We start from the raw sequence: 114,700 nt of genomic DNA, 5'->3' as shown, positions 1-114,700 counted from the left end.
ACTGCGCGGCTCAACAACACCGCCCGCACCGCCTACCACCACGACCCCGACTACCAGGACAGCGTGCGCAAGAGCGTCACCTCCTGGCAGAACCGCATAGACCAACTGGTCAAGGACGTGACGGACGCCGACAAGGGCGTCGACATCGCCTTCACCGCGGTCGTCGTCGACACCGACGCCACCGACGGCACCCTCAACGGCTTCAACGGCCACGCCTACGGCGACATCGAGAAGTACGAGGCCGAGAACGCCCGGGACATCGCCACCCGGCTCGCCGACGGCAAGAAGGTCTCGGCCGCCGAACTCGCCGAGCTGGAACGCGCCTTCAGGGACAACTCCGACGACAAGGTGTTCAGCCGGACCCTGCTGCAGGGCCTCGGCCCGGACGGCACCATCAAGCTCGGCAACGAACTCAACGAACTCGCCCTCGACGGCAAGGACAAGGACCGCTACCAGGCGTTGCAGAGCGGGCTCGCCGACACCGTCGCCAGGGCCACCCGGGTGCCCGGCTCGGTCGCCGACGCGCCCCCAGGATCACAGAAGTTCAAGGACTGGGTCGCCGGCGAGGACGGCAGGTTCTACCGCGAGTGGACCGGCAGCCTCGACACCTACGGCACAAAGAACTACGGCTCCAACTCCGAGCCGATGTACGGTTACCAGTCCTTCGTCGCGCTGATGCAGCACGCCGACGCCGAGTTCGACGACCAGTTCCTCTACCAGCTCGCCGACGACCTCATAGCCGCCGAGAAGAAGCAGCCCAACATCTTCACCGAGTGGGGCGCCGGCCACGAGGGCGTCCGGGCGGACGCCCTCGACGGACTGCTCTCCGTGATGAGCAGGAACCCCGACGCGGCCACCGCCTTCTTCGACCCCGCGGGCAACGGCTCCGGCGCCGACCACGTCGACAACAACCACCTCGAGTACCTGCTCCACGAGCGGGAATGGCCTCCACGCTTGCTGGGCGGTTTTCCCAACATGTCGATTGATGATCCGTTCAGTCGGACAGGTCTGGCGGTGGCTCTGGAGGCTGGGGCAACCGGGAAAATGCCACTCGAGAATGGTGAGGATCCTTGGCCTGAGGTGCCGCACACAAGTGAGCAGGCACGTGTGATGCACGGGATTATCGAGGAGCTCAAACCGGACAACGGCACAGATGCTCCCGTGCATGAGAACCTTCGGCGGCCGCTTGCCAATGCGCTTGCGCAATACACCAACGACACGCATGAAATTCTTGGTGGTATGGATGCCGACTACGTCCGCGCGGCAACAGGAGCTGGTTACTTCCACGACGGCGGTACGGCGCACCTCGCAACGTCGCAGAAGGATCTCGTCCAAGTGATACGGGGACTGTCGGAGGATCCGGTGGCGTATGCAACCCTGCACAAGGCGGAATCCAGATACATCGATATGGAGTTGCGTGATATCCCAGAGGGATCGACTGAATTTGAGCGATCCGCGCCCCTGAGTAAGTCCGGTGCCACACTCGGAGCCTATTCGGCCATCCGTGAGGATGTGGTGAACGATGGACGCTTGGCTGATTACAATGAGGCAGACTGGAAATCAAAGATCGCTTACCATATTATTGGTGGAGCTGTGACTCCGCTGGCGATTCCTACTGGTGGTGGCTCGATAGTAGTCGGTGATGCTCTTCAGCGCGGAGTAGATACCTGGGCCTGGGAGTGGGCGAATTCCATGAAGGCTGAGGCGGATGCGCGGGCCAACGCTGCGATTGCGGATGAGTACCTCAACGTAAATAATCAGATGGTCATCATGGTCGATGCTTGGGCGAATGGCCGGACCGACATCGATACCGCAACGGATCAAGGAAAGGCGCAAGTAGCTGTCCTCGTCGATGGCATTCTCAATGGTCACGACCGGGGCCAAGGGTTGGCCCAGAAATACTTGACGGACACAGTGAACTGATGGCCTTCTCCCTCTATCGGCGCCCAACAAGGAAGATTATGTCTGAGGCTTCTTCGTCCACGCTCCGGCGGTCGTGGGTTGTCTGGGTTGTTTTCGTGGTGGTGTGTCTGGCTGGGGTCGGCGGAATCGGGGCTTGGTGGTTCGGGGGGTCTCGGGGGGATTCCAGGGATTGCCGGGAGTTGGTGCGGGACGGACGGGTGCGGGACGCGTTGGGTGACGACGCGTCCGGCATGAGCTGTGCCGAATTCGGGGCCGCGGTCAAGAGGGCGACCGTGGGGGCTGTGCCAGGGGAGCATTCACCGGAGCAGGCGCAGGCCATGAAAGACGTGCTCGTGGCTGTCGACCGACAGATCGAGCGCGGCGGGGGCCGGCTGGAGCCCGCGCTGAGGGTGCCGCTAGCCGAGGCGTTGGCCGACTACGCGGCGGACACCGAGGCCATCCTGGGTATCGGTACCGCGGACTACGTCAGGAACGCCCCGCCCACCAGGCCGGCCTGGGAGGACGCCGACGGGGTGCATATGGCTGTACCGCGTGACGCGTTGCTGCGAGCTGTGCGGGCACTCTCCGAGGACGCCTCCGGGTACGTCGCTCTGCGGATGGCGGCGACCCGGCATGCTGCGGAGGGGCTCGCCGTGGTCGGAACCGGCGCCACCGGTGCCGAGTTGACCGCGCCGACAGTACGTAACGCTCGTACCCTTGGCGCGCTCGACGCCGTGGCCGCCGACGTCCGGAAGAAGGAGGGAGGGCGGTGGGTACGTGACGTGTTCGAAGGGCTCACGGGGAAGGCGTCCCCGCCTCCCGCGTACGCCGAGGAACCGGTGGATCACCTGGTGGTCTCCTGGCGGCGGTCCCTGCTGTCCCGGGGTGTCGAGGAGAGCCCGGCCGCACTTGAGGAGCAGAGCGCCGACATGGCCGACGTGTGGGGGAAGGCCGTGGGCGTGGACGAGGAGGCGCGGGGGGTGTTGCGTGGGGACGCGCTCGAAAGCGCTTACCGTGCGCGCGGTGACGCCCTGCGGCGGCTGGGCTGACTCGGCGCGGGAACGGGCCGGCCCCTCCCGCCGGGGGAAGGGCCGGCCAGGGAGCCGGGGCCGTCAGGGGAAGGACACCACCGTCGACGGGACGGTGGACGTGCCCGAGGTGGGGGCGCCGGTGTCGTTGATGACGTGTTCGTACTGGCCGTGGCCGCTCAGGGAGACCACCAGGAGGCCGTGGAAGCGGACGCCGGGGCGTTCGGGGGCGGCGAAGCCGTGGTGCTGGACGATGGACGGGTCGACGTTGTAGTAGCAGTAACTTCCCATCCCCCAGCCCTCGTGCTCGGTCACGTGGTCGCCGACCTTGTACGCGGCGTATCCGTTGAGGGAGCCGTTCTGGATGGCGGCCTGGTCGGGGGCGTCGTACGCCTTCTCGTTCTGGTAGAAGATCGTGCGGCCCCGTTCGCCGTTCCACTGGACGTCGTACTTGTTGAAGTGCTCGACGAACAGACCGGTGCACAGCACGTCGTCGCCGTTGACGACGACGCCGTAGTCGGCCCGGTTGGTCTCCCAGCCGACGCCGTCGCCGTGGTCGGCACGCCAGATCCAGGTGTGGTCGACGATGGTGTGGCGGCTGTTGACGACCAGGCTGTGCGTCGCCTTGCCGGGGCCCGCGCCGCCGATGCGCACGAACACGTCCTGGACGGTGGTCGGGTTGGCCGAGTGGTCCCGCGAGGCGCCCTGCGGTCCGACCTCCACCAGGACCTCGGAGTTGACGGGGCCCGCGTCGACGAGGAAGCCGGCGAGCCGGACGCCGTCCACGTCGGCGACCCGTACCGCGGTGGCCCCGTTGTCGGGGATCAGCGTGGCGTACCCGAGGCCGAGGACGACGGTGTCCGCGCGGTCGACCTCGATCGTGCCGTCCAGCCGGTAGACGCCCGGCGTCAGCAGCAGGTGGAGCCCTTCGCCGAGCGCCTGGTTGAGGGCGGCGGCCGAGTCGCCGGGGCGGGCCACGTAGAACCGGGTCAGCGGGAGTGAGGTGCCGCGCGGGGTGCCGTTGCCCCAGGAGACGCCGCGGGCGTTGGTCCGCTTCTCCGGCAGGAAGACCCGGAACTCGTCCCCGTCCAGGTACAGGAAGGGCTTCTCGCGGGAGACCGGCGTGGTGTCGAGCGTCGTGTACGGCGGGTCGGGGAAGCTCTGGCCGGGGGCGCCCTCGACGCCGGAGAAGACCATGTTCCAGACGGCGTTGAGCCAGCCGCCGACCGAACTGTCCCGGGTGTACCACTGCTGCTGCGAGTACGGGCCGACCTGGCCGTCGACGCGGCTGTCGGCGATGTAGCCGCCGCTCGCCCAGCCGTAGCCGTCGGGCGCGAGGTTGAGGCCGCCGCGCACGTGCATCCGCCGGAAGGGCGCCGCCTGCGACACCGCCCAGCGGTTGGTGCCGTTCACCGGGACCAGGGCGAGGTTCTCCGCCGAACGCCAGAAGTTCTGCGTGGCGTTGCCGTCGAACCAGCCCGCGTCGACCGTGACGTCGCCGTTGATCGTCGTGTCGTCGGGGGAGAGGCCGAGTCCGGCGATGGAGGTGTAGAAGCCGAGCTGGGCGTTGAGGCCGTGGTAGGTGCCCGGCTTGAAGAACAGCGCGTAGCGGCCACTGCCGAACTGCGCCGACTCCTGCTCCCGGAAGATCCGGTCCAGGGTGCCCTGGATGTCGGGTGTGGACGGGTCGAAGACCAGGACGTTGGGCCCGAGGTCGCCGCCGCCGGCCAGGGTGCGCGGCCGTGCGCCGGAACCGGCCGCGGACGCCGGGGCGGCGCCGGCGAGTCCTGCCAGTACCGGGGCCGCCGCGGCGGCGCCGAGGAGCGTGCGCCGACGCAGGGAGGGGGTGCCGGCGGCGGCGGAGTCCCGCGAGGGGTCTGTGGGGGTGCCCATGGGGGAAGAGGACATGGGGGCGGCTCTCCTGTTCGGAAAATGAACGGTGTGGGGGTGGGGGAGCGCTCTCTTGGCAGGCATGCTTCAGCTCTGTGAACGTTGCGTCAAGAGCCGTGGACGTTTCCGTGGCTCTGCGTTCAACAAGTGCGAGCCATAAGCCCGTTGGCTCCCCGTTGATCCGTCTGCCGCACCCGGTCGACGTGGCGGACGGCGGGATCGTCGGTGTCGGGCGTGAAGCCGCCGTCAGGCAGGGGGCGTCCGTCGGGCGGAGGCTCATCCGGCCGAGGAACGACCGCGCCCAGGTCCAGTGCCCGGTGGTGCGGGGAAGCGGGCGGGCGCTGCGCTCCACGGTGTGCGCGCCGGGTACGCGCGTCTCGGCCAGGGGCCGGTCAGCGGTCGGACACCCAGCGGGCGTCGGCGGGCCACGTTCCCGTGCCGACGATGTGCTCCACGATCCGGAACGCCTCGTCGAGCGGGACGGTGTCCTCGTCCGGATACGCGTCGTCCTGCCCGTTGGCGAGGGCGTAGCCGTCGCTCCAGTCCTCGGCGCCCGGGTCCACCGCGTGCTCGCCGGGATCGCCCTGACGGGCGAGGAGCACCACCATCGCGCGCTCGGTGTTCGTCACAATGGCCAGCGACCGCCCGGACGAACCGGTCAGCCACGTCTCCAGCCGCCCCCTGGCGATCCTCGTCCGCAGGGCCTCCCGCACCGCTCCGCCCGCCACGGCGCCGGTGCCGTCCTCCTCGATCACCCAGGTCTCGCTCACGGAAGGACTCTCCCCCGGTCGGCGGTCGACACCGGACCCCGTTCAGCGGCCGGGGACGGCAGGTCGGGGCGGAGCGTGGCCCGGAGCCGTTCGAACGCGGTGGGCCGCGGGCGGTGGGGGAGGAAGGCGCCGATCCGCCGGGCGCATTCCGCGGCGTCGGCGGTGGTGGTGTCGCACTCGATGTCGTACAGGCCGTGGGCGTGCACCCGTCCGTACTGGCGGGCGGCGAGCCCGGCGGGGCGGTCGCCGCGCGCCCGTTCGCGCCGCTCCAGTTCCTCGAGGGAGCAGCGTACGCCGACCAGGACGACATCGCCCGGCGGGAAGAGGCCGAGGCAGTCGGGAAGACGCCAGTCCTCGCTGAGGACGTGGTCCACCACCACGTTGTTGCCGGCCGCGGCCATGCCGGCGACGGCCCGGTGGTAGCCGCGCCAGGTGCGCCGCAGGATGGCGGGCAGTTCGGCGGGGTCGGCCTCCCGGCGGGTGCGCATCGCGTGGAAGGCGTCCACGGGCAGGTGGAAGTACGGTTCCTCCAGCACCGCGAGCAACTCCCGGGCGATGCTGGACTTGCCCGAACTGGACGTCCCGTTCAGGAAGATGATCAGGCCGCCGGAGTCATCGTCCCCGGCCGCGGCGGGGCCCTCGGTCCTGGCGCGGGTCTCCTGCGCGACGGGGGGCGGTACGTCGGCACGTGCGGGCATACGGTGGGCTCCTCCGGTCGGCGGACGGACCGGCATCATCGCGCACCGCTGCAACCGCCCCACCCACCGGCCCCGCCGCTCCCGTACCGCCGCGCACCGGCCGCGGTGCTTCCCGTACCGCCGCTTTCCGTATCGCCGCGTGCCCACCCACCGCCTCCCGTACGGCCGGGCGCGCGCCTGTCGGTGTCCCCGTACGCACGGCCGGGTAAGCTCCAGGCCCCTCGGTGTCCCCTACCGCCCCCAGCCTCCACCCGCCGGGCACGCTTTCCCGGCGCCCCGTACTGCCGCGCACGCCCCCGGCGCCCCACCCAGCCGTCGGCCGCACCCCTCCCGTAGGGACGGGGCCGGGCCCCCGACCGCCTCCGAGGGCCGTCCGCCGGGCCGGGAGCGGTACGGGGAGCCGGCGTTGCCCGCCGCCGAGGGCGAGGAACGCCGCGGGTGGCAGGATCGCGGCGCCCGCCGTGACCGTGTCCGGGCCGGCCGCCCGCTGTGGCCCCGGCCTGGCCCGGTCCGCAGCAGGGTGCGCGGCGGGCCGCCGTCCGTGCCGAGGCTGCCGCCTCCTCCACGACCCCGTCGACCGTCAGTCGGACCACCACGTCGCCGACGGAACCCGAACTCGGCCCGGCCGCCTGGCCGAGGGCGAGCCGGCTCACCGGCCCGTCGCAACACAACCGTTGCAGACGGTGGTGCGGCTCTCCCGCCGCAGGTCACGGACCCTCGGCCCGCGGTGACCGGTCATCAGGGCCCACTCGTGCGGCCCGCGACGGCCCGCCGGCCGTGCGCGGGCCCTTGACGGACCCCTCTCCCGGAGATTAACTCACGTCCTAAATTAAGCCATGAGGGGATTCGGGAAGCGAACGGGGGGTCCGCCGCCTCCCGTCAGCCGTCCTCGGACTTCTCGACTCCCGGAAAGGGACCCAGGAGCCATGCGCAGCATCCGAGCCGCGGCCGTAGGCGCCGTCACCCTGTCTCTCGCTCTCGCCGCCTCGGCCTGCGGAGGGGGCTCCGCCACGGGCGGCGGGGCAGGCGACTCGCCGAAGACGCTGACCTACTGGGCCTCCAACCAGGGCGCCGGCGTCGAGGTGGACAAGAAGGTGCTCCAGCCCGAACTCGACAAGTTCGAGAAGGAGACCGGCATCAAGGTGAAGCTGGAGGTGGTCCCCTGGCCCGACCTGCTCAACCGCATCCTCACCGCCACCACCTCCGGCCAGGGCCCCGACGTCCTCAACATCGGCAACACCTGGAGCGCGTCCCTCCAGGCCACCGGCGCCCTGCTGCCCTGGGACGAGAAGAACTTCGACGCGATCGGCGGGCGGGACCGCTTCGTGGAGTCGGCGCTCGGCTCGACCGGGGTGGCGGGCGAGGACCCGGCGGCGGTGCCGCTCTACTCGATGGCGTACGCGCTCTACTACAACAAGAAGATGTTCGCCGACGCCGGCATCGGCGAACCGCCGGCCACCTGGGACGAACTCGTCGAGGCCGGCCGCAAGATCTCGAAGGACGGCGGCAAGTGGGGCCTGGGGGCGGAGGGTTCCAACCTCTCCAACAACATCCACCAGGTCTTCGTCCTCGGCAAGCAGCACGGCGCCGACTTCTTCACCGCCGACGGCAAGGCCGACTTCACCTCCGACGGGGCCGTCGCCGCCGTCAAGCAGTACGTCGACCTGATGGCCGAGGACGAGATCGTGGCCCCCGGCAACGCCGAGTACGCGCAGAACCAGTCCCTCAGCGACTTCGCCAACGGCAAGACGGCGATGGTGCTGTGGCAGACCGCCTCCGCCACCTTCAAGAGCCTCGGCATGACGGACGACGAGTGGGGCGTCGCCCCCGCCCCCGTGCCCTCCGGCACCCCCGGCACGGGCAAGGCCACCAACTCCATGGTCGCCGGCATCAACATGGCCGTCTTCAAGAACACCCGCAACCTCGACGGCGCCACCGCGTTCGTGAAGTTCATGACCAGCGACGCCGAGCAGAAGATCCTCAACCAGGCGTACGGCTCCATCCCGCCGGTCAAGGCGGCCCAGGCCGACCCCGCCTTCGGCTCGCCCTCCACCGCCGTCCTGCGCGAGACCCTCGCCACCAGCGCCGCCGCGCTGCCCCAGGTGCCCGACGAGTCGCAGTTCGAGACCGCGGTCGGCACCGCCGTGAAGGAACTGTTCGCCGACGCCGCCGCCGGCCGCGCGGTGACCACCGAGTCGGTCAGGGCACGGCTCGCCAAGGCCCAGCAGCAGATGCCGGCGAAGTGAGCGGCCCCGCGACCACGACCACGGACCCCGCCATGACCACCACGACCGTCCCGGCCCGGCCGGGCGCGCGGGAGACCGGCCCCGGCACCCCCGGGGCGGCGCGCGGCGGCCGCCTCCCCGGCCGCCTGCGCCGCATCGGCCTGCCCTACCTGCTGCTCCTGCCCGCCCTGCTCCTCGAACTCCTCGTGCATCTCGTGCCGATGGTCATCGGCATCGTGATGAGCTTCAAGGAACTGACCCAGTTCACCCTCCGGGACTGGGGCACGGCCCCCTGGACCGGCGGCGACAACTACCGGGTGTCGCTGGACTTCGACGCCCCCGTCGGCGAGGCGCTGCTCCACTCCTTCCTGGTCACCTGCGTCTTCACCGTCCTGTCGGTCGGCCTGTGCTGGCTGATCGGCACGGCCGCGGCCATCTGCATGCAGGACGCCTTCCGCGGCCGGGGACTGCTGCGCGCCCTCTTCCTCGTCCCGTACGCGCTGCCCGTCTACGCGGCCGTGATCACCTGGGCGTTCATGTTCCAGCACGACAACGGCCTGGTGAACCACGTCCTGTACGACCAGCTCGGCCTCACCGACAAGCCCTCCTTCTGGCTGATCGGCGACAACAGCTTCATCGCCCTTCTGGTCGTCTCCGTGTGGAAGGGCTGGCCGTTCGCCTTCCTCATCGTCATGGCGGGGCTCCAGAACATCCCCCGCGAGCTGTACGAGGCCGCCGCCCTGGACGGCGCCGGCACCTGGCAGCAGATCCGCCGCATCACCCTGCCGTCGCTGCGCCCGGTCAACCAGGTCCTCGTCCTCGTCCTGTTCCTGTGGACGTTCAACGACTTCAACACGCCCTACGTGCTGTTCGGCAAGGCCGCCCCGGAGGCCGCCGACCTGGTCTCGATCCACATCTACCAGTCGTCGTTCGTCACCTGGGACTTCGGCACCGGCTCCGCCATGTCGGTCCTGCTGCTGCTCTTCCTGCTGCTGGTGACCGGCGTCTACCTGTTCCTGACCTCGAGAGGGAGGAAGACGGCCGATGTCTAGCGCCCGGCCGGCCGAACGCCCGCCGCTCACCCGGGCGAAGGCCCCGGCCCGCTCCCCGATGGCGGCCCCGCGCTCCTTCCTGTGGACCCGCCGCGTCTTCCTGACCCTGCTGACCGGCTTCGTCCTGCTGCCGGTGTACGTGATGGTCTCCAGCTCGCTCAAACCGCTCCAGGACGTCTCCGGCGAGTTCCGCTGGCTGCCGAGCGGGCTGACGATCCGCCCGTACATCGACATCTGGTCGACGGTCCCGCTCGCCGACTACTTCGTGAACTCTCTGATCGTCGCGGGCGCGGCCACCGTCTGCTCGGTGGTGATCGCGGTCTTCGCGGCCTACGCCGTCAGCCGCTACGCCTTCCGCGGCAAGCGCGTCTTCTCGGTGACGGTCCTGTCGACCCAGATGTTCCCCGGCATCCTCTTCCTGCTGCCGTTGTTCCTCATCTACGTGAACATCGGCAACGCGACCGGCATCGCCCTGTTCGGCTCGCGCGGCGGGCTGATCCTCACGTACCTGACCTTCTCCCTGCCCTTCTCCATCTGGATGCTGATCGGCTACTTCGACTCGGTGCCGCGCGATCTGGACGAGGCGGCCATGGTGGACGGCTGCGGCCCGCTGCGCGCGCTGATCAGCGTCGTGGTCCCGGCGGCCGTCCCGGGCATCGTCGCGGTCGCCGTCTACGCCTTCATGACCGCGTGGGGCGAGGTGCTGTTCGCCTCGGTGATGACCAACGAGACGACCCGCACCCTCGCGGTCGGCCTCCAGGGCTACTCCACCCAGAACGACGTCTACTGGAACCAGATCATGGCCGCCTCCCTGGTGGTCAGCGTCCCCGTGGTGGCGGGCTTCCTGCTCCTCCAGCGCTACCTGGTCGCCGGACTGACCGCCGGAGCCGTCAAGTGACCGGCGGCCACCGCGCGGTCCGTCACCGCGCGGTCCGTCACCGCCGGGCCGCGACCGCCCGCCCCGGGGCCGGCCGCGCCGCGAACGGGCGTCCCCCAGCCGACCGGCGTACGGGCGGCTTCGGGCGGGGCAGGCCGGCGTACCGTCGCCCGCACCACCGGGCTCACCGGCCCCCGCACGCCCAGGCTCCGCACCGTGACCACGTGCCGCACGGCGTGCACCCGTCCCACCGCGACCGCCCGTCCGGCGTCCGGCCGCCGCCGGCCATCAGCCGCCGGGCGGCCGGTGATCCGGCCCGACCCGTCCGCGCGGCCACGAGCCGCCCGGCGACCCACCCCGTGACAACGAGAGGAACCCCGTGACCATCGACCTCGCCGCACTCCCGCACGACTTCCTGTGGGGCACGGCCACATCGGCGTACCAGATCGAGGGAGCCGTGGCGGAGGACGGCCGTTCGCCGTCGATCTGGGACACCTTCTCGCACACCCCCGGGAAGACCGACAACAACGATCACGGCGATGTCGCCTGCGACCACTACCACCGCTGGCCCGAGGACATCGAGCTGATGCGCGGGCTCGGCACCAACGCCTACCGCCTGTCGGTCGCCTGGCCCCGGGTCAGGCCCGGCGGCGACGGCCCCGTCAACGACAAGGGCCTCGACTTCTACGACCGGCTCGTCGACGGCCTGCTGGGGGCGGGCATCACCCCGTCCGTCACCCTCTACCACTGGGACCTGCCGCAGGTGCTCCAGGACCGAGGCGGCTGGCCCGAGCGGGAGACCGCCGAGCACTTCGCCGGGTACGCCGCGGCCGTGGCCGCCCGCCTCGGCGACCGGGTCGGCCACTGGGCCACGCTCAACGAGCCGCTGTGCTCGGCGTGGATCGGCCACCTCGACGGTGTGATGGCGCCCGGCTGGACCGACCTGACGGCGGCCGTGCGCGCCTCGTACCACCTGCTGCTCGGCCACGGGCTGGCGATGGCCGCGGTCAAGGCGGAGGCGCCCGGCGCCCAGGTGGGCATCGTCAACAACCTCTCCACCATCCATCCCGCCACCGACCGCGACGAGGACCGGGCCGCCGCCCGCCGCATGGACGGCCACACCAACCGCTGGTGGCTCGACCCGGTCCACGGCCGCGGCTTCCCCGCGGACATGCGCGAGGTGTACGGCGTCGAACTCCCCGAGAAGCCCGGCGACATGGACCTCATCGGCACCCCGCTGGACTGGCTCGGCCTCAACTACTACTTCCCGCAGACCGTCGCCGACGACCCCACGGGCCCGGCTCCGCGCGTCCGTACCGTCCGCCGCGTCGGCGTCCCGCGCACCGGCATGGACTGGGAGATCGACGCCGACGGTCTGGAGGCCCTGCTGCTGCGCCTCGCCGAGGAGTACGGCGCGCGGAACCTGTACGTCACGGAGAACGGCTCCTCGTTCCCGGACGAGACGGGCCCCGACGGGGCGGTCGAGGACCCGCGGCGCGCGGACTACCTCGTCTCCCACCTGGCCGCGTGCGCCTCGGCGGCCCGCAAGGGCGTCCCGCTGAAGGGCTACTTCGCCTGGTCGCTGCTGGACAACTTCGAGTGGGCGTACGGCTACGACACGCGCTTCGGCCTGGTCCACGTCGACTACGCGACCCAGGCCCGCACCGTCAAGTCCAGCGGCCGGCGGTACGCGGAGATCATCCGGGCGGCCCGGAAGGCGCGGCCCGAGGCCGCCTGAGCCGCGACCGGCGAGCCCCCGGGGCGGGGCGCGGACGCGGGAGTCCGTGTCCGCCCCGGGCACCACCCCTGAGCGGGGGGGGCACGGGCGGCGCCACCACGGCCTTCCCGCTCCGGCCCCGCCGAACGGCCCGGCGCCTGCCGCACCACCTTCTTCGACGACTTCACCCACGGCCGGGCCGGCGCGCGGACGCGGCTGCCGGTCGGGGACGGTCACTGCCCGCCTTCCGGCTGCCGGGCGGCGACGTCGACGACCCGGCCGTCTCCCGGCCGGCCGGAAGGCGAGACCGCCGGCATGGAGCCCCCGTTATGTTTTTCGCGGTCCTGCAAGAGGGCCGCTGGCCTCCGGGCCCGGCATGACTGTGTCCCCCTGTCGATCGGATGACCTGGGGGGTGGTGTCACCGGGCCCGGGAGGTGCCGTCGGAGACGCTGATCAGAGGTCCGGCCACCGTCCGGTCCGGCGCAATGCCGGGCAGCTCGCGGGCGGCAGGTCTGCATAACGTGGATGCGCGCGTACGACACCGAAGCCGAGGCCGGCACCGTCAACACCTTGGAAGGGTGCGATGTTCGACACCGAAGACGCGGGCGTGTTCCTCGGCCTGGACGTCGGCAAGAGTGCCCATCACGGCCACGGACTCACCCCGGCCGGCAAGAAGGTCTTCGACAAGCAGCTGCCCAACAGCGAACCGAAGCTGCGGGCCGTCTTCGACAAGCTGGCCGCGAAGTTCGGCACCGTGCTGGTGATCGTGGACCAGCCCGCCTCCATCGGCGCCCTGCCGCTCACCGTGGCCCGGGACGCGGGCTGCCAGGTCGCCTACCTGCCCGGACTGGCGATGCGCCGGATCGCCGACCTCTACCCGGGCGAGGCCAAGACCGACGCCAAGGACGCCGCCGTGATCGCGGACGCGGCCCGCACCATGCCGCACACTCTGCGCTCGCTCGAACTCACCGACGAGATCACCGCCGAGCTGACCGTGCTTGTCGGCTTCGACCAGGACCTCGCCGCTGAGGCCACCCGCACCAGCAACCGGATACGCGGCCTGCTCACCCAGTTCCACCCCAGCCTGGAACGCGTCCTGGGCCCCCGCCTCGACCACCAGGCCGTCACCTGGCTGCTCGAACGCCACGGCTCCCCGGCCGCCCTGCGCAAAGCCGGCCGCCGCAGACTCGTCGAGGCCATCCGGCCCAAGGCCCCGCGCATGGCCAAGCGGCTGATCGACGACGTCTTCGACGCCCTCGACGAGCAGACCGTCGTCGTCCCGGGCACCGGCACCCTCGATATCGTGATCCCCACCCTGGCCCGCTCGCTGGGAGCCGTCCACGAACAGCGCCGGGCCCTGGAAACCCAGATCAACGCCCTGCTGGAGGCGCACCCTCTTTCCCCGGTCCTGACGTCGATGCCCGGCGTCGGCGTCAGGACCGCCGCCGTCCTGCTGGTCACCGTCGGCGACGGCACCGGCTTCCCCACCGCCGCCCACCTCGCCTCCTACGCCGGCCTCGCCCCGGCCACGAGATCCTCGGGGACCTCGATCCACGGCGAGCACGCACCCCGAGGCGGAAACCGTCAGCTCAAGCGGGCCATGTTCCTCTCCGCCTTCGCCTGCATGAACGCCGATCCCGCCTCCCGCACCTACTACGACCGCCAGCGAGCCCGCGGCAAAACCCACACCCAGGCCCTTCTCCGGCTCGCCCGCCAACGCATCAGCGTCCTGTTCGCCATGCTCCGCGACGGCACCTTCTACGAACCCCGCGTCCCCAGGGACGTCGAACTCGCCGCATGACCCCGGCAAGCCAAACCATCCCAAACCAAACCTAGGCGCCTTGACGAAAGACATAGAGGCACCCCCGCACCAAGCCGGAGCCGACGCGCGGCGCCTGGGTCGTCGACCGGAACCAGTACGTGTACGTGCTCCTCGCCCCGGCCCTGGGAGTCGCCTACCCGGCCGGCTGGAACCCGCCACCAGCTCGTACGGGGGCTGCCGCAGGCCGGCGTGGACCGGATCGCGGGAAGGGGAGTGCAGGCCGAGGCCGACTGGGTCCGGGGGAAACAGAAGGGCCGCGGCCCTCCCGAAACTCCTGCCTCCTGCGGGATGTCGGGAGCGGGGGGTTCGGGGGCGAGGACGGCGGCCGGGCCGGGGTGGTTCCCCGGCCGGCCGGCCGCCCGGTCAGGCGTCCGCCAGCAGGGCGCCGACCGCCTCCGTCGTCCCGGGGTGCCGGGCGGTCAGCACCGCCCCCGCCGGGCCCGCGCCGGAGCCCGCCCAGCCGCCGTCGCAGCCCAGCAGTTCCGCGACGGCGTCGCAGGCGGCCGGATACCGGGCGGCCAGGGCGGCCCCCCGCGGCACCGCGCCCGCCGTGCCGGGGGCGGCCCAGCCGCCGTCGCAGCCCAGCAGTTCGGCCACCGCGTCGCATGCCGCCGGACGCGCCGCGAGCAGCGCCACCCCCCGGGGCCCGGACACGGCCCGGCCCGAGCCGGCGGGCACCGACGGCGCCCGCCACGGCGGCACCCAGGCGTCCAGCTCCTCCAGCCGGGCCGGGAAGATCCGCCCCGCCTCACGGATCAGCAGCGGCGCCAGCTCGGCCGCCCCCGACCGCAGCGTGGTGATCAGCAGCGGCAGCCACGGCAGCAGCACCGCGTCCGGCAGCCGGCCGAAGGCGTTCGACACCGCCTCCACCACCACGTCCGCCAGCCCCGGCACCGGCTCCAGGGCGTGCACGAACCCGCTGAGATAGCGAGGGTAGGCCGGGACGACCAGCGGATTGTCCAGCAGTTCCCCGCACCGCGCGCGCAGCTCCGCCCGGGACAACGTGCCGAGCTGCACCCGCGCCGCCCACAGCAGCGCCGTCTTCGCGGGCTCCTCCGGGTGCGACTGGGCCACCGACAGCTCCAGTTGGGCCCGGTCACAGCCCAGCGACAGCGCCAGCGACTCCATGCCGAACAGGAAGCCGAGCATCGCCGCGACCTGCCCCACCGTCGCGTCCTCGTCCCGGAACGCCGTCGGCAGCAGGGTGCAGTAGTGCGCGTACCCGGTCTTCACGAAGGACTCGATCCAGACCGGCAGCTCCGGCTCGTTGGTCCGGTAGTACGCGAGCAGGGCGCGCACCCGGCGCAGCACCTCCGGCGCCCCGTCGACACTGCGCTCGCCGGCCAGCACCTTCAGGGCGTGCGCGCCGAGTTCGTCGGCGAGACGGCCGCCGCGCAGGTACAGCACGGCGTCCTCCACGGCGGCCAGCACGGTCGCCGTCGTCGCCTGCGGCCCGTACGCGTCGCGCCGCAGCCGCTGCTCCAGGACCTGTTCGAGACTGACACCCTCGTAGCCCAGTTCGATCAGGGAACGCTGGTGGGTGCCGAGGGCCACGTCCCAGGACTCCTGGATCGACCGCTCGCCGAGCCGCCGCTCGCCCATGACGGGGCGGGCCGCGCCGTGCGGCAGGAGCCGGCGCAGCATCCACAGCACGTCGGAGCAGGACCGCAGCTCCGGCCGGGACACCATGTCGAGCAGGGCCCGCCGCACACCGCGCTGCTGGAGCCTGAGCCCCAGCGGCGCCAGCCGGTCGTGCACGTCCCGGGCGAGCGGCGGCAGGGCCTCGTAGCCCACCCGGCCGACGCGGTCGCCGCCCATCATGCTCTCGACCAGTCGCCGTACGTCCCGCCGCCCCGGCACCGCGTCCTTCTCGATGCAGGTGACCGCCGCGTCCTGGAAGTCGTACGGCGTCGGCTTCGCCCGGTCCCGCATCCCGGCGAGCAGGAGGGACGTCTCGAAGACCGCGATGGCGTCGGCGGTCGAGGCGAGGTAGCCGTTGCTCCGGGCCGCGCGGACGATGTCCACCGACCAGCCGAGCAGTTCGGCCTCGTCCAGCCCGTCCAGTACCGGCGGCCGGCGCAGGAACCCGGAGAGCCGGTCGGGGGCGGCCGGCGACCCGGCGCCGGCCGCGGGGGCGACCGGGGCGGCGGGGGCCGTCTTCTTCGCCGGTGCCCTCCTCTTCGTCCCGTCCTGGCCCGCCAGCCGGTACGGACGCACCCGGGTGCGCTTCAGGCTCTTCGTCCACTCCGCCGCGGCGATCGACACCGACCCGGCGGCCAGGCCGAACTGCGCCTCTATCGCCGCGTTGCTGGACGGGATCAGCCCGTACTGCCACGTCGTCCCCGTCCGCGGCGAGATCGAGAAGGCGCCGGCCGTGCCCGCCACGCCGAACTCCTCGACGCGGCTGGCCGCGTGGAACGCGCCGCACACGTACACACAGTCCGCCGGATCGGTCCCGGAGGCGGCCAGGTGCTCGCGCATCCGCGTCCACATGTACCGCTCGCGGTCCTCGTCGATCCGGACCCGGTCCCCGTCGCCGGGCGCGAGCCGCCGGAAGAGGCTGCCGATGAGGAACATGACCTGGCGGTACGTGTCGTGGTCGCTGCTGCCGAGCGGCACCTCCACGTACTGGTGCCACCACTCCGACCAGTGCCGCACCCTGCCGTGACGCAGCAGGTGCTCCTCCAGCTCGGCGAAGCGGGGCCTGAGGTCGCCGATCTCCACGCCGACCGCCTCGCCGTGCAGCGCCGCCTCCGCCTCGCCGGACTCGGCACGGCGCGGCTCCGGTTCGTGGCGCGGGTCCCACTGGAAGACGTGGTCGGCCGAGCGGTCGACGAGGACCAGCTCCACGCCGGGCGTGTCCAGGGCGTACGCGAGCGCCTGGTACTCGGCGGACGCCTCCGTGATCGGCGCGATCACCGACAGCGGCGCCCAGTCCGCGGGGAAGCCGTCGGTCTCCCCGGCGAACGCCTGCACCGCCACCGGCAGCCGGCAGTTGCGCAGCTCGGTCAGGAGCGGCGCCATGTCCTCGCACAGCTCCAGGTACACCACCTTCGGCTGCTTCTCGCGCAGCCGCCGGGCCATGGCGAGCGCGGAGGCGGGGGAGTGGTGGCAGACGGGGAAGATCTCCAGAGGCTCGCGCACCGCGCGGTCGACGTCGTCCACCATGCCGAGGAGGATGCCCTCCAGGGCGTCCGGCCCGCCGGCGAAGGCGGACGCCGCCTCCTGGAGCTGTCCGCGCAGCGCGTCGAACGCGCCGTCCCGGGAGCCGGTCACGACAGCGTGGCGATCGCGTCGCGGCCGCCCTCCAGGAACTCCGGCCAGGAGCCGCCCTCCTCCTTGCTGCGCGGCTCGACGACACCGTGCAGGTACTTGTTGAGGATGGCCAGGTCCTCCGGCTCGCGGCGGGTGAGCGAGCCGACCAGCGAGGCGGCCAGCGTACGGGCGCTCAGGGCGCGTTCGCCGAAGAAGTTGCCGTGCAGCACGGCGTCCTCCAGTACGCCGATCTGCTCGGCCGTCGACAGGGCCGACTCCAGCTTCTCGTCGTCGCTGCCGGCCGCGGCGGCCGAGGCACGCAGGTCGGCGAAGCTCTGGAGCAGCACGTCGAGCAGGGTCGGCGGCACGTCCAGCTCGATCGAGTGGCGGCGCAGCAGCTCCTCGGTGCGGAAGCGGACGATCTCCGCCTCGCTCTTCTTGTTCGTCACGACCGGGATGCGGACGAAGTTGAAGCGGCGCTTGAGCGCGGACGACAGGTCGTTGACGCCCCGGTCGCGGCTGTTGGCGGTGGCGATGACCGAGAACCCCGGCCTGGCGAAGACGATGTTGTCGTCACCCTCGCCGCCGCCCAGCTCGGGTACGGAGATGTACTTCTCGGACAGGATCGAGATGAGCGCGTCCTGCACGTCGCTGGTGGAGCGGGTCAGTTCCTCGAAGCGGCCGATGGCGCCCGCCTCCATCGCCGTCATGATCGGCGAGGGGATCATCGACTCCCGCGACTGCCCCTTGGCGATCACCATGGACACGTTCCAGGAGTACTTGACGTGATCCTCGGTCGTGCCGGCCGTGCCCTGCACCACGAGGGTCGAGTTGCGGCTGATCGCGGCGGCGAGCAGCTCGGCCAGCCAGCTCTTCCCGGTGCCGGGGTCGCCGATGAGCAGCAGACCGCGGTCGGAGGCGAGCGTGACGATCGACCGCTCGACGAAGCTCCGGTCGCCGAACCACTTCTGCGCGATCTCCCGGTCCAGCCCGTCGGCGCGCTCGGAGCCGAGGATGAACAGGCGCACCATCTTGGGGGACAGGCGCCAGGAGAAGGGCTTCGGGTTGTCGTCGATCGACTCCAGCCAGTCGAGCTCCTCCGCGTACTTGATCTCGGCGGGGGCACGCAGCAGGTCGGACATGAGAGGGCCTTTCCGTTCGCTGATCACCCGTCGGGGTGATCGGTGGGTGATCAGGTGAGAAACGACTTGAGTTCGTGCACGAGCTTCTTGATGTGGCCGGAGATCACCGGCGTGCCCTGGTCCTTGAACCGCTCCCGGAACCACGGGTTCACGCTGCCCCGCCCCGAGCTGGTCACCGAGCCGACCGGGATGAACTTCGCCCCCGAGCGGTGCACGGCGGCCATGGAGTCGAACAGCTCCTGGCCCCGCCACTCGTAGAAGTCGGAGATCCACACCACGACCGTGTTGCGCGGCTCGGCGATCTTCGGCTGGGCGAGGGCCATGGCGACCGTGCCGTCGGTGCCGCCGCCGAGCTTGGTGCGCAGCAGCGTCTCGAACGGGTCGTGCGCCCAGGGCGTGAGGTCCAGCGCCTGCGTGTCGTACGCGATCAGGTGCACGTCGACCTTGGGCAGGCCGGCGAAGATCGATGCCAGGATGGTGCAGTTGACCATGGAGTCGACCATCGAGCCCGACTGGTCCACGACCACGACGAGCCGCTGGGGCGTCGTCTTGCGGCTGGTGTGCCGGTAGTAGAGGCGGTCGACGTAGAGCCGTTCCTCCTCCGGGCTCCAGTTGGTGAGGTTCTTCCAGACGGTGCGGTCCAGGTCGAGGTTGCGGAAGACCCGCTTGGGCGGCACCGACCGGTCGATCTCGCCGACGGTGGCCTTCTCCACCTGGGTGCGCAGCACCGCGCCGACCTCGTCGACGTAGCGGCGGATGAGCGCCTTGGCGTTGGCGAGGGCGACGCCGGAGAGGTTGTCCTTGTCCCGCAGCAACTGCTCGATCAGGGACATGCTCGGCGTCAGCCGCGAGGCGAGCCGCGGATCGGCCAGCACCTCGCGCAGCCGCATGCGCCGGACCAGGTCGCCCTCGATGGCGCCCAGTTCCGGGCCGATCGCCGGGATCAGCCGGCCGAGGTCGGGCAGCGGACCGCCGACCCCAGTGCCGCTCGCGCCGGCGCCCCCGGCGGAGCCCGCCCGCCGTGCCCCGGTGCCCCGCAGCTCGCCGGGACGGCAGCCCAGCGCCCGCTCCAGCCGGCCCGCGTCCGCCTGCCAGCGGGCCAGTTGACCCGCGGTGACGGTGCCGGGCCGGGCGGCGAACACGTTGAGCAGGACCTTCGAGACCAGCGCCGCGCGCCGCACCTCGGCGGCCCGGTCGCGGTGACCGTCCGCATCCGGCTCGGGCGTCATCAGCCCGTCCAGCTCGTCGGCCAGCTCCGGGTGGCGCTGCACGACGGAGTCGACGGAGGCGTCCGGGTCGAGCAGCGCGGGCGGCAGGCCGATGTCCTCGACCACGGCGAGGCTCGCCGACTCCAGCGCGGCCTGCTCCTCGCCGTCGAAGAGCCGGGCCAGCAGCCGCCAGTAGAGCACCTGGCGCCGGTTGTCGTCGGGCTCGGGCACGGGGCCCGAGCCGCTGGGGGTCTGGGGGGCGGTGCCTGAGCTGGTGGGGGTCTCGGGCGCGGAGCCCGCCCCGTTCGGCGTCTCGGGCGGGTTACCCGCCCCGCTCGGCGTCTCGGTCATTTCCGCAGCAGCTTTCCGGCGCGCTCGCGCAGTACGGTGACGGCGTCGGTGGCGGCCTTCTCCGCCCGCGTCCCCGCCTTGTCGGCGGTGCCCCCGGCCCAGGCCCCGGCGTGGAGGGCCACGGGCTTCTTGCGCACCGTCCGCTCGACGGCCAGCGGCTGGAGGCGGAACTCCCCGGCGTCCCAGCGCAGCAGCCCGAGGCAGGCGGCGGACGCCGCGACCGCCTCCGGCGTGAGCGGACCCGCGGCCGGTACCCGGTCGGCGTCCACGGCCAGCCGCTCCCCGGCGACCAGGAACGCGAGCCCGTCCTCGTCCTCCCGGACCCCGTACCCCTCCAGCAGCACCGGTACGGCGATCCGCGCCGGATGCCGGTCCAACGGCGCCGTCACGTACCCGGCGGCGGCCGGCAACGCCACCCGGGCCGTGGCGAACGCGTCGGCACTCTCACCCGCCCGCGCCCGCGTGTCGTCCCACAGGAGGTCGCCCTCGGCGGTCACGGGCATGGCGTCCAGCTCCATGGCGCGGCCCTCGCCCAGGGCGCCCAGCAGCGACATGCGGGGACGCAGCACCTGCCACAGCCCGGCCCCGACGACCGAGTCTGGCTTCGGCGCGGACACCGAGGCCCGCACCAGCCGCGACGCGGTCCCGTCCGCCGGCTCGAACACCGCGTGCACCTGCGCCTGTACGGCGGTGGCGTGCTCCTGGACGTCGACGCCCAGGGGCAGCAGGCGGCCGCTCACCTCCGCGACGGGCGCGAGGCGGGCCGCCCCCGGCAGCGTCAGCAGCATTCCCCGCGTCCACAGGTCCGCCCAGCGGCGCACCGGGACACGCTCCAGGGTCGCCCCGGGGCAGGAGGCGGCCAGCTCGGCCGCGAACCCGTCGAGCAGCGTGGCCAGTCGGCGCAGCGCCGGGTCGGACAGCATCGCGGAGACGACGGGCGCGGCCCCGGCCACCGTCTCGTGGTCCATGCCCCGCCAGCCGACCCGTGCCAGATCGCAGAGCCAGCCCCGCGCGGCAAGGAGCAGGTTGCCCCCTGCGTCCCCTCGCCGCCGGTGACCGGACCGGCTGCCGGCCCCTCGGCGACCGGCCGGCCCACGGCCTCCGTCACGCGGGCGGACAGCGCGTCGTGGACGGACCCGAGCAGCGCCGTGCGGGCCCCGGCGAGGGCGACGAAGTGGTCCTCGCCCGCGGCCCCGGCGGCCGTCTTCTCGGCGGCCTCCGCGACCCGCGCGGCCAACGGCGACGCGGCGAGGGCGTCCGCGAGCCCGGTCAGCCCGGCGGCCTGCGCTGGCTGCGGACGCAGCAGCCCGCCCACGAGGGCGTCGTCGAAACCGTCCACCGCGGTGAGGGCCTCGTCCAGACCGTCGACGGTGTCGTGGAGCAGATCGGCACGCATCAGGCCACCGCCCCCGTCGTCGGGAACCAGTGCATCTCGGGCAACGGCGCGGTGACCGGCTCCAGTTCGAGGTAGGACAGGTGCCGCAGGAAGCGGCTGAACACCTGCGCCGCCGCCGACCGGTCGCCCGGCGCGGGCCGCGCCGCCGCCATCACCGACGTGAGCGACGCCGCGTCCGGCTCGCCGCCCTCCCCGCCGGCCGCCTCGGCCTTCAGGTACCGGGACACGCGCCCGCCCCCGTACTGCAGCACTGCCTCGCCGATCAGGGCCCGTATGTGGTTGCAGAACATGCCCCGGGCGCCGCCGCACGGACGGTTGTTGTTGGTGCTGCACGAGAAGGCGTACGTCCCGGCCTCGACGGAGGACACGTACACCCGCCCGATGTCCGACCCGCTGGACACCACCCCCTGCAAGCGCCCGTCGGCCAGCTCGACGAACGGAACCTTGGCCAGCTTCCGCGCCCGCGCGGGCGGCACCACCCGCACCCCGCTCGACCTCTCCCACCCCGACAAGACACACCACTCCCAAGCACACCGAAGGGGACGTTCCCGCCACTCCGGCGGAACGAGATCGAACTTATCGGCGACCACTGACATCGAGTTCCCGACGGCCCCCGGCCGGCCTGGATAGGCTGACGTGCGCCGGACCCGACACGCCGGGTCCGGCGGTTCCGCAGACGTGTTCCCGCGGCCGGCCGAGACCCGGTTGCCCGTGATTCCGCGCACGGAGGAGTGCTCGTGACCGCTGCCGGCGTACCCAGGCCCCCCATCGACACCCGCAGGCCCCACCCCGCACGCGTCTACGACTGGCTGCTCGGCGGGAAGGACAACTACCCCGTCGACCAGCAGGTCGGGGAGAGGCTCCCGGCGGAGGCGCGGGGCAACGCGGCCCGCAACCGGGCGTTCATGCACCGCGCCGCGGCCTGGCTGGCGAAGCACGGCGCCGACCAGTTCCTCGACATCGGCACCGGCATCCCCACCGAACCCAACCTGCACCAGGTCGTCCAGGCGATCTCGCCGGGCGCCCGCGTCGTCTACGTCGACAACGACCCGATCGTCCTGCGGCACGCGGAGGCGCTGCTGACCAGCAGCCCGCAGGGCGCCACCCACTTCCTCCACGCCGACGTGCGGGACCCCGAGGCGATCCTGGAACGCGCGGGCGCCTTCCTCGACCTGCGCAGGCCCGTCGCCCTGTCCCTGATCGCGCTCCTGCACTTCCTGCCCGACGAGGAGGACCCGCGGGCCATCGTGCGCACCCTGGTCGGGGCCCTGCCTTCCGGCAGCCACCTGCTCCTCTCCCACGGCACGGCCGACCAGCACCCCGAGCTGAGACACCAGACGGAGGCCGCCTACGAGAAGGGCGAGATCCCCCTGAGAATGCGCACCCGCGCCGAGGTCGAGCCCTTCTTCGAGGGCCTGGAACTCCTCCCCCCGGGCCTGGTGTTCGCCACCGAGTGGTACCAGGAGGCCCCGGCCCCCGCACGGGAACGCAGCGGCTTCTACGTGGGGGTGGCCCGGGTGCCCTGAGCCGGGGGACGTACGGGCCGTACGGGGGGCTGGGGCCTCGCGGAGAGGGGCGCGGATGGAGCGGTGCGCCCCGCGCACGCGGGCCGGTGCCGCCGCCGCGGGCCCGCCAGGCACACACGGCCGCCCCCGCTCCCGGAAGCGCCGTCGACCCCGTCACGAGGGGTCCCGACTCTCCTCCCGTGGCCTGTACGCGAAGCAAGCCCCGACGCCGAAGTCGTCGCCGTCCCCCGGGTCGCCGACCGGCTGGTCGACCCGTCGGTGCGGTTGACGGCCCCGGGCGGTCGCACGGTCGACGTCCGCCTCCTCACCCCGGGCGGCTGAACCCGGGCCCGGGAACCCACGGCTGGGTCTACGGGAGCGGGAACTGCACGCGTCCCCGCCCAGGCTGCCGCGGGCACTGGGCACGGAGGGCGACCGACCTCCCGCGGGGCCCGGGAGCGGCGTGCCAGGCGGCCGGCCGGTGGCTCAGAAGACCCACCGCGTGTGGCTGTAGACCCCGCCGTCCCGCCCGAACCCGTACGCGGTGGTCGGCGTCACGGCGAACAGCACGGCGTCGCCGTTCCGCATGGCGTCACCGATCCCGTGGAAGGTGCCGTCCGGGGACGTGATGTGCGCGCCGTACTTCGCCTCGTACGCCGCGATCGCTTCCTCCAGCACCACCGGGTCGCCGACCCGTTCCGCCTCGCCCTCGACGACCAGGTCGAACCCCTCGGTGAGTGAGTTCCCACCCGTGAGCAGCGAACAACGCGGATTGCCGGCCAGGTTCCGGGCCTTCTGCTCACCGGGTCCTGTGGAGAAGTACAGCACGCCGTCGTGCCACGCGGCGATCACCGGCGTGACGTGCGGCCGGCCGTCGCCACGCACGGTGACGACCCAGAAGATCTCGGCGCCCTCCAAGTGCCGAACGGCCTCCGGCCAGGGGGCGGCGGTGACGTCCGCGGCGCCCGGACGGGGACGGAACGCGGAACTGTAGCGGGCGTCGAGCTCACTCGTGGGCCGCTTCGCCGACGGTCGACGCATGGACATGGGGTACCTCCTCACTCTCGTCCCCCTAACGACCGCCGCCCGCCCCGGAAATCACCGGTACACCTGTTGGAGGCACCTGCCCCTCGCCCACGTCACCTCACGGAAGCGCTGCGGCGCGACCGCCCCCCGTGCCGAGGGCGTCCAGCGCGACGGACGGCTGGAGGGTGGGAAAGGCATCCTGAGAGGTAGTCTCGCCAGCACAGTCAACGCGGCCCGACGGGCTTCCGCTCCACCCCGGTGGAGTCTCGAAGGACATGCCCCCACCCGCACGAGTCACTTCGTGCTGCCTGGGGGAAGTTCTTGCTGTTCCGCGCGTCCGCGAAAACAGTCGCCGTCATGGCCCTCGACCGTTCGCTCTTCCTGCACCTCACCGACCAGTTCGTCCACATGCACGGCTACCGGCCCGGAACTTCGGAGGCGCGTTCGTGGGAGCGCAGTATCCCCGTCCTGGCCGCCGCGCTCAACGACGCGGGTCTGGGCGACGTGGAGGTCATGCTGGAGTACGCGCTGCCGCTGAACAGCAAGCGCGCCGACGTCGTGCTCGCAGGAGTGCACCCGTCCACCGGGGAGCCTTCCTACGTCGTGGTGGAACTGAAGCAGTGGAGCGATGCCCTGCCTCATGAGGACGATTCCACGCTGTGCCACGTCGAGCGCTACTCCCACCCGGTTCTCAACCCGATCGAGCAGGTGCGCCGCTACTGCGACTATCTGGTCAACTTCAACGGAGCGCTGGCCGGACACGGACATCGCGTCAACGGAGTGGCCTTCCTGCACAACGCCACCGAGTTGGGTGTCGCCGGGCTGCGGGAGATCGAACGCGACGACCGAGGACTGCTTTTCACGGGACAACGCCGTGGGGAATTCCTCGACCACCTCCGTGTGAAGCTGAGCGACAGGCATTCCGGCGCCCAGGCAGCGGACGAGCTGCTCTCCGGCGCCACGGTGCCCTCGAGGCAGTTGATGACCGTTGCCGCGCAGGAGGTGCGCGAACGACAGCAGTTCGTTCTCCTCGACGAGCAGCAAGTCGCCTATCGCATGGTGCTCAACGCGGTGGAGCGGGCCAAGCGGGCGGATCGAAAGGAGATCGTCGTCGTGACGGGCGGCCCGGGCACCGGCAAGAGCGTGATCGCTCTCCAACTGCTCGGCGAACTGTACCGGCGCGGAACGCCGGCCCTGCACGCCACAGGCTCCCAGTCGTTCACCAAGACGATGAGAAAGGTCGCCGGTTCGCGCAAGCGGGAGGTACAGGATCTCTTCAAGTACTTCAACAGCTTCATGACCGTCGAGAAGAACAGTCTGGACGTCCTGATCTGCGACGAGGCCCACCGTATCCGGGAGACGTCGGCCAACCGCTACACGCGTGCCGAACACCGCACCGGCAAGGCCCAGATCGACGAACTCATCGACGTCGCCCGCGTCCCCGTCTTCCTCCTCGACGAGCACCAGGTGGTGCGCCCCGGCGAGATGGGGACCGTAGCCGACATCAAGGAAGCCGCGGCCAAGCGTGACATCCCGTGTCACGTCGTTCCCCTGGACAGCCAGTTCCGCTGCGGAGGCAGTGACGCCTACCTGCGCTGGGTCGTCCGGCTCCTCGGCCTCGAACCCGGAGGGCCCGTCGTCTGGGAACCCGACGACCGCATGCAGTTGTTGGTCGCGGAAAGCCCTCAGGAGATGGAGGAGTTCCTCGAAGCACGCCGAGCCCAGGGGTACGGAGCCCGCATGTCCGCAGGCTACTGCTGGCGCTGGTCACCGGAGCCCAAGCCTGGCGACCCACTCCCTCCCGACGTGGTCATCGGCGACTGGGCCCGGCCCTGGAACCTGCGCGGCGACCGCTCCGTCTCCGGCGCACCGCCGGCCGCCCTGTGGGCGACCGACCCGGCAGGCTTCGGCCAGGTCGGCTGCGTCTACACCGCCCAGGGCTTCGAGTACGACTGGTCCGGCGTCATCCTCGGCCCCGACCTGCTGTGGCGCGGCGACCGCTGGGTCACGGACCGCACGGCGTCGAAGGACCCGGTCTTCAAGAAGGCGACGTCGGACGCAGACGTCGACCGGCTCATCCGCAACACCTACAAGGTGCTGCTGACCCGGGGCATGGTCGGCACGATGGTGTACTCCACCGACCCGGAGACACGGGAGAAACTGCGGGAACTGGCCGACGGACGGCTCGGTCGGCTGGCTGCCACTGTATGACAAGGGCGCGTCCTGGCCACGGGATACGTGATCCGGCATGATGGCGACGTCTCTCCCGGGGCACGGCTCCGTCTTCGTCCGCGGAACCGCCGGTCAGCCTAAGATCCCGAGTACCGATCGCGGCCCGACGGGCTTCCTCACGAGGACATGCCCCCACCCGCACGAGTCACTCGTGCTCTGGGGGATCACCTCGTGTCCATGCTCCTGCTGCGGCTGGCGGCGCAGGATCTGCTGACCTTGAATTCGAGGCGCCGCATGGTGCCGCACCTGGCCGCAAGATGGCGCCACTTCCGAGGTGCCGACGCCTCGTTGTCGGAACGGTCCGCGTGGGCCGAGAGCCTCGTACACCTGGCGGAGGACCTGGTCGCCGCGGGACGCGGAAACGTCGAGATGATCGTCGAGTGCGCGGCCACCCTCGACGAGGCCGACAGACCCGGCGACCCCAGGCTCATCGATGTCGTCCTCGTGGGCCATCATCCGGAGGAGAAGGGACTGTCCGTCCAACTGGTCGAGCTGAAGCGCTGGTCGACGGTGACCAGGGTGGAACGAGCAACCGCGGAACTGGTCCATGTACCGGGGATGGGCAGGAAGAAGCACCCCGCCCTGCAGTTGCGCGAGTACTACGAGGCGTTCACGGGTGGCCGGGGACCGCTGCGCGGGCTGGATTTCGCATGTGGTGGTTTCGCCTATCTGCACAACGCCACCGACGCCTCCGTCCGGCCCCTGGTCGGCCTGGACGCCCCGACCGGCGTCTACGCCGGTGTCTACACGAGCGACCGGCGGGAACAACTGATCTCCGACCTCCGCAGGCACTTCGCCGACGAAGGAGGCGCCTCCGCGGCGGAGATACTGCTGCAGAACATGGGCCTGAGGAATACGCCCCTGCTCGATGCCATGATCCGCTCCCGGGGAGAGGACACCGTGTTCACCCTGCGCGGCCGGCAGAAGGAGGTCGCCGACCAGATCCTGGACACGGCGGCCAAGGTGCTCCCGGATCCGCAGCGTCCCGCCCTCACGCCGGACGAGCGACGCGTGGTGTTCCTGGTCACTGGCGGTGCCGGTACGGGGAAGAGCGCCATCGGCCTTCAGGTCAAGGCGGAGCTCGAAGCAGGCGGCCACACGGTCCGGTACGCCAGCGGCAGCCGGGCCTTCAACGGCGCGATCCAGGAGCACGTCGGGTACGGGGACCGGGAGTTCAGGGAGAGTTTCACGTACTTCAGCAACTTCGTCACCCCGCCGGACCCGCCCCTGGACGTGCTGATCTGCGACGAGGCGCACCGCCTCCGCGAACGGTCGACCAACCGGTTCTGGAAACCCGAGGACCAGGGAACCAAGCCGCAGGTCGACGAGTTGCTGGACGCGTCCCGACTGACGGTGTTCTTCCTCGACGAGGGCCAGACCGTGCGTCCGCACGACGTCGGCACCGTCGAACTGATCGAGGACGCGGCGCGACGCCACGGCGCCACCCTTGTCCGGTACGGCCTCCGGGAGCAGTTCCGCTGCGGTGGCAGCGACGCCTACATCCGCTGGGTGCGTGCCGTACTCGGGGTGTCGGACGAGGAGGCGCCCGAGCCGTGGACGCCGGACGGTCTGATGCACGTCGAGGTGGCGGACAGCCCGGAGGAACTCGAACGGATCATCCGGACCGAAGCGCACGCCGGAGCGTCCGCCCGCCTGGTCGCCGGGTACTGCTGGCCGTGGACCAAACCCGTCGGCAAGGAGCGGCGGCTGGAGGCCGACGTGCGGATCGGCTCCTGGCACAGGCCCTGGAACGCGGACAGCGACGCCTTCTGCGAGGACGGTGCGCCGCCGAGCAGGATCTGGTCCGTGCACGAGAAAGGGCTTGATCAGATCGGCTGCGTGTACACGGCGCAGGGCCTCGAGTGGGACTGGTGCGGCGTGATCATGGGTGAGGACATGGTGCGCCGGGACGGCCGGTGGGTGTTCCGGCGGGGCAAGGAGCGGAAGGATCCGGACACAGGCGTCAAGCGGGTGGCCGTTCCGGGTTCGTTCGACCCCAAAGTCAGAGCCGGCAGCGTCGACGACCATGAGTTCGCCCGGTTGGTCCGTCATGCCTACCACGTGCTGATGACCCGAGCGAGCAGGGCGACGGTGCTCTACTCCACGGATGAGGAGACTCGAAGCTACTTGAAGGACATGGTGGGCGAGGTCCAGGCCCATGGGCTCCGCCCCACCTGGGAGAACCTGCCGGAAGTGGCACGGATAGTACATCTGCCCAGGCCACGCCGGGGCAGGCGCCGCAGGGGGCGCCAGAGCACGGGCCCGCAGTCGCCCGACGCCTACCTCTTCTGAGGCGTACCACCTGCATGTGGAGTGGCGGGCTCTCCGGGCCCGCCACAAGCCTGCGTCAGAAGAGCAGGCGCGCTGCCGCCGCCAGGGCCAGCACCACGAGCTGGGTGACGACACCCGCGGCGACGTCGACCAGGATCTCGCGAAGCCGGTGACGACGTGCAGGCTTGTACTCGACGGGGTTCATGGATGTCCACTCCTTGGCGTGACCTGGGAATGGCGGGACCGCCCTTCCGGGCATCCGCAGTCACGCCGCGTACGAAACGCAGCGGAAACCACTCGCCTGTCACGGCCGCGAACTGAGGTTCCCCCGTTGCTCGGGAGGGGCTGATCAGCTGGTCAGAGCGGGTTGGCGGGGTTTCAGGTTCGCTCGTTCGGACGCTGCCTGCTCGGCGTAGTGCTTCTCTTCGAACTCGACGGGGCTGAGGTAGCCGAGGCGTTTCTGGATGCGCCGACTGTTGTAGAACCCGTCGATGTACTCGAAGAGCGCGAGGTTCGCCTCGGCCCGGGTGGCGAAGGTGCGGCCGCGGAGGCCCTCGGTCTTGATGAGCATCCAGAGGTTCTCCGCGAGGGCGTTGTCGTACGAGTCCCCGACGGAGCCCATGGATGCCTCAATTCCTGCCCGCACCAAGCGTGTTGTGAGCTTCACGGACGTGTACTGACAGCCGTGGTCCGCATGGTGAATCAGCTGGCCGGGTTCGACCTCCCGGGACGCGAGGGCGTACTCGAGGGTGGCCAGCACGAGGTCGGCGTCCGCGTGGGCGGAGGCCTCCCAGGCCACCACCCGGCGGGAGAACGCGTCCCTGATCGCCGACAGCCACAAGGGCCCCTCAAGGGTCGAGATCATGGTGAGGTCGGTGACCCACAGCCGGTTCGGCCTGTCGGCGGTGAAGTCGCGCCTGACCAAATCCGGGGCGAGGTCGGCGTCCCGGTCGCGGCGGGTGAAGCCCTTGCCCGTCCGGCGGGGACTGATCCCGGCGAGGCCGGCTTCGCGCATGAGCCGTTCAACTCGTTTGCGGCCGACGTGGACGCCTTCGCGTTTCAGGACAGCGTGCACGCGGGGCGAGCCGTAGATTCCGCCGGAGTCGGTGTGGATCTGCTGGATCTGCCTGGTCAGCTCGGTGTCCCGGCGGTGCCGTTCGCACGGCTCCTTCTTCGCCCGGCGCCAGCGGTAGTAGGTGGAGGAGGGGATGTGCAGTTCCCGGAGGGTGGGCTCGATCTCCAGGTTCTCGTGCTCGTCGAGGAGCGCGGTCACCTGGGCCGGGTCGGGTCGAGCTGTGCCGCGAAAAAAGCCGAGGCCGTCCGCAGGATCTCGTTCGACCGCTTGAGCTGGGTGTTCTCCTTGCGCAGCGCGGTCAGCTCGGCGCGTTCGTCGCTGGTGAGCAGGTCGTCGCGTTCGCCGGCGTCGGCCTCGGCCTGGCGGATCCAGCCGCGCAGGGCCTCGTGATGGACACCGAGTTCCTCGGCCATGCGGCGGATCACGGGCTTCGGCTCCGCGGTGCGGTACATCCGCACCGCGCGCTCACGCAACTCCAGTGGGTATTTCCTCGGGGCAGGCATCAGCAGGGCTCCTCTCTGTGAGTCCTACCTGACCTGCTGTCACCATTCTCCGCATCTCGGGGGAACCTCAAACCGGCACCTGAACACTGCCGACGTACCCTCCGGGAAGGTGCGCAGCGGGAGCAACGGTAGTGGATCACCGATGCGCGCGTACGTTTTTCAGCCATCGCGGGGGATGCCGTTCGTGAGCGGCCCCTGGCCCGGCCGCGCCGGGCGGGAGCCCGACGGCCGAACAGGAGGGCGCGTGCGCGCCAGGTGCCGGCGTCGTGTCACGACTCGTCGTGTTCCCCGCGTCGTTGATGAGGGGAGCGAGAAGCGAGGCGACTTGTCTGCCGTGGCCCGCGTCATCTCAGGATCGCTCACACCGGCCGCTCCGTATCGCTATCCTCGCTGAGCGTGACGAAGTCGGGTGGCGTGTTTCCGGGCGGGTCCCGGACCGTGGGGGAGGAGACCGCGCATGGCGTGGGACGAGTGGGACGAGTTGAAGCGCGACGCCGTCCAGCGGCACACGAGCGGGATGCGACTCGATCAGTACCCCGCGGATGCCGGGTCCGGGCCGTCGGTCAACGGTGTCACCGGCGGTGTGAAGTCCACTCGCCTGGCCTGGAACACAGCGGGTGAGGGCGTCGGCGGACTCACGGAGGAGACCGGTAAGGCCCTGAAACGGTTGCGCGACGGACAGCAGGGACTCGGCGACGCCTCGGGGTGTCTGTCCGCCGGCGCGCAGAAGGACGTGTACGACTCCTGGGTACGGTACGTCGAGGCCGTCGGCGAGCGCTGCGCCAGTGTCCAAGAGGTCTTCGAACAGGTGGGGCACGACCTTCTGAAGACCGACGAATCCGTTGAGGCGGCCCTTGCCGCGATCACCCTCAGATACGCCGACACTCCCGCCGTCGGCGGTCAGGGCGCCGGACGGTGAGGGGAAAGCCGTGAATCTTGCGACTCTGAAGAGGCTGAAGCCGTCCGAGTTCGAGGAAGCCGCCCACGGATACCGTGCGACCAGTGACATGGCCAACGAGGCGAAGGATCACCTCGACCGTGTGGTCGCCGCAGGCATGCGCAAGTCCCTGAGGGGAGAGGCACTCGAGGCGGCGCTCGGCGAGTTGAAGAACCTCGCGGCCAACTTCCACTACGTACAGATCGAATGCGGTCTGGTGGGCACGGCGCTCGGCGGATTCGCCCACGATGTGGGTGCCGCCCGGAGGAAACTCCTCTCCGCGCTCGACGACGCGGACGCGATGAGATTCACCGTCGACGCGGACGGTGGCGTCACCTATCCCGACGTCCCGGCGGGTGGTGACGAGGAGAAGCCCGCCAGAGGCGGCACCGTCGGTGGTTCGTCCGACCGGACGGCCCGGGCCCTGGCTCGTCAGGCAGCGGGGTTCGACCCCAACCCGCACCACGCGAAGGCCCTGGCCATCGCGGACCGAATCGCCGACGCGCTCAGGCAGGCGGCAGAGGCCGATGCCAAGTGGGAGCCGAGGATCACGGCGTTGACCGCCGACGATGACCTCACTGTGTCGGACCGGGACCTCGAGGACGCCCAATCGGACATGACCGGGGTCCGGGAGGCGGCTCAGGGGTACCTGGACTCCATCGGTGGTCCGCCGGAAGGCGGCGACGCCCAGGGCAACTCCGCGTGGTGGGAGGGGCTGAGTCCGGAGGAACGAGCGGCCTACCTGTCCCTCCACCCCGACGTGGTGGGACGACTGGACGGTCTTCCGTCCGAGGTCCGCGACGAGGCCAACCGCGTCGTGCTGGACGAGAAGCAAGCCGAGTTCCGGCTGCGGCTCGACTCCCTCCCCTCCCCGCCTGCGAACGAGTGGACGTGGATCACCGCGGGCGGGTACCCCGCCAAGGTGCACACCGATGCCTGGATGGAATGGGACAGGACCTACGGTGACGAGTACCGGCACCTGAAATCGTCCCTCAAGGGCATGAAGGACATCCAGGAGCGTTTCGACCGGACCGGTGAGGACGGACTGCCCGAGGCATACCTTCTCGGTTTCGACCCCCAGGGGAACGGCCGGGCCGTCATCGCCAACGGCAACCCGGACACCGCCCGGCACCAGGCGGTTTACGTTCCCGGTACCGGGTCGAACCTCGGGACGGTCGGCGGCGACATCGAGCGGATGACCCAATTGTGGCGGCAGACCCAGAAGGCAACGCCGGACGCGTCCGTGTCGACCATCACCTGGCTCGGTTACGACGCCCCACAGGATGTCGTCAGGGATGCGCCCTTCGAGCACTACGCGTACGACGGGGCCCCGGCCTACCGGCGGTTCATGGAGGGACTGGAGGTCTCCCACAGCGGGCCCGGCGAGCCGCACCGCACCGCCATCGGCCATTCGTACGGGACCACCGTCATCGGGGCGGCCGCCCAGACCGGTCACCTCGACGCGGATGACGTGATCCTCGCGGGAAGCCCGGGGGTGAAGGTCGGTTCGGCCGAGGAGATGGACGTCCCCCGGGGTCACGTGTGGAACGCGGAGGCGGAGGGGGACGTGGTCCCGGACATCGGCCGTTGGGGCCATGGCGGGAGCCAGTGGAAGTTGGGCGGCGGGGTGTTCATCGTTCCCAGCGACGAGGTCTTCGGCGCACGGCAGGTGAACACCGGCGCCGAGGGCAGCGGTCCTACGGCCACCGCCGCGGCGGAGGGGCACAGCGAGTACTGGAACCGAGGTACGACGGCATTGAAGAACCAGGCCCTGGTCGTGGTCGGCGAGTACGGTGACGTCACCGCTCCCCGGTGATGGGGCCCCGCCGGCGCGCACAGCCGCCCTCCGGACCGATCCCAGCCTGCCGAACCACCGCTTAGGACCCCGCATGCTCAGCGACTCGTTCCTCGGCTTCCGGCGTCGCCCCGGTGGCGCCGTGCCCAGCCTCGTACTGACCGCCCTTCTCCTCAGTGGATGTGCGATGACGGATGACGACAGCACCAAGTTCCCGGTCGGCGGGGCCTCCGGGGTGCCCGAGGCCGGTACCGCCACGACCGACGACGCGGTCGACTCGGTACGGGACGTCTCGGGACGCATCGCCGAGTTCATCGGGGTGCCTGGCAAGATGTCCGAGCCCGGACCGGGGGTCAAGGAGTGTCCAGGGCGAGACCCCGACACGTATTTCCAGGTCTACCACCCGTGGAACTTCAAGCCGGACTCCGGCGGCGACATCGACGTGGCCATGGAGAACCTGAAGGAGAAGCTGAACACGGACGGCTGGGTGATCAAGCAGTCCTACCGCGACAACAGCGCGAACCGGAACCTCAACCTCGTCGCCGACGACGACTACCGGAAGATGAGCGTCTGGGTCGTCGCGTACGGCGAGCGGGCCACCCCGAGTCTCGGTGTCGAGGTCATCTCCGGCTGTTACCGCGCCCCGGAGGGGGAAACCGTCCGGCATTCGTGACGGTTCGCCCTTCGGGCTCGGTGGCAGCCGGACGTGGCGTTGCGGGCCAGACCCGGCGCCGCGTCCCCGGCGCACCGGTCGATGCAGACGCTGACCTTCCTCAGGGTGATGGCAGGGTGGGGGAGTGGGGTCGTTGACACTCGGGGTGTCCCAGGTTGCCGCGCGCGATGCTTCCTGGGGAATGTCCGGGTATCCCGGAAGCGGCTTCCCATCGGCCCGGTCTTCTTCCGCTGTGGGCGGCGGAGGCGGTGCTCGCCGTTCTCGGGTCCCGGGAGACGGTGCCGGCCCTCTGTCGGTGCGGGCCGGGTCGCGCCGCCCCGGCCGGGGGCGCCGTTGTCCTCCTCGGGGGCCGGGCCCCGCAGTGCGTGTCCGGGCCGCTCACCATCGTCGAGCCCGCGCACGGGGCCCGGCGGCGGGCGGACGTGTCCGTCGAGGGGGCGGTGCGTCGGCCTCCGGGGTTCCCTGGCCGGCGCCTTCGGCGCGCTCCTCGTGTGAGACGGGAACGTGGCGCCCGACGCCCTTGCCGGGGGCCCGCGTACGGCCGTGGTGGCCGAGGGTGACCATCATCCTGTCCGCCGGGCATCAGTGGGCCCGGAGGCCGCCTCGGCGTCCGGTCGGCGTTTCCGCCGGACACCCCCACCGCAGACCGTCCGCCGGACACCCCGGTGCCAAGGGGGTCGATCGACGTAAACGGCTTAATGCATATGATGTGCAAGTGCGCACTGCTGACTACACCCTCCGCGCCGCAGGCCCCGCCGATCTGGACGGGGCGCGTGCCGTCATGCTCGACACCGTCTACCGGGACTTCGGGACCGGGTACGTGCCCCGGTGGCACAGGGACGTCATCGATCTGCACGGCGCGTACGTGCGGCCGGAGCGGCACACGCTGATCGTCGCCGTCGACGGGGGCGGCGAGGTCGTCGCCACCGGGGCGCTGGACTCGCGCGGGCCCGCGCATCCGCCGAACCCGGCCCGCGTCGCCGAGCGCTACCCCTCCGGCGAGACCGCGCAGTTGCGCCGGGTGTACGTGCGGCCCGAGCACCGGCGGCGCGGGCTGGCGCGGCGACTCGTCGAGGAGTTGCTGGAGTTCGCCGCCGCCGACGGTGGGTACAGGTCCGTGTATCTGCACACCGATCCCGCCGTGACCGGCGCCGAGCCCTTCTGGAGGTCCCTCGCCAAGGTCGTGCACGACGAGCGCGAGGACCCGGGCGGCGGCCAGGGCGTCGTGCACTTCGAGGTGCCCTTCGGGTGAGCGGCGCGGAGTCCGTCCCGACAGCAGTAGTGGGAACGGTTTTCATGTAGAGTCCTGTTCGGCCGTTCGTGTCGCCCCACGCGACCGGGGCCGGTCCCGTCCCGCCGAGCACGCCCCGCACGCCGTCACCCGGTCCGCCACCCACCCGCTCCGCCCCTCCCGCACCTGCCTGCCACCGCCCCCGACCCGATCCGAGGATCATGCGTTCGCCTCTCCGCCCCCGGCTGCTCGCCCCGCTTCTCCTGCTGCCGCTCATAGCCGGCTGTTTCGCCTCCGGTGGTGGTGAGGCGTCGGGATCCGGCGACGGGGGCGACGGCGGGGCCCGGCTGCGGGTCGCGCTGGCCTTCCCGCCCGCCGAGAACCTGTCGCCCTACGGCGCCGACGCCACCCTCCTCAGCCGGCTCGGCGTCACCGAGGGCCTCACCGCGCTCGACGCCAACGGTGCCGCCGCCCCCGCGCTCGCCGAGTCCTGGCGGCGCGAGAACGACCGCACCTGGACCTTCACCCTGCGCGAGGCCACCTTCCAGGACGGCGGCGACGTGACCCCCGCCGCCGTCGCGGGCTCCCTCACCCGGGCCGGCACCGCCAAGCCCGCGCCCGCCGCCCTCGCCGGCGTCGCCCTCACCGCGCGGGCCGACGGCGACCGCGTGGTCCGCATCACCACCGACGAGCCCGACCCCGTCCTGCCGCTGCGGCTGTCCAGCCCCGGCCTCGCCGTGCTCTCCGAGAAGGCGTACGGCAAGGGCGGGCGGGTCGACCCGGTCGGCACCGCCACCGGGCCCTTCGAGCTGACCAAGGTGAACGGGGCCACCTCCGCCTCCCTCGACCGGTTCGACGACTACTGGGGCGGACGCGCCCAGGCCGCCGGCGTCGACGCCCGTTTCATCGCCGACGGCACCGCCCGCGCCAACGCCCTGCGCACCGGCGAACTCGACATCGCCGAGGCCGTCCCGGTCGCCCAGGCCGCGACCCTCGACAAGGACACCCGGCGCGACACCGCCACCACCCGCACCACCAGCCTCCTCCTCAACGCCTCCTCCGGCCCGCTCAAGGACGCCGGTCTGCGCGCCGCCGCCCGTGCCGCGCTGGACACCTCCGTCTTCGCCAAGGACGTGTACGAGGGGTACGCCGACCCGGGCGCCGGCATCTACGGACCCGCCGTGAGCTGGGCCGAGGGCAAGCGGAAGGCCCCCGTCGGACGGGCCGCGGCGAAGAAGCCCGGCGGCGCGTCGATCACGCTGGCCACCTACGACAACCGGCCCGAACTGCCCGAGGCCGCCCAGGTGGTCAAGGCCCAACTGGAGAAGGCCGGCTTCACGGTGAAGCTCACCGTCCGCGAGTACAGCCGGCTGGAGAGCGACGCCCTGGACGGGAAGTTCGACGCCTTCGTCCTCGCCCGCAACACCCTCCTCGACACCGGCGACCCGGTGGGCATCCTCGCCGCCGACTACACCTGCGATGGCGGCTACAACATCGCCCGGCTCTGCGACGAGGACGTCGACCGGGCCGTCGCCGAGGCCGAGAAGACCGCCGACACCGAGAAGCGGCAGGCCGCCGCCATGGCCGCCGAGGCCCGCATCCTCGGCTCCGACGCGGTCGTGCCCCTGGTGCACCAGCGGATCATCACCGGCGTCGCCCCCTCCGTCCAGGGCGTCCTGCTCGACCCGTACGAGCGCGCCCTCGTCGGCACCGGCACCCGGCGCTGACCCGTGCGCCGGCAGGTGACCGCCCTGGTGTGGCGGGCCGTGCTCGCCGCCGCCCTGGTGTGCGGCATCGGCCTGCTGCCCTGGCTCACGCGTACCGACCCGGCGCTGACCGTCCTCAAGGCCCGCTCCGCCGACCGCGATCCGACCCCCGAGGTCCTCGCCGGCATCCGCGAGCAGCTCGGCCTCGACGCCGGCCCGCCGCACCTGCTCGCCCGCTGGCTTCGCGGGCTCGTCCACGGGGACGCCGGGGACTCCTGGATCTCCGGCACCCCCGTCCTGCCCGACCTGGCGCGGGCGCTCGGCGTCTCCCTGCTCCTCATGGCGCTGGCGCTGGCCGTCGCCGCGCTCACCGCCGCCCTCGTCTGCGCCCGCACCCTGCGCCTCGGCGCGCGGCGGCGGCTCGGCGGACGGCGCCGGGGCGGCACCGGCTCCGCGATGACCGCCGCGCTGCCCGAGTTCCTGCTCGCCTCGGTCCTCGCCACCGTCGTCGGCGTCCAACTCGGCTGGCTGCCCGCCCTCGGCTGGTACGGGCCCGCGTGGACGGTGCTGCCCGCGCTCGCCCTGGGCCTGCCCGCCGGGGCCCTGCTCGGGCGGCTCCTCGACGACCTCCTGCCCGGTGCCTTCGGCGAACCGTGGGCGCTGGCCGCCGCCGCCCGCGGACTGCCCGGCCGGAGGATCGCCCGCCAGGCGCTGCGCCGCTGCGTGCCCGCGCTCCTGCCCAACCTGGGCCTCTTCGTCGTCGGACTGACCGGCGGCGCGGTCGCCGTCGAGCGGGTCTTCGACATCCCCGGCCTCGGCCGCGCCACCCTTCAGGCCGCCCTCGCCCAGGACCTGCCCGTGCTCCAGGCGGGCACCCTCGCCCTGGTGCTGCTGGCCGCCCTCGCCACCGGCGCCACCCGGCTCGCGGCCCGGCTGCTCACCGGGCCCGCCCTGCGCGACGGCGCCCTCTTCTCCCTGCACCGGCCCGCCCCGCCCGGCCGCGCCCTGCCACCGCTGCTGTGCGGTGCCGCGCTGCTGGCCGTGACCGTCGCCGGGCTCGCGCGCGACCCGCTCGCCGTCGCCACCGGGCAGCGGCTCGAAGCGCCGTCCGCCGCGCACCCCTTCGGCACCGACGCCCTCGGCCGCGACCTGCTGGCCCGGGTCGGCCACGGCGCCCTCGACACCCTGCTCCTCGCCGGCGCCATCACGGTCGTCGCCCTCGTCACCGGCGTGCTGCTCGGCCTCGTGCCGCGCCTGTCCGGACCGCTGGTCGACACGGTCAACGCCGTCCCGCCGGTCCTCGTCGCGCTCCTGGTCACCGCCGTCGCCGGGAGCGGTACGGCCACCCCGGCCCTCGCCGTGGCCGCCGTCGCCTGGGCGCCGCTCGCCGCACACACCGCGTCCCTCCTGGCCCAGGAACGCGCCACCCTGCACATCACCGCCACCCGTGGACTGGGCGCCGGACGCGGGTACCTGCTCCGCCGCGAACTGCTCCCCGCGGTGCTGCCGTCCGTGCTCCGCCACGCCCTGCTGCGGCTGCCCGGCGTCGCCCTGGCCCTCGCCTCCCTCGGCTTCCTCGGGCTGGGCGCCCAGCCGCCGTCCCCCGAGTGGGGCCTGCTCCTCGCCGAGAACCAGCCCTACGCCGAACGCGCCCCCTGGTCCGTGCTCGCCCCGGCCGCCGTGCTCGCCCTGCTCGGCGCGGTGGCCGTCACCGCCGCGGGCGCCCTGCGCCGACCGCGGCGGCGGCACCGTACCCCCGTACCCGAGGCACCGCCGGCCGGGCGTGCGGCCGGGGCCGGGCGGAAGACGCTCGTGGAGGCCGGATGACCACCCTGTCCGAGGGCCGGGCCGCGCGGGCGACCGGGCGGGGCCCGCGCCTGCCGCTGTCCCCGCTGCTGAGACTGCTCGTCCTCACCCAACTCGCCTTCAACCTCGGCTTCTTCGCCGTACTGCCCTTCCTCGCCGACCATCTGGGGCAGGGCATCGGCATGGCCGGCTGGCTGGTCGGTCTCGTCCTCGGCCTGCGCACCTTCAGCCAGCAGGGCCTCTTCGTGGTCGGCGGCGCGCTCGCCGACCGGTACGGCATCCGGCCGGTCGTGCTGGCCGGCTGCGTGCTGAGGATCGCCGGTTTCGGCTGGCTGGGGTACGCCGAGAGCACCGCGGCCGTCGTCTCGGCGGTGCTGCTCATCGGGTTCGCCGCCGCCCTGTTCTCCCCGGCGGTCGAGTCCGAGGCCGCCCGGCAGGCCGTCCGGTGGGAACGGGAGGGCGGCGGGGACCGGACCCGGGTGCTCGCGCTGTTCACCGTCGCCGGGCAAGTGGGCGCCTTCGCCGGTCCGTTGCTGGGCGCGCTGCTGCTCGCCGTCGACTTCCGCACCGCGTGCCTGGCCGGCGCGGGCGTCTTCGTCCTGGTCCTGGCCGGGCACGTGTGGCTGCTGCCGCAGCACCTGCCCGGCCGGGAGCGCACCCGGGTGCGGGGCGGGGCCCGGCTGCTGCTGCGCAACCGGCGCTTCCTCGCGCTGTGCGCCGCCTACGGCGCCTATCTGCTCGCCTACAACCAGCTCTACCTCGCCCTGCCCGCCGAGGTGACCCGGGCCGCCGGCTCCCAGGCGCCGCTGGCCTGGCTCTTCGCGCTCTCCTCGCTGCTGGTGGTGTCCGCGCAACTGCCGGTCACCCGGTGGGCGGGGCGGCGGCTGACGATGCGCCGGTCGATGGCGGCGGGGCTGGTGACGGTGGCGGCCGGGTTCGCCGTCGTGGCCTGTGCCCAGCCTGCCGGGCCGACGGGCACCGCCGGTCTGCTGCCCGCCGCCGCCTTCGTGGTCCTGCTGACCCTCGGGCAGATGCTCGTGGCGCCCGTCGCCCGAGCCTGGGTGCCCGACCTCGCCGAGGAGGGCCGCCTCGGCCTCTACACGGGGGCACTGTCCTCGGTCTCCGGCCTGATCGTCCTGGCCGGCAGTTCCGCGACCGGCCTGCTGCTGGACAGCGGGCTGCCGACGGCGGTGCCCTGGCTGGTCCTCGCCGCGGTGCCGCTGGGCGCGGCGGTCCTCCTGCCGCGCACGGAACGGAGCGGGGCCACGGGCCCGGGGTGAGGGGCGCGGGCGGACACCCCGGACGGGGACCGTCCCGACCCGTCACCGAGCGGATCGCGCCGCCACCGGGCGGGAGCGGGGCGGGGGCGACGGGGACGGGTGAGGGGCGCGGCCGGCCGCCGCCGACGGCGTACGTACGCGGCCAGTCACCGAGCCCCGGTGCCGCCGAGCCGCCGGACCGCCCGCGACGCCCGCCGCGATCCCACCGCGCCGCCGGCCAACGGAGCCCGGCTCCGCCTCGCGCCCCGGCCCTGTGCCCCGCTCTGCCCCGTGCCCCGCCCGGCTCCGCCTCGCTCCCCGGCCCGGTGCCGCCGGACCGCCCGCGACGCCCGCCGCGATCCCCACCGCGCCGCCGGCCGACGGAGCACGGCTCCGCCTTGCGCCCGGCCCTGTGCCTCGCTCGGCTCCGTGCCCGCGACGCCCGCCGCGATCCCCACCGCGCCGCCGGCCGACGGAGCCCGGCTCCGCCTCGCGCCCCGGCTCCGCCTCGCGCCTGTCCCGGTGCCCCGCTCGGCTCCGGCCCCGCTCGGCCCCGTGCCCCGCCCGGCTCCCGCCCGCCCCATCCTCGCGCCCGGACCCCGTGTCCGCTCGCAAGGGCCCCTCACCGCGTCACGAGTGCCCGCACCGTCGTGGGCTCCGGCGCCGCCGCCGGCCTCGCCGGCGTCGGGGGCCGGCGGCGCGAGGTGCGCCACAGCCACAGCACGTCCCGGCCGAAGGACCACGCCAGCAGGCCCAGCGCGAGCAGCGCCACCCCGGTGTTGACCGCGTCCGGCAGCAGCCGGGCCCCCGCCACCAGCAGCAGGACGCCCTGCAGTGCCGCGACCGTCTTGCGCGCGGTGCTCGGCGGCAGCGGCGCGGTCAGCCACGGCCACACCCGGGCCGCGGCGACGAACCCGTACCGCATGCCGCCGATCAGGAGTACCCACGGGCCCAGGTCGGCGGCGACGTGGACGCTGAGCACGAGGATGAGGAAGGCGTCCACCTCCATGTCGAAGCGGGCTCCCAGCGCGGTCGAGGTGCCCGTGCGGCGGGCGACCTGGCCGTCGACGCCGTCGAGGAGCAGCGCCACCGCCGTGAGGCCGACGAGCAGCGAGACCGGAGGCGCGCTGCGGAAGGAGTCCGCGACCAGCGCGGTCACCCCGCCGACCAGGGTGGCCCGGCCGAGCGTGACCCGGTTGGCCGGGCCGAAGGACGGCGGCCGGGTCCGGCCGAGCGCCCGGGTGAGGACGGCCCAGGTGGCGAACGCGAACGCCAGGCCGCTCAGCCAGCCCGCCGTGCCCATGCCGATCGCCGTGCCGAGCAGCGCCAGCAGCAGCACCTGCACGGCCGCTCCCACCGCGGTCTCCCGCTGCGGGGGCCTCGCGTCGTACGTGTTGTTCCGGGCCACCGAACACCCTCCGGCCGTGTGACAGAGTCGATCAACGCCGCTACCTTGTGCGCGGCCTGTGCCCCCTCGGTACGTGGCAGGCTTCCCGATCGTTCAGGAGGACGACGATGACCCCCACCATCCGGACGAGCACGACGCCCCGTACGGCGCACGCGTTCTGGCTCGACGCACCCGGCCGGGGCACCGTCCGCGAGGTGGAACTGCCCGCGCCGGGCCCCGACGAGGTGCTGGTGCGCGCCCTGTACTCCGGCGTGAGCCGGGGCACCGAGACGCTGGTCTTCCAGGGCCGCGTGCCCGAGAACCAGTACGCGGCGATGCGCGCCCCCTTCCAGGAGGGCGACTTCCCCGGCCCGGTGAAGTACGGCTACCTCAGCGTCGGCGTCGTCGAGGAGGGGCCGGCGGAGCTGACCGGCCGCACCGTCTTCTGCCTCCATCCGCACCAGACCCGCTACATCGTCCCGGCCGCCGCCGTCACCCCCGTACCGGCGTCGGTGCCCGCCGCGCGGGCCGTGCTGGCCGGCACGGTGGAGACCGCCGTCAACGCCCTGTGGGACGCGGCGCCCCTGATCGGGGACCGGATCAGCGTGGTCGGCGGCGGCATGGTCGGCTGCTCGGTCGCCGCGCTGCTCGCCCGGTTCCCCGGCGTCCGCGTCCAGCTGGTCGACGCCGACCCGGCCCGCGCGGCGGTCGCCGCGGCGCTGGGCGCCGACTTCGCCGCGCCCGCCGACGCCGAGGGGGAACGCGACCTCGTCGTGCACGCCTCCGCCACCGAGGCCGGGCTCGCCCGCTCCCTCGAACTCCTGCGCCCCGAGGGCACGGTCGTCGAGCTGAGCTGGTACGGGGACCGGCGCGTCGCCCTCCCGCTCGGCGAGGCGTTCCACTCCCGGCGCCTGACGCTGCGCGGCAGCCAGGTCGGCACCGTCTCCCCGGCCCGTGCCGCGACCCGCGGTTACGCCGACCGGATGGCCCTCGCCCTCGACCTGCTCGCCGATCCGGCGCTGGACGCCCTCGTCTCCGGAGAGTCGGACTTCACCGAACTCCCCGTCGTCCTCGCCGAGATCGCCTCCGGAGAGCTGCCCGCCCTGTGTCACCGCGTCCGCTACGGGGACCCCGACCCGTCCTGACGTCCCGCCACGCCCGGGACGGCCCCGTGCCTGACCTTGAGAAAAGAGGTGCGGCACGCTGAACACGGCACGGTACGCGGCCGTAATAGACGGCACCCCGCGCAGCGACCGGCGGGGGATCAGACGCGCCACACCTGGAGGGTCGTCCGTTGTTCAGCATCACCGTCCGCGATCACATCATGATCGCCCACAGTTTCCGCGGCGACGTCTTCGGGCCCGCGCAGGCCCTGCACGGCGCCACGTTCCTGGTGGACGCCACGTTCCGGCGCGAGCGGCTCGACGACGACAACATCGTGGTCGACATCGGCCTGGCCACCCAGGAACTGAGCGCGGTGGCCGGAGAGTTGAACTACCGCAACCTCGACGAGGAACCCGACTTCGCCGGCATCAACACCTCCACGGAGTTCCTGGCCAAGGTCATCGCCGACCGGCTCGCCGAGCGCGTCCACAAGGGCGCGCTGGGCGAGGGCGCCAAGGGCCTGTGCGGCCTCACCGTCACCCTGCACGAGTCGCACGTCGCCTGGGCGAGTTACGAGCGCGCGCTGTGAACCACACCACCACCGCGCCCGGTCCGGCCGCCACCGCCCCCGGCCGCTCCGGCCGGCTCGCCCACGTACCCGCACAGGCGTCCGCCCGGACCGCCCCGAGGAACGGCGGGATCATCCCCATGTCCCTGCGCTCCGTGCACTTCGTCATGCCGGGCGGGGTCGACGACCCCGCCGCGCCCAGCGGCGGCAACGCCTACGACCGGCGCATCGGCCTCGACCTGCCCGGCTTCGGCTGGCGGGTGCGTCCCCTGACCGTGACCGGCGACTGGCCCCGCCCGGACGAGGCCGCCCGTACCGAACTCGCCCGCGTCCTGCGCCGGTTGCCGGACGGTGCCGTGGTCCTGCTGGACGGGCTGGTGGCATGCGGCGTCCCGGAGGTCGTCGTCCCGGAGGCCGAGCGGCTGCGCATGGTGGTCCTCGTCCACCTCCCGCTCGGCGACGAGACCGGCCTCGCCCCCGCCGTCGCCGCCGACCTGGACGCCCGGGAGCGGGCCGTGCTGCGCGCGGTGTCCGGGGTCGTCGCCACCAGCGACTGGGCGGTGCGCCGCCTCGTCTCCCACCACGGCCTCGCCCCCGAGCGCGTCCACGCCGCCGCCCCCGGCGCCGACATCGCCCCGCTCGCCCCCGGCACCGACGGCGTCTCGCGGCTGCTGTGCGTCGCCGCCGTCACTCCGCGCAAGGGCCAGCACCGGCTGGTCGAGGCGCTGGCCGCGGTGGCGGACCTGCCGTGGAGCTGCGTGTGCGTCGGAGGGCTCGGCCACGACCCGGCGTACGTCGACCGGCTGCGCGCCATGATCCGCGACCACGGGCTGGAGGACCGGCTGGAGCTGGCCGGACCGGCCTGCGGCGCCGACCTCGACGCCCGTTACGCCACCGCCGACCTGATGGTCCTCACCTCGTACGCCGAGACGTACGGCATGGCGGTGACCGAGGCGCTGGCCCGCGGCATCCCCGTGCTGGCCACCGACGTCGGCGGCCTGCCGGAGGCCGTCGGCCGCGCCCCCGACGGCGGGGTGCCCGGCATCCTCGTCCCGCCGGAGGACCCCGCCGCGCTCGCCGCCGAACTGCGCGGCTGGTTCGGTGAGGCCGACGTACGGCGCCGGCTGAAGTCCGCCGCGCGCCACCGCCGCGCCGCGCTCGACGGCTGGGCCTTGACGGCCCAGAGCCTGGCCGGCGTACTGCGCCGGCTGCCGAGCGAGCCTTGGAGGGCCGCATGACGAGCCCCACGGCACCCGCCGACCCCGCGGGCGAGGCGCCCGGCGCGGCCGGGCCGGACGGGGTGATCCCCGGCGCCGGTCCCGCCGCGCGGCCCGGCGAACGCCCCGCCCCGCCCGCCCCCGGAGCCCCACGGGCACACGGGCGGCACGAGGGGCACGAGGGGCACGCGGCGCCCGAGGGGGAGGAGCCCCCGCGCTACGCGCCCGAGTGGCTGCGGCTGCGGGAGGGCGCCGACGCCGCCGCCCGCGCCCACGACCTGCTCGACCCGCTCCGCATCCGCCTCGCCAACCTGCCCGGCCGCGCGGGCGGCCGGATCGTGCACGACCTGGGCTGCGGCACCGGTTCCATGGGGCGCTGGCTCGCCCCCCGCCTGGACGGCGCCCAGCACTGGATCCTGCACGACCGCGACCCGTACCTGCTGCACTTCGCCGCCGTCGGCACCCCGCGCTCGGCCGCCGACGGCAGCCGCGTCACCGTCGAGACCCGGCGCGGGGACATCGGCCGGCTCACGCCGGACGCGCTGGCCGGCGCCGCGCTGGTCACGGCGTCCGCACTGCTCGACGTGCTCACCGCCGAGGAGGTCGGCGCCCTCGCCGCCGCCTGCGCCGGCGCGGGTTGCGCGGCGCTGCTGACCCTCTCCGTCGCCGGACGCGTGGATCTGACCCCCGCGCATCCCCTGGACGGCGAGATCGCCGCGGCGTTCAACGACCACCAGCGGCGCACCGGACTGCTCGGCCCGGACGCCGTCCCCGTCGCCGCCGACGCCTTCGCCGCGCACGGCGCGACCGTACGCCTGCACGCCAGCCCCTGGCACCTGGGCGACGGCGACGCCGGGCTGACCGGGCAGTGGCTGCGCGGCTGGGTCGGCGCGGCCGTCGAACAACGCCCGGAACTGCGGGAACCGGCCGCACGGTACCTGGCGGCGCGGCTCGCCGAGTGCGCCACCGGCGCCCTGCGGGTCACCGTCCACCACAGCGACCTGCTCGCCCTGTGCCGTCCGGCGGGCGGCACCCGGTGAGCAGCCCGGTGGCCGACGCGCCGGCCGTCCCGGGGCCGGGCACCGCCCGTGTGCCCCGGCCGCGCCGCGCCCTGCGGGCCGTGCGCCCCCACCTGGGGACCCTCGCCGGAGTCACCCTCCTCGCCGTGCTGCTGTGGCGCCTGGGCACCGGCGCCTTCCTGGACGGGCTGCGCCGGATCGACGGGCCGACGCTTCCGGCGGCGCTCGGCATCGGCCTGGTGACCACGGTCTGCTCGGCCTGGCGCTGGTCCCTGGTCGCCCGGGGGCTGGGCATCCGGCTGCCGCTGGGCCCGGCCGTGGCCGGCTACTACCGCGCCCTGTTCCTCAACGCGGCCCTGCCCGGCGGCGTCCTCGGCGACGTGCACCGCGCGGTACGCCACGGGCGCGACGCCGGGGACCTGCGGCGCGGGGTGCGGGCCGTCGTCCTCGAACGGGCCGCCGGGCAACTGGCGTTGATGGGCGTCGGTGGGGTGGTGCTGCTCACGATGGAGTCGCCCGTGGCGGCCCCCGCCCAAAACCTCGCCCCGGTCGCCGGACTGGCCGTCCTCGGGGCGCTCGCCGTCGTGCTCGCGGTACGGAGGAGCAGGCCGGGCTCGTACCGTCCGGGGCGCCGGGGCCGGGCCGTGCGGGCGGTGCTGGGCGAGGTGCGCCGGACGCTGCTGTCGCGGCGTACCGGGCCGGGGATCGCGCTGTCGTCCGCCGTCGTCCTGGCCGGACACCTCGGCATGTTCGTGCTCGCCGCCCGGGTCGCGGGAAGCGCCGCCCCGGTGACGGTGCTGGTGCCGCTGGCCGTCCTCGCGCTGCTCGCGATGGGGCTGCCGCTGAACGTCGGCGGCTGGGGCCCCCGGGAGGGCGTCACCGCCTGGGCGTTCGGCGCGGCCGGGCTGGGCGCCGGCAGCGGCCTGGCCGTCGCCGTGGTCTACGGGGTGCTCGGCTTCGCGGCGAGCCTGCCGGGCGCCGCCGTCCTGGTGGCGCGCCGCCGCGCCACGCGGGAGGCCGAAGTCACCGGTGCCGTGGGCGGGGCGGGCCCGGCCGCCGGCCCGGCGCACCCGGGTCCGCCACTGCGGGGCGCCGCGCGGCCGGCCCCGGGCGGACCCCGGGAACGAGCCGCCCGGGGGCGGCCCGGTCCGGCGGCCGGGGCGGTGGGCGGCGCCGAGCCGCGCCCCGCGCCCCGCGTCGCCTATGCGCGCTCGTCGCCCCGCGCGGGAACGTCCGCCGAGGTGAGCAGCGAGAAATACGCGCCGAAGGAATCCGCGAGACTCGCCAGGATTTTCTTCCCCTTTTCCGCGGAACCGAGTGAAGGCCGCCCGACGACACCGGAATCGGTATAGGCGGACATACCGAGGGAGAGCAGATGACGCCGGTCGTCGGAGAGGACATCGGCGGCCTCGTAACCGGGCCGGACGAATTCGGGATGGGCGTGGAGGAGGAGGGAGGTCTCGATTTCCCCCGCGTGCATGTCGGTGAGGAGCGAGGTGGCCACCCCCGCCCGCTCCCGCGCCGTCTCCCAGTCCTCCACGGACGGGAACAGCGCCATCCGCTCACCGCGCGCGGAGGACTCCTGAACGAGGTTGCCCAGCACGTAGTTGCCGCCGTGTCCGTTGACCACCACCAGGGCGTCGACGCCCGAGCGGCGCAGCGATTCCGCTATGTCCCGTACCACCGCGTGCAGGGTGACCGCGGAGATGCTGACGGTGCCGGGCCAGGCGGCGTGCTCGTGCGAGCAGCCGATCGTCACCGGCGGCAGCAGGTGCACCGGGTGGTCGGCGGCGATCCGGCGGGCGATCGCGCAGGCGACGAGGGTGTCGGTCGCCAGCGGCAGGTGCGGACCGTGCTGCTCGAAGCTCCCCACCGGCAGCACGGCGACCTGCCGTGCCACTCCGGCGGCCCGGCCGCGCACATCCTCCGTGGTGTCCGCCGGCACCAGTGAAACATCCATTCCCGCACGGCCTTTCGTCTCTGTTGAGGAACGTGAGAATCATGACAGACAGCATGGGCATGCTCGGCAAGAAAGCAGCGCAGCGCACCGGTGTGGAACGGGTCGTGGTGACGCCGCTTCCCACCGTGTACGGGGAATTCCGGGCAATCGGATATGTGGACCACGACCGCGGCGACGAGCACGTCGCCCTGGTCCACGGCGACCCGGGCGCCGCCGGCGTGCTCACCCGGCTGCACTCGGAGTGCCTGACGGGGGACGCCTTCGGTTCGCGGCACTGCGAGTGCGGCGACCAACTCGCCTCGGCCCTGCGCGCGGTGGTCGCGGCGGGCCGCGGCGTCGTCCTCTACCTGCGCGGTCACGAGGGGCGCGGCATCGGGCTGCTGGCCAAACTGCGGGCGATGGCCTTGCAGGCGGAGGGCCTGGACACGGTGGAGGCGAACCTCGCCCTGGGCCTGCCGGTGGACGCCCGGGACTACGGGGCCGCCGCCGGGATGCTGGCGGACCTCGGGGTGGAGTCGGTGCGGCTGATGTCCAACAACCCGCGCAAGCGGGAGGCGTTGGCGCTGCACGGCATCCGCGTCGACGAGCAGGTGCCGCTGCTGATCCCGCCGTGCGAGAGCAACATCACCTATCTGCGCACCAAGCGGGAGCGCCTGGACCACCACCTGCCCCACCTGGACGCGATGGTCCACGCCTCGTCCTGACCCCGGCCGGGGACGAGGGGAGGGCGGTGCGGGCCCGGCGCGCCGGACCCCGCCCGCCCCCTCCGGCGTCCGGCCGGCTCAGACGTCCACCGTCTCCCGCCGGGCCGGTTCCCCGGCCGTCCGTTCGCCCAGGTCCTCCGTCGGGACCTCGTGCGTCTCGCGTGCGGTGAGCGCGGCGATCACCGGCGGGACGCACAGGGCGGCCGTGAAGAGGGCGACCGCGAACCAGTCGTCCCCGCCGGGACCGGCGATCTGCGCCGCGAACGTCACCGCGAACCCGGCCACCGCGAACCCGATCTGGGTGCCGATGGCCACGCCGGAGAGCCGGACCCGGGTCGAGAACATCTCGCCGTAGAAGGCCGGCCACACGCCGTTCGCGGCGCTGTAGACGACACCGAAGGCGACGATGCCGAGCAGGAACGTCAGCGCGTACGAGCCGGTCGAGATCGCCCACAGGTAGAGGAACATGGCGCCCGCGCTGCCGGCCGCGCCGATCAGGAACACGGGGCGGCGCCCGACGCGGTCGGAGAGCATGGCCCACAGCGGGATCGCGCCCAGCGCGACGACGTTGGCCAGCGCCCCGACCCACAGCATGGCCGTACGGGACATGCCGACCGCGTCGCTCGTGGCGTACGCCAGCGCCCACACCGTGAAGATGGTGCTGACCGAGGCGATGAGCGCGGCGGCCACCACGCGCAGCACGTCCGCCCAGTGGTCGCGGGCGAGCACGGCCAGCGGCATCTTCACGGTGCCGCCCGCGCCGGCCGCCTGCTGGGCGACGAAGGCCGGGGTCTCGTCCAGCTTGCGCCGGATCACGAAGCCGACCACGGCGACCGCGACGCTCATCCAGAACGGCACGCGCCAGCCCCAGGAGAGCAGGTGTTCCTCGGGCAGCGCGGCGACCGGCAGGAAGACCAGGGTGGCGAGCAACTGGCCGCCCTGGGTGCCGCTGAGGGTGAAGCTGGTGAAGAAGCCGCGCCGGTTCGGGGGCGCGTGTTCCAGCGTCATGGAGTTGGCGCTCGCCTGCTCGCCGGCGGCGGAGATGCCCTGGAGCACGCGGCAGAGCACCAGCAGTGTCGGAGCGAGGGTGCCGACCTGGTCACGGGTGGGCAGGCAGCCGATCAGGAAGGTCGACACGCCCATCAGCATCAGGGTGAACACCATGATCTTCTTGCGGCCGAGGCGGTCGCCGACGTGGCCGAGGAAGAAGGCGCCGACCGGACGGGCCGCGTACGCGACGCCGAAGGTGGCCAGCGACAGCAGGGTCGCGGTGGCCGGGTCGGACTCGTCGAAGAAGACCTCCGGGAAGATCAGCGCGGCGGCGCTGCCGTAGATGAAGAAGTCGTAGTACTCCAGGGCGCTGCCGATCCACGCGGCGGCTGCGGCCTTCCTGGGCTGGCCGGGCGGCGCGGCGTCGGCGGGTGTCGGGGCGGCGGGGACGGACACGGCGTGCTCCTTCGGGAAACTCCACCGTAGGCAACGTACGGGGGAGGGGAGGGGACGGGGACGGGGACGTGCGGGGTGTGGGGGAGGATGCCGGTCGGCTAATTAACCCACTGGATAGTTAGTCGCGGTGGGAGGGATGTTGCGCGCAGGTTTCCCGTGTGTCAAGGGGTGTCGTCCAGCGGACCGCTCCGCCGCGCCCGCCAGCGCCCGTCCCGCCGCGGCCCGCGTCGCCCGGAGGACCGCCCGCCGCGCACCGGTCGCCCCGCCCTGGGGCCCCGGCCGGCCCGGGTGGGCCCGCGCGGGCGCGGCGGGGCGACGAGCCGACGGGGGCGACGGGCCGACGCGGCGGCCGTCGACGGGCCGAGGGGGCGACGGCCCCGCGCCCCGCCCGCGTTCAGTCCCGGGCGCGTTCCGCCGTCAGGTAGGCGATCACCATGTCGCCGAGCATGGTCCGGTAGTGCGCGCGCCGGGCCGGGTCGACCAGGTCGCGGCCGAACAGCGCGCCGAAGGTGTGCCGGTTGGCGACCCGGAAGAAGCAGAAGGAGCTGATCATCGCGTGCAGGTCGACGGCGTCGACGTCGGCCGTGAACAGCCCGGAGCGCCGCCCCTCCGCGAGGATGCGGCGGATCACCTCCAGGGCCGGGGAGCCCATGCGGGACAGCATCTCCGAGGAGGCGATGTGCTCGGCCTCGTGGATGTTCTCGATGCTCACCAGACGGATGAAGTCCGGGTGCTCCTCGTGGTGGTCGAAGGTCAGCTCCGCGAGCCGGCGGATGGCCGCGACCGGGTCCAGGTGGTCGACGTCGAGCCGCTGCTCCGCCTCCCGGATCACGCCGTAGGCCCGCTCCAGGACGGCCGTGAAGAGCTGCTCCTTGCCGCCGAAGTAGTAGTAGATCATCCGCTTGGTGGTGCGGGTGCGGGCGGCGATCTCGTCGACGCGGGCCCCGTCGTAGCCGGCCCGCGCGAACTCGCGCGTCGCCATGTCGAGGATCTCGGCCCGGGTGCGGGCGGCGTCGCGGGTGCGCGCGCCTGATCGTGCCGGTTCGTCGACGCTGGTCATCGGGTTCCTTCGGCTGCGGGCGGGCGAGGAGCTGAGGGGCCCGGGAGGTCCAGGGGCCGGTGCCGGTGATTGTAGAAGGCGCCCGTCGCGGCCGGTGGCGGAGCGCCGGAGGGACTTCCCCGCGGCCCCGTCCACCTGCTATGACTAACGTACTGGTTCGTACATTAGTTGCCCGGGTTCCGTGCCCGAGCCCTCAGGAGGTCCCCCGGTGGCCAAGGACGCGTATCTCGTCGGACTGATCGGTTCCGGCATCGGCCCGTCGCTCAGCCCCGCGCTGCACGAGCGGGAGGCCGACCGGCAGGGCCTGCGCTACGTGTACCGGCTGATCGACATCGACACCCTCGGGGTGCCGCCCGCCGCGGTGGGCGACCTGCTGCGGTCCGCACGCGACCTCGGCTTCGACGGGCTGAACATCACCCACCCCTGCAAACAGCTCGTCATCGAGCACCTGGACGCCCTCTCCCCGCAGGCCGAGGCGCTGGGCGCGGTCAACACCGTCGTCTTCGACGGGGGCCGGGCCCTCGGCCACAACACCGACGTCACCGGATTCGCCGCCTCCTTCGCCCGCGGACTGCCGGACGCCGCGCTGGAACGGGTCGTGCAGCTCGGCGCCGGCGGGGCGGGCGCGGCCGTCTCCCACGCCGCCCTGACCCTCGGCGCGGAACGGGTCACCGTCGTCGACGCCGCCCCCGGGCGGGCCGCCGCCCTCGCCGGCTCCCTCAACCGGCGCTTCGGGCCGGGCCGGGCCGCCGACGCCGCCCCGGAACGGCTGCCCGCCCTCCTCGCCGACGCCGACGGCCTCGTGCACGCCACCCCCACCGGCATGGCCGCCCACCCCGGGCTGCCGCTGCCCGCCGCGCTGCTGCGCCCGGGACTGTGGGTCGCCGAGGTGGTCTACCGGCCGCTGGAGACGGAGCTGCTGCGCGCCGCCCGCGCCGCCGGCTGCGCCACGCTCGACGGCGGCGGGATGGCCGCCTTCCAGGCCGCCGACGCGTTCCGCCTCTTCACCGGGCGGGAACCCGACGCCGGGCGGATGCTGGCCGACATCGCCCCCCTGGCGCAGGCCCTCGGGGCCCGCCCGTAGGCCCCGGACCGAAAGAGAGAGGTACCCCCCGTGCGGACGTCCATCGCCACCGTCTCCCTGAGCGGATCGCTCACCGAGAAGCTCACGGCCGCCTCCCGGGCCGGCTTCGACGGCGTGGAGATCTTCGAGAACGACCTGCTGGCCGGCCCCCTCGGCCCGGAGGAGGTCCGCGCCCGCTGCGCCGACCTCGGCCTCACCGTCGACCTCTACCAGCCGCTGCGGGACCTGGAGGCCCTGCCGCCCGACGAGTTCGCACGCGCGCTGCGCCGGGCCCGGCACAAGTTCGAGCTGGCCCGCCGGCTCGGCACCGACACCGTCCTGGTCTGCTCCAGCGTCTCCCCGCACGCCGTGGACGACGACGCCCTCGCCGCCGGGCAACTGAGCACGATCGCCGACGCGGCCCGCGAACACGGCGTGCGCGTCGCCTACGAGGCCCTCGCCTGGGGCCGCCACGTCAGCACCTACGACCACGCCTGGCGCATCGTCCGGGCCGCGGGGCACCCCGCGCTCGGCACCTGCCTGGACAGCTTCCACATCCTCTCGCGCGGCAGCGACCCCCGGGGCATCGAGGACATCCCCGGCGACAAGATCTTCTTCCTCCAGCTCGCGGACGCCCCGCTGCTCGCCATGGACGTCCTCCAGTGGAGCCGCCACTACCGCTGCTTCCCCGGCCAGGGCGGCTTCGACGTCGCCGGACTCCTGCGCCACGTCCTGCGCACCGGCTACGACGGACCGCTCTCCCTGGAGGTCTTCAACGACGTCTTCCGCCAGTCCGAGGCCGGGCCGACGGCCGTGGACGCCCAGCGCTCGCTGCGCCTGCTGAAGGAGGCGGCCGGCGTCGACGCGCCGCCCGCGCCCGTCGTGCCCACCGCGGTCGCCTTCGCCGAGCTGGTGACGCCCGACGCCGCGCCCGTCACGGCCGTCCTGGACGCCCTCGGCTTCACCCGTACCGCCCGCCACCGGGGCAAACCCGTGGACCTGTGGCAGCGGGGCGAGGCCCGCGTCCTGGTCAACACCGGACCCGGCGAACGCCGCGACGGCACCCACCTCGCCGCCGTCGGACTGGAGTCGCCCGATCCGGCCGGGGCGGCCCGCCGGGCCGAGGCCCTGCTCGCCCCGGTGCTGCCGCGCCGCCGCGCCCCCGGCGACGTCCCGCTGGAGGCGGTCGCCGCGCCCGACGGCACCGAACTGTTCTTCTGCGCCACCGGGCGCCCCGGACTGCCCGACTGGCGGGCCGACTTCGAGGACACCGGGCAGGCCCCCGGCGACGGCGGCCACTGGCGGGTCGACCACCTCTCGCTCACCCAGCCCTGGCACCAGTTCGACGAGGCCGCCCTCTTCCACCGCGGCGTCCTCGGACTGCGCCCGCAGGAGAGCGTGGACGTCGCCGACCCGTACGGCCTGCTGCGCAGCCGCGCCGTCACCAGCGAGGACGGCGCCGTCCGCATCGTCCTGACGGTCGGCCCGGCCCCGGCCGACGCCACCGCGCACGCCCAGCACATCGCCCTCGGCACCGACGACGTGGTCGCCGCGGCCCGCCGCTACCGCGACGCCGGCGGCCGGCTGCTGCCCATCCCCGCGAACTACTACGACGACCTCGCCGCCCGCCATACCTTCGCCGACGGCGAGCTGGAGACCTACCGGGAACTGGGCATCCTCTACGACCGCGACGAGTACGGCACCTTCCGGCACTGCTACACGCACACCGTCGGCCGCGTCTTCCTCGAACTCCTCCAGCGCGACGGCGGCTACCGGGGCTACGGCGCGGCGAACGCGTTCGTCCGCCTCGCGGCGCAGCACGCGGTACGCAAGTACGCCGTCGCCTGACCGGGCCCGGCGGCTACTTCTTCACGGCGTGGCCGCCGAACTGGTTGCGCAGCGCGGCGACCATCCGCATCTGCGGCGAGTTCTCCTGGCGGGAGGCGAAACGGGCGTACAGCGCGGCGGTGATCGCGGGCAGCGGCACCGCGTTGTCCACGGCCGCCTCCACGGTCCAGCGGCCCTCGCCCGAGTCGTCGGCCCAGCCGCGCAGCTTCTCCAGGTGGTGGTCGTCGTCGAGGGCGTTGACGGCGAGGTCGAGGAGCCAGGAGCGGATGACGGTGCCCTGCTGCCAGGAGCGGAAGACCTCGCGGACGTTCTCCACCGAGTCCACCTTCTCCAGCAGCTCCCAGCCCTCGGCGTACGCCTGCATCATCGCGTACTCGATGCCGTTGTGGACCATCTTGGAGAAGTGCCCGGCGCCGACCTTCCCGGCGTGCACGTACCCGTAGGGGCCGTCCGGCTTGAGCGCCTCGAAGATCGGCTTGAGGCTTTCGACGTGCTCGTCGTCGCCGCCGACCATGAGCGCGTAGCCGTTGCGCAGCCCCCACACGCCGCCGGAGACACCGGCGTCGACGAAGCCGATACCGCGCGCGTGCAGCTCCTTGGCGTGCCTCTCGTCGTCGGTCCAGCGGGAGTTGCCGCCGTCGACGACGATGTCGCCGGGTTTGAGCAGGGTCGCCAGTTGGTCGATGACGTGCTGGGTGGCGCCGCCGGCCGGGACCATCACCCAGACGGCGCGCGGCCGGTCCAGCCCCTCGACGAGGTCGACCAGGCCGGGCACGTCGGACAGCGCGGGGTTGGTGTCGTAGCCGATGACGGTGTGACCGGCGTTGCGCAGCCGCTCGCGCATGCTGCCGCCCATCTTGCCGAGTCCAACGAGGCCGATCTGCATGTCAGTTCACTTCCCGATGTCGCGGTAGGCGGCCACCAGCGCGGCCGTGGAGGGGTCGAGGCCGGGGACGTGGGCGCCCTCGGAGAGGGCGGGTTCGACGCGGCGGGCGAGGATCTTGCCGAGTTCGACGCCCCATTGGTCGAAGGAGTCGATGTTCCAGACGGCGCCCTGGACGAAGACCTTGTGTTCGTAGAGGGCGATGAGCTGGCCGAGGACGGAGGGGGTGAGCTGGGGGGCGAGGATGGTGGTGGTGGGGTGGTCGCCGTGGAAGGTCTTGTGGGGGACGAGTTCCTCGGGGACGCCTTCCTCGCGGACCTCGTCGGGTGTCTTGCCGAAGGCGAGGGCCTGGGTCTGGGCGAAGAAGTTGGCCATCAGCAGGTCGTGCTGGGCGCCGAGGGTGTCGTCGAGTCCCGGTACGGGCCGGGCGAAGCCGATGAAGTCGGCGGGGATCAGCTTGGTGCCCTGGTGGATCAACTGGTAGTAGGCGTGCTGGCCGTTGGTGCCGGGGGTGCCCCACACCACGGGCCCGGTCTGCCACCGCACCGGCTGCCCGTCGCGGTCGACGGACTTGCCGTTGGACTCCATGTCGAGTTGCTGGAGGTAGGCGGTGAAGCGGGAGAGGTGGTGGCTGTAGGGCAGCACCGCGTGGGACTGGGCGCCCAGGAAGTTGCCGTACCAGATGCCCAGCAGGCCCATCAGCAGCGGCACGTTGGCCTCGGGCGGCGCCGTGCGGAAGTGCTCGTCGACGAGGTGGAAACCGTCCAGCAGCTCACGGAAGCGGTCCGGGCCGATGGCGATCATCAGGGAGAGGCCGATGGCCGAGTCGAAGGAGTACCGGCCGCCGACCCAGTCCCAGAACTCGAACATGTTGGCCGTGTCGATACCGAACTCCGCGACCTTCTGCGCGTTCGTGGACAACGCGACGAAGTGCCGGGCCACGGCCGCCTCGTCACCGAGGGCGTCCAGCAGCCGGCTCCGCGCGGACGTGGCGTTGGTGATCGTCTCGATCGTCGTGAACGTCTTCGAGGCGACGACGAACAGCGTCTCCGCCGGATCCAGGTCCCGCGTCGCCTCGTACAGATCGGCCCCGTCCACGTTCGACACGAACCGGAACACCAGGGAGCGGTCGCTGTAGTCACGCAGCGCCTCGTAGGCCATCGCGGGGCCGAGGTCGGAACCACCGATGCCGATGTTCACCACGTTCCGGATACGCCGGCCGGTGTACCCGGTCCACTCCCCGGAACGCACCCGCTCCGCGAAGGCCGCCATCCTGTCCAGCACGGCGTGCACCCCGGGGACCACGTTCTCCCCGTCCACCTCGACGACCGCCCCCCGCGGCGCCCGCAGCGCCGTGTGCAGAACGGCGCGGTCCTCCGTCGTGTTGATCCGCTCCCCGCGGAACATCGCATCCCGCAACGCGAACACACCGGTCGCGGACGCCAGTTCACGCAACAACGCCAGCGTCTCATCGGTCACCAGGTGCTTGGAGTAGTCGACGTACAGGTCGCCGACGCGTGCCGTGTACCGCTCGGCGCGGTCCGGGTCCTCGGCGAAGAGCCGGCGCAGGCTCGGACGCGGCAGGGCGTCCGCGCGGTGGTCCTCCAGCGCGGTCCACTCCGGCCGCAGGGTGAGCACGGCGGCGCCGGGGGCGGGGGCGTCAGACACGGGTCCGCTCTCCCTCGGAGGACTCGCCGCGCAGGGCGATGGCGTACATCTCGTCCGCGTCCAGCCGCCGCAGCTCCTCGGCCAGGAGTTCGGAGGTGGGGCGGACCTTCAGGGCGAGGGAGCGCGGGGGCTGGCCGGGCAGGGTCATCGTGGCGAGGGGGCCCTCGGGCCGGTCGACGACGATCTCGCCGCCCGCGGTGCCGAGCCGGACGGCGGTGACGACCGGACCGTCGGTGATCACCCTTTCCACCCGCACCTTCAGCCGCGCCTCCAGCCAGCGGGCGAGCAGTTCGGCGGCCGGGTTCTCCGCCTCGGCCTCCACGGCCGCCGAGGTGACCTCGGCCCGGGCCTGGTCCAGTGCCGCCGCCAGCATCGAGCGCCACAGCGTCAGCCGGGTCCAGGCCAGGTCGGTGTCGCCCGGCGTGTAGGAGCGGATGCGGCTCTCCAGCACCTCCATCGGCCGCTCCACCGCGTACAGGTCGGTGATCCGGCGCTGGGCGAGGGCTCCGAGCGGGTCCTGCGCCGGGTGTTCGGGCGCGTCGACGGGCCACCAGACGACGACCGGGGCGTCCGGCAGCAGCAGCGGCAGCACGACGGAGTCGGCGTGGTCGGACACCTCGCCGTAGGTGCGCAGCACCACCGTCTCCCCGGCGCCCGACTCGGAGCCCACCCGGACCTCGGCGTCGAGGTGGGAGAGGGTGCGTTCGCGCAGGTTGCGCGGGTGGCGCCGGATGACGACCAGGGTGCGGGCCGGATGCTCGTGGGAGGCTTCCTCGGCCGCCTTGATCGAGTCGTAGGCGTTCTCCTCGTCGGTGACGATGACCAGCGTGAGCACCATGCCGACGGCGGGGGTGCCGCTGGCCCGGCGGCCCCGCATCAGCGCCTTGTTGACCTCGCTTGCCGTGGTGTCGGTCAGATCGATCCTCATGGCCTGCGCCAGCTCCGTCCGTCTCGTGCGAGCATCTCGTCGGCTTCCCGCGGTCCCCAGCTTCCCGAGGCGTACCGGGCGGGCCTGCCGTGCGCGGCCCAGTACTCCTCGACCGGATCGAGGATCCGCCAGGACTCTTCCACCTCCTGGTGCCGGGGGAACAGGTTGGCGTCGCCCAGAAGGACGTCCAGGATCAGCCGTTCGTACGCCTCGGGGCTGGACTCGGTGAAGGACTCGCCGTAGGCGAAGTCCATGGACACGTCCCGGATCTCCATGGAGGTGCCGGGGACCTTGGAGCCGAAGCGGACGGTCATGCCCTCGTCGGGCTGGACGCGGATGACGATCGCGTTCTCGCCGAGTTCCTCGGTGGCGCTGGTGTCGAAGGGGGAGTGCGGGGCCCGCTGGAAGACCACGGCGATCTCCGTGACCCGGCGGCCGAGGCGTTTGCCGGTGCGCAGGTAGAAGGGGACGCCCGCCCAGCGGCGGTTGTCGATGGCCAGGCCGACGGCGGCGTAGGTGTCGGTCGTGGACGCCGCGTCGATGCCCTCCTCCTCCAGGTAGCCGCAGACCTGGGCGCCGCCCTGCCAGCCGCCCTCGTACTGCCCGCGCACCGTGTGCGCGCCGAGGTCGTCCGGCAGCCGGACGGCGCGCAGCACCTTCAGCTTCTCGGTGAGCAGGGAGGGGGCGTCGAAGGCGGCGGGTTCCTCCATCGCGGTGAGGGCGAGGAGTTGCAGGAGGTGGTTCTGGATGACGTCGCGGGCGGCGCCGATGCCGTCGTAGTAGCCGGCCCGGCCGCCGATGCCGATGTCCTCGGCCATGGTGATCTGCACGTGGTCGACGAAGGACCGGTTCCAGATCGGTTCGAACATGGTGTTGGCGAAGCGCAGCGCCAGGATGTTCTGGACGGTCTCCTTGCCCAGGTAGTGGTCGATGCGGAAGACCTGGTCGGGTTCGAACACCTCGTGCACGAGGGCGTTGAGCTCGCGGGCGCTGGCGAGGTCGTGGCCGAAGGGCTTCTCGATCACCGCGCGGCGCCAGGACCCCCGCGGGGCGTCGGCCAGTCCGTGGTCCTTGAGCTGCTGGACGACCTTCGGGAAGAAGCGGGGCGGCACGGAGAGGTAGAAGGCGTAGTTGCCGCTGGTGCCCTGCGAGGCGTCCAGCTCCTCCACGGCCTCGCGCAGTCGTTCGAAGGCGGTGTCGTCGTCGAAGTCGCCGGGGACGAAGCGCATGCCGGCGGCGAGTTGCTGCCAGACCTCCTCGCGGAAGGTGGTGCGCGCGTTCTCCTTGACGGCGTCGTGCACGACCTGCGCGAAGTCCTGGTCCTCCCAGTCCCGGCGGGCGAAGCCGACCAGGGAGAAGCCCGGCGGCAGCAGGCCGCGGTTGGCCAGGTCGTAGACGGCGGGCATGAGCTTCTTGCGGGACAGGTCACCGGTGACGCCGAAGATGACCAGTCCCGAGGGGCCGGCGATCCGGGGCAGGCGGCGGTCGCGCGGGTCCCGCAGGGGGTTGCGCCAGTCGAGTGGCGGCGAGGGGGTGACGGTGCCCGCGGGCGGCCGTCGGCCGCCCTTCCCCGCGGCGCGGCCGGGCTGCTCTCCGGAGCCGTCGCCGGAGCTCTCCCCGGACCCGTTCGCGGTGGCCCCGGCCGCCTCGGTGTCCCGGGCGCCCCCGGCCGGGCCGGGGCCCGTGCCGCCCCGGCCCCCGCCGTCCGGTGCGGAGCCTCGCGGCTCCCCGGCCGTCCGGGCCTTGTGCCCGCCGTCCGCTTCCTCCGCCGCTCCGGTCCCGTGGACCGTCGTCGCGGGAGGCTCCTCGCTCATTCCCCGTCAACTCCCTTGCCGTCGAGGACTCCGTCGTCGCACCGCATCCGTACCCACCCGGCCCGCCGGGGCCGCCCGGCGGGCACCGCCTCCCGGCCGCCGGGCGCGGCCGGTGACCGGTCCGCGGGGCCGGGGGTGACCGGCCCCTTCCCTACAGGGTGTCCCGATATGCCGCGACCTGCCTCCCCCGCTGGGGCCGCCGCGGGTGTTCGGTGCCGGGCGCGACGGACGGTCCACCCTGCTCACGGTCGTGCGGGTACCGCGGAACGGGGTCGATCATGCGGTCGGGTCTCGGCCCCGTGCGCGCGGGGCGAAGGAGTCCCTCACCTCGGGAACTGGGCCTCCAGCGCCTCGGCCCCGTGCGCGCGGGCCGCACGAGGCCGGGCGGGGCCGGGCGGGGCCGTACCCGGACTTGTCCCGGGCCGGGCGCCGGGGGAGCCCGCCGGAGTGGTGGCCGCGCCCGTCCGATCGCCCCGGGGCCCCGCCCCGGCGACCTCCCGGCCGACGTCGGCTCCCGGCCCGCGCCGGCCGTCCCGGGCGGACACCACCGCCGAGGTCCGGCCGCCCGTCACCGCCGGGCGCTCGCACCACGCGGCCCGTGGCACCGCCGCCTTCGCGCGCACCGAGGACGCCTGCGCCGCACCCCCCGGACGCCACGAGTGCGCCCCCGGGCCGGCGCGGTCGGACGGCCGAGGGGGCCCCGCGGTGCGGAGCCCCCTCGGTGCGCGCGGTCGCCGCCGGGTCAGCGCCCGAAGGTGAACCAGTTGACGTTGACGAAGTCCGCCGGCTGCCCGCTGGTGAAGGTCAGGAACACGTCGTGGGTGCCCGTCACCGGGCTGATGTTGGCCGGCACGGACCGCCACGACTGCCAGCCGCCCGTGTCGCCCACCGAGAAGCTGCCGACCGGGGCGTTGGCCCGGCTGTCGAGACGCACCTCGACCAGCCCGCTGACCCCGGTCGCGGCCCCGCTCGCCACCCGCGCGGTGAACTGCCGGGCCGGTGTCGAGCCGAACCGCACGCCCTTGTACTGGGCCCAGTCGCCGTTGGCGAGCGCGGCGAGGTTGTGGCCGCCGCCGGAGTCGGTGGTGACCTCGGTCAGCACGCCGGACTGGGCGTCGTACGACTCGGCCTGGATGGTGCCGTAGGCGTCACGGCTGCCGGAGGGCGGGGGAGTGGTGCCGCCCCCGCCGCTGGACAGCACCCGCACGTAGTCCACCAGCATCGAGTGGCCGGGCTGGGTGCCGGCGTCCGGGCCGCCGCCGAACGCGTCGGGGAAGCCGCCGCCCATGGCCACGTTGAGGATGAGGAAGTATCCGTGGTTCGTGGCGTTGGCCCAGGTCGTCGCGTCGACCTGGTCGGCGCGCACGGTGTGGTAGTGGTTCCCGTCGACGAGGAAGCGGATCTCCTCGACGCTCTTGGAGCGGTCCCACTCCACGCCGTAGGTGTGGAAGGCGGCCTGGCAGGTGGCGCCGGGACACGTGGTGCTGCCGCCGATGCCGGTGGTCTCGTTGCACGGGCCGCCCGGCGAGGTGCCGCAGTGCATCGTGGCCCACACCGTGTTGATGCCCTGGGTGTTCTCCATGATGTCGATCTCGCCGACACCGGGCCAGTTCCAGTAGTTGCCCCGGTAGGGGCTGCCGAGCATCCAGAACGCCGGCCAGTAGCCCTTGGCGGCGGCCCCGGTGACGTTCGGGACCTGGATGCGGGCCTCGACGCGCAGGGCGCCGCCGGCCGGGGGCTGGAAGTCGGTGCGCCGGGTCTCGATCCGGCCGGAGGTCCAGTTGCCGGCGGCGTCGCGGCGCGGGGTGATGCGGAGGTTGCCGTTGCCGTCGAGGGAGACGTTGTCCGTGCTGGACGTCATCGTCTCGATCTCGCCGGTGCCGAAGTTGGCGGGACCGCCCGGGTACGACGTCCCGGTCGTGTACTGCCAGTTGTCGGTGTTCACGCCGGTGCCGGCCGGCCCGTCGAAGTCGTCGGCGAAGACCTGCGTCCAGCCGGACGGGGGCGGCGGGGCGGCGGCGCTCGCGGACGGGCCGGTGACGGCGGTCGCGCCGGCGGCGAGGCCGAGCGCGCCGACGACGGCCACCAGCGCCCGGTGCCAGGGACGGCGTCTGGGCGTGCCGGAGGTCTCACTCATGGGGGGTCGCCTCTCGGGTGCGGGGGTGTGAGGGGTGGGTCACCACGGAGCGCGCGGGCGGTCGCGGGAACCGCGCCTGAGAGCGCTCTCAGGATGCGGCCAATGTGCTCTGAGACGTATCCGCCGTCAAGAGGTGAAGCCGAGAAAGTCCTTGCGGAGTAGGGGAGTTCACTCCGTGAATCAGACCAATGGGCGCAACCGGGGGCGTCGCCGCCACCCCGGGCCGCCACGGTCCTCTCCCTCGTCCCGCCCTCGGCCCTGGTCCGTCGCCCCGTCCGTGGTCCCGCCCTCGTCCGCGACCCCCGGTCCCCGGCCCCCCGGCCCCGCTCCCGTCCCCCGCCCGCCCCCGTCACCCGACGACCGGGTACCGCACCCCCGGCCGCACGGAGGGCGCGGGCCGCCAGCCGAGCGCCCGCGAGATCCCCCGCGCCGCCAGCCGCACCGCCGGGACCAGCGTCGGCACGGCCGCCCCCGCACGCGGCACCACCACCGACACGGCGGCGGCCACCGCGCCGTCCCCGCCGCGCACCGGCGCCGCCACCGACAGCGCGTCGCCGGTCACCTGCCGGTCGCTCACCGCCGCCCCGGTGCGCCGCACCTCCGCCAGCACCCGGCGCAGCCGCACCGGGTCCGTGATCGTGAACGGGGTGAAGGCGGCCAGCGGCCCCGCACAGTAGGCGCCCTGGTACTCCGGCGTGCCGTGCGCGAGCAACGCGAGGCCGACCCCGGTCGCGTGCAGGGGCCAGCGCCCACCGACCCGGATGTGCACGTCCACCGCCGAGCGGCCCGACAGCCACTCCACGTAGACCACGTCGTCCCCGTCGCGCACCGCCAGTTGCACGTTCTCGTGCGTCGCCTCGTACAGGTCCTCCAGGTACGGCAGTGCCGCCTGGCGCAGCGCCAGGCCGCGCGGGGCGAGCACGGCGATCTCCCAGAGCCGCAGCCCCACGTGGTAGAGCCCCTCCGCGTCCCGCTCCAGCGCGCCCCACTCGGCGAGGGCGCCCACCAGGCGGTGCGCCGTGGTGAGGCTCAGTCCGGCCCGCCGGCTGATGTCCGTGAGGCTCAGGGCCGGGTGCGCGTGGTCGAAGGCGGCGAGCACGGCCAGCAGCCGCTCTGGCGCGGAACGGACGGTCATGCCGGGCGTCCCTTCGGGGTCGGTGGAGTCACGGGGGAGGAGCGGGGTCCGGGAGCGTCGGAGCAGGTCGGCGGCGGTACGCGGGCGGGCCGCGCGGCGGATGCGGGTGTCGGCCAGAGGGTACGTCTCCGCGGCCTTCCGGCCCAGGGGGTGGACGCGCTCATTCCGCACGTGCCGCGGCCCCGCGAGGCCGCGGACCGGCCGTCGGGACATGCCATGATCGGCGCCGGGCCGGAAGCACGGACCCCGGGAGAGCGGGAGAGCGGGAGAGGGGACGCGGACATGAGGCTGACGATCGTGGGAGGCGGCGGATTCCGGGTGCCGCTGGTGTACGGGGCGCTCCTCGGGGACCGCGCCGAGGGCCGGGTGAGCGAGGTGGTGCTGCACGACACCGACCCCGACCGGCTGGCCGCGGTCACCCGGGTCCTGGCCGAGCAGGCCGCCGGAGTGCCCGACGCGCCCGCGGTGACCGCCACGGCCGACCTGGACACGGCGCTGCGCGACGCCCGGTTCGTGTTCTCCGCGATCCGCGTCGGCGGTCTGGAGGGCCGGGCCCAGGACGAGCGGATCGCCTTCGCCGAGGGCGTCCTCGGCCAGGAGACGGTCGGCGCGGGCGGCATCGCCTACGGGCTGCGCACCGTGCCGGTCGCCGTCGACCTCGCCCGCCGGGTGGCCCGGCTCGCCCCGGACGCCTGGGTCGTCAACTTCACCAACCCCGCCGGACTGGTCACCGAGGCCATGTCCCGCCACCTCGGCGACCGCGTCATCGGCATCTGCGACTCGCCGGTCGGCCTCGGCCGCCGCCTCGCCCGCGCCCTCGGCGCCGATCCGGGCCGGGCGGCGATCGACTACGCGGGCCTCAACCACCTCGGCTGGGTCAGCGCGGTGCGCGTCGACGGCCGCGACGAACTGCCGCGCCTGCTCGCCGACCCCGGGCTGCTCGGCACCGTCGAGGAGGGCCGGCTCTTCGGCGCCGACTGGCTGCGCGCCCTCGGCGCCGTCCCCAACGAGTACCTGCACTACTACTACTTCCACCGCGAGGCCGTCCGCGCCGGACGGCGGCCCGGCCCCACCCGGGGTGCCTTCCTCCAGACCCAGCAGGACCGCTTCTACGAGGAGGCGCGCCGCCCCGGCACCGCCGCCCTCGCCGCCTGGGAGCGCACCCGGGCCGAACGCGAGGCCACCTACATGGCCGAGAACCGGGAGACCGCGGGCGCGGGCGAGCGCGAGGCCGAGGACCTCTCCGGCGGCTACGAGAAGGTCGCCCTCGCCCTGATGCGGGCCATCGCCCGCGACGAGCGCGCCACCCTGATCCTCAACGTCCGCAACCGCCGCACCCTGGCCGCGCTCGACGCCGACGCCGTCGTCGAGGTGCCCTGCCTGGTCGGCGCGAACGGCGCGCGGCCGCTGGCGGCCGGCCCGCTGCCCGCGCACGCCACCGCCCTGGTCTGCGCGGTCAAGGCCGTCGAGCGGGAGGTGCTGGCGGCGGCCTCGACCGGCTCGCGCGCCACGGCCGTCAAGGCGTTCGCCCTGCACCCGCTCGTCGACTCGGTGGACGTCGCCCGCCGCCTCGTCGACGGCTACACCGCCGTCCACCCCGGCCTCGCCTACCTGCGCTGACCGGTCCCCGGGGCCAGGTCCGGTCGGACGCCCCGGTCGCGTACGCGTGAGATCCCGGTGGCCGCCTTTCCCCGGGCGCGGACAGCCGCGGAGACCGTGCCCTGCGGGGCGGGACGGAGGGGCAGCCGGGCCGTCCCGCGCGGAGGGGAGGCCCGGAACGGAGGCGGCGGGACGGTCACAGGGCCACGCGGGCCGTCCGGCGCACCACGCGCCGCGGGGCCCGCGCCACGCCACGCCGGTGCGGGGGTGGCGGGATACCGCCGTCCGGCGGCGTCGGTGCGGTCTTGTGGCGGCGCGGGCGGATGTGATCCCCTACCGTCGCAGGGGTGCGCGAAGGAGTGGGGATGACGGGGAGGACCGGTGGTCCTGGGCGGCTGTGGGCCATCAGCGACCTGCACGTCGGCCACGAGGAGAACCGTGCCCTGGTCGAGGCGATGCGGCCCGCCTCCGACGAGGACTGGCTGCTGGTCGCCGGCGACGTGGGCGAGACCGTGACCGACATCCGCTGGGCGCTCGCCACCCTGGCCGGCCGATTCCGCCGGGTCGTCTGGACCCCCGGCAACCACGAGCTGTGGACCCACCCCAGGGACACCGCCACCGCACTGCGCGGCGAGGCCCGCTACCGGCACCTCGTCGAGATGTGCCGCTCCCTCGGCGTGACGACGCCCGAGGACCCCTACCCGGTGTGGGAGGGCGAGGGCGGCCCCGCGGTCGTCGCCCCGCTCTTCCTGCTCTACGACTACTCGTTCCTGCCCGCGGGCACCTCGACCAAGGACGAGGGGCTGGCCTACGCCCACGGCACCGGCGTGATCTGCACCGACGAGTACCTGCTGCACCCCGACCCGTACCCCAGCCGCGAGGCGTGGTGCCGGGCGCGGGTCGCCGGGACCGAACGCCGGCTCGCCGAGCTGCCGGAGGACCTGCCGACGGTCCTGGTCGGCCACTACCCGCTGGACCGCCACCCCACCGAGGTGCTGCGGTACCCGGAGTTCGCCATGTGGTGCGGCACCACCCTGACCGCCGACTGGCACCGCCGCTTCCGGGTCGACACGATGGTCTACGGACACCTCCACATCCCCCGGACCACCTGGCACGAGGGGGTCCGCTTCGAGGAGGTGTCGGTGGGCTACCCCCGGGAGTGGCGCGAACGGAACCGCCCGCCCGGCCGGCTGCGCCAGATCCTGCCGGGGAAGGACACGGCGCGTTGATCGAGGAGCTGCTGCCGGAGCCGGTCGTCGCGGTGGAGGCCCACGGTCTGGACGACGCCGCCCGCTCCCCGCTCTACCCCGAGGAGGAGGCCCTCGTGGCGCGGGCCGTCGCCAAACGGCGCCGCGAGTTCACCGCGGTGCGCTCCTGCGCCCGGCGCGCGATGGAGAAACTGGGCGTGGCCCCGCAGGCCGTGCTCAGCGGCGAGCGGGGGGCGCCGCTCTGGCCCGCCGGGCTGGTGGGCAGCATGACCCACTGCGACGGCTACTGCGCCGCCGCGCTGGTCCGCGCCACGGAGCTGGTCTCCCTCGGCATCGACGCCGAGCCCGACGGTCCGCTGCCCGACGGGGTGCTGTCCGCCGTGGCCCTGCCCGAGGAGGCGCGGCGGCTGCGGACGCTGGCGGCGCGGGCGCCCGGCGTCCACTGGGAACGGCTGCTGTTCAGCGCCAAGGAGTCCGTCTACAAGGCGTGGTTCCCGCTCACCGGGGCGTGGCTGGACTTCATGGAGGCGGACATCGAGATCTCGGTGGACGCCGGTGGGCGCCGGGGCGGGCTGCGTGCCGCGCTCCTGGTCCCCGGGCCCTCGGTGGGCGGCCGGCGCCTGACGCACTTCGAGGGCCGCTGGACGGCCGGCCGGGGGCTCCTGGCCACCGCGGTCACGGTCCCGCACCCGCCCGCCCCGGTGCGCGCCGGCCCGTGATCAGGCGCCCGGCGCGGCAGGGCCGTCGGCCGGCGGGAACCAGGCGCGCAGGAGCCGGAAGAAGGACTCCTCGGTGCCGGACAGGCCCGCCGCCCGCAGTGCCGACTCCGCCTCGTCGAGGACGCCGGGCGGCACCGCGGCCGGCCCGCCCGGCGCGTCGAGGCCCGCCCGCACGGTGCTGAGCAGCCGCAAGTACGCCTGGACGGCGCCGCGTTCACGGTCGGTCGGTACGGCGGTGGTCATCGGTCGGTCTCCCCACAACGACATCGGCGGTCACCGTGGCCCGCACGGCGGGCGCACGTCACCAGCTTGCCGCCCGCCACCGACAATCCGGCCGCGCCGCGCCCGTCAGCCCAGGTAGCCCAGCGACGTCTCGATGCGCCCCGCCAGATGGTCCCGCTGCACCGGCCCGCGGAGCGACGAACCCTCCAGCCACGTACGGCACTTGCTGGCGAGCAGCAGGCCGAAGCCCTCGGCCTCGCGTTCGTCGGCCAGATCGAAGCGGGACCGGGCGGCCACCGCGCGCACGGTGGCCCGCAGCGCCTCCCCGTCGACCTCGCCGAGGCCCTGGCCCAGCAGTCGGGCGGCGACCGGCACGCCCTCCACCCGGTGGCCGCGGTGCCCGGCGTGCATATGCCACAGTTCGTGACCCAGGATCACCAACTGGTGGTCGGGGGCGGTGTGTTCCTCGACCACCACGAGGTCCTGGTCGGCCATGTCGAGCCACAGCCCGCTCGCCGTGCCCGGCGGGAACGCGGAGAGGCAGAAGCGGACCGGGCGGCCCCGGCGCCGGCTCATCGCCTCGCAGAGCTGGGTGCACAGGTCGACCGGCCGCGCGGGGGCCGGCAGCGTCAGCTCGCCGACCAGCTCGCCGCAGAGGCGGCGCATCTGCCTGCCGATGCCCACGCTTCTCCCCCGGATCACGACTCGGGCCGTTTGACGCTCTCCAGGAGCATGTCCAGCCACTCGGCGACCTTGTCGCGGTGCTGGTCGGTGGGGAGTTGGGCGGCCCGCCAGGCGATGCCGCGCACTCCGTGGTCCTGGAGCAGCCGCTCCAGCGGGTCCTGGGCCGGCGCGTCGGCCGCCCGCTCCCGGTCGGCGAGTTGCTGGAGGAGTTCCTGCTCGGTCCGGTGGAGGGCGTGCACCAGTGCCTCGGGGTCCTCGGCGGTCAGGAAGCCCGCGTGCACCCGGAAGAAGCGCTGGATGGCGTCGCAGTGCTCCATGGTGGGCCGCCGGTCGCCGTTGATGAGCGCGCCGGCCTGCTGCCGGGACATCCCGGCGCCGTCGGCTATCTCCTGCTGGGTGTACTTGCGGCCGTTGGGCTTGAGCCGGGTGCGCCGCAGCAGGTCCAGCCGCTGCACGAAGCGGGCCTGGACGTCGGGTTCGCCCGCCGCGCGCCCGCCGAGGAGGGCCTTGACCACCGGTTCGGGGACACCGGAGGCGACGGAGAGCCGGCCGGGGTCGACGACCTCGGCATGTGCCACGCCGAGCCGGTCCGCGAGTGCGGTGACCCGGGCGAGGACGGCCGGCAGTGCCGCCGTCGGCTTGGCGTCCGGACCCTCGAAGCCACCCGTCACCGACGATCTCCTACGTCTCTCCCAGGCCACACAGGATTCTCACATACGCGAAGCCGTGAACTTCCCGGAGAGTAGCCTGCCGCTCGAACCCACCTCCAGGTCTCGCCACAACTGTGGCCAATTTCAGCCGTCAACCGGCATGAAATGCCACGATAGTTGACACGCCTCGCGTCGGGGCACCAGGATCGGGACGCCGCGAGAAGGCCGCATAGGCAAGAGGGGTGACCTCCCGATGGCATTTCAGGCAGGAGGGCAGCGGCCGGCACCGCGGCCCGCACCCGCGAATCCCGAAGTCCAGGCGTACCTCCAGGACTACGCCGCCCTCCTGGACGCCGTCCCCCATCCGTCACTCGTCGTCGACCACCGCTGGGACGTGGTCCTCGTCAACGGGGCCTTCCGGTCGCTCTTCGGCGGCGCCGGCCCCCATCCCACGGCCATGCCCGCGGACAACTTCCTGCGTTACGTGCTGTTCCACCCCGACGCGTCCGCCGTCCTCGGTGAGCACGAGTCGAGCTGGTGCCTGCCGATGCTGGCCCACTTCGCCGCGGCCGTGGAGCGCCACGGCCACGACCACGGACTCCAGGCCATCCGCCGCGACATCGCCGAGGACCCGATCATGGAGGCCGCCTACCGGCAGGGCCTGCCGCACTGGGTCCGCGCCGTCGGCCGCAAGGCCGTCGAGCACGACGGGGCGGTACGGCCGCTGCGCCACCCCGACCCCCGCTGGGGCGCCACCGAGTGCCGCATCGTGGTCGAGACGCCCGGTTCGCTCGCCGCACTCGGCTACACGCGGCTGACCCTGGTGCTGCGCGAGACGCGCCGCGCCCCGCACCGGCGCGGCCGGCCCCGGCGCGCCGGCTCCCACCTGCGGGTGGTCGCCGCCTCCGACTGACCCGGCCGGCACCCGCGCGCCGCAGGGGGCCCGAGCCGCGCCGGCCGCCGCCCTCCCGCGGCGACGGAAGCGGCCGAACCGAACCGAAGCGACCGGGAGGGCCCGTATGTTCCGCATGTCCGCCGAAGGGTTCACGCTCGACGGGCGCCCCCTGCGCATCCTCTCCGGCGCCCTGCACTACTTCCGCGTGCTGCCCGCCCAGTGGCCCCAGCGGCTGCGGATGCTGCGCGCGATGGGCCTCAACACCGTGGAGACGTACGTCCCGTGGAACTTCCACGAACCGCGGCCGGGGGAGTACGACTTCACCGGCCCGGCCGACGTCGGCGCCTTCCTGCGGGCCGCGGCCGACGCCGGACTGCACGCCTTGGTGCGGCCCAGCCCCTACATCTGCGCCGAGTGGGAGAACGGAGGGCTGCCCTGGTGGCTGCTGACCGACCGGAAACTCGCGCTGCGCTGCGCCGACCCCCGCTACCTCGCCCACGTCGACCGCTGGTACGACGAGTTGATCCCGCGCCTGGCCCGGCACCAGGTCACCCGCGGCGGCAACGTCCTGATGATGCAGGTCGAGAACGAGTACGGCTCCTACGGCACCGACACCGGCCACCTGCGCCACCTCGCCGAGGGGCTGCGGGCCCGCGGCGTCGACGTACCGCTGTTCACCTCCGACGGGCCCGAGGCCGCCATGCTCCAGGGCGGCACCCTCCCCGGCACGCTCGCCACCGTCAACTTCGGCTCCCGCCCCGACGAGGGCTTCGCCGCACTGCGCCGCCACCGGCCGGCGGACCCGCCGATGTGCATGGAGTTCTGGTGCGGCTGGTTCGACCACTGGGGCGAGGAGCACACCGTGCGCGACCCGGCCGAGGCCGCCGCCGTCCTGGAACGCACCCTCGCCCTCGGCGCCTCCGTCAACCTCTACATGGCGCACGGCGGCACCAACTTCGGCACCTGGGCCGGCGCCAACCGTGCCGGGGCGGGCCACGACGGCGCCTACCAGCCCACGGTCACCTCCTACGACTACGCCGCCCCCATCGACGAGCGCGGGGCGCCCACCGCCACGTTCCACGCCTTCCGCGAGATCCTCGCCCGCTACGGGGAGCCCACCGAGCCCGAGCCCCTGGGCCCGACGCTGGACCCCGCCCGGCTCCCGGTGGACGCCTCCCTGCCGCTGGCCGACGCCCTGCCCCTGCTCGGCACGCGGGAGGTCGCGTCGCCGACGCCGCTCTCCTTCGAGGAACTCGGCATCGGCCACGGCCTGGTGCGCTACCGCGTCCGGATCCCCGGACCCCGCGGCCCGCTGCCGCTCACCCTCGGCGGACTCGGCGACCGCGCCCACGTCCGCCTCGACGGGGAACACCTCGCCACCCTGTGGCGCGACGACGGGGCACGTCCCGAGGCCGCCGTGCCCGAGGGCGGCGCCGACCTGGAGATCCTGGTCGAGTCGATGGGCCGCACCAACTACGGCCCCGGCCTCGGCGAACGCAAGGGGCTCGGCTCCGTCCGGCACGGCAACCAGTACCTGCACGGCTGGACGGCCCTGCCCGTGCCCCTCGACCGCCCGCTGCCCGCCCTGCCCTGGGCGGGCCCCGTCCCCGGCGCGGGATTCCACCGCGCCCGCCTGGACGTCCCCGTACCCCGCGACGGCCACCTCGCCCTGCCCGGCTGGACCAAGGGGTACGTCTGGGTCAACGGTTTCTGCCTGGGCCGCTACTGGGAGCGCGGCCCGCAGCGCACCCTCTACCTGCCCTGGCCGCTGCTGCGCCCCGGCGCCAACGAGGTCGTCGTCCTCGAACTCGACGGCCACGCCCCGGACGCCGCGATCGAGGTGCGCCCGCACGCCGACCTCGGCTGACCCCGGCCACCCGCGCGCCCCGGTACCGGCCGGCCGCGCCCTCACCGACGGCGGCGGCGACTCCGGCCGGAACAGCACCGGGCCGGACCGCTCCCCCCGGGCCCGGGCCCCGACGGCGACCTCGCCCTCGGCCGGCCGGCGGCCCGGCTCGCCGGGGTGGAGCCGGACCCGTCCCGGTCCGGGACCGGGACGGCGCCGCCGCGGGCGCCGGCCCCGGGGGTCACAGGTCCAGGACGAGCCGCGGGCCGCGGCAACGGGAGACGCAGATCAGCATCGTCTCCCCGGCGGCCCGCTCCTCCTCGCTCAGGACCGAGTCGCGGTGGTCGATCTCGCCCTCGACCACGTCGGTCTCGCAGGTGCCGCAGGTGCCCTCCGCACAGGAGTACAGCACCTCGGTGCCCGCCGACCGGACCGCGTCCAGCACCGACACCCCGGGCGCGACGGTGACGGTGCGCCCGCTGCGGGCGAGGACGACCTCGAACGCGGTGTCCGCGCCGGTCTCCACCTCCTTCGGCCGGAACCGCTCGGTGCGCAGCAGCCCGGCCGGGCACCGCTCCTCGACCGCGTCCAGCAGCGGCCCCGGGCCGCAGCAGTAGACGAGGGTGCCCTCCGGCACGTCGTCCAGGACGCGGGCGAGGTCCAGCCGGCCGCACTCGTCCTCCGGCACCACGGTGACCCGCCCGCCCCACCGCTCCAGCTCCCCGGTGAAGGCCATGGAGGCCCGGCCGCGCCCGCCGTAGAGCAGACTCCACTCGGCGCCGGCCGCCTCCGCGGCGGCCACCATCGGCAGGAGCGGGGTGATGCCGATGCCGCCGGCGACGAAGCGGTAGCGGGGGGCGGGCTCCAGGCGGAAGTGGTTGCGCGGCCCCCGGACCCGGACCTTGTCGCCGGGGCGCAGCCGCTCGTGCACGTACTCCGAGCCGCCGCGCCCCGCCCGCTCGCGCAGCACGGCGATCCGCCAGCTCGTCCGGTCGGCGGGGTCGCCGCAGAGCGAGTACTGCCGCTCCAGGTCCGGGCCGAGCAGCAGGTCGACGTGGGCACCCGGCTCCCAGGCGGGCAGCGGCTCGTCCAGCGGCCGGCGCAGAGTGAGGGCGAGCACGCCGTCGGCCGCGGTCTCCCGGCCGGTGACGACCACCTCGGTCTCGTCCGGGCTCACGAGCCGTCTCCTCGGGGGTGGTGCCCGCTGGGGTGGCCGAGCATCCACTCCCACATCACGACCGGGTCGTCGGCGCTGTGCTCGGCGCCGCAGTGGCAGGTGCCGTGCAGCACGTCGGTGCCCGGGAGCCAGTCGACGCGGTAGATCTCCCCGGTGCCGGGGCGGGACGACGCGGTCACCGGGCCGCCTCCACGGTCCGGCCGCCCTCCTCGATCAGGCGGGTCAGGATGCGGCGCGCGGCGAGGCCGCCGGTGTCGATGTTGATGCTCAGCTCCTGGTAGCCGGCGCGCTCGGTGCGCAGGGTGCGCTGGAGCAGGTTGAGCGCGTCCACGTCCTGCATGACGACCGTGTGGTTGTTCTCGCGCAGGTACTCGGTGACCTCCGCGTCCTCGGTCGCCCAGTCGCGGGAGACCGCCCAGAAGTCGTAGACCTTGCCGGGAGCGGACGGCGTGATGGCGTACGTGATCTCGGTGTGGAAGCCGTTCGGGTCGCTGCCGTCGGCCTCGGGCGGCACGCCGACCGGGGCGACCCGGCTGTGCAGCAGGTACAGGCAGGGGGCGTGGTACTCGATGTCCTGCCGGCGCGAGATGCGGCCCTCGATGCCGGTGCTCTTGGCGTAGAAGGGCGGGCACTCCGCGTCCTCCATGTGCCGGCTGACCCGGACGATGCCGGCGCCCTCGTCGACCTCGGTGGTGATCGGCGTCTCGGCGACCTCGGGGGTGCCGATGTAGCCGCCGTGCAGGTACGTCTCGTGGGAGAGGTCGAGCAGGTTGTCGACGAGCAGCCCGTAGTCGGCGTCGATCGGCTCCATGCCGCGCACGGTGACCCAGCCGGGGGAGTCCAGGTGCCGGGCGCGCGGGACGGACTCGGGGTCGGCCAGGGCCGGGTCGCCGATCCAGACCCACACCAGCGAGTCCCGCTCGACGACGGGGTAGGAGGCGAGGCGCGCGGTGCGCGGCACCCGTTTCTGGCCGGGCACGTACACACAGGCGCCGCTCGTGTCGTACGTGAACCCGTGGTAGCCGCAGACGACGCGGTCGCCGTCGAGGCGGGTGGGCGCCTCGGAGAGCGGGAAGCGGCGGTGCACGCACCGGTCGTGCAGGACGACCGGGGAGCCGGTCTCCTCGGAGCGGTAGAGGACCAGCGGCTCCCCGAGGATCGTCCGCCCCAGCAGTTCCCGTCCCACCTCTTCCGCGTACGCGGCGACGTACCAGTGGTTGCGGGCGAATTCCGTGATGTGCGCCATGGTGACGGCTCCCGTCTCTTCGTGGTGGCGCCATGCTGGTGACGCGGCTCGTACCGCCGCAACGCGCCTTCCGCCGGGCGGAAGTGCGCGTGGACAGGGCGGCGGGGAGCCTCTACACAGGACGGTCGCGCGGGCGCGGGCGACGCCCGAGCACGGCCGGTTATCGATACGACCTCGTACCGATACGCTCGTGTACCGGTACACTGGCGTATCGATGGGCGGACCCGACGGGAAGCGGGCGCCGGAGCCGGGCGAGGACGTGAGGAGCACAGCGGATGGCGCCGCAGGCCGTGGACCGACCGGAGACGGCCGGCACCGCACGGCGCACCAAGCTCACGCCCGAGCGCGAGCAGGAGTTCTTCGACGCCGTACTGGAACAGATCCGCCGGTGCGGGTACGACGCCGTCACCATGGCGGGCATCGCCGCCAGCACCCGGTGCAGCAAGTCCACGCTCTACCGTCAGTGGAAGACCAAGCCCCGCTTCGTCGCGGCGGCGCTGCGCTCACACCGGCCGGTGCGGTTCGCGGGCATCGACACCGGTTCGCTCGCCGACGACCTGCGCCAGGCGGCCCGGGTCGCGGGGGAGTGGTCCGCCGAGGACACCCTCCTCCAGGGACTGGGCCACGCCGTCACGCGGGACCAGGAGCTGAAGGGCGCGCTGCGCGAGGCGTTCGTCGAACCGGAGATCGCCGCGCTGCGGGAGATCCTGCGGCGCGGGGTCGAGCGGGGCGAGGTGCCGGCCGGGCATCCGGCGCTGGAGTTCGTGCCCGCGCAGCTCTTCGGCGTACTGCGGATGCGGCCCGTCGTCGAGGGGGAGTACGCCGACGCGGACTATCTGGTCCGCTTCGTGGAGGCCGTCGTCCTGCCGGCGCTCGGCCTTCCCTGAGAACGGGGCCGCCGTCCCCGGGATGACCGGACGGTGGCCCTTCCGCGCCGCACCGTGGGGACGGGGGCGGCGCGCACCGGCCGGGTGGGGTGCCTTGAGCGGAGGCACCCCACCCGGCCGCCCGGCACGACGGGGATATCCGGTTCCCCCGGGCGCGGATGGTGTGCGAGGGTCGGCCGGTGGCCGCATCCCGAGAGTTCTGCGTCCCTTCTGGCGCCGGGAACGGGTTTCAGGAACGGACGGCATGGCCGAGGAAGGCGTGCCAGGCGGTGGGGGTGAGGGTGAGCCGGGGGCCGTGCCGGTGCTTGGAGTCGCGGACGTGGACGGCCTGTGCGGTGTCCGCGTCCGCCTGAGAGACGGCGACCTCGACGCAACTGTCGCCTTCGGAGCCGCTGTAGCTGCTCTTGAACCAAGCCAGTTCGGACATGCTCATAGCGCCCCTCGCATTCGCTCCAGCAGGCTCCTTGAGTCCTCGGGGGTGAGGGCCTGCGAACGCAGTTTCGCATACCGTTGCTGGAGTACGCTGATCTCCTTCCGGTCAGTGATGAGGCGTCCGTTCTTCTGCCCTTCCGAGTACGCGAACCACTGGTTCTCCGGCGTTTCCAGCAGTTGCAACGGCCCGTCCAGCCCCGCGTGGACCGGTTGTCGGAGCGGCATCACCTGGACCTCCACGTTCCAGTGGCGGTCCAGCAGGCCGAGCAGGTGGTCCAGCAGGTCCCGCGTGACCTCGTCGCCGCCGGTGTGCCGTTCCAGTACCGCCTGTTCCAGGACGAAGCTGAACGCCGCCGGTGGTTTCCGGGCGGTCGACAGGAGTTCCTGCCGGGCCAGCCGTGCCGCGATCCGCGCGTTCATCTCGTCCTCCGCCGGAAGCGGCGGAACGCTGAACGAGACCGCCCGCGCGTACGCCTCCGTCTGCAACAGGCCCGGCACGACCCGGCATTCGTACGTGCACAGGCTGATCGCATGCGCCTCCAGCCGGGCCCACTGGCGGAACCACGCGGCCAGTCCCGGCTGCCGGGCGAGGAAGCCCGCCGCCCGGCGGAGCGCGCCCGTGTTGCCGAGGGCCTGTTCCGCGCGCTCCACGAAGGCCGGGTCCGGCATGCGGCGGCCCAACTCCACGGAGGCCACCGTGTGGTGGGAGTAGCGCACCCGCTCGCCCAGTTCCGCCCGGCTCAGCCCCGCGTGTTCGCGTAACGCCTGGACCACCGCCCCGAACGTCCGCAGACTGTCCGAGCATTCGGGCTCGCCGCTCGTCCCCGTCCCCGCCGTGCCGTCCGCCGCCATCGAAGAACCTCCCGCGCGCCCGCCTCGCCGTACGCATCGACCACGGACATGCTCACGGAACGTCACCGGTACCGTCCAGTCCGTGGCCGCGTACGCTGCCCCGGCGTACGCGGCGCCCGCCTGGTCAGGGGGTGCTCCAAGGCGCCAGATTGGGCCCCATGACCGCACCTTCCGCACCCCGACCGCCGGTTACCGTACGTATGTTCAGGCAGCGCTTCAGCTCCACTCCGTTCGGTGCCCGGCTCGCCCGGCACCTCGTCGCCGTCCAGCTCGACGTGTGGGGCGTCGCGCACGGCAGCGCGCTCTCGGACACCGCAGCGGTGATCGTCGGCGAACTGGCCGCCAACGCGGTGACCCACGGCCGGGTGCCCGGACGGGACTTCGAGGTGTGCCTGGTCCACACCCCGGACGTCCAGTTGCGCATCGAGGTCTCCGACAGCAGGGGCGAGTGCCGGCCGCCCGGGGCCGGCGGGCTCGCGGCCCCGGCGCCGCTGGGGGAGGCGGGCCGGGGGCTGTCGCTCGTCGAGGCGCTGGCCGACCGGTGGGGGGTGCGGGACCGGCCGGCCGGTCCCGGCAAGACGGTGTGGGCCGAGGTCGGCACGGCCGTCGGGTAGACGGTTTCAGACGTCCTGGCCGGGGCCCCTGCCGGACGCCGCGCGGATGCCGTCGGCGATGTCGTCGAAGATGCCCTGGCCCTGGTCGACGTCGACGCCGACGCGGACCACGACGATGCGCTCCGGGGCGCCCGGCGAGGGGAAGACGAGGGATTCCACGTAGCCGTCCGAGCCCTTCTCGGTGACCGCCTTCCAGCGGACCCGCCAGCCCTTCTGACCCGCGACGGTCACCGCCCCGGACGCCAGTTCCTCGTGCGAGCCGATGCCGCCGTAGGCGGACCCGTAGGACTCCTCGGCGTTCTTCTCGATGTCCGCCTTGGCGATCTCCTCGGGCGTCCCGCCCGGAGTGCCGAGGACCAGCGCGGGCGCCGAGTACGCGCCGCCCTTGACGCACGTCTTCGACGTGTCGCCGGGGCAGTCGTAGGACTCGTCGGCCATCACCTGGGCGCCGACCGCCACCGACTCGCCGCGCCAGCCGTCCGGCACGGGCAGGCTGATGCCGTTGACCCGGTCCGTCACCGAGCCGCCGCCGACGGCGGGCGGCGCCGGGTCGGGCGCGTCCGGCGAACCGCCCCCGCCCCCCGGCCCGCCGAACGGGTCCTCGCGGCCGGGGCCCCGCCCGTCCTGCGTGGCGGCGGTCCGGTCCCCGCCGGGGCCGGCCAGCACGTACACGCCGGTGCCGAGGCCGGCGAGGACGGCCACCGTCACCGCGACCGCCACGCCGGTCCGCGGCCCGCGCCGCCGCGCCGGAGGCTCGGGCCGTGCCGGGAAGGCCGGGTACGCGGGGTACGCGCCGCCCGGCGGTACCCACGCGGCGGCCTGGCCCGCGGGGCGGACCCGGTCCGTCCATGCCTCGCCGTCCCACCAGCGTTCGGTGGCGGGGCCGTCGCTCTTCTGCCCGGGGTCCGGGTACCACCCGGGGGGAGTCGCCTGCGTCATGGGCCCACCGTATGAGGCGCGGGTGAAAGGCGTATGAGAGGCCTGGCCGTGGCGCGGTGTTCCGGCCGCCCGCGCGGCCCGCCCGCCGTACCCGCCGTCCGGGGCGGGCGGAGGGACCGCGTCCGGCCGTCGCGAGCCCGCCGCGCGGCCGGTGTCCCGAGGGCGGCGCGCCCGCTCCGGACGGCGCGCGGCGCTATTGACTACATGTCAGTTGACGAGCTGTCAGTACCTGTCGGTCCCAGCCCGCGTCGGCCCCGGCGAACCCCGCTTTACCGCATGTCATCCACCATGGCAACTGCTCGCGGGTCAGTCCACCACGCGGGCCGTCGGGCGGCTAGGCTCACTCCCTGTACGTCGTTCGGGCGACTTGGGGAGGTAGCGGGATGACGGAGGTAGGGCCCACGGCAACCCCCTCGGGCTCGCTGTTGGAGCGTGACGCGGAACTCGCCGCCATCACGGAGGCGGTCGACTCCCTGCGCGCCGGCCGCTCGTCCTCCGGCAGTCTCCTGGTGTGGCGCGGCGCGGCCGGACTCGGCAAGACCGCCCTGCTCGCCGAGACCCGCCGCATCGCCCTCGACCGCGGCTGCGCCGTCTGGTGGGCGCGCGGCGGCGAGACGCTGCGCTCGGTCCCCTTCAACGTCGTCCGGCAACTGCTCCAGCCCGCGCTCGTGTCCATGCTCCCGGAGGAGGCCCGCGAGTACCTCGGCGACTGGTACGACCTGGCCGGGCCCGCCCTCGGCATAGTGGACCCCGGCGAGCGGCAGGCCGACCCGCAGGCCGTCTGCGCCGGCCTCGTCGCCGTCGTCCGCCGGCTCGCGCTCCGCGAATGGCCCCTCGTGCTCATCATCGACGACGTCCACTGGGCCGACCAGGAGACCCTCCAGTGGCTCGCCGCCCTCGCCGAGCGCATCGAGGAGACCTCCGTGCTCGTGGTCCTCGCCCGGCGCTCGGAGAAGGTCGGCGGCGACCGGGCCCGCCTGCTCGACGCCGTCGCCGACGCCGGCCGCGACCTCGACACGCTCAGCGCCCTCACGCCCCACGCGACCGCCGGCCTCACCCGCGCCACCCTCGGCGCCCACGCCGACGACCCCTTCTGCCGCGAGGTGTGGGCCGTCACCGGCGGCAACCCGTACGAGACCGTCGAACTGCTCGCCAAGGTCCAGGACAGCGAACTCGACCCGGTCGAGGCCCACGCCGCCGAACTGCGCGACCTCAACCGCTCCTCCCGGGGCGGCGGACTCGTCGCCCGCCTGGAACAACTCGGCATCGACGCCACCCGGTTCGCCTGGGCCGCCGCCATACTCGGCACCGGCATCACCACCGACATGGTCGCCTCGCTCGCCACCCTCCGCCGCGACGACGCCGCCCGCTGCGCCGAACTCCTGCGCGGCGCCCGCATCCTGACCGATCCCGACCCCACCACCGGGCGGCCCGAGGGGGAGATGGAGTTCGTCCACCCCCTGATCGCCACCGCCGTCTACAACTCCATCCCCGACGCGCTGCGCCGCGCCTGCACGGCATCGCCGCCCAGCTCGTCGCGGACCGCGGGCTCGGCGCCGCCGCGGCCTCCCGCCACCTCGTCCAGGTGCACCCCGACGACGACCAGGACGTCGTCGACCAACTGCGCGCCGCCGCCCGCGAACACCTCGCCGTCGGCGCGCCGGACGCGGCCCGCCGCTGCCTCGAACGCGCCCTCCAGGAACCGCCCACGGCCGCCCTGCACGCGCCCGTCATCTACGAACTGGGCTGCGCCACCCTGCTCACCGCGCCCGCCACCACCATCGACCACCTGCGCACCGCCCTCGGCATGCCCGGACTCGACGAGGACCAGCGCGTCGACGCCGTCTTCCGCCTCTCGCAGGCACTCCTCCACAACGACCAGCTCGAAGAGGCCGTCCGCACCGTCGAGGCCGAGGCCGCCCGCAACCCGGACCCGGCCAAACGGCTGCGGCTCCAGGCCGTCCAGTACATGTGGGAGGGCATCCACGCCGGCGCGATCTCCTCGCCCGGCCGCTCCGCCCGCCTCGCCGAGCTGGCCGACACCTGCACCGGCCGCGACAACTCCGAACGCGCCCTGCTCATCCTGCGCGGCTTCGACGCCATGAGCCACGGCGAGAACGCCGAGGTGGTCGTCGAACTCTGCGACCGCGCCCTCGTCAACGGCCGTCTCGCCCCCGGACTCGGCTGGACCGACTCCGAGTGGGGCATCGAACTGCCCCTGATGCTGGCCAGCGCCTACGCCTACAGCGACCGCCTCGACCGCGCCGAGGCCCTGTTCACCGAGGGCCTGCGCGCCTACGAGAGCGCCGGATGGAACGGCGGCCACCTGGCCCTCGCCCACGCCTACGTCGGTCTCGGCCACCGCCGGCGCGGACGGCTCGTGGACGCCGAGGCCGCCCTGCGCGAATCGCTGCGCATCGCCGAACGCGTCGGCCGCGGACTGCCGTTGTACTGGTCGGCCATCTGCAACCTCATCGACACGCTGCTCGCCCGCGGCCACGTCGACGAGGCGTGGTCGCTCGCCGAGCGGTACGACTTCGCCCCGCCCTACCCGTCCACCATCGTGCTCCCCGACCCGCGCTCCATACGCGGCCGGCTGCTGCTGGCCACCGGCCGGACCGCGGAGGGCATCGAGGAACTGGAGGCCGCCGAGAAGGCCGCCGCCTCCCGGGGCCGCCACAACCCGGTCGTCGTCCCCTGGGCCACCGACCTCGCCAGGGCCCTCGCCGCCGAGGACCCCGAGCGCGCCGCACGGCTCGCCTCCGACGCCCGCCGCCAGGCCGAACGCTTCGGCACCGACACCGCCATAGGAGAGGCCCTGCGCTGCGCCGCCGCCCTGGAGACGGGCGAGCGCGCGGCCCGGCTCGCCGCCCAGGCGGTGACCTACCTCGAAGCCTCCCCCTGCCAGTACGAGCACGCGGCGGCACGCGTCGAGTACGGCCTCGCCACCCGCTCGCCCTCCGAACTGGAGCGCGGACTGGCGCTGGCCCGCTCCTGCGGGGCGGACGGGCTGGCCGCGCGTGCCGCCGGGGCACTGGCGACCAGCCGCGTCGCCGGCTGAGTCAGCCGGCCGCGCCCTCCTCCTCGGCCAGCACCCGCTGGGCCGTGGCGAACGCGGAGTTCGCCGCCGGGACCCCGCAGTAGACGGCCGTCTGGAGCAGGACGGCGCCGATCTCGTCGGGGGTGAGCCCGTTGCGCCGGGCCGCCCGCACGTGCATCGCCAGCTCCTCGTAGTGGCCGTGCGCGACCAGCGCGGTCAGCGTGACCATGCTGCGCTCGCGGCGCGAGAGCGTCTCGTCGGTCCAGATCTCGCCCCACGCGTAGCGGGAGATGAAGTCCTGGAAGCGGGCGGTGAACGGCGTCTGCCGCGCCTGCGCCCGGTCCACGTGGGCGTCGCCCAGGACCTCGCGCCGCACCTCCATGCCCCGCTTGGCGCCCCCGTCGAAGTGGTTGCGCAGTGCCGTCAGCACCGCCCCGGGGCGCTCGGCGACCGCCAGGTGGGAGGCGTCCGGGATCTCCACCAGCGCGGCGCCCGGCACCGCGTCGGCGATCTCCCGCAGGTGCGCGGGCGGCGTGGCCGGGTCCTCGCGCCCGGCGACCAGCAGTGTGGGGGCCGAGATCGAGGGCAGGCCGGCGCGCAGGTCGAAGGCGGCGAGCGCGTCGCAGCAGGCGGCGTACCCCTCGGGGTCGGCCTCGCGGTGGTCGCGGACCAGGCGGGGCACGCTGAACCCGGGGGTGAACCAGCGGGCGTCCGCGCTCTCGGCGAGCCCCGACAGTCCCTCCCGGCGCACCAGTTCGGCCCGCTCCCGCCAGGCCGAGGCGCCGTTGAAGTGGGCCGAGGAGCACAGCACCGCCAGCGACGCGACCCGCTCGGGGTGGTGCGCCGCCAGGTGCAGGCCCACGGCGCCGCCCAGCGACACCCCGGCGTAGGCGAAGCGGTCCACGCCGAGCGAGTCGGCGAGGTCGAGGACCAGCCGGGCCAGGTCGGCGACCGTGGCCCCGGGCCCGATCAGCGAGGCGGGCGAGCCGCCGTGGCCGGGCAGGTCCCAGCGGATCACCCGGTGGGTGACGGAGAGTTCGGGGGCCACCCGGTCCCACAGGGCGAGGGAGGTGCCGAGCGAGGGCCCGAGCAGCAGCGGGGGAGCCGTATCGGGCCCCTCGGTACGGTGGTTGAGCATGGTGCTGGTCAACGTCGCTCCAGAGCGCGGTCGGTGAGTTCTCCGGCGGAGCCGGTGTAACGGGCGGGGTCGGCCGCCGCGGCGAGGTCCGCCTCGCGCAGCTCCGGCACCTCGGCGAGCAGCTCGCCCAGCGGACGGTCCTCGGCGTAGGCGCGGGCGGCGAGTTCGGTCAGCAGCGCCTTGGCACGGGACCGGCCGAGCAGCGGCGCCAGTTCGGCGGCGAGCCGCTCGGACACGATCAGCCCGTGCGTCAGGTCCAGGTGGGCCCGCATCGCCCCGGGACGCACCCGCAGGTGCTCGGTGAGGCCGGCGGCGTCGCGCGCGGCCCCGCCGGTCAGCCGCAGCAGGTCGCGCAGCGGTTCCCACTCGGCGTGCCAGGCTCCGGCCGGCCGCTCGTCTTCGGCCGCGAGGGACCCGTAGAGGGTGGCGGCGAGCTGCGGCGCGCGCCGGGCCGCCGCCGCGATCAGCGTGGCCCGTACGGGGTTGGCCTTGTGGGGCATCGCCGAGGAGCCGCCGCCGGTGCCCTCCGCGACCTCGCCGATCTCGGTACGGGCCAGGGTCAGCACGTCCACGGCGACCTTCCCGAGCGCACCGGCGGTGAAGGCCAGGCAGCCGGCCAGGTCGGCGACCGGGGTACGCAGGGTGTGCCAGGGCAGCAGCGGCGCGCTGAGCCCCAGTTCGCGGGCGTAGGCGGCGGGCAGGGCGGCCGGGTCGGGGGCGCCGTACGCCCCGAAGGCCGCCAGGGTGCCGGCCGCGCCGCCGAGCTGGGCGGGCAGGGAGTCGCGGACGGCGGTGATCCGGTCCCGGGCGTCGAGCACCAGGGAGCGCCAGCCGGCCGCCTTCAGCCCGAAGGTGGTGGGCACCGCGTGCTGGGTCAGCGTCCGGCCCGGCATGGCCGTGTCCCGGTGGGCGGCGGCCAGCGCGGCCAGCGCCCGCCCGGCGCGGTCGAGGTCGGCCAGGATCAGGTCCAGGGCGCGGGCGGCGACCAGCATCGTCGCCGTGTCCAGGATGTCCTGGCTGGTCGCGCCCCGGTGCACGTAGGGCCCGTACTCCTCGCCGGCCGCCCGGGTCAGGTCGGCGACGAGCGGGATCACGGGGTTGCCGCCGCCACGGGCGCGTTCGGCCAGCGAGGCCGGGTCGAAGCGGTCCGGGTCGGCGGCGTCGGCGACGGCCGCCACGGCGCCGGCGGGGGCGAGGCCCAGCTCGGCCTGGGCCCGGGTGAGGGCGGTCTCCGCCTCCAGCAGGGCCCGCAGGTAGGCGGCGTCGCCGGTGGCGGCGGAGACGGGCGAGCCCGCCCACCCGGGGGCGAGCAGGCTCGTGTCGGCGTCGGCAGGGGTCACGAGAACTCCAGGAAGACCGTTTCGCCTTCGCCCTGAAGGCGGATGTCGAAACGGTACGTGCCGTTGCCCTCCTCCGCCGCGATCAGCGTGCCGCGCCGCTCCTCGTCCACCCGGGACAGCAGGGGGTCGGCGGCCAGCGCCGCGTCGTCGCCCGGCAGGTAGAGCCGGGTGAACAGGTGGGTGAGGAGCCCGCGCGCGAACACGCACACGCTGACGTAGGGGGCGTTGTCGCCGCGCGCCCCCGGCCGCAGGGTGCGGGCGTACCAGTGGCCGTCGGTGTCGGTCTGGATGCGGCCGAAGCCGGTGAACTCCACGCCGTTGCGGCCCAGGTACCCGCCGGAGGCGGGGTCGCGGCGCATCGAGCCGTCGACGGCGGGCAGCCTGCCGTCCGGGTCCGGTCCCCACAGCTCCACCAGGGCGTCGGGCAGCGGGGCGCCCGCGCCGTCGTACACGTACCCGTGCACGGTGACGGTGTCGGGGTGGCCGAGGGGCGCGATGTCCTCGCCGCCGCGGAAGGGCAGCGCGTAGCCGTAGAAGGGGCCGACCGTGTGCGACGGGGTGGGGAGCACGTTCTCCGGCCGGCTGGTGTCGATCTTCGTCATGGAGGTCAGCGTCCTTCTTCGATCCAGGTGGCGTTCGGGCCGTCGAGCACGATGTCCCAGTGGTAGCCGAGGGAGAACTCGGGCACGGAGAGGCTGTGGTCGTAGGTGGCGACGAGCCGCTGCCGGGCGGCGTCGTCGGTGACGGACTGAAGGATCGGGTCGTAGGCGAACAGCGGGTCGTTCGGGAAGTACATCTGGGTCACGAGCCGCTGGGTGAACGCCGAGCCGAACAGCGAGAAGTGGATGTGGGCCGGCCGCCAGGCGTTGACGTGGTTGCGCCACGGGTAGGGGCCCGGCTGGACGGTGGTGAAGCGGTAGAAGCCGTCGTCGTCGCTGAGGGTGCGGCCCACGCCGGTGAAGTTCGGGTCCAGCGGCGCGTCGTGCTGCTCGCGCTGGTGGGCGTAGCGGCCCGCCGAGTTGGCCTGCCAGATCTCCACGAGCTGGCCGCGCACCGGGCGCCCGTCGCGGTCCAGCAGCCGGCCGGAGACCGTGATGCGCTCGCCGATGGGCTCGCCGGTGTGCTGGCGGGTCAGGTCGTTGTCGATGCCGGTGAGGTCGCGTTCGCCGAAGGCGGGGGAGCCCAGCTCCACCAGCTCCGGGTCCTTGGTGACGTCGATGGCCATGGGGGGCTGCTTCGGGTGGCGCAGCGCCGAGGAGCGGTAGGGGGCGTAGTCGCGGCGCGGGTGGTGCTCGACGGGCGCCCCCTCGGCGACCCGCTTCTCGTAGGCGGCGTGTTCGGCCGCGATCTCCGCGTCGATGTCGTGCTGGGTGAGAGTCATGGAGGTTCCCTGGGGTCCTGGGGCCGTCACGGGTGCGGCGCTAGCGGTCGAGGACGAGGGCGAGGCCCTGGCCGACGCCGATGCACAGGGTGGCGACACCGGTGCCGCCGCCCTTGCGGGCGAGCTGGTGGGCGAGGGAGCCGGCGAGTCGTGCACCGGAGGCGCCCAGCGGGTGGCCGAGGGCGATGGCGCCGCCCTGCGGGTTGAGGATCGCGGGGTCGAACGCGGGCCATTCGGCGACGCAGCCGAGGACCTGCGCGGCGAACGCCTCGTTGAGTTCGAGGACGTCCAGGTCGGCGAAGCCCCGGCCGGCCTTGGCCAGGGCGCGTTCGACGGCCCGGACGGGCGCGAGGCCGAAGTAGTCGGGGTCGTTGGCGCTGACGCCGGTGGCGGAGACCCGGGCGAGGGGTTCGCGGCCGGTGGCCCGCAGCCCCTCCTCGTCGACGAGGAGGAGGGCGGCGGCGCCGTCGTTGAGCGGCGAGGCGTTGCCGGCGGTCACGGTGCCGCCCTCGCGCCGGAAGGACGGACCCAGCCGGCCCATGGCCTCCAGGGAGGCGTCCGGCCGGACGCACTCGTCGGCGCGGTAGGGGACGGGTTCGCCCTTGCGCCGGGGCACCGGGACGGGCACCAGCTCCGCGTCGAAGAGGCCCTCGGCCTGGGCACGGGCCGCCTTCCGGTGGGAGTCGAGGGCGAAGGCGTCCTGCTGCTCCCGGGTGATGGCGTGCTTGTCGGCGATGAGTTCCGCGGACTCGCCGAGCGGGATGGTCCACTGCGGGTCCATGCGCGGGTTGACCATGCGCCAGCCGAGCGTGGTCGAGTACAGCTCGGTGTGCCCGGCGGGGAAGGCCCGGTCGCTCTTGGGCAGCACGTAGGGTGCGCGGGTCATGGACTCGACACCGCCGGCGACGGCGACGTGGGCGTCGCCGCAGGCGATGGCGCGGGCGGCCTGGACGACGGCTTCGAGGCCGGAGGCGCACAGCCGGTTGACGGTCACGCCGGGCACGCTGGTGGGCAGCCCGGCCAGGAGGGCGGCCATGCGGGCGACGTTGCGGTTCTCCTCGCCGGCGCCGTTGGCGTTGCCGAGGTAGACGTCGTCGACGCGGGCCGGGTCGAGGTCCGGGGTGCGGGCCAGCAGCTCGCGCAGGGCGTGGGCGGCCAGGTCGTCCGGGCGGACGGTGGCCAGGGAACCGTTGTACTTGCCGAACGGGGTCCGGACGGCGTCGACGATGTAGACGTCCTTCACCGCACTCCCTCCGCGACGATGAGCCTGGCGTCGGTCTTGGCGGTGATCTCCTCGACGGTGACGCCGGGGGCGGTCTCGACGAGGACCAGGCCCTCGGGGGTGATGTCGAGGACGCCGAGGTCGGTGATGACCCGGTTCACACACGCCTTGCCCGTGAGCGGCAGCGCGCACTCCTCCAGGATCTTCGGGGAGCCGTCCTTGGCGGTATGGGTCATGACGACGATGACGGTGCGGGCGCCGTGCACGAGGTCCATCGCCCCGCCGATCCCGGTGATCATCTTCCCGGGGATGGCCCAGTTGGCGAGGTCGCCGCCGGCCGAGACCTGCATCGCGCCGAGCACGGCGACGTCGATGTGCCCGCCCCGGATCATGCCGAAGGAGAGCGCGGAGTCGAAGAAGGAGGCGCCCGGCAGGACCGTGACCGTCTCCTTGCCCGCGTTGATCAGGTCGGGGTCGACCCGGTCGCGGGTGGGGTAGGGCCCCGTGCCCAGGATGCCGTTCTCGGATTCGAGGACGACCTCGACGCCCGGCGGCAGGTGGTTGGGGATGAGGGTGGGCAGGCCGATGCCCAGGTTGACGTACTGGCCGTCGCGCAGCTCGCGGGCGGCGCGGGCGGCCATCTCCTCACGGTTCCAGGCCATCAGGCACGCTCCTCTTCCCGCTCGCTCACGGTGACCTGCTCGATCTGCTTGTCCGCCGCCTGCTCCGGGGTGAGCGCGACGACGCGCTGGACGAAGACGCCCGGCAGGTGCACGGCGTCGGGGTCGATCTCGCCGGGCTCGACCAGCTCCTCGACCTCGGCGATCGTCACCTTGCCCGCCATCGCGGCCAGCGGGTTGAAGTTCCGGGTGGACTTGGCGAACACGAGGTTCCCGTGCCGGTCGCCCCTGGCGGCCCGGACCAGGGCGAAGTCGGTGCGGATGCCGCGCTCCAGCACGTACTCGGTCCCGTCGAACTCCCGCACCTCCTTCGGCGGCGACGCGAGCGCCACCCCGCCGGAGCCGTCGTAACGCCACGGCAGTCCGCCCTCCGCGACCTGCGTGCCGACGCCGGCCGGGGTGTAGAAGGCGGGTATGCCCGCGCCGCCCGCGCGCAGCCGCTCGGCGAGGGTGCCCTGCGGGATCAGCTCCACCTCCAGCTCCCCGGCCAGGTACTGCCGGGCGAACTCCTTGTTGGCGCCGATGTACGAGCCGGTCACCCGGGCGATCCGCCCGGCCGCCAGCAGCACCGCGAGCCCGGACTCCATCGCCCCGCAGTTGTTCGACACCACCGCCAGGCCGCCCGTACCGCGTTCGTACAGCGCCTGGATCAGCACGTTCGGCACACCGCTGAGCCCGAAGCCGCCCACCGCGAGCGACGCGCCCTCGGGCACATCGGCCACCGCCTCCCCGGCCGTGGCCACCACCTTGTCCATCGAAGCCCCATCTCTGCGAAGCACCCCGACCGAGATAGTCAGGGCACTGAGTATTTCAGCGAGGTTCCCCACACGCTGCCATCGGAGTCGGCGGGCGTCAAGACCTGGAGAAATGGGGCGCCACACAGGGGTGAGTCGGTCGGCGGTCTTCGTTCGATCACGGTATCGTCAGTGCACAAACGAAAATGACCTTGGGGAGCGCACATGGCCGCGGTCGACCTGACCACCCATCCCGGGCACCTGGCCCGGCGGCTCCAGCAGGCGCACCACCTGCTGTGGAACACGATGGTCTCCGAGGAGATCACCTCACCGCAGTTCGCGGTCCTCAACGCGCTGGTCGCCGAGCCCGGACTCGACCAGCGCACCGTGGGGGAGCGGGTCGGGCTCGACCGGTCCACCATCGCCGAGGTCATCAGCCGACTCGGCCGGCGCGGGCTGGTCGACAAGGTCCGCGACCCGCAGGACGGCCGCCGCTTCCTGCTGCGCACGACCGACGAGGGCGCGCGCGTGCACCGCAAGCTGACCGTGCGCACCGCCCGGATGAACCAGGTCTTCCTGGCCCCGCTCGCCCCCGCCGAGCAGGCGGTGTTCTTCGAGCTCATCCGCCGGGTCGCGGACGGTGCCGAGGGGCTGCGCAACCCGGCGGAACCCACCGCCGCCCAGAGCTGATCAGGAGCCGGTGAAGACCACCCACACCGGGCCCTCGGCGAAGTTCACGGGGCTGCCGTCCCCGGCGGTGAAGGACGTGCCGTCCTCGGCGGCGCCCCGCTTCCAGGTCGCCTCGTGGACCCGGCCGTCGCGCAGCACCTCGGCCCGCCCGGAGCCCACCGACTCCACGTAGGGCGAGTTGTTGCCCCGGAAGTCGCCGAAGCCGGACGAGCGCACCCTCACGTGCTGGACGACGACGGTCGCCGGGGCCAGGCGCTCGCCGCCCGGGGCGGAGGCCGGTTCGCCGTCCAGGTCCACCAGCCAGCCGCCCCGGCCCGCCGACCACGTGAAGGTGAAGCTCGCCGAGGGGTAGCGCACCGTGCGCGAGGACTCGGGCCGGCCGCCGGAGGGGGCCTGGCCGTAGTGAAAACCGGTGGTCAGCGCCTGTTCCCCGGCCGGCTTCGGCAGCAGCCGGTCCGGCCGCACGTAGAGGTTGTGCGGGGCGGGCCGGCCGTCCTCGCGGACGTAGGCACCGGTCGCCTCCTCCGGGGGCACGGGCCGCAGCGGGGCCCGGTCGATGAGGGGGAGCAGCTTCGTCTGGGCGCCGGAGAAGGCGAGCGTCGGCCGGTCGAACTGGCGCAGCAGCTCCAGGTCCGACTCGCGGGCGCTGCGCACCGGGCCCACCGAGTCCGGCAGCCGGGTCGCGTAGACCGCCATGAGGCGGCTCAGCCCGGCCTCCACCGGCTCCGCGTAGACCACGTCGGCCGTGTCCAGGCCGGTCTGGGGGCGGGCGGCGGAGGCGTTGTCGATCTTGACGGCGAGGACCGATCCGTCGGCCGGCGGCTCCGGACGCGGAGGGCGGCCGTCGGCGACCCCGCCGGACCCGGCGGTGCACCCGGAGGCCAGGACCAGCGCCGCGAGCGCGAGGGGCAACGCCCGCCCGACGCCGCCCCGGCGCCGTGCCGCGCCCGTCCCGGTGTTCTTCCGCCGCCCGTGTGTCGTCCGTCGCATACCGACCACCCGTCCGCCCGTCCTCGTCTCGATTGTGCGCTTCCGTGGGCCGGGAGTGCCATACCCGGCCGCGCCCGCGGGGGCCACCGGCGGCTCGGCCGTCCGGACGTCCGCCGAACGGTTGGTCGTCGCGCCCGTCGGGTACCCGGCCGGCCGCGAACCGACGCGACACGCCGCCGCGGCACGGACGGCGGTGCGCGGCCCACCGACGGAGGGAGCGCGGGGCGATGAAGGCAGTGACCTGGCAGGGCAAGCGCGACGTACGGGTCGAGGACGTGCCCGATCCGGTGATCCAGGAGCCGACGGACGCCGTCGTCCGGATCACCTCCAGCGGCCTGTGCGGCTCCGACCTGCACCTGTACGAGGTGCTCACCCCGTTCATGACACCGGGGGACATCCTGGGCCACGAACCCATGGGGATCGTGGAGGAGGTCGGCCCCGAGGTGACCGGCCTCGCGCCCGGGGACCGGGTGGTGGTGCCGTTCCAGATCGCCTGCGGCCACTGCCACATGTGCGGCACCGGACTGCCGACCCAGTGCGAGACCACCCAGGTCGGGGACGAGGGCATGGGCGCCGCGCTCTTCGGCTACACCCGCCTGTACGGCGCCGTCCCCGGCGCCCAGGCCGAGTACCTGCGGGTGCCGCAGGCCCAGTACGGGCCGGTCAAGGTGCCCGAGGGACCGGCCGACGACCGCTTCGTCTACCTCTCCGACGTGCTGCCCACCGCCTGGCAGGCCGTGGCCTACGCCGACGTGCCCGAGGGCGGCAGCCTCGCCGTGCTCGGCCTCGGCCCCATCGGCGACATGGCCTGCCGGATCGCGCTGGCCCGGGGCGTCGGGGAGGTCTTCGGCGTGGACCTGGTGACCGAACGCCTCACCCGCGCCCACGCCCGCGGCGTGCGCACCTACGACCTGCGCTCCTTCGACGGACAGAAGGAACTGGTGTCGGCGATCCGGGACGCCACCGACGGCCGCGGCCCCGACGCGGTGATCGACGCCGTCGGCACCGAGGCGCACGGCAGCGCCGCCGCGAAACTCGCCCAGCAGGCGTCCACGCTGTTGCCCCGGGCCGTCGGCGCACCGCTCGCCGAGCGCTTCGCCGTCGACCGGCTCGCCGCCCTGCACACCGCCATCGCACTGGTGCGGCGCGGCGGCACCATCTCCCTGTCCGGCGTGTACGGCGGCATGGCCGACCCGCTGCCGCTGCTCACCCTCTTCGACAAGCAGATCCAGTTGCGGATGGGCCAGGCCAACGTGCGCCGCTGGAGCGACGACATCCTGCCGTACCTCACCGACGAGGACCCGCTCGGCGTCGACGGCTTCGCCACCCACCGGGTCCCGCTCGCGGAGGCGCCACGGGCCTACGAGATGTTCCAGAAGAAGCGGGACGGCTCGGTCAAGGTGCTCATGACGCCGTGAGCGACCCGGGCGGGCCCGCCGGCGCGGCTACGGCCCGCCCAGGATCTCCGCCAGGTCGTACCGCACCGGCTCCTCCAGTTGCGCGTACGTGCAGCTCTCGGGCGTGCGGTCCGGGCGCCAGCGGCGGAAGCGGGCCGTGTGCCGGAACCGCGCCCCGTTCTCCATGTGGTCGTACGCCACCTCCGCGACCCGCTCCGGGCGCAGCGGGATCCAGGACAGGTCCTTCTTGCCCGACCAGCGGCTCGGCGCGCCCGGCAGCCGCGCCGACTCGTGCGCCTCCGCCTCCGCCCAGGCCGCCCACGGGTGCCCCCGGACGTCCGCCATGCGCAGCGGCTCCAGCTCCGTCACCAGCTCGGCCCGGCGCTTCATGGGGAAGGCCGCGCTCACCCCGACGTGCTGGAGCGCGCCCCGGTCGTCGTACAGGCCGAGCAGCAGGGAGCCGACCACCGGTCCGGTCTTGTGGAGGCGGTAGCCCGCGACCACGACGTCCGCCGTCCGCTCGTGCTTGACCTTGAACATCGCCCGCTCGTCCTGCCGGTAGCCCAGGCCGGGCGGCTTGGCGACCACCCCGTCCAGCCCGGCGCCCTCGTACTGCTCGAACCACCGCCGCGCCACCTCGACGTCGGTCGTCGCCGGCGCCACGTGCACCGGCGGGGCGACGCCCGACAGCGCCTCGACGAGCAGTGCCCGCCGGTCCGAGAGCGGGACGTCGAGCAGCGACTCGCCGTCCAGCGCGAGCAGGTCGAAGGCGACGAACGAGGCCGGGGTCCGCTCGGCCAGCATCCGCACCCGGGAGTCGGCCGGGTGGATGCGCTCGGTGAGCGCGTCGAAGTCCAGCCGCCCCTCCCGCGCGATCACGATCTCCCCGTCCACCACGCACCGCTCCGGCAGCCGCTCCCGCACCGCCGTCACCAGCTCGGGGAAGTACCTGGTCAGCGGCTTGCCGGTACGGCTGCCGAACTCGACCTCGGACCCGTCGCGGAAGACGATCGCCCGGAAGCCGTCCCACTTCGCCTCGTACTGCATGCCCGGCGGGATGCGGGCCACGGACTTGGCGAGCATCGGCTTCACGGGCGGCATGACGGGAAGGTCCATGGCACCGATTCTGCGCGCCCGCCGCCCGGTACGCCTGATATGCGAAGTGCGTCCGGTGCGCCTACCGTGGCTCGCATGGCGGACGCGGTGGAACTGGAGGCGGGTGGCCGGACGGTACGGCTGTCCAGCCCCGGCAAGCTCTTCTTCCCCGAGCGGGGCCACACCAAGCTGGACGTCGCCCGCTACTACCAGGCGGTCGCCCCCGGCATCCTGCGCGCTCTGCGCGACCGGCCCACCACCCTGGAGCGCTACCCGGAGGGCGTCGGCGGCGAGTGGTTCTTCCAGAAGCGCGCGCCCAAGAGCATGCCCGACTGGATCCCGACCGCGCACATCACCTTCCCCAGCGGACGCAGCGCCGACGAGATGTGCCCCACCGAGGAGGCCGCGGTGCTGTGGGCCGTCCAGTACGGCACCCTCACCTTCCACCCCTGGCCGGTGCGCCGCGGCGACGTGGACCACCCGGACGAACTCCGCCTCGACCTCGACCCGCAGCCCGGCACCGACTACTCCGACGCGGTCCGCGCCGCCCACGAACTCCGGGAGGTGCTGGAGGAGTTCGGCGGCCTGCGCGGCTGGCCCAAGACCTCCGGCGGCCGGGGCCTGCACGTCTTCGTGCCCATCGAGCCGCGCTGGACCTTCACCCAGGTGCGGCGCGCGGCGATCGCCGCCGGACGGGAACTGGAGCGGCGGATGCCGGACCGGGTGACCACCAAGTGGTGGAAGGAGGAGCGAGGCGAGAAGATCTTCGTCGACTACAACCAGACCGCCCGCGACCGCACCATCGCCTCCGCCTACTCGGTCCGCCCGAGGCCGAACGCCCCCGTCTCGGCGCCGCTGCGCTGGGACGAGGTGGGCGTCGCCGAACCCGCCGACTTCGACATCACGACCATGCCCGCGCGCTTCGCCGAACTCGGCGACGTGCACGCGGGCATGGACGCGGAGGCCCACTCCCTGGAGGCGCTGCTCGAACTGGCGAACCAGGACGAACGCGACCACGGCCTCGGTGATCTGCCGTACCCGCCCGAGTACCCGAAGATGCCGGGCGAACCGAGCCGGGTGCAGCCCAGCCGGGCCAGGAAGCAGAGCCCCCCGGCCCGGTGAGCCACGCGGTGGACTACAGCTCCATGATCCGGATGTCCCGGTAGGAGACCACGTCCGAGGTGCTGTGCACCTGGAGTCCGAGGTAGCCGGAGGCGAAGCGCCGCCCGTCCGTGCCCGGGTCGTCCGAGCGCGGCGGGGAGAACTCCTGGCCGCCGGTGTTGTCGAACTCGTTGATCAGCACCCCGTTGCGGTAGACCGAGTAGTGCTGGTCGACGACCCGGATCTCGTAGTCGTTCCAGGTGCCCTTCTCCGTCACGCCCGCGCCGGCCAGGCCCACGCGGTCGAATCCGTAGACGGACCCCGTCTTGTACATGTCGCCGGTGGGCGAGTCGAACACCTGCACCTCGTGCCCGTACTTGATGGCGGCCCACTCCGGGCGCGGCTCCTCCGGGTGGTCGTGCACCTCGGGGAACCGGACGAAGACACCGGAGTTGGCGTTGCCGGTGCCCGGGGCGTCGTCCCGCCACTGGAGCTTCAGCGAGAAGTCGCCGTAGGCCCGCTGCGGGAACCAGAGCATGCCGAGCCCGTCCCGGGTGGTGCCCGAGGTGATGGTCCCGTCCTGGTTCAGCGCGAACGAACCGCCGCCGACGTGCTCCCACTTGGCGAGGGACTCGGCGGTGCCGTCGAAGAGGCTGCGGTAGCCCTCGGTCTGCCCGGGCCGGCCGATGCCGGACTGCCGGGCCGCGTCGGTGATGGCCCGGTGCTCCCGCTGGTCGACGACGCCGTCCTTGCGGAGCCGGTCCAGCACGGCCTTCACGTGCTTGAGGAAGAGCGCGTGGGAGGTCCACTCCTTCTCGTCCTCGATCAGCTCGCCGATCCGGCACCGGTTGTCGGTGACCCGGTTGGGCACGCCCGAGTCGACCGTGCCGACGAACACCGTGCGCCGCTCGTCGTACTCGGGGCAGGGCGGCGCGGGCACCTGGCCGGCCACGACGGTGAAGCTCACCGTGAGCGGCGGGGAGGTGTTGCCCGCCTTGTCGCTCGCCCGGTAGGCCAGTGTGTGCCGGCCCACCCGGTCCACGACGACCGGCTTCGTGTAGGCGAGGTACGGCCCGGCGTCGAGGGAGTACTCGATGGTGTCGACGCCGCTGCCGCCCTCGTCGGTGGCGGTGACGGTGACCTCGGCGCTGCCGACGTAGGCGCCGTCGGAGTTCTTCGAGCCCGCCACGCCGACCCCGGTCACCGGTGGGGTGGTGTCCTGTGGCGGAGCGGTGACGACGGTGAAGCCGACGCTCTTCTCCGGCGCGGCGTTGCCCGCCTTGTCGGTGGCCCGGTAGCGCACGGTGTGCGTACCGGCCTCGTGCACCATCACCGGTCCGGTGTAGGACTGCCAGGCGCCCGAACCGACCGCGTACTCGATGGTGTTGACGCCGGACCCGGTGTCCGAGGCGGTGACGGTGACGGTCGCCATGCCGATGTAGGCCCCGTCGGCGTCCCGTTCCCCGGCGACGGTCGCCGAGGTCTCGGGCGGGGTGGTGTCGTCGGTCGGCGGGGCCGCCACGGTGAACTCGACGGTGGCGACGTCGGAGACGTTGCCCGCCTTGTCCAGCGCGCGGTAGCGCAGGGTGTGCGTGCCGACCTGGTCGACGACCACGGGCGTGGTGTACGGCTGCCACGCCTCCTCGTCGCCGAGGGCGTACTCGATCCGGTCGACGCCGGAGCCCTCGTCGGTGGCGGAGAGGGCGACGGTCGCCGAGCCGACGAAGGCGCCGTCGGCGTTCTTGGTCCCGGTCACCTCGGCGCTCGCCGTCGGCGCGGTGGTGTCCTCGCCGGAGCCCTCGGTCACCACCAGCACGCCCCGCATCTCCCCGTGGCCGGGGATGGTGCAGTGGTAGGAGTAGCGGCCCGGGGTGAGGGTGACCTCGGCGGTGTGCCGGCCGCCCTGGGCGTCGCTCGGATTGGCGAGGATGTTGAGCTGGACGTCGCCGTTGAACTCCGGGTCGGAGGTCACGAACGTCAGCGTGTGCGGCATGCCGGTCGTGTTGCCGGTCGCCTCGCTGTTCTCGAAGACGATGGTCGCGGGGCCGGCCACCGCGGTGGCCGGCGCGGACAGGTAGCGGTCGATGTCGTTGCCCGCGGTCCAGGTCAGCACCTGCCCGGCCGCCCCGGCGGCCGGGCCCTCGCCCGGTCCGGCCGCGGACGGCACCGGCATGCCGAGGACGACGAGCAGGGTGGCCAGCAGACCGGCCCACCCGGCTCTGCGGCGCATTCCTCGGTGGCGGATCATGCGGCCCCCCTGACGAGTTGGCCGGCGGCGGGGGTCGCCCCGCCGCCCGTGTAGGTGACGCGCCACAGCGCGGACTTGGCGTCCGAGGTGAAGAAGCCGCGGCCGTAGTCGAGGACGTACAGCGTGCCGTCGGGACCGAACTTCCAGTCCATCAGGTTCCGGATGTGGTCGTTGCCCACCGGCACGATCTTCTTCAGCGACTCCGAGTGCACAGGCAGCCCGCCGTCGCCGTGGGTCCGCGGGTCGGTCAGGACCGCGTTGCGCGGCTGGTCGGCGTCGTAGAAGTCGCCGACGAACCACTTGCCGTCCCAGTACGCGGGCCACTTGGCCGCGTTGGGGTTGGCGGCGTCGAAGCGGTAGACCGGGCCGTTCATCGCGGCCTGGCCGCCGCCCTTGAGCCAGGGCAGCGCGTACGTGGACTCGCTCTGCCGGTACGAGGGCACGCCGTCGGCGTTCCGCGGGAAGTCCGGCCCGCCGCCCTGCGGGGAGTACCAGATGTTGTTGCCGGTGACCGGGGGCAGGTCGACCAGCCCGTCGTTGTTCGGCGACTCGTTCTTCGGGTGGTCGCAGTCGTACCAGCCCAGCGGCTTCGACGGGTCCGGCAGGTTCCGGTCCCGGTAGGGTTGCTTGTTGCCCATGCAGTAGGGCCAGCCCCGGTTGCCCGCCTTGGTGATCACGGCGAACGTGTCGTACTTCGCCGGGCCCCAGGTCGTCGACGGGGCGCCCGCGTCGGGCCCGACCCAGCCCGCGTACAGCACGTCGGTCGACGTGTCGACGGAGATGCGCGCCGGGTTGCGCACGCCCATCACGTAGATCTCGCCGCGCGTCTTGCCGCCGCCCTCGGCGGTCTCCTTGCCGGTGAAGAGGTTGCCCTCGGGGAGCGTGTACGTCCCGTCCGGCTCCGGGTGGATGCGCAGGATCTTGCCGTTGAGGTTGTTGGTGTTGCCGGCCGTGCGGCGCGCGTCGGCGAAGGAGAGGCCCTTGTAGGCGGGCAGCGGGTTGTTGCCCGAGTAACCGTCGCTGAACCCGCTGGAGTTGTTGTCACCGGTGGCGATGTACAGGTTGCCCTGGGAGTCCCAGGCCATCCCGCCGCCCGCGTGGCAGCAACTGTGCACCTGCACCGGCCACTTCAGCAGCACCTTCTCGCTGCCGGGGTCCAGCCGGCCGGTGGCCTCGTCGAAGGTGAAGCGGGAGACCTGCCGCTGGGCGACACGGGTGTCCCGGTCGACCCCGGAGTGCGGCGTGTAGTGCAGGTACACCCAGCCGTTGCGGGCGAAGCCCGGGTCCAGTTCGATGCCGAGCAGGCCCTCCTCCACCTTGACCAGTTCGTCGCCGCCGCCCTTGTTGCCGAAGACGGTCAGCTCCCCGGCGAGGGAGACCTTCCGGGTCTTCGGGTCGTAGACGTGGATCTGCCCGGTGCCCTTGCCGACGTTCGGGTCGTTCCAGTCGGTCACCACGGGCCGGGAGGAGTCCGCGCCGCCCCGGCCGATGTAGAACACCCGGCCGTCGGGGGCGGTGACCAGCCCGTGCGGCTCGCCGATCTGGTCGTTCTGGCCGGGCTGGTTGGCCTGGGTGAGCCGCTCGGCACGGTAGTTCGCGGTGATCGTCGCCTTGCAGTCGGCGCGCGCCATCCGCGTCGTCCACAGCAGGGCGCCGCGCAGGTGGGCGCGGAAGTCCGTCTCGTCGTACGAGGAGGCGGTGCCGCCCATGGCGGTGTAGAAGGAGCGTCCGCCGTCGTAGTCCCGGCACCAGCTCACCGGGTGGTCCCAGCCGGCCGCGCCCTGGCCCGGCTGATAGGTGGACTCGCGGACCCGGGCGACGGTGTGCACCTCGCCGGACGGGTTCTTCGCCCAGTTCAGCCATTTGTCGGGCCGTTTCCACTCCACCGGCAGGTCCTTGGTGGCCGGATGGACGCGGTCGCCGACCTCGACGGTGGCCCGCTGGACGGACGTCGGGCTCGACGCCGCCGGGCGGGCGCCGATCAGACCGGTGAACCAGTCGGAGTAGGGCTCGGCACGGGCCGCGTCGTGGATGCCGACGAAACCGCCGCCGGCCTTCATGTACGCCTCCAGCCCGCTCTCCTGGTCCGGGTCGAGGACGTCGCCGCCGCCGGTCAGGAACACGACGGAGTTGAAGCGGCCCAGCCGGCGCTCGCTGGTGAAGACCGAGGCGTCGTCCGTGGCCTCGACCGTGAAGCGCTGGTCGGCGGGGCCGGACAGGCCGATCCGCTCGATCGCCGCGATACCGGCGTTGACCACCGGTGACTCCTCGCCGGGCGCGGCGGACCCGTAGAAGACCAGGACGCGCACGTCGGCGCTGCCCGGTGGGGATGTGATCGACATCGTTGTCGGGGGTTCGGGCGCGGGGAGCGCGCCCGCCGCGGGACTCGACAGCAGTCCCGCGGTGGCCAGGGCGGCGGTCAGGGACGCCGCCAGGATCCGTCTCCTGCCTCGTACGGCGCTCGGTCCTCGTGGGCGGACGGGCTTGTGGTGCGAAGGATCGTGGTGCGAAGGATCGTGGTGCGAAGTGAACCGCATGGGGTCACCCACCCCTCCTCGGTCGCGGCGACAGCGCCATGGAAGCTAGACCTCTTTGCGCGGTTCGCCAAGAGGTATGGCCGCGACGGGACTAACTTTGTCCTGAGTGTGGATAAACCAGGCGTGAGCCGGTACCGTCCCACAGGTTCCCCCGGCCTCTCGCCGGCACATCACGCTCCGCCTTGGCACATCCCGTACCGCAGTGGGGAGTCGAGCATGGACAGACGTGGTTTCAACCGACGCGTGCTGCTGGGTGGCGCGGCCGTCGCGACATCGTTGTCCCTGGCGCCGGAGCGCGCCGGGGCCGCCCCCGACGCCACCGCCCCGGCCCGCACGGCCCCGGCCGGCGGGGAGGTGCGCCACCTCAGGATGTACGCCGAGAAGCTTCCCGACGGCCAGATGGGCTACGGCCTGGAGAAGGGCAAGGCGAGCATCCCCGGCCCGCTGATCGAGATCAACGAGGGCGACACGCTGCACATCGAGTTCACCAACACGATGGACGTCACCGCGAGCCTGCACGTCCACGGCCTCGACTACGAGATCTCCAGCGACGGCACCACCATGAACCGCAGCGCCGTCGAGCCCGGCGACACCCGCACCTACACCTGGCGCACCCACACCCCGGGCCGGCGCAAGGACGGCACCTGGCGGCCCGGCAGCGCGGGCTACTGGCACTACCACGACCACGTCGTCGGCACCGAGCACGGCACCGGGGGCATCCGGCGGGGCCTGTACGGGCCCGTGATCGTCCGGCGCGCGGGCGACGTCCTGCCGGACGCCACGCACACGATCGTCTTCAATGACATGCTCGTCAACAACCTGCCCGCCGGCCCCGACTTCGAGGCCACCGTGGGGGACCGGGTCGAGTTCGTGATGATCACGCACGGCGAGTACTACCACACCTTCCACATGCACGGTCACCGCTGGGCGGACAACCGCACCGGCCTGCTCACCGGCCCCGACGACCCCAGCCGCGTCGTCGACAACAAGATCGTCGGCCCGGCGGACTCCTTCGGCTTCCAGGTGATCGCGGGGGAGGGGGTCGGGGCCGGGGCGTGGATGTACCACTGCCACGTGCAGAGCCACTCCGACATGGGGATGGTCGGCCTCTTCCTGGTGAAGAAGGCGGACGGGACCATCCCGGGCCACGACCCGCACGCCCACGCCCCGGGCCAGGCGGCGGGTTCGGGGACCGGGTCCGGGAGCGGCGAGGGGTCCGGCGCGGGGGCGGGCACGGGCACCGCGTCCGGAACGGGCAAGGGCACCGCGTCCCGGGCGGGAGCGGGCACCGGCGAGGGTTCCGGTACGGGCGACGGGTCCGGGCACCCGCCCGGCCACGCGCACTGACGGGGCCCCAGGTCCGCGCGGCGCCGGCGGTTATTCTGATCCGCAGCCGCCGACGAGGAGCCCCAAGTGAGCGAGACAGCCCCGCGCCCCACGCTGGAGGCCGTGGCCGCGCGGGCCGGGGTCTCGCGCGCCACCGTGTCCCGCGTGGTCAACGGCGCGCACGGGGTGCGGGACGCGCTCGCCGAACGGGTCCGGCACGCCGTGGACGAACTCGGCTACGTCCCCAACCAGGCCGCCCGCAGCCTCGTGACCCGGCGGCACGACGCGATCGCCGTCGTCGCCGCCGAACCGGAGACCCGGGTCTTCGCCGACCCCTACTTCGCCCAGCAGCTCCGCGGGATCAGCAAGGAACTCACCGCCCACGACAACCAGTTGGTCCTACTGCTCACCGAGGGCCGGGAGGACCACGCCCGCGTCGGCCGGTACCTGGCGGGCGGCCACGTCGACGGCGCCCTCGTCTTCTCCCTGCACCTGGACGACCCGCTGCCCGGACTGGTCCGCCGCGCCGGGGTGCCCACCGTCTTCGGCGGGCGGCCCGACTGGGACGACGGCCCTGGCGGCGTGGTCTACGTCGACAGCGACAACCGCGGTGGCGCCCGCGAGGCCGTACGGCACCTCGCCGCGCTCGGCCGCACCCGCATCGCCCACATCACCGGCCCGCTCGACCAGACCTCCGCGGCCGACCGGCTCGCCGGGTTCCTGGACGCGGCCGGCGAACACGCGCCGGGGCCGGTCGCGCACGGCGACTTCACCCCGGCCGGCGGCGAACGGGCGATGCGCGAACTGCTCGACCGGTGCCCCGCGCTGGACGCCGTCTTCGCCGCCAACGACCTCACCGCCGCCGGCGCCCTGCGGGTGCTGCGCGAGAACGGGCGCCGGGTGCCGGAGGACGTGGCCGTGGTCGGCTTCGACGACATGCTGCCGGTCGCCGAGCAGACCGACCCGCCGCTCACCACGGTCCGTCAGGACATCGAGGGCATGGGCCGGCTGATGGCCCGCCTGTTGCTGCGCGCACTCGACCACGCTCCCGGCGACGGAAGCGACGGAAGCGACGGAAGCGACGGAAGCGACGGCGAGGGGAGCGAGGGCGTGCCGGGCGCGGCCCGGAGCGTGGTCCTGCCCACCACGCTGGTCCGCCGCGCCAGCGCCTGAACCGGACGGGCGGGCGCCCGGCGCGCGTTCCACGGCCGGTGCCCGCGTGGCCGGGCTGCCCGGCTCACCCCTGGCGGGGCGCCGGCCTCAGGACCGCGAACCGGGCGCCCCACGGATCGGTGAGCCGGGCCAGCCGGCCGACGCCCCCGACGTCCGTCGCGGGCAGCGGCGCCCCGCCGCCGCGCTCCAGCGCCCGGCCGACCACCGCGTCGGTGTCCGGGACCGCGAAGTACGGCAGCCAGTGCGGCGCCGTCTCCACCGGATCGTCGGCGAGCGCGGCCAGGCCGCCGAACACGGCGTCCTCCTGCGCGCCGCCCGGCTCGACGCAGGTGTACACACCGCCCGGAAACGTCACGCCCGACGTGTCCAGCCCGAGCACCGCGCGGTAGTACGCCGCCGCGGCGGCCACGTCCGCCGTGTGCAGCTCCGTCCAGCACAGCGCGCCGGGCACGCCCGCCGCCTCCACCCCGGCCCGCCGGCCCGGCCGCCGTACCCCGAACACCGCGCCGCCCCGGTCCCGGAGCAGTACCGTGACGGCCCCCTCGGCGTCCCGCTCCGCCGGGCGCAGCACCTCGCCGCGCGAGCGGCGGGAGACCTCGGCGGCGGCCTCGGGGTCCGGACCGCGGAAGTACACCGTCCAGGCGGTCGGCTCCCCCTCCGGCACGGTCCGCGCGCCCGCCACCACGGCCCCGTCCCGCTCGAAGACGCCCCCGTCCGCCGGGCCGGTCCCCGGACGCAGCCGCCAGCCGAACAGGGCCCCGTAGAAGGACGCGGCGCCGTCCGGGTCCGGGACGCCCACCTCGATCCAGTCGGGGGCGCCGGTGACGAAACGGGTGGTGAGCATCTTGGCCCTCCTCGCACGGGTCCCGCGGCACGCTCCGTACGAGTCTCGCCCCTGGCCCGCGCTCGCGCGCGCCGTCGTGCGCCGAGGGGCGCCGTGGGAGACCATCGGGAACGGTCGGCGAGTGCCGGGGGCCGCGTCCGGCGTACCGGCGCCCAGGGCCGCGCGGCGGCGTGCGCGACGGCGTTGATCCGGCGTTGAGCGAACGTTTTTCGGCGCGGTGCACACTCCAGGACATGCACATCGAGACGACCATCGCGCCCGTCCCCGTCTGGACGGACGAGGCGCTGTGCGCGCAGACCGGGGCGGAGTTCTTCTTCCCCGAGCCCGGAAGCTCCGTACGGGACGCCAAACGCATCTGCGCCCTGTGCCCCATACGCCCCGCGTGCCTGGAGTACGCCCTCGCCAACGACGAACGCTTCGGCGTGTGGGGCGGGCTGTCGGAGAAGGAACGCCTGGCGCTGCGCCGCGGCACGCGCTGACCCGCGCGCGCCGCGGCACCGGCCCGCCGGACCCCCGGCGTCCGCTCGGGTGCCGTCAGACCTTGCCGCGGGCCGCCATCCGGGCCTTGCGCGCCGCCAGCCGCTCGTCGAACTTGGCGGCCTCGGCGTCCAGTCCGCCCATGAACAGCCCCAGCTCCTCCTGCGCGCGGCGGCCCTCGGGGCCGAGCCCGTCGATCTCCATGATCTTCAGGAAGCGCAGCACCGGCTGGATCACGTCGTCGTGGTGGATGCGCAGGTTGTAGACCTCGCCGATGGCCATCTGCGCGGCGGCCCGCTCGAAGCCGGGGATGCCGTGGCCGGGCATCCGGAAGTTCACGACCACGTCCCGCACCGCCGCCATCGTCGGGTCGGGCGCGATCTCGAAGGCGGCCCGCAGCAGGTTCCGGTAGAAGACCATGTGCAGGTTCTCGTCGGTGGCGATGCGGGCCAGCATGCGGTCGCAGACCGGGTCGCCGGACTGGTGGCCGGTGTTGCGGTGCGAGATGCGGGTCGCCAGCTCCTGGAAGGCGACGTAGGCGACCGAGTGCAGCATCGAGTGCCGGTTGTCCGACTCGAAGCCCTCGCTCATGTGGGACATCCGGAACTGCTCCAGCTTGTCCGGGTCCACGGCGCGCGAGGCGAGCAGGTAGTCGCGCATGACGATGCCGTGCCGGCCCTCCTCCGCCGTCCAGCGGTGCACCCAGGTGCCCCAGGCGCCGTCGCGGCCGAAGAGGGTGGCGATCTCGTGGTGGTAGCTGGGGAGGTTGTCCTCCGTCAGGAGGTTCACCACCAGGGCGATCCGACCGACCTCGGTGACCTTCGACTGCTCCTTCTCCCAGGGCTCGCCGTCCTCGAACAGACCAGGGAAGTTGCGGCCGTCGCTCCACGGGACATACTCGTGGGGCATCCAGTCCTTGGCGACCTTCAGATGGCGGTTCAGCTCCTTCTCGACCACTTCCTCCAGCGCGTACAGCAGGCGGGCGTCGGTCCACTCGGCGGGGGCGCCGAGGTGCGGGGAGGTGAGCGTCACGGGTACTCCAGTGGGGACGTGCGACAGAGCGGAAGAGGTCCGGCGAGCGGTGCCGGGAAACCTACGGGATCGTAGGCTACGAAACCGTAGGTTACGAGACCGTAGGTTAAACGCGCGGTAAGGGTGGCTGAGCAGCGGGGGCCCCCTGTCGGCGCCGTGGGGCGGGGAGCCGCAGGTCCCAGGGCCGGTCGGGTGACACGCCCACCCTGGAGGAGTACGCGGCGGCGCCGGAGGAGAGACACCTCACACGCGCACGCGCCCGGCGGCGGACCGGAACGGCACGCGTGCCGGGCCCGCCCCGGGGCACCCGCGCAAGGAGACGCCGGGAGCCGGCGCCCGCACCGGGGGAGCCCGGCGGGGCGCCGGTGCCGGGACGTGCCGTCCGGCCGCCCGCGTGTCCCCGGCTCCGAGGAGGCCCCCGTGCCCGACGGCCCGCGCCCCGCGCCGCGACCGCCCCGTGTGCCCCCGCCCTCCGTGCCGGCGCGGCTCGCCCTGCTCGCCTGGGACGGCACGGCCCCGCAGGCGGGCGACCCGCCCGGAGCCCACCGTCTCGTGCGCGCCGGCGCTCTCGCCGAACTCGCCCGGCGCGGCCTGCTCACCGACGCGGACGGCATCGCCACCCCCGCCGACCTGGACACGCGCACCGGGGACGTCGCCCTGGACGGTCTCCTGGACCTGGTCCGCGAATCCCTGCCGCACCGCTGGCGGACCTGGGTACGGCTGCACGCCCGCGTCACCCACGACGCCGTCCGCGAGCAGTTGACGGCAGGGGGCTGGCTGCGGGCCGAGAAGCGGCGTGTCCTCGGCGTGTTCCCTTCCGTCGAGCACGTGCCGGCGTGTCCGGGCGTGGCGCGGGCGCTCGCCGAGGAGACGCGGCGCGACCTGGACGGGCCCGTTCCGTGCGGGGCCGTGGCGGAACGGGACGCGGTCGTCGCCGTTCTCGCGGAGGCCGCCCGGCTGCGCGTCCTCGGCGTGCCGGAGGACCCGGCGCAGCGGCGGCGGCGTGTCGGCGGGCTGACCGCGCTCGGCGAGGCGTCGGTCCCCGGGCTGCCCGGCGTCCTGCACGGCCTCCGCGAGGCCGTGGGCTCCCGCGAGACCCGCCGGACCGCCCCCGCGGACGGCCCCGGATAGCCCCGCGGCCCCGCCTCCCCGCCGGGCGGCAGAGGCGCGCGCCCCGCCGCTTCGGGCACCCGGCGGGCGGCGGAGCGGCCGCCCCGGAGCGCGCCGCCGGCCCGCGGCCCGTCAGCAGGTGCCGGTGCCCCGCATCAGCTCCGCCAGTTCGCGGTCCAGGCCGAGGTGGAGGTGTTCCGCGCCGACCGGCACCAGTTCGCCGGTGGCGCGCAGGAAGCGGCGCAGCTCACCGGAGCGCACGTGCACGACGGCGGTCCCCTCGGGCGCGTGGAACTCCAGCACCGTCCGGTCGTACCCGTACGGCCGCACCCGTACGTCCCCCACACCGCCGGGCTCGCTCATCCCGGTCGTCAGCAGTTCGCGGGAGAAGGTCCAGCAGACCTCGACCCCCTCCAGCGTGGCCGGGGCCGGGAACGTCATCCGTACGGCGAACGGGTCCTCACGGTCGTAGCGCAGAGTGGCGGGGATGTTCGGCATACGGGGCGCTGCGGCGACGAGTCGCGCCTCGACGGACTGCTCGATGACGGTGGACAACGCCTGGCTCCCTCGGGACGGCTGGACGGCTGACGGGGGTGGTGCGGTCCGGACACCGGAGGAGACGTCGGAATCCGCCGGTCCGTGCACACCCCGTCCGGGTGACCTCTGTCACCGCGTTCATGCGCCCGCGCCGACGCGCACCGCGCGGGGTGTCGTGTTCGTCCGGAACATGGGTATCCGGTTGCCAGGGACGAGAGGAAAGGAACGGACATGCCACGCGGATCGAGCCCCAAACGGGAGCGTCAGTACGAGCACATCAGGCAGAGCGCCCGCGACCGCGGCGAGAGCGAGTCCCGGGCGGAGGAGATCGCGGCGCGGACCGTGAACAAGGAGCGCGCCCGCTCCGGCGAGTCCCGGACCGCGAGCCGCGTCTCGACCCAGGACATGTCCTCCGGCGAGCGGGGCGGCCGGCGCGCGGGCAAGCGCCAGGGGCCCCAGGGCCCCACCTACGACCAGCTCTACGAGGAGGCCAAGCGCCGCGACGTGCACGGCCGTTCGTCCATGAACAAGAAGGAGCTGCGCAAGGCCCTCGACAAGTAGCCGCGGGCGGGCGCCCACCCGCCCGGCCGCCCCGGGGCTGCCGTAGGCTCGGGCCACCATGGTGACGGTGGACATCCCCGAGGGCTGGCCCGCGACCGAGCGGGAGGCGCGCGCGGCGCAGGACGCGTTGCGCGCCCGCGTCGTGCTCGACGAGGCGGGCCCGCCGCCCGGCACGGGCCGCGTCGCCGGGGTGGACGTCGCCTACGACGACGAACGGGACGTCGTCGTGGCGGCGGCGGTCGTCCTGGACGCGGCGACCCTGGAGGTCGTCGAGGAGGCCACCGCCGTCGGACGGGTCGCCTTCCCGTACGTGCCGGGGCTGCTCGCCTTCCGGGAACTGCCCGCCGTCCTCGCCGCGCTCGGCGCCCTGGACGTGCCGCCCGGCCTGATCGTCTGCGACGGCTACGGACTGGCCCACCCGCGCCGCTTCGGCCTGGCGAGCCACCTGGGCGTACTCACGGGACTGCCCGCCGTCGGCGTCGCCAAGAACCCGTTCACCTTCGCCCACGCGGCCCCCGACGCCCCGCGCGGCAGCGCCTCCGCGCTGCTCGACGGGGACGAGGAGGTCGGGCGCGCGCTGCGCACCCGGCACGGCGTCAAGCCGGTGTTCGTCTCCGTCGGCCACCGGGTGGGCCTCGACAACGCCTGCGCCCACACGCTGGCGCTGACCCCGGCCTACCGCCTCCCGGAGACCACCCGCAGGGCCGACGCCCTGTGCCGCGCGGCCCTGCGGGAGGCCGTCGGCCCGGCCGCCGGCTAGCCGGTCACGCCCGCGTCCTCCTCGACGCTCCAGCGGCCCACCTCCCGGTAGTCCGAGTCGTGGACCGGTGAGCCGTCGCCGGGGCGCAGGGCGTAGTGCCGGAGGTTGCCGCCCCAGTAGCGCAGGATGCGCCCCAGTTCGCCTGCCGGGTCCTCGGCGATCGCGCCTTCGTCCAGGGTGATGTCGAGCAGGAATCTCATACCTTCGATGGTTTCATTGAACTCCTCGTGGGCACCGGGCCCGGCCGGGTCCCAGGTCACCGCCCCGGGCGGCGGCACGACCCTCAACCGGTCCGCCGCCGCCCGGACGCGTCAGAGGACGGCCGCCACCCGGAACCGGATGCCCGCCGCGATCAGCCGTTCGGTCAGCGCGTCGCCCATCGCCGCCACCGTCGTGACCTGGCCGGCGGCCGGCGGCAGGTCGTCGAGGGCGAGGGAGAGCGCCGCCTCTGCGAACATCACCGCCGTCTCCTCGTAGCCCGGGTCGCCGCCCGACACCTCGGTGAACACCCGCCGGCCGCCCCCCTCGCCCACGAAGCGGAGGCGGAACCAACTCCGCGCCCGGCGCTCCGCCCCAGGCCCCTCACCAGGCGCCAGCCGGTCCGACAGCAGTCGCCGCACGGCCGGGACCTGCGCCGCCGCCAGCAGTGCCCCCGCGGCCGGCGGCGCGCCGAGGGCGACCGGCAGGGTCCGTACGGCCGCGAAGTGCCGGTAGCGGAAGTCGGGGCCGTAACGGTCCAGGGCCTGCGCCGAACGCCGCACGATCTGCGGGTCGATGGTCGGCAGCGGCAGCGCCCACGCCCCCACCTCCCCGGCGTAGTGCGGGGCGCCCGACGGGGTCGTCACGCGCCGCCCCACCAGCCGGGGTTCGTGGCGCCGGCGGTCCCGGGCAGCGTCCCGCAGGTGCCGCCCGCGCGAGAACTGGCCCAGCGCCGAGGCGAGCGTGCCGCCGGAGAAGCGCGCGTCGGCGGTGACGAAGCCGTCCACCGTCAGCGGCACGCCCTCCGGGAGCCGGCGGACCGTGAAGTACACACCGAGGTCGTGCGGTACGGAGTCGAAGCCGCAGGCGTGCAGCAGGCGGGCGCCCGTCTCGCGCGCCCGCGCGTCGTGCCGCACGTACATCAGGTCGACGAACTCCGGCTCCCCGGACAGGTCCAGGTAGTCCGTCCCGGCGTCGGCGCAGGCCGCGACCAGCGCCTCGCCGTGCCGGAGGTAGGGGCCCACCGTCGTGGCCACCACCCGGGCCGCGCCGGCGAGTGCCCGCACCGCGTCCGGGTCGGCGCAGTCCGCCCGCAGCACCCCGGGCTCCGACGGTCCCGGCAGCCCGGCCGCGAGCCGCCGCAGCCGCGTCTCGTCGCGCCCCGCGACCGCCCAGCGCAGCCCCTTCGGCGCGTGTGCGGCGAGGTAGCGCGCGGTGAGTCCGCCGACGAAGCCCGTCGCCCCGAAGAGCACGACGTCGTACGGCCGCTCCGCCCTGTTCAGCCTGTCCATGACACCCCTTCTCGGCCCACGGCGGCGCCCGGCTGCGTACCACGCGCCGTTGTCGGTGGCCGAGGCTAGCGTGAGCGGCGCGGGATGCGTGGGGCGGGTCCGGCCCCGGCCGGCGCGGCGCGCCCGCGGCCATAATGGGCTAAGCGCTTGCTCGCCCAGCCCTTGTGCCGGTCCGGGCACGTTCCTAGCATCACCGGTGTTACATCAGTTGTGTCACGGACTGGGGGCTGGATGGCCACGGCAAGGCGCACGACACCGCACACCGAAGCGACGGCGCACGACGCCACGGCCCCGGGGGCACCGCACGACGCCACGGCCCCGGGGGCACCGCACGCCCCCGCGACCCCGGGGGCACCGCGCGTCCCCATGAGCCCACCCGCCTCCGGCGACACCGGGGGCCCCTCCGTCTCCCCGGCCACCCCGGCCCCGCAGACCTCCCCGGGCGCCCACGGCCCCCTCACGGGCGTCCGCGTCGTCGAACTGGCCGGCATCGGCCCCGGCCCCTTCGCCGGGATGCTCCTCGGCGACCTGGGCGCCGACGTCGTCCGCGTCGACCGGCCCGGTGGGCCCGGCCTCGCCATCGACCCGGCCCACGACGTCACCAACCGCAACAAGCGCTCGGTCCTCGTCGACCTCAAGGCCCCCGGCGGCGCCGCCCACGTCCTCGACCTCGCCGCCCGCGCCGACGTGCTCATCGAGGGCTGGCGCCCCGGCGTCGCCGAACGCCTCGGCGTCGGCCCCGAGCCCTGTCACGCCCGCAACCCGCGCCTCGTCTACGGCCGGATGACCGGCTGGGGCCAGCAGGGCCCCCTCGCCCCGCGCGCCGGACACGACGTCACCTACCTCGCGCCCACCGGCGCCCTCGGCACGATCGGCGCCCCCGGCACCCCGCCGCCCTTCCCGGCCAACCTCCTCGGCGACTTCGCCGGCGGCTCCCTCTACCTCGTCGTCGGCATCCTCGCCGCCCTGCACCACGCCCGCGCCACCGGCACCGGACAGGTCGTCGACGCCGCCATCGTGGACGGCACCGCCCACCTGACCGCCATGCTCCACGGCATGCTCTCGGCCGGCGCCTGGCAGGACCGGCGCGGCGCCAACTTCCTGGACGGCGGCTGCCCCTTCTACGGCACCTACGAGACCGCCGACGGCCGCCACATGGCGGTCGGCGCCCTGGAACCCCGGTTCTACGCCGAGTTCACGGACCTCCTCGGCCTCCCGGCGGACGCCCCCGGCCGCGACGACCCGGCCCGCTGGGACGCCCTGCGCGAGGCGATCGCCGCCCGCTTCCGCACCCGCACCCGCGAGGAGTGGACGGCCGTCTTCCAGGAGTCGGACGCCTGCGTGGCCCCCGTCCTCTCGCTCGGCGAGGCCCCGCGCCACCCGCACCTCGCCGCCCGCGGCACCTTCACCGACCACGAGGGCCTCACCCAGCCCGCCCCCGCCCCCCGCTTCGCCGCGACCCCCACCGCCGTCCGCACCGGCCCCGCCCGGCCCGGCGCCGACACCGCGGCCGTGGCCCGCGACTGGGGCCTCCCCGGGCTCACCGGCCCGGCCCCCGCCCGAGAAAACCCTCACCGAAAGGCCCGCCAGTGACCACCGAAGCGTACGTGTACGACGCGATCCGCACCCCGCGCGGACGCGGCAAGGCGAACGGCGCCCTGCACGGCACCAAGCCCGTCGACCTGGTCGTCGGCCTCATCCACGAGATCCGGGCGCGGTTCCCCGGCCTCGACCCCGCCGCCGTCGACGACATCGTGCTCGGCGTCGTCGGACCCGTCGGCGACCAGGGCTCCGACATCGCCCGGATCGCCGCCCTCGCCGCCGGGCTGCCCGACACCGTCGCCGGAGTCCAGGAGAACCGCTTCTGTGCCTCCGGCCTGGAGGCGGTCAACCTGGCCGCCGCCAAGGTCCGTTCCGGCTGGGAGGACCTCGTCCTGGCCGGCGGCGTCGAGTCCATGTCCCGGGTGCCGATGGCCTCCGACGGCGGCGCCTGGTTCAACGACCCGATGACCAACCTCGCCACCAACTTCGTGCCGCAGGGCATCGGCGCCGACCTCATCGCCACCATCGAGGGCTTCAGCCGCCGCGACGTCGACGAGTACGCGGCCCTCTCCCAGGAGCGGGCCGCCACCGCCTGGAAGGAGGGCCGCTTCGACCGCTCCGTCGTCCCGGTCAAGGACCGCGCCGGTCTCACCGTCCTCGACCGCGACGAGCACCCCCGCCCCGGCACCACCGCCGACTCCCTCGGCCGGCTCAAGCCCTCCTTCGCCGACATCGGCGAACTCGGCGGCTTCGACGCCGTCGCGCTCCAGACGTACCACTGGGTCGAGAAGATCGACCACGTCCACCACGCGGGCAACTCCTCCGGCATCGTCGACGGCGCCTCCCTGGTCGCCATCGGTTCCAAGGAGGCCGGCGACCGCAACGGCCTCACCCCCCGCGCGCGGATCGTCTCCGCCGCCGTGTCCGGCTCCGAGCCCACCATCATGCTCACCGGGCCCGCCCCGGCCACCCGCAAGGCCCTCGCCAAGGCCGGGCTGACCATCGACGACATCGACCTCGTCGAGATCAACGAGGCGTTCGCCGCGGTCGTCCTGCGCTTCGTGAAGGACATGGGACTCTCCCTGGACAAGGTCAACGTCAACGGCGGCGCCATCGCGCTCGGCCACCCCCTCGGCGCCACCGGCGCCATGATCCTCGGCACCCTCGTCGACGAACTGGAGCGCCAGGACAAGCGCTACGGCCTGGCCACCCTGTGCGTCGGCGGCGGCATGGGCATCGCCACCGTCGTCGAGCGCCTCTGACCTCCCCGCGGCCCCCGAGCGCCCCGCACCCGCCAGACCTCAACGGAGACCCCGCCATGACCGAGAGCACCGCCATCCGCTGGGAGCAGGACGACACCGGCGTCGTCACCCTCGTCCTCGACGACCCGGACCAGTCCGCCAACACCATGAACGAGGCGTTCCGCGCCTCCCTCGCCACCGTCGCCGACCGCCTGGAGGCCGAGCGGGACACCGTCCGCGGCGTCATCGTCACCTCCGCCAAGAAGACCTTCTTCGCCGGCGGCGACCTGCGCGACCTCATCCGGGTCACCCCGGAGAGCGCCCAGGACCTGTTCGACGGCGGCATGGCCCTCAAGAGCGCCCTGCGCCGCATCGAGACCCTCGGCAAACCGGTCGTCGCCGCCATCAACGGCGCGGCCCTCGGCGGCGGTTACGAGATCGCCCTCGCCTGCCACCACCGCGTCGCCCTCGACGCGCCCGGCTCCAGGATCGGCCTGCCCGAGGTGACCCTCGGCCTGCTGCCCGGAGGCGGCGGCGTGGTGCGCACCGTGCGCCTGCTCGGCATCGCCGACGCCCTGCTCAAGGTGCTGCTCCAGGGCACCCGGTACAGCCCCCGCCGCGCCCTGGACAACGGACTGGTCGACGAGGTCGCCGACACCCCCGAGGACATGCTCGCCAGGGCCCGCGCCTTCATCGACGCCCACCCCGAGTCCGCCCAGCCCTGGGACCGGCCCGGCCACCGCATCCCCGGCGGCACCCCCGCCCACCCGAAGTTCGCGGCCAACCTGCCCGCCTTCCCGGCCACCCTGCGCAAGCAGACCAACGGCGCCCCCTACCCGGCCCCGCGGCGCATCCTGGCCGCCGCCGTCGAGGGCGCCCAGGTGGACTTCGCCACCGCCCAGGAGATCGAGGCCCGCTACTTCGTCGAACTGGCCGCCGGGCAGACCGCGAAGAACATGATCCAGGCGTTCTTCTTCGACCTCCAGGCCGTCAACTCCGGCGCCGGACGCCCCCAGGGCGTCGCGCCCCGCACGGTCCGCAGGGCGGCCGTCCTCGGCGCCGGCATGATGGGCGCCGGCATCGCCTACTCCTGCGCGCGCGCCGGCATCGACGTCGTCCTCAAGGACGTCACCGCGGAGGCCGCCGCGCGGGGCAAGGGCTACTCCGAGGCGCTGTGCGACAAGGCGGTCGCCAAGGGCCGCACCACCCGCGAGCAGGCCGACGCGCTGCTGGCCCGCATCACGCCCACCGCCGAGGTGGCCGACCTGGCCGGCTGCGACGCGGTCATCGAGGCCGTCTTCGAGGACACCGCCCTCAAGCACAAGGTGTTCCAGGAGGTCCAGGACGTCGTCGCCCCCGACGCCCTGCTCTGCTCCAACACCTCCACCCTGCCCATCACCGCCCTCGCCGAGGGCGTCGAGCGCCAGGGCGACTTCATCGGACTGCACTTCTTCTCGCCGGTCGACAAGATGCCGCTGGTGGAGATCATCAAGGGCGAGCGCACCGGTGACGAGGCGCTGGCCCGCGCCTTCGACCTGGTCCGGCAGATCGGCAAGACGCCGATCGTCGTCAACGACTCGCGCGGTTTCTTCACCTCCCGCGTCATCGGCCACTTCCTCAACGAGGGCGTCGCCATGGTCGGCGAGGGCGTCGAGCCCGCCTCCGTCGAACAGGCCGCCGCCCAGGCCGGCTACCCGGCCAAGGTGCTCTCGCTGATGGACGAACTCACCCTCACCCTGCCGCGGAGGATCCGCGCCGAGACCCGGCGGGCGGTGGAGGAGGCGGGCGGCACCTGGACCCCGCACCCCGCCGACGCCGTGGTGGACCGCATGGTGGACGAGTTCGGCCGCCCCGGCCGCAGCGGCGGCGCCGGCTTCTACGAGTACGACGAGGACGGCCGGCGCACCCGCCTGTGGCCCGGACTGCGGGAGCACTTCACCCGGCCCGGCCACGAGATCCCCTTCCGCGACCTGCAGGAGCGGCTGCTGTTCGCCGAGGCGCTGGACACCGTCCGGCTGCTGGAGGAGGGCGTGCTGACCTCCGTCGCCGACGCCAACATCGGCTCGATCCTCGGCATCGGCTTCCCCGGCTGGACCGGCGGCGTCCTCCAGTACGCCAACGGCTACGAGGGCGGCCTGCCCGGCTTCGTGGCCCGCGCCCGGGAACTCGCCGAGCGCTACGGCGAGCGGTTCACGCCGCCCGCGCTGCTGGTGGAGAAGGCGGAGAAGGGCGAGGTCTTCACCGACGGGCGCTGACCCGCCCCGACGGGGCCGCGAGCGGGTCACCCCTCCTCGCGGCCCCCGTCGAGCCACTGGCCCAGTTCCTCGCGCAGCGAGCGCTGGAAGGTCGTCAGCAGCGCCTGCACCACGATCGGGTGCATGTGCGCCGAGAGCGACCGCACGTCGGCGGCGTCCCGTTCGGCGACCGCGTCCCGCAACAGCCGCGACAGGTCCCGGGCGGCGGCCCGCGAGTGCTCCAGGAGCGCGCCGCGGGCGGCGAGCACCGTCTCGGGGGAGAGCGGCACGTCCAGCAGTTCGACGCCGAGCCGCAGCAGCCCCGCGTCGACGACGTGGCCGTCCCCGTCCGGGGTGACCACGCCCAGCGCCACCAGCCGCGCCACCTCCTCGTCGCTCAGCGGCCGGCCCGCCCGCCGTCCCAGCTCCTCCCGGCCCACCCGCTCCGTGCTCACGGGCGCCCAGGACGCCACCACCGCCCGCTGGAGGGCGAGCTCGCGGGCGGTGAGGTCCGGCGGCAGCCGGTTCAGGTAGCGCTCGATCGCCGCCAGGGTCATGCCCTGGGAGCGCAGCTCCTCGATCAGGGCGAGCCGGGCCAGGTGCGCCCGCCCGTAGCGGCCGACCCGGCGCGGGCCGATCACCGGTGGCGGCAGCAGGCCCCGGGTGCCGTAGAAGCGGAGCGTGCGCACCGTGACGCCGGAACGCGCGGCCAGTTCGTCGATCGTGAGGGCCGGCTCCTCGGCGTCGGTCGTCGTCATGCGCAGCAGTATCGCCGCCCGGCCCCCGCCGCGGAACCGCCCGTGCGCCGCCGCTGCGGCGCCCGGCGGGGCCGCGCGGGCACCGGCGTGGTGACACCCGGTGGTCCGCGGGGTGTTCGCGGTGCGCACGCACCCGCATGCCCGGCCGGACCGGCGTGGGCGCGTGCACGCCGTTGGTCGCGGCGATCTTCTTCCACGAGGCCGGCTCCACGGTCGCGGCGGACGCCACGGAGGCGGACCGGGCGGCGGACGCGGCCGGCTTCGACGGCTCGTACAGCCAGGTGTCGAAGAGCGCGGCCAGCGGCTTGCCGGAGACCTCCTCGGCGTAGCGCCGGAAGTCGGCGACGGAGGCGTTGCCGTGCGCGTACCTCGCCGGCCAGCCCTTCAGCACGGTGAAGAAGTCCGCGTCGCCGATGGCGTTGCGCAGCGCCTGCACGGCCAGCGCGCCCCGGTCGTAGACGGCGGTGTGGAACTGGTCGTCCGGGCCGGGGTCGCCGGGCCGCACGGTCCAGAACGGGTCGTCCGCCGGGTGGGAGGCGTAGGTGTGGTCGGCCAGCTCCTGTGCCGTGCCCTCACCCTCGTGCTCGGACCAGAGCCACTGCGCGTACCGGGCGAAGCCCTCGTTGATCCAGATGTCCCGCCAGCCGCGCACCGACACCAGGTCGCCGTACCACTGGTGGGCCAACTCGTGCACGACGACGGAGACGTTGGAGCCGTTCGCGAACTGCCGGGGGCTGTAGAAGGGGCGCGTCTGCGTCTCCAGCGCGTACCCGGTGGTGGTGTTGGGCACGTACCCGCCGAGCGCGTTGTACGGGTAGGGCCCGAAGTAGCCGGCCAGCCAGTCGGCGACCTCGCCGGTCCGTTCCACGCTGGCCCGTGCCGCCCCGGCGTGGGCGCCGAGGCCCTTGCTGTAGGCGTTGACGACGGGGATGCCGCTCTCGGTGGTGCCGGTGGTGAGGTCGAAGCGGCCGATCGCCAGGGTGGCCAGGTAGGTGGCCTGCGGCTTGTCGCTGCGCCAGTTCCAGCGGGTCCAGCCCAGCCGGGAACTCGTGGACTGGAGCGTGCCGTTGGAGATGACCTGGGTGCCGTCGGGGACCTGCACGGAGACGTCGAAGGTGGCCTTGTCCAGTGGGTGGTCGTTGCTGGGGAACCACCACCACGCCGCCTCGGGCTCGTTGGCGCCGACCCCGCCGTCCGGGGTGCGGTGCCAACTGGTGAAGCCGTACGCCTTCTTCGAGGAGGGCACCCCGCTGTAGCGGACCACGACGGTGACCGGGGTGTCCTTGGCCAGCGGCGTCCTCGGGGTGATCTCCAGCTCGTGTTCGCCGGAGGTGGCGAAGGCGGCGGGCACGCCGTCGACCCGGACCTCGCCGACGTCCAGCAGGAAGTCGAGGTTGAAGCGGGAGAGGTCCTGCGTGGTCCGGGCCAGGAGGGTCGCCGTGCCCTCCAGGCGGTCGGTGGCCGGCTGGTAGGTCAGGCGCAGGTCGTAGTGGGAGACGTCGTAGCCGCCGTTGCCGTAGGCCGGGTAATAGGGGTCGCCGATCCCCGGGGCGCCGGGGGAGTGGCCCGCCGCCGACGCCGGGATCGCCAGCATCAGCACGGCGGCGCCCAGCGCGCCCGGCACGATCAGTCTGCGGTGCACGATTGCTCCAAGTGGTAGGAGAACGCGGTCCGTTCGGAGCCTATTGAGTCCCCTGCGGCTCGTCGTGTCCATGCCCCCCTTGGTCACACGGTCGCCATCCGGCCGTCATCCGCCCGGCGGTACGGGCACCGCCCGGCCCCGTCCAGCCCGCTCCCGCCGGGCCCCCCTTCGACCGTACGTACGCCCGCCGCCCCGCCCCGGGCCCCCGGCCCCCGGTACACCCCGGCGGGCACGGCCCCCCCGCCCGGTCACCACTCCCCGGGGGGAACCGGCGCGCCGCCGGCCGCGGCGGCCCCGGGAATACTCACCGCATGTCTGCCGAGTACGCGACCTTCGGCCTCGCCCCGGCGACCCGGGCGGGAGGGGTCCTCGCCGACGGTGACCACCAGGCGCACCGCGACTTCACCGACTTCCTCGTCGACGGGGACCCCCTCCTGCACCGCCTCGCCGACCTCGACGCGGTCTCCCCGCTGGCCGCCGACGTCCCGCCCGAGATCTTCGCCGGGCAGGTGCGCGCCCTGCTCCTGGAGGCCCCCGCCCCCCTGCCCGGCGGCCGGTACGTCCTCTACGGCTGCCCCGAGTGCGAGGACCTGGCCTGCGGCGCCGTCACCGCCGTGATCCGGCGCGAGGGCGGCGACGTCATCTGGCGCGACTTCGCCTGGCAGACCTCCGCACACGCCGACCTGGACCGCGACGGCTACCACGGCATCGGCCCCTACCGCTTCTCCGGCCCCGAGTACCGCGCGGCGCTCACCGCCCTGCTCGACGGCGCCGCCCGCCCCCGCCGCCGGGCGCTGCTGATCGGCCCCCGCGTCGCCCTGCTCGCCCGGCCGGCCGCCGCGCTGCGCACCACCGGCATCGGCGCCGACATCGCCCCCGGCACCGACGCCGTGCCCGCCGGGGAACTGCGCGCCTACGGTGCCGTCGTCTTCGCCCCCGCCGTCCCCGAGACCGCGCGCGCCGCCGTGCGGGCCGCGTTCGCGCGGGCCGGCGCCGCGGCAGCCTTCGTCGAGGACCTGCCGCCGGTCGTCCCGCTGCTCGTCGCCCGCGTCGAACACGCCCTGCGGCGCGGCCCCGCCGCACGGCACCGGCTGGCCCGGCTCTCCGCCACCGGCACCACCGCCGGGGTCGAGATCGCCTCCCCCTGCCGGGTCCGGCTCACCGCGTACCGCCTCGACCGGCTGCGCCGCACCCGTGCGCGCGAGGTCTTCGACGGCCTCCTCGCCACCGGGCACCACCGCCTCGACCTGCCCCCGGACACGGTCCGCGGACGCTCCTGGCTGGTGGCCCGCGCCCCGGACAGCGTCCTGGTCACGGCGGTGGAGCACCCGGCGGCCGAGGCCGGGAGCCGGGGCCGGCCGCACAGGCCGCCGAGGCTAGGATCGGGGCCCTGATGACTGCCACCCTCGTCGCCAAGAACCTCGCCGCCGGCCACGGTGACCGCTCCCTGTTCGCCGGGCTCGACCTCGTCGTCGCCCCCGGTGACGTCATCGGCCTGGTCGGGGCCAACGGCGCGGGCAAGTCCACCCTGCTGCGCCTGCTCGCCGGACTGACCGTGCCCGAGGAGGGCGAGGTGCGCCTCTCCCCGCCCGGCGCGACCGTCGGCCACCTGCCGCAGGAACCCGAGCGCCGGCCCGGCGAGTCCGTCCGCGCCTTCCTCGCCCGCCGCACCGGCGTCACTGCCGCCCAGCACGCCATGGACGAGGCCACCCAGGCCCTGGTCGACGCGGTCCCCGGCGCCGACGACGCCTACGCGGGCGCCCTGGAGCGCTGGCTCGCCCTCGGCGGCGCCGACCTCGACGAACGCGCCGAGGAGACCGCCCGGACGCTGGGCCTCGCGGTCGGCCTGGACCAGCCGATGACCTCCCTCTCCGGCGGCCAGGCCGCCCGCGCCGGACTCGCCTCCCTCCTGCTCTCCCGCTACGACGTCTTCCTGCTCGACGAGCCCACCAACGACCTCGACCTGGACGGGCTGGAACGGCTGGAGGGCTTCGTGCGCGGGCTGCGCGCCGGCACCGTCCTGGTCAGCCACGACCGCGAGTTCCTCACCCGCACCGTCACCAAGGTCCTCGAACTCGACCTGGCGCAGCGGCGCATCAACCTCTACGGCGGCGGCTACGCGGCCTACCTGGAGGAGCGCGAGGTCGCCCGCCGGCACGCCCGCGACGAGTACGAGGAGTACGCCGGCAAACGCTCCCAGCTCCAGGAGCGGGCCCGCACCCAGCGCTCCTGGATGGACAAGGGCGTCAAGAACGCCCGGCGCAAGGCCGGCGACAACGACAAGATCGGGCGCAAGTTCCGCAGCGAGGCCAGCGAGAAGCAGGCCGCAAAGGCCCGCCAGACCGAACGGATGCTGGAACGCCTGGAGGTGGTCGAGGAACCGCGCAAGGAGTGGGAGCTGCGCATGGAGATCGCCTCCGCGCCCCGCTCCGGCGCCGTCGTCGCCACCCTGCGCGACGCCGAGGTCCGCCGCGGCGGCTTCACCCTCGGCCCCGTCTCCCTCCAGATCGACTGGGCGGACCGGGTGGCGGTCACCGGGGCCAACGGCGCGGGCAAGTCCACCCTGCTCGCCGCCCTGCTCGGCCGCGTCCCGCTGGACGCCGGGCACGGCGCGCTCGGTTCCGGGGTGCTGACCGGCGAGGTCGACCAGGCCCGCCGTCTCTTCCACGGCACCGAGAGCCTGCTCGACGCCTTCCAGGCGGCCACGCCGGACACCGAACCGGTCGAGGTCCGCACCCTGCTCGCCAAGTTCGGCCTCGGCTCGGACCACGTCCTGCGTCCGGCGGCCACGCTCTCCCCGGGCGAACGCACCCGGGCCGCCCTCGCCCTCCTCCAGGGCCGGGGCGTCAACCTGCTGGTGCTGGACGAGCCCACCAACCACCTCGACCTGCCCGCCATCGAGCAACTGGAGGCGGCCCTCGACTCCTACGAGGGCACCCTGCTCCTGGTCACCCACGACCGGCGGATGCTGGACGCGGTGCGCGTGACCCGGCGCCTTGAGGTGGCCGACGGCACGGTGACGGAACACCCGTCCTGAACGCCGTGCGCCGGGCACCCCCGCTCTGGGGGGGCACCCGGCGCACCGCCGGCGTCACGGACCCAGGGTCTCGCGTCTG

Annotated in this window: 92 protein-coding genes and 5 pseudogenes (1 of these 97 cut by a window edge); 48 read left to right on the top strand and 49 right to left on the bottom strand. The window is 73.8% G+C overall.

Going from position 1 to position 114,700, the window contains the following annotated elements:
* Together VM636_RS03355 and VM636_RS03350 are read left to right on the top strand one after the other, a co-directional pair.
* Positions 1-1,923, top strand: the 3' portion of a protein-coding gene (locus VM636_RS03355) for a DUF6571 family protein (protein WP_338483165.1). The gene continues 336 nt to the left of window position 1, outside the view; 1,923 of the gene's 2,259 nt are visible here — the last part of the coding sequence; the start codon falls outside the window, past its left edge; its stop codon occupies positions 1,921-1,923.
* Positions 1,923-2,951 carry a hypothetical protein gene (locus VM636_RS03350; protein WP_199825501.1) on the top strand — a complete coding sequence of 343 codons (1,029 nt, stop codon included), beginning with the start codon at positions 1,923-1,925 and terminating at the stop codon, positions 2,949-2,951. Before VM636_RS03355 ends, VM636_RS03350 begins: the two co-directional genes overlap by 1 nt.
* A gap of 63 nt (positions 2,952-3,014) precedes the next feature.
* On the opposite strand, the gene VM636_RS03345 is transcribed toward VM636_RS03350, so the two are convergent.
* The 3 genes from VM636_RS03345 to VM636_RS03335 form a co-directional block, all read right to left on the bottom strand.
* The gene (locus tag VM636_RS03345) at positions 3,015-4,823 is read right to left on the bottom strand and encodes a coagulation factor 5/8 type domain-containing protein (RefSeq protein ID WP_338486287.1); all 1,809 of its coding nucleotides are present in this window, start codon (positions 4,821-4,823) and stop codon (positions 3,015-3,017) included.
* 389 nt (positions 4,824-5,212) lie between these two features.
* Positions 5,213-5,590 carry a hypothetical protein gene (locus VM636_RS03340; RefSeq protein ID WP_030422325.1) on the bottom strand — a complete coding sequence of 126 codons (378 nt, stop codon included), beginning with the start codon at positions 5,588-5,590 and terminating at the stop codon, positions 5,213-5,215.
* Entirely contained in the window at positions 5,587-6,288 is a 702-nt protein-coding gene (locus tag VM636_RS03335; protein WP_078962748.1) for an AAA family ATPase, read from the bottom strand. The genes VM636_RS03340 and VM636_RS03335 overlap by 4 nt, the downstream gene beginning before the upstream one ends.
* A 926-nt stretch (positions 6,289-7,214) precedes the next feature.
* On the opposite strand from VM636_RS03335, the gene VM636_RS03330 reads away from it, so the two are divergent.
* The 5 genes from VM636_RS03330 (at position 7,215) to VM636_RS03310 (ending at position 13,961) form a co-directional block, all read left to right on the top strand.
* Positions 7,215-8,534, top strand: coding sequence for a sugar ABC transporter substrate-binding protein (locus tag VM636_RS03330; RefSeq protein ID WP_030422323.1), 1,320 nt, complete (start codon positions 7,215-7,217; stop codon positions 8,532-8,534).
* Positions 8,535-8,566: 32 nt separating this feature from the next.
* Positions 8,567-9,565 carry a sugar ABC transporter permease gene (locus VM636_RS03325; RefSeq protein ID WP_053914200.1) on the top strand — a complete coding sequence of 333 codons (999 nt, stop codon included), beginning with the start codon at positions 8,567-8,569 and terminating at the stop codon, positions 9,563-9,565.
* A gap of 58 nt (positions 9,566-9,623) precedes the next feature.
* On the top strand, positions 9,624-10,463 hold the full coding sequence (locus VM636_RS03320) for a carbohydrate ABC transporter permease (RefSeq protein WP_030422321.1): 840 nt from the start codon (positions 9,624-9,626) through the stop codon (positions 10,461-10,463).
* 358 nt (positions 10,464-10,821) lie between these two features.
* Positions 10,822-12,180: a GH1 family beta-glucosidase gene (locus VM636_RS03315; RefSeq protein ID WP_053914254.1), complete on the top strand. Its 1,359-nt coding sequence runs from the start codon at positions 10,822-10,824 to the stop codon at positions 12,178-12,180.
* A 563-nt stretch (positions 12,181-12,743) separates the two neighbouring features.
* The gene (locus tag VM636_RS03310; protein WP_338483161.1) at positions 12,744-13,961 is read left to right on the top strand and encodes an IS110 family transposase; all 1,218 of its coding nucleotides are present in this window, start codon (positions 12,744-12,746) and stop codon (positions 13,959-13,961) included.
* Positions 13,962-14,345: 384 nt separating this feature from the next.
* On the opposite strand, the gene VM636_RS03305 is transcribed toward VM636_RS03310, so the two are convergent.
* From VM636_RS03305 to VM636_RS03285, 5 genes and pseudogenes are all read right to left on the bottom strand, one after another.
* Positions 14,346-17,258: a DUF5682 family protein gene (locus tag VM636_RS03305; RefSeq protein ID WP_053912916.1), complete on the bottom strand. Its 2,913-nt coding sequence runs from the start codon at positions 17,256-17,258 to the stop codon at positions 14,346-14,348.
* Complete coding sequence (locus VM636_RS03300; RefSeq protein ID WP_030422318.1) at positions 17,255-18,379, bottom strand: AAA family ATPase; 1,125 nt, start codon at positions 18,377-18,379, stop codon at positions 17,255-17,257. The genes VM636_RS03305 and VM636_RS03300 overlap by 4 nt, the downstream gene beginning before the upstream one ends.
* A 50-nt stretch (positions 18,380-18,429) precedes the next feature.
* A complete protein-coding gene (locus VM636_RS03295; RefSeq protein WP_078962533.1) occupies positions 18,430-19,938 on the bottom strand; it encodes a VWA domain-containing protein in 1,509 nt (502 codons plus the stop codon).
* Positions 19,935-21,334 (bottom strand): annotated as a pseudogene (locus VM636_RS03290) (hypothetical protein). Before VM636_RS03290 ends, VM636_RS03295 begins: the two are co-directional and overlap by 4 nt.
* Entirely contained in the window at positions 21,334-21,846 is a 513-nt protein-coding gene (locus VM636_RS03285; protein WP_234340368.1) for a hypothetical protein, read from the bottom strand. Before VM636_RS03285 ends, VM636_RS03290 begins: the two are co-directional and overlap by 1 nt.
* 225 nt (positions 21,847-22,071) lie before the next feature.
* Here VM636_RS03285 and VM636_RS03280 point away from each other — a divergent pair, with 225 nt between their 5' ends.
* Positions 22,072-22,860 carry an SAM-dependent methyltransferase gene (locus tag VM636_RS03280; protein WP_053912913.1) on the top strand — a complete coding sequence of 263 codons (789 nt, stop codon included), beginning with the start codon at positions 22,072-22,074 and terminating at the stop codon, positions 22,858-22,860.
* A gap of 204 nt (positions 22,861-23,064) precedes the next feature.
* Positions 23,065-23,178: pseudogene (locus VM636_RS03275) on the top strand (esterase family protein); the annotation flags it as partial.
* A 147-nt stretch (positions 23,179-23,325) separates the two neighbouring features.
* Here VM636_RS03275 and VM636_RS03270 read toward each other — a convergent pair.
* Complete coding sequence (locus tag VM636_RS03270) at positions 23,326-23,886, bottom strand: pyridoxamine 5'-phosphate oxidase family protein (RefSeq protein ID WP_078962531.1); 561 nt, start codon at positions 23,884-23,886, stop codon at positions 23,326-23,328.
* 300 nt (positions 23,887-24,186) lie between these two features.
* Here VM636_RS03270 and VM636_RS03265 point away from each other — a divergent pair, with 300 nt between their 5' ends.
* On the top strand, positions 24,187-26,076 hold the full coding sequence (locus tag VM636_RS03265) for a DUF2075 domain-containing protein (RefSeq protein WP_053912912.1): 1,890 nt from the start codon (positions 24,187-24,189) through the stop codon (positions 26,074-26,076).
* A gap of 198 nt (positions 26,077-26,274) precedes the next feature.
* Positions 26,275-28,389 carry a DUF2075 domain-containing protein gene (locus VM636_RS03260; protein WP_107091297.1) on the top strand — a complete coding sequence of 705 codons (2,115 nt, stop codon included), beginning with the start codon at positions 26,275-26,277 and terminating at the stop codon, positions 28,387-28,389.
* 55 nt (positions 28,390-28,444) lie between these two features.
* Here the strand turns inward: VM636_RS03260 and VM636_RS03255 are convergent, their stop codons facing one another.
* The 3 genes from VM636_RS03255 to VM636_RS03245 all read right to left on the bottom strand — a co-directional run bounded on the left by VM636_RS03255 (position 28,445) and on the right by VM636_RS03245 (position 29,946).
* Positions 28,445-28,573: a DUF6408 family protein gene (locus VM636_RS03255; protein ID WP_234340367.1), complete on the bottom strand. Its 129-nt coding sequence runs from the start codon at positions 28,571-28,573 to the stop codon at positions 28,445-28,447.
* Between the two features lie 144 nt (positions 28,574-28,717).
* Positions 28,718-29,641, bottom strand: coding sequence for an IS3 family transposase (locus VM636_RS03250; protein WP_338483157.1), 924 nt, complete (start codon positions 29,639-29,641; stop codon positions 28,718-28,720).
* Positions 29,638-29,946: a transposase gene (locus VM636_RS03245; protein WP_030423472.1), complete on the bottom strand. Its 309-nt coding sequence runs from the start codon at positions 29,944-29,946 to the stop codon at positions 29,638-29,640. The genes VM636_RS03250 and VM636_RS03245 overlap by 4 nt, the downstream gene beginning before the upstream one ends.
* 457 nt (positions 29,947-30,403) lie before the next feature.
* Here VM636_RS03245 and VM636_RS03240 point away from each other — a divergent pair, with 457 nt between their 5' ends.
* From VM636_RS03240 to VM636_RS03210, 7 genes are all read left to right on the top strand, one after another.
* A complete protein-coding gene (locus VM636_RS03240; protein WP_053912910.1) occupies positions 30,404-30,865 on the top strand; it encodes a hypothetical protein in 462 nt (153 codons plus the stop codon).
* A gap of 10 nt (positions 30,866-30,875) precedes the next feature.
* On the top strand, positions 30,876-32,699 hold the full coding sequence (locus tag VM636_RS03235; protein ID WP_053912909.1) for an alpha/beta hydrolase: 1,824 nt from the start codon (positions 30,876-30,878) through the stop codon (positions 32,697-32,699).
* Positions 32,700-32,865: 166 nt separating this feature from the next.
* Positions 32,866-33,351, top strand: coding sequence for a hypothetical protein (locus VM636_RS03230; protein ID WP_234340366.1), 486 nt, complete (start codon positions 32,866-32,868; stop codon positions 33,349-33,351).
* A gap of 715 nt (positions 33,352-34,066) precedes the next feature.
* Positions 34,067-34,603 (top strand): GNAT family N-acetyltransferase, encoded by a 537-nt coding sequence (locus VM636_RS03225; protein ID WP_053912907.1) that lies wholly within the window; start codon positions 34,067-34,069, stop codon positions 34,601-34,603.
* Between the two features lie 200 nt (positions 34,604-34,803).
* A complete protein-coding gene (locus VM636_RS03220) occupies positions 34,804-36,309 on the top strand; it encodes an ABC transporter substrate-binding protein (protein ID WP_030422309.1) in 1,506 nt (501 codons plus the stop codon).
* Positions 36,310-36,312: 3 nt separating this feature from the next.
* Positions 36,313-38,115 carry an ABC transporter permease subunit gene (locus VM636_RS03215; RefSeq protein WP_053912906.1) on the top strand — a complete coding sequence of 601 codons (1,803 nt, stop codon included), beginning with the start codon at positions 36,313-36,315 and terminating at the stop codon, positions 38,113-38,115.
* A complete protein-coding gene (locus tag VM636_RS03210) occupies positions 38,112-39,374 on the top strand; it encodes an MFS transporter (protein WP_030422307.1) in 1,263 nt (420 codons plus the stop codon). The genes VM636_RS03215 and VM636_RS03210 overlap by 4 nt, the downstream gene beginning before the upstream one ends.
* 601 nt (positions 39,375-39,975) lie before the next feature.
* On the opposite strand, the gene VM636_RS03205 is transcribed toward VM636_RS03210, so the two are convergent.
* Positions 39,976-40,761, bottom strand: coding sequence for a CDP-alcohol phosphatidyltransferase family protein (locus VM636_RS03205; RefSeq protein ID WP_338483154.1), 786 nt, complete (start codon positions 40,759-40,761; stop codon positions 39,976-39,978).
* A 107-nt stretch (positions 40,762-40,868) separates the two neighbouring features.
* Here VM636_RS03205 and VM636_RS03200 point away from each other — a divergent pair, with 107 nt between their 5' ends.
* From VM636_RS03200 to VM636_RS03180, 5 genes and pseudogenes are all read left to right on the top strand, one after another.
* Positions 40,869-41,885, top strand: coding sequence for a zinc-binding alcohol dehydrogenase (locus VM636_RS03200; RefSeq protein WP_338483153.1), 1,017 nt, complete (start codon positions 40,869-40,871; stop codon positions 41,883-41,885).
* A 149-nt stretch (positions 41,886-42,034) separates the two neighbouring features.
* Positions 42,035-42,433, top strand: a complete 399-nt coding sequence (locus VM636_RS03195) for a 6-carboxytetrahydropterin synthase (protein WP_030422304.1) — start codon at positions 42,035-42,037, stop codon at positions 42,431-42,433.
* The gene (locus VM636_RS03190; protein ID WP_051821506.1) at positions 42,430-43,650 is read left to right on the top strand and encodes a glycosyltransferase family 4 protein; all 1,221 of its coding nucleotides are present in this window, start codon (positions 42,430-42,432) and stop codon (positions 43,648-43,650) included. Before VM636_RS03195 ends, VM636_RS03190 begins: the two co-directional genes overlap by 4 nt.
* Positions 43,647-44,669 (top strand): class I SAM-dependent methyltransferase, encoded by a 1,023-nt coding sequence (locus tag VM636_RS03185; protein WP_338483151.1) that lies wholly within the window; start codon positions 43,647-43,649, stop codon positions 44,667-44,669. Before VM636_RS03190 ends, VM636_RS03185 begins: the two co-directional genes overlap by 4 nt.
* Positions 44,588-45,553: pseudogene (locus VM636_RS03180) on the top strand (lysylphosphatidylglycerol synthase transmembrane domain-containing protein); the annotation flags it as partial. The gene VM636_RS03185 and the pseudogene VM636_RS03180, both read left to right, overlap by 82 nt.
* A gap of 296 nt (positions 45,554-45,849) precedes the next feature.
* On the opposite strand, the gene VM636_RS03175 reads toward VM636_RS03180, so the two are convergent.
* Positions 45,850-46,608, bottom strand: coding sequence for a creatininase family protein (locus tag VM636_RS03175; protein WP_338483150.1), 759 nt, complete (start codon positions 46,606-46,608; stop codon positions 45,850-45,852).
* A gap of 41 nt (positions 46,609-46,649) precedes the next feature.
* Between VM636_RS03175 and ribA the strand changes: the two genes are divergently transcribed.
* Positions 46,650-47,312, top strand: coding sequence for a GTP cyclohydrolase II (gene ribA, locus VM636_RS03170; RefSeq protein WP_030422299.1), 663 nt, complete (start codon positions 46,650-46,652; stop codon positions 47,310-47,312).
* Positions 47,313-47,390: 78 nt separating this feature from the next.
* On the opposite strand, the gene VM636_RS03165 is transcribed toward ribA, so the two are convergent.
* A complete protein-coding gene (locus VM636_RS03165) occupies positions 47,391-48,758 on the bottom strand; it encodes an MFS transporter (RefSeq protein WP_030422298.1) in 1,368 nt (455 codons plus the stop codon).
* 394 nt (positions 48,759-49,152) lie between these two features.
* Positions 49,153-49,818, bottom strand: a complete 666-nt coding sequence (locus tag VM636_RS03160) for a TetR/AcrR family transcriptional regulator (RefSeq protein WP_030422297.1) — start codon at positions 49,816-49,818, stop codon at positions 49,153-49,155.
* 208 nt (positions 49,819-50,026) lie between these two features.
* Here VM636_RS03160 and VM636_RS03155 point away from each other — a divergent pair, with 208 nt between their 5' ends.
* Positions 50,027-50,902 carry a shikimate dehydrogenase gene (locus tag VM636_RS03155; RefSeq protein ID WP_338483148.1) on the top strand — a complete coding sequence of 292 codons (876 nt, stop codon included), beginning with the start codon at positions 50,027-50,029 and terminating at the stop codon, positions 50,900-50,902.
* 30 nt (positions 50,903-50,932) lie between these two features.
* Complete coding sequence (locus VM636_RS03150; RefSeq protein ID WP_338483146.1) at positions 50,933-52,729, top strand: TIM barrel protein; 1,797 nt, start codon at positions 50,933-50,935, stop codon at positions 52,727-52,729.
* Positions 52,730-52,742: 13 nt separating this feature from the next.
* Here VM636_RS03150 and gnd read toward each other — a convergent pair whose 3' ends face one another.
* From gnd to VM636_RS03120, 6 genes are all read right to left on the bottom strand, one after another.
* Positions 52,743-53,615, bottom strand: a complete 873-nt coding sequence (gene gnd, locus VM636_RS03145; RefSeq protein WP_030422294.1) for a phosphogluconate dehydrogenase (NAD(+)-dependent, decarboxylating) — start codon at positions 53,613-53,615, stop codon at positions 52,743-52,745.
* 6 nt (positions 53,616-53,621) lie between these two features.
* A complete protein-coding gene (gene pgi, locus VM636_RS03140; RefSeq protein ID WP_338483143.1) occupies positions 53,622-55,280 on the bottom strand; it encodes a glucose-6-phosphate isomerase in 1,659 nt (552 codons plus the stop codon).
* Entirely contained in the window at positions 55,273-56,208 is a 936-nt protein-coding gene (opcA, locus tag VM636_RS03135; RefSeq protein ID WP_338483141.1) for a glucose-6-phosphate dehydrogenase assembly protein OpcA, read from the bottom strand. The genes pgi and opcA overlap by 8 nt, the downstream gene beginning before the upstream one ends.
* Entirely contained in the window at positions 56,205-58,022 is a 1,818-nt protein-coding gene (zwf, locus tag VM636_RS03130) for a glucose-6-phosphate dehydrogenase (protein ID WP_338483140.1), read from the bottom strand. The genes opcA and zwf overlap by 4 nt, the downstream gene beginning before the upstream one ends.
* Positions 58,023-58,764: 742 nt before the next feature.
* Positions 58,765-60,159: a glycoside hydrolase family 16 protein gene (locus VM636_RS03125; RefSeq protein WP_338483138.1), complete on the bottom strand. Its 1,395-nt coding sequence runs from the start codon at positions 60,157-60,159 to the stop codon at positions 58,765-58,767.
* A 349-nt stretch (positions 60,160-60,508) separates the two neighbouring features.
* Entirely contained in the window at positions 60,509-61,294 is a 786-nt protein-coding gene (locus tag VM636_RS03120) for an IclR family transcriptional regulator (RefSeq protein ID WP_051821477.1), read from the bottom strand.
* Between the two features lie 282 nt (positions 61,295-61,576).
* Between VM636_RS03120 and VM636_RS03115 the strand changes: the two genes are divergently transcribed.
* From VM636_RS03115 to VM636_RS03105, 3 genes are all read left to right on the top strand, one after another.
* On the top strand, positions 61,577-62,914 hold the full coding sequence (locus VM636_RS03115; protein ID WP_338483137.1) for a 6-phospho-beta-glucosidase: 1,338 nt from the start codon (positions 61,577-61,579) through the stop codon (positions 62,912-62,914).
* Positions 62,915-63,258: 344 nt separating this feature from the next.
* A complete protein-coding gene (locus VM636_RS03110) occupies positions 63,259-64,122 on the top strand; it encodes a metallophosphoesterase (protein ID WP_030421891.1) in 864 nt (287 codons plus the stop codon).
* Positions 64,119-64,820 (top strand): 4'-phosphopantetheinyl transferase superfamily protein, encoded by a 702-nt coding sequence (locus VM636_RS03105; RefSeq protein WP_338483136.1) that lies wholly within the window; start codon positions 64,119-64,121, stop codon positions 64,818-64,820. The genes VM636_RS03110 and VM636_RS03105 overlap by 4 nt, the downstream gene beginning before the upstream one ends.
* Here the strand turns inward: VM636_RS03105 and VM636_RS03100 are convergent, their stop codons facing one another.
* The 3 genes from VM636_RS03100 to VM636_RS03090 all read right to left on the bottom strand — a co-directional run bounded on the left by VM636_RS03100 (position 64,821) and on the right by VM636_RS03090 (position 66,397).
* A complete protein-coding gene (locus VM636_RS03100) occupies positions 64,821-65,063 on the bottom strand; it encodes a hypothetical protein (RefSeq protein WP_338483134.1) in 243 nt (80 codons plus the stop codon).
* Positions 65,064-65,168: 105 nt separating this feature from the next.
* Positions 65,169-65,708 carry a hypothetical protein gene (locus tag VM636_RS03095; protein WP_030421894.1) on the bottom strand — a complete coding sequence of 180 codons (540 nt, stop codon included), beginning with the start codon at positions 65,706-65,708 and terminating at the stop codon, positions 65,169-65,171.
* Between the two features lie 32 nt (positions 65,709-65,740).
* Positions 65,741-66,397 (bottom strand): helix-turn-helix transcriptional regulator, encoded by a 657-nt coding sequence (locus VM636_RS03090; RefSeq protein ID WP_030421895.1) that lies wholly within the window; start codon positions 66,395-66,397, stop codon positions 65,741-65,743.
* A 232-nt stretch (positions 66,398-66,629) separates the two neighbouring features.
* Here VM636_RS03090 and VM636_RS03085 point away from each other — a divergent pair, with 232 nt between their 5' ends.
* Positions 66,630-67,289 carry a hypothetical protein gene (locus tag VM636_RS03085; RefSeq protein WP_030421896.1) on the top strand — a complete coding sequence of 220 codons (660 nt, stop codon included), beginning with the start codon at positions 66,630-66,632 and terminating at the stop codon, positions 67,287-67,289.
* Between the two features lie 106 nt (positions 67,290-67,395).
* Positions 67,396-69,138 (top strand): beta-galactosidase family protein, encoded by a 1,743-nt coding sequence (locus VM636_RS03080; protein ID WP_338483133.1) that lies wholly within the window; start codon positions 67,396-67,398, stop codon positions 69,136-69,138.
* Between the two features lie 220 nt (positions 69,139-69,358).
* On the opposite strand, the gene VM636_RS03075 is transcribed toward VM636_RS03080, so the two are convergent.
* The 3 genes from VM636_RS03075 to VM636_RS03065 are packed head-to-tail and all read right to left on the bottom strand — an operon-like array spanning position 69,359 to position 71,540.
* Complete coding sequence (locus VM636_RS03075; RefSeq protein ID WP_030421898.1) at positions 69,359-70,294, bottom strand: PDR/VanB family oxidoreductase; 936 nt, start codon at positions 70,292-70,294, stop codon at positions 69,359-69,361.
* Positions 70,291-70,473, bottom strand: coding sequence for a hypothetical protein (locus tag VM636_RS03070; RefSeq protein WP_030421899.1), 183 nt, complete (start codon positions 70,471-70,473; stop codon positions 70,291-70,293). Before VM636_RS03070 ends, VM636_RS03075 begins: the two co-directional genes overlap by 4 nt.
* On the bottom strand, positions 70,470-71,540 hold the full coding sequence (locus VM636_RS03065) for an aromatic ring-hydroxylating dioxygenase subunit alpha (RefSeq protein WP_030421900.1): 1,071 nt from the start codon (positions 71,538-71,540) through the stop codon (positions 70,470-70,472). Before VM636_RS03065 ends, VM636_RS03070 begins: the two co-directional genes overlap by 4 nt.
* Positions 71,541-71,815: 275 nt before the next feature.
* Here VM636_RS03065 and VM636_RS03060 point away from each other — a divergent pair, with 275 nt between their 5' ends.
* Complete coding sequence (locus VM636_RS03060) at positions 71,816-72,427, top strand: TetR/AcrR family transcriptional regulator (protein ID WP_053912893.1); 612 nt, start codon at positions 71,816-71,818, stop codon at positions 72,425-72,427.
* Between the two features lie 229 nt (positions 72,428-72,656).
* Here VM636_RS03060 and VM636_RS03055 read toward each other — a convergent pair whose 3' ends face one another.
* Both VM636_RS03055 and VM636_RS03050 read right to left on the bottom strand, forming a co-directional pair.
* Entirely contained in the window at positions 72,657-72,860 is a 204-nt protein-coding gene (locus VM636_RS03055; protein WP_338483131.1) for a DUF397 domain-containing protein, read from the bottom strand.
* Entirely contained in the window at positions 72,857-73,711 is an 855-nt protein-coding gene (locus VM636_RS03050) for a helix-turn-helix transcriptional regulator (protein WP_053912891.1), read from the bottom strand. The genes VM636_RS03055 and VM636_RS03050 overlap by 4 nt, the downstream gene beginning before the upstream one ends.
* A 158-nt stretch (positions 73,712-73,869) precedes the next feature.
* Between VM636_RS03050 and VM636_RS03045 the strand changes: the two genes are divergently transcribed.
* Entirely contained in the window at positions 73,870-74,325 is a 456-nt protein-coding gene (locus VM636_RS03045; protein WP_030421904.1) for an ATP-binding protein, read from the top strand.
* 6 nt (positions 74,326-74,331) lie between these two features.
* Here VM636_RS03045 and VM636_RS03040 read toward each other — a convergent pair whose 3' ends face one another.
* Positions 74,332-75,264, bottom strand: coding sequence for a DUF2510 domain-containing protein (locus VM636_RS03040; protein WP_338483130.1), 933 nt, complete (start codon positions 75,262-75,264; stop codon positions 74,332-74,334).
* A gap of 383 nt (positions 75,265-75,647) precedes the next feature.
* Here VM636_RS03040 and VM636_RS03035 point away from each other — a divergent pair.
* Positions 75,648-78,325 (top strand): annotated as a pseudogene (locus tag VM636_RS03035) (AAA family ATPase).
* A 1-nt stretch (position 78,326) separates the two neighbouring features.
* Here the strand turns inward: VM636_RS03035 and pcaD are convergent.
* From pcaD to VM636_RS03000, 7 genes are read right to left on the bottom strand one after another with little or no spacing between them, the layout of a single operon-like run.
* A complete protein-coding gene (gene pcaD / locus VM636_RS03030) occupies positions 78,327-79,454 on the bottom strand; it encodes a 3-oxoadipate enol-lactonase (protein ID WP_030421907.1) in 1,128 nt (375 codons plus the stop codon).
* The gene (gene pcaB / locus VM636_RS03025; RefSeq protein ID WP_030421908.1) at positions 79,451-80,782 is read right to left on the bottom strand and encodes a 3-carboxy-cis,cis-muconate cycloisomerase; all 1,332 of its coding nucleotides are present in this window, start codon (positions 80,780-80,782) and stop codon (positions 79,451-79,453) included. The genes pcaD and pcaB overlap by 4 nt, the downstream gene beginning before the upstream one ends.
* Positions 80,779-81,384, bottom strand: coding sequence for a protocatechuate 3,4-dioxygenase subunit alpha (pcaG, locus tag VM636_RS03020; protein WP_030421909.1), 606 nt, complete (start codon positions 81,382-81,384; stop codon positions 80,779-80,781). Before pcaG ends, pcaB begins: the two co-directional genes overlap by 4 nt.
* Before the next feature lie 5 nt (positions 81,385-81,389).
* The gene (gene pcaH / locus VM636_RS03015) at positions 81,390-82,163 is read right to left on the bottom strand and encodes a protocatechuate 3,4-dioxygenase subunit beta (RefSeq protein WP_030421910.1); all 774 of its coding nucleotides are present in this window, start codon (positions 82,161-82,163) and stop codon (positions 81,390-81,392) included.
* Between the two features lie 40 nt (positions 82,164-82,203).
* Positions 82,204-83,406 carry a thiolase family protein gene (locus VM636_RS03010; RefSeq protein WP_053912887.1) on the bottom strand — a complete coding sequence of 401 codons (1,203 nt, stop codon included), beginning with the start codon at positions 83,404-83,406 and terminating at the stop codon, positions 82,204-82,206.
* Positions 83,403-84,047, bottom strand: coding sequence for a CoA transferase subunit B (locus VM636_RS03005; RefSeq protein WP_030421912.1), 645 nt, complete (start codon positions 84,045-84,047; stop codon positions 83,403-83,405). The genes VM636_RS03010 and VM636_RS03005 overlap by 4 nt, the downstream gene beginning before the upstream one ends.
* The gene (locus VM636_RS03000) at positions 84,047-84,820 is read right to left on the bottom strand and encodes a CoA transferase subunit A (protein WP_030421913.1); all 774 of its coding nucleotides are present in this window, start codon (positions 84,818-84,820) and stop codon (positions 84,047-84,049) included. The genes VM636_RS03005 and VM636_RS03000 overlap by 1 nt, the downstream gene beginning before the upstream one ends.
* Positions 84,821-85,024: 204 nt before the next feature.
* Here VM636_RS03000 and VM636_RS02995 point away from each other — a divergent pair, with 204 nt between their 5' ends.
* A complete protein-coding gene (locus VM636_RS02995) occupies positions 85,025-85,489 on the top strand; it encodes a MarR family transcriptional regulator (protein WP_030421914.1) in 465 nt (154 codons plus the stop codon).
* Here the strand turns inward: VM636_RS02995 and VM636_RS02990 are convergent, their stop codons facing one another.
* Positions 85,490-86,479: a DUF3048 domain-containing protein gene (locus VM636_RS02990; RefSeq protein WP_078856120.1), complete on the bottom strand. Its 990-nt coding sequence runs from the start codon at positions 86,477-86,479 to the stop codon at positions 85,490-85,492.
* Positions 86,480-86,706: 227 nt separating this feature from the next.
* On the opposite strand from VM636_RS02990, the gene VM636_RS02985 reads away from it, so the two are divergent.
* Positions 86,707-87,897: a Zn-dependent alcohol dehydrogenase gene (locus VM636_RS02985; protein WP_030421916.1), complete on the top strand. Its 1,191-nt coding sequence runs from the start codon at positions 86,707-86,709 to the stop codon at positions 87,895-87,897.
* A gap of 27 nt (positions 87,898-87,924) precedes the next feature.
* Here the strand turns inward: VM636_RS02985 and VM636_RS02980 are convergent, their stop codons facing one another.
* On the bottom strand, positions 87,925-88,992 hold the full coding sequence (locus VM636_RS02980; RefSeq protein WP_338483128.1) for an ATP-dependent DNA ligase: 1,068 nt from the start codon (positions 88,990-88,992) through the stop codon (positions 87,925-87,927).
* A gap of 75 nt (positions 88,993-89,067) precedes the next feature.
* On the opposite strand from VM636_RS02980, the gene ligD reads away from it, so the two are divergent.
* On the top strand, positions 89,068-90,093 hold the full coding sequence (ligD, locus tag VM636_RS02975) for a non-homologous end-joining DNA ligase (RefSeq protein WP_030421918.1): 1,026 nt from the start codon (positions 89,068-89,070) through the stop codon (positions 90,091-90,093).
* Positions 90,094-90,106: 13 nt separating this feature from the next.
* On the opposite strand, the gene VM636_RS02970 is transcribed toward ligD, so the two are convergent.
* The gene (locus VM636_RS02970) at positions 90,107-92,302 is read right to left on the bottom strand and encodes a family 16 glycoside hydrolase (protein ID WP_338483126.1); all 2,196 of its coding nucleotides are present in this window, start codon (positions 92,300-92,302) and stop codon (positions 90,107-90,109) included.
* A gap of 14 nt (positions 92,303-92,316) precedes the next feature.
* Positions 92,317-94,662, bottom strand: coding sequence for a ThuA domain-containing protein (locus tag VM636_RS02965; protein WP_078856121.1), 2,346 nt, complete (start codon positions 94,660-94,662; stop codon positions 92,317-92,319).
* Positions 94,663-95,073: 411 nt separating this feature from the next.
* On the opposite strand from VM636_RS02965, the gene VM636_RS02960 reads away from it, so the two are divergent.
* Complete coding sequence (locus VM636_RS02960; RefSeq protein ID WP_078856122.1) at positions 95,074-96,204, top strand: multicopper oxidase domain-containing protein; 1,131 nt, start codon at positions 95,074-95,076, stop codon at positions 96,202-96,204.
* A 66-nt stretch (positions 96,205-96,270) separates the two neighbouring features.
* Positions 96,271-97,356: a LacI family DNA-binding transcriptional regulator gene (locus VM636_RS02955; protein WP_338483124.1), complete on the top strand. Its 1,086-nt coding sequence runs from the start codon at positions 96,271-96,273 to the stop codon at positions 97,354-97,356.
* Positions 97,357-97,420: 64 nt separating this feature from the next.
* Here the strand turns inward: VM636_RS02955 and VM636_RS02950 are convergent, their stop codons facing one another.
* Positions 97,421-98,200, bottom strand: a complete 780-nt coding sequence (locus VM636_RS02950) for a VOC family protein (protein WP_030421923.1) — start codon at positions 98,198-98,200, stop codon at positions 97,421-97,423.
* 233 nt (positions 98,201-98,433) lie between these two features.
* Here VM636_RS02950 and VM636_RS02945 point away from each other — a divergent pair, with 233 nt between their 5' ends.
* The gene (locus tag VM636_RS02945) at positions 98,434-98,679 is read left to right on the top strand and encodes a WhiB family transcriptional regulator (RefSeq protein ID WP_030421924.1); all 246 of its coding nucleotides are present in this window, start codon (positions 98,434-98,436) and stop codon (positions 98,677-98,679) included.
* A 55-nt stretch (positions 98,680-98,734) separates the two neighbouring features.
* Here the strand turns inward: VM636_RS02945 and VM636_RS02940 are convergent, their stop codons facing one another.
* Positions 98,735-99,709 (bottom strand): acyl-ACP desaturase, encoded by a 975-nt coding sequence (locus tag VM636_RS02940; RefSeq protein ID WP_030421925.1) that lies wholly within the window; start codon positions 99,707-99,709, stop codon positions 98,735-98,737.
* A gap of 420 nt (positions 99,710-100,129) precedes the next feature.
* Between VM636_RS02940 and VM636_RS02935 the strand changes: the two genes are divergently transcribed.
* A complete protein-coding gene (locus VM636_RS02935; protein WP_030421926.1) occupies positions 100,130-100,840 on the top strand; it encodes a GPP34 family phosphoprotein in 711 nt (236 codons plus the stop codon).
* A 111-nt stretch (positions 100,841-100,951) separates the two neighbouring features.
* Here the strand turns inward: VM636_RS02935 and VM636_RS02930 are convergent, their stop codons facing one another.
* Complete coding sequence (locus VM636_RS02930; protein ID WP_030421927.1) at positions 100,952-101,374, bottom strand: SsgA family sporulation/cell division regulator; 423 nt, start codon at positions 101,372-101,374, stop codon at positions 100,952-100,954.
* 213 nt (positions 101,375-101,587) lie between these two features.
* On the opposite strand from VM636_RS02930, the gene VM636_RS02925 reads away from it, so the two are divergent.
* Together VM636_RS02925 and VM636_RS02920 are read left to right on the top strand one after the other, a co-directional pair.
* Positions 101,588-101,917 carry a hypothetical protein gene (locus tag VM636_RS02925; protein ID WP_030421928.1) on the top strand — a complete coding sequence of 110 codons (330 nt, stop codon included), beginning with the start codon at positions 101,588-101,590 and terminating at the stop codon, positions 101,915-101,917.
* Between the two features lie 58 nt (positions 101,918-101,975).
* On the top strand, positions 101,976-102,677 hold the full coding sequence (locus tag VM636_RS02920) for an endonuclease V (RefSeq protein WP_030421929.1): 702 nt from the start codon (positions 101,976-101,978) through the stop codon (positions 102,675-102,677).
* On the opposite strand, the gene VM636_RS02915 is transcribed toward VM636_RS02920, so the two are convergent.
* Entirely contained in the window at positions 102,674-102,877 is a 204-nt protein-coding gene (locus VM636_RS02915) for a hypothetical protein (protein WP_338483122.1), read from the bottom strand. The two genes, VM636_RS02920 and VM636_RS02915, sit on opposite strands and share 4 nt — an antisense overlap.
* Before the next feature lie 111 nt (positions 102,878-102,988).
* The gene (locus VM636_RS02910; protein WP_030421931.1) at positions 102,989-104,167 is read right to left on the bottom strand and encodes a saccharopine dehydrogenase NADP-binding domain-containing protein; all 1,179 of its coding nucleotides are present in this window, start codon (positions 104,165-104,167) and stop codon (positions 102,989-102,991) included.
* Between the two features lie 366 nt (positions 104,168-104,533).
* Between VM636_RS02910 and VM636_RS02905 the strand changes: the two genes are divergently transcribed.
* From VM636_RS02905 to VM636_RS02895, 3 genes are read left to right on the top strand one after another with little or no spacing between them, the layout of a single operon-like run.
* Positions 104,534-105,760: a CaiB/BaiF CoA-transferase family protein gene (locus VM636_RS02905; protein ID WP_338483121.1), complete on the top strand. Its 1,227-nt coding sequence runs from the start codon at positions 104,534-104,536 to the stop codon at positions 105,758-105,760.
* Complete coding sequence (locus tag VM636_RS02900) at positions 105,757-106,971, top strand: acetyl-CoA C-acetyltransferase (RefSeq protein ID WP_030421933.1); 1,215 nt, start codon at positions 105,757-105,759, stop codon at positions 106,969-106,971. The genes VM636_RS02905 and VM636_RS02900 overlap by 4 nt, the downstream gene beginning before the upstream one ends.
* 56 nt (positions 106,972-107,027) lie before the next feature.
* Positions 107,028-109,205, top strand: coding sequence for a 3-hydroxyacyl-CoA dehydrogenase NAD-binding domain-containing protein (locus VM636_RS02895; protein WP_338483120.1), 2,178 nt, complete (start codon positions 107,028-107,030; stop codon positions 109,203-109,205).
* A gap of 26 nt (positions 109,206-109,231) precedes the next feature.
* Here the strand turns inward: VM636_RS02895 and VM636_RS02890 are convergent, their stop codons facing one another.
* Positions 109,232-109,942: a MerR family transcriptional regulator gene (locus VM636_RS02890; RefSeq protein ID WP_030421935.1), complete on the bottom strand. Its 711-nt coding sequence runs from the start codon at positions 109,940-109,942 to the stop codon at positions 109,232-109,234.
* A gap of 163 nt (positions 109,943-110,105) precedes the next feature.
* Positions 110,106-111,584: pseudogene (locus VM636_RS02885) on the bottom strand (M1 family metallopeptidase); the annotation flags it as partial.
* A 311-nt stretch (positions 111,585-111,895) separates the two neighbouring features.
* On the opposite strand from VM636_RS02885, the gene VM636_RS02880 reads away from it, so the two are divergent.
* Positions 111,896-112,978, top strand: coding sequence for an oxidoreductase (locus VM636_RS02880; protein ID WP_338483119.1), 1,083 nt, complete (start codon positions 111,896-111,898; stop codon positions 112,976-112,978).
* Positions 112,978-114,621, top strand: coding sequence for an ABC-F family ATP-binding cassette domain-containing protein (locus VM636_RS02875; RefSeq protein ID WP_030421938.1), 1,644 nt, complete (start codon positions 112,978-112,980; stop codon positions 114,619-114,621). Before VM636_RS02880 ends, VM636_RS02875 begins: the two co-directional genes overlap by 1 nt.
* The last annotated feature ends 79 nt before the right edge of the window (positions 114,622-114,700 follow it).

Origin of the sequence: Streptomyces sp. SCSIO 75703 (assembly GCF_036607905.1) — a bacterium.
Taxonomy (GTDB): domain Bacteria; phylum Actinomycetota; class Actinomycetes; order Streptomycetales; family Streptomycetaceae; genus Streptomyces.
Note: the sequence above shows the minus strand (reverse complement) of the source record. Positions and strands in the feature narration are given on the sequence as shown.

What these genes read in the sequence shown, in the direction of transcription:
- VM636_RS03350 (WP_199825501.1), top strand. Translation starts at nt 1,923, where the DNA reads ATGGCCTTCTCCCTCTATCGGCGCCCAACAAGGAAGATTATGTCTGAG.
- VM636_RS03345 (WP_338486287.1), bottom strand. Translation starts at nt 4,823, where the DNA reads ATGGGCACCCCCACAGACCCCTCGCGGGACTCCGCCGCCGCCGGCACC.
- VM636_RS03335 (WP_078962748.1), bottom strand. Translation starts at nt 6,288, where the DNA reads ATGCCCGCACGTGCCGACGTACCGCCCCCCGTCGCGCAGGAGACCCGC.
- VM636_RS03330 (WP_030422323.1), top strand. Translation starts at nt 7,215, where the DNA reads ATGCGCAGCATCCGAGCCGCGGCCGTAGGCGCCGTCACCCTGTCTCTC.
- VM636_RS03325 (WP_053914200.1), top strand. Translation starts at nt 8,567, where the DNA reads ATGACCACCACGACCGTCCCGGCCCGGCCGGGCGCGCGGGAGACCGGC.
- VM636_RS03320 (WP_030422321.1), top strand. Translation starts at nt 9,624, where the DNA reads ATGGCGGCCCCGCGCTCCTTCCTGTGGACCCGCCGCGTCTTCCTGACC.
- VM636_RS03310 (WP_338483161.1), top strand. Translation starts at nt 12,744, where the DNA reads ATGTTCGACACCGAAGACGCGGGCGTGTTCCTCGGCCTGGACGTCGGC.
- VM636_RS03300 (WP_030422318.1), bottom strand. Translation starts at nt 18,379, where the DNA reads ATGTCCGACCTGCTGCGTGCCCCCGCCGAGATCAAGTACGCGGAGGAG.
- VM636_RS03295 (WP_078962533.1), bottom strand. Translation starts at nt 19,938, where the DNA reads ATGACCGAGACGCCGAGCGGGGCGGGTAACCCGCCCGAGACGCCGAAC.
- VM636_RS03270 (WP_078962531.1), bottom strand. Translation starts at nt 23,886, where the DNA reads ATGTCCATGCGTCGACCGTCGGCGAAGCGGCCCACGAGTGAGCTCGAC.
- VM636_RS03260 (WP_107091297.1), top strand. Translation starts at nt 26,275, where the DNA reads ATGCTCCTGCTGCGGCTGGCGGCGCAGGATCTGCTGACCTTGAATTCG.
- VM636_RS03255 (WP_234340367.1), bottom strand. Translation starts at nt 28,573, where the DNA reads ATGAACCCCGTCGAGTACAAGCCTGCACGTCGTCACCGGCTTCGCGAG.
- VM636_RS03245 (WP_030423472.1), bottom strand. Translation starts at nt 29,946, where the DNA reads ATGCCTGCCCCGAGGAAATACCCACTGGAGTTGCGTGAGCGCGCGGTG.
- VM636_RS03240 (WP_053912910.1), top strand. Translation starts at nt 30,404, where the DNA reads ATGGCGTGGGACGAGTGGGACGAGTTGAAGCGCGACGCCGTCCAGCGG.
- VM636_RS03230 (WP_234340366.1), top strand. Translation starts at nt 32,866, where the DNA reads ATGACGGATGACGACAGCACCAAGTTCCCGGTCGGCGGGGCCTCCGGG.
- VM636_RS03220 (WP_030422309.1), top strand. Translation starts at nt 34,804, where the DNA reads ATGCGTTCGCCTCTCCGCCCCCGGCTGCTCGCCCCGCTTCTCCTGCTG.
- VM636_RS03210 (WP_030422307.1), top strand. Translation starts at nt 38,112, where the DNA reads ATGACCACCCTGTCCGAGGGCCGGGCCGCGCGGGCGACCGGGCGGGGC.
- VM636_RS03200 (WP_338483153.1), top strand. Translation starts at nt 40,869, where the DNA reads ATGACCCCCACCATCCGGACGAGCACGACGCCCCGTACGGCGCACGCG.
- VM636_RS03185 (WP_338483151.1), top strand. Translation starts at nt 43,647, where the DNA reads ATGACGAGCCCCACGGCACCCGCCGACCCCGCGGGCGAGGCGCCCGGC.
- VM636_RS03175 (WP_338483150.1), bottom strand. Translation starts at nt 46,608, where the DNA reads ATGGATGTTTCACTGGTGCCGGCGGACACCACGGAGGATGTGCGCGGC.
- ribA (WP_030422299.1), top strand. Translation starts at nt 46,650, where the DNA reads ATGACAGACAGCATGGGCATGCTCGGCAAGAAAGCAGCGCAGCGCACC.
- VM636_RS03160 (WP_030422297.1), bottom strand. Translation starts at nt 49,818, where the DNA reads ATGACCAGCGTCGACGAACCGGCACGATCAGGCGCGCGCACCCGCGAC.
- gnd (WP_030422294.1), bottom strand. Translation starts at nt 53,615, where the DNA reads ATGCAGATCGGCCTCGTTGGACTCGGCAAGATGGGCGGCAGCATGCGC.
- opcA (WP_338483141.1), bottom strand. Translation starts at nt 56,208, where the DNA reads ATGAGGATCGATCTGACCGACACCACGGCAAGCGAGGTCAACAAGGCG.
- zwf (WP_338483140.1), bottom strand. Translation starts at nt 58,022, where the DNA reads ATGAGCGAGGAGCCTCCCGCGACGACGGTCCACGGGACCGGAGCGGCG.
- VM636_RS03125 (WP_338483138.1), bottom strand. Translation starts at nt 60,159, where the DNA reads ATGAGTGAGACCTCCGGCACGCCCAGACGCCGTCCCTGGCACCGGGCG.
- VM636_RS03120 (WP_051821477.1), bottom strand. Translation starts at nt 61,294, where the DNA reads ATGACCGTCCGTTCCGCGCCAGAGCGGCTGCTGGCCGTGCTCGCCGCC.
- VM636_RS03115 (WP_338483137.1), top strand. Translation starts at nt 61,577, where the DNA reads ATGAGGCTGACGATCGTGGGAGGCGGCGGATTCCGGGTGCCGCTGGTG.
- VM636_RS03110 (WP_030421891.1), top strand. Translation starts at nt 63,259, where the DNA reads ATGACGGGGAGGACCGGTGGTCCTGGGCGGCTGTGGGCCATCAGCGAC.
- VM636_RS03100 (WP_338483134.1), bottom strand. Translation starts at nt 65,063, where the DNA reads ATGACCACCGCCGTACCGACCGACCGTGAACGCGGCGCCGTCCAGGCG.
- VM636_RS03095 (WP_030421894.1), bottom strand. Translation starts at nt 65,708, where the DNA reads ATGCGCCGCCTCTGCGGCGAGCTGGTCGGCGAGCTGACGCTGCCGGCC.
- VM636_RS03085 (WP_030421896.1), top strand. Translation starts at nt 66,630, where the DNA reads ATGGCATTTCAGGCAGGAGGGCAGCGGCCGGCACCGCGGCCCGCACCC.
- VM636_RS03080 (WP_338483133.1), top strand. Translation starts at nt 67,396, where the DNA reads ATGTTCCGCATGTCCGCCGAAGGGTTCACGCTCGACGGGCGCCCCCTG.
- VM636_RS03065 (WP_030421900.1), bottom strand. Translation starts at nt 71,540, where the DNA reads ATGGCGCACATCACGGAATTCGCCCGCAACCACTGGTACGTCGCCGCG.
- VM636_RS03060 (WP_053912893.1), top strand. Translation starts at nt 71,816, where the DNA reads ATGGCGCCGCAGGCCGTGGACCGACCGGAGACGGCCGGCACCGCACGG.
- VM636_RS03055 (WP_338483131.1), bottom strand. Translation starts at nt 72,860, where the DNA reads ATGAGCATGTCCGAACTGGCTTGGTTCAAGAGCAGCTACAGCGGCTCC.
- VM636_RS03050 (WP_053912891.1), bottom strand. Translation starts at nt 73,711, where the DNA reads ATGGCGGCGGACGGCACGGCGGGGACGGGGACGAGCGGCGAGCCCGAA.
- VM636_RS03045 (WP_030421904.1), top strand. Translation starts at nt 73,870, where the DNA reads ATGACCGCACCTTCCGCACCCCGACCGCCGGTTACCGTACGTATGTTC.
- VM636_RS03040 (WP_338483130.1), bottom strand. Translation starts at nt 75,264, where the DNA reads ATGACGCAGGCGACTCCCCCCGGGTGGTACCCGGACCCCGGGCAGAAG.
- pcaG (WP_030421909.1), bottom strand. Translation starts at nt 81,384, where the DNA reads ATGACGAAGATCGACACCAGCCGGCCGGAGAACGTGCTCCCCACCCCG.
- pcaH (WP_030421910.1), bottom strand. Translation starts at nt 82,163, where the DNA reads ATGACTCTCACCCAGCACGACATCGACGCGGAGATCGCGGCCGAACAC.
- VM636_RS03005 (WP_030421912.1), bottom strand. Translation starts at nt 84,047, where the DNA reads ATGGCCTGGAACCGTGAGGAGATGGCCGCCCGCGCCGCCCGCGAGCTG.
- VM636_RS03000 (WP_030421913.1), bottom strand. Translation starts at nt 84,820, where the DNA reads ATGGACAAGGTGGTGGCCACGGCCGGGGAGGCGGTGGCCGATGTGCCC.
- VM636_RS02995 (WP_030421914.1), top strand. Translation starts at nt 85,025, where the DNA reads ATGGCCGCGGTCGACCTGACCACCCATCCCGGGCACCTGGCCCGGCGG.
- VM636_RS02990 (WP_078856120.1), bottom strand. Translation starts at nt 86,479, where the DNA reads ATGCGACGGACGACACACGGGCGGCGGAAGAACACCGGGACGGGCGCG.
- VM636_RS02985 (WP_030421916.1), top strand. Translation starts at nt 86,707, where the DNA reads ATGAAGGCAGTGACCTGGCAGGGCAAGCGCGACGTACGGGTCGAGGAC.
- VM636_RS02980 (WP_338483128.1), bottom strand. Translation starts at nt 88,992, where the DNA reads ATGGACCTTCCCGTCATGCCGCCCGTGAAGCCGATGCTCGCCAAGTCC.
- ligD (WP_030421918.1), top strand. Translation starts at nt 89,068, where the DNA reads ATGGCGGACGCGGTGGAACTGGAGGCGGGTGGCCGGACGGTACGGCTG.
- VM636_RS02970 (WP_338483126.1), bottom strand. Translation starts at nt 92,302, where the DNA reads ATGCGCCGCAGAGCCGGGTGGGCCGGTCTGCTGGCCACCCTGCTCGTC.
- VM636_RS02965 (WP_078856121.1), bottom strand. Translation starts at nt 94,662, where the DNA reads ATGTCGATCACATCCCCACCGGGCAGCGCCGACGTGCGCGTCCTGGTC.
- VM636_RS02960 (WP_078856122.1), top strand. Translation starts at nt 95,074, where the DNA reads ATGGACAGACGTGGTTTCAACCGACGCGTGCTGCTGGGTGGCGCGGCC.
- VM636_RS02950 (WP_030421923.1), bottom strand. Translation starts at nt 98,200, where the DNA reads ATGCTCACCACCCGTTTCGTCACCGGCGCCCCCGACTGGATCGAGGTG.
- VM636_RS02945 (WP_030421924.1), top strand. Translation starts at nt 98,434, where the DNA reads ATGCACATCGAGACGACCATCGCGCCCGTCCCCGTCTGGACGGACGAG.
- VM636_RS02925 (WP_030421928.1), top strand. Translation starts at nt 101,588, where the DNA reads ATGCCACGCGGATCGAGCCCCAAACGGGAGCGTCAGTACGAGCACATC.
- VM636_RS02920 (WP_030421929.1), top strand. Translation starts at nt 101,976, where the DNA reads ATGGTGACGGTGGACATCCCCGAGGGCTGGCCCGCGACCGAGCGGGAG.
- VM636_RS02915 (WP_338483122.1), bottom strand. Translation starts at nt 102,877, where the DNA reads ATGAGATTCCTGCTCGACATCACCCTGGACGAAGGCGCGATCGCCGAG.
- VM636_RS02910 (WP_030421931.1), bottom strand. Translation starts at nt 104,167, where the DNA reads ATGGACAGGCTGAACAGGGCGGAGCGGCCGTACGACGTCGTGCTCTTC.
- VM636_RS02905 (WP_338483121.1), top strand. Translation starts at nt 104,534, where the DNA reads ATGAGCCCACCCGCCTCCGGCGACACCGGGGGCCCCTCCGTCTCCCCG.
- VM636_RS02895 (WP_338483120.1), top strand. Translation starts at nt 107,028, where the DNA reads ATGACCGAGAGCACCGCCATCCGCTGGGAGCAGGACGACACCGGCGTC.
- VM636_RS02890 (WP_030421935.1), bottom strand. Translation starts at nt 109,942, where the DNA reads ATGACGACGACCGACGCCGAGGAGCCGGCCCTCACGATCGACGAACTG.
- VM636_RS02880 (WP_338483119.1), top strand. Translation starts at nt 111,896, where the DNA reads ATGTCTGCCGAGTACGCGACCTTCGGCCTCGCCCCGGCGACCCGGGCG.
- VM636_RS02875 (WP_030421938.1), top strand. Translation starts at nt 112,978, where the DNA reads ATGACTGCCACCCTCGTCGCCAAGAACCTCGCCGCCGGCCACGGTGAC.